The sequence below is a fragment of the Chryseobacterium sp. G0201 genome, from assembly GCF_003815655.1.
In the GTDB taxonomy this organism is placed as follows: domain Bacteria; phylum Bacteroidota; class Bacteroidia; order Flavobacteriales; family Weeksellaceae; genus Chryseobacterium.
On sequence record NZ_CP033917.1, the window covers coordinates 1,153,429 to 1,268,771 of the forward strand.

Consider the following 115,343-nt stretch of genomic DNA (forward strand, 5'->3'; position numbering starts at 1 on the left):
TGAAATTCAAAGCTTTATCGGAGATTTTTTAACTCAAAACAATCTTACCTTTGAAGAAATTGACGCTGTTATTTTAGGCTTCAGCGGAGATGCAAAGTCTGATGTTTATTATACAAAAGCAATAGATTTATTTCCAAATTCGGCTTTGTTATATTCCAAACATTTAAGTGGAGAATTTAATACCGCAAGTGGTTTTTCAACATTTATGGCTTGTCATATTTTGAAAGATCAACAGATTCCGGAAGTGATGATTATTAATTTTGTAAAGAAAGAGGAGATTAAAAATATTCTACTTTATAATCATTTGGGAGGAAGTGATCATAGTTTGGTTTTGTTGGAGAGAGCTTAGTTTCATTCAATAAAGAAAACGGTTAGTTTGTCATTCAGAGTGAAACGAAGTGGAGCGTGGAATCTATTACGCATTTGGGATTGCTTCGTCATTTCATTCCTCGCAATGACACCAAGAATATTTTAAACCCAAAACTCAAAATAATAAAAAGATGAAACATTATCCATTTATCCTATTTTATCTTTTCTGTAATGTATTTATTTATGCATTTCACGGGACTTTTTGGGTGTATTTGTTTTGCTTTTTACTATTTTCGGCGGTGGTTGTTTGGGGATCTTTTGATATTCAATTGGGATATTTTGTCAATAGTTTGACTCATAAAAGAACCAAAATCAAGGAAGTTGCATTGACTTTTGATGACGGTCCGACTGAATTTACCCCGAAGTTTTTAGATCTATTAAAAGAAAACAACATAAAAGCAACCTTTTTCTGCATCGGAAAACAGATTGAAAAATATCCTGAAACTTTCCAAAGAATTATTGCGGAAGGTCACACAATTGGAAATCATACTTTTTCTCATTCAAACAATACCGGATTCTTATCTACTCCAAAAATGGTTGAAGAGATTGAAAAATGCGACGAAATCATTTATAAAACTGGAAATATAAAGACCAATTTATACCGTCCTCCTTTTGGCGTTACCAATCCGAATATTGCTAAAGCGATTAATAGAACTCACAAAAAAAGCATCGGCTGGAATGTCCGTTCTTTAGACACAATCACAGACAACGAAAAGACAATTTACAAACGAGTTACCAAGAATCTAGAGAAAGGAAGCATTATTCTCTTTCACGACACCTCAGAAAAGACATTTCATGTGTTGAAAGATTTATTGCTATTTTTGAAGGATAAAAAATATTCAACTTTTACAGTTGATACTATTATTAAAAATCAAAAAAATGATTAAAAATATTGCTTTTGGAGCATTTTTATTAGTTTCAAGCTTCTTTTTTGCTCAAAATACAGCAATGACAGCGGCTGAAGCGAAAGCTTTTGTAACCAAAGTTTCATCTGAAACAAAGGAAATAAAAACATTACAAAGTGATTTTACCCAAACCAAAAAGATGGATTTTTTGGATAAAAACATTGTAACGTATGGAAGAATGTCTTTAAAAACACCCAACATCTTAAGCTGGAAATATACAAAGCCTTATCAATACAGTATTATCTTTAAGGACAATAAAATTTTCATCAACGACCAAGGCAAAAAATCTTCAGTTGACGCTAAAAGTAAAACGTTTGAAAAGATCAATAAATTGATCGTGGGAAGTTCAAACGGAAAGATGTTTAACGATCCTGAATTTTCAGTAGCTTACTTGAAAAACGCGAATTACAATGTCGCCAAATTTACTCCGAAATCTGCTCAATTATTGAAATACATTAAGCAAATCGAATTAAGTTTTCCTAAAGGTCAATCAACAGTTTCACAGGTGAATATGACGGAAGCCTCGGGAGATACTACGAATATTGTTTTCAAAAATACAAAGATCAATGCACCGATTTCTGCTTCAGAATTTTCTTTATAGTCTGATTTTTCTGCTGTTTGTTTCGTGTAAAACGTATCAACTAACAGACGTAAAATCCGTAACAAATTCTGAGAAAACAGTTGAAAATTTATACTTTTCTTCGAATGATGATTATGTTTATAAATGTCAAATGGATATTTATAAAAATCATGTAAGCGGAATTTTAATTATTAAAAAACTAAATGATGCGACACACCGTGTCGTATTGACTTCTGATTTTGGAAATAAATTAATCGATTTTGAGATTTCAGGGGATAATTTTAAGTTGAATTATGTTCTAGCAGATTTAGATAAAAAGATTGTCATTAATTTTCTAAAGAATGATTTTCAGCAATTGCTAAAACAGCAATATCCTGTTACTGAAAGTTTTGAGAATGAAAAATCGAAAATTTATCTCTCAAAATTGGATAAGAAGCAATATTATTTGTTCTTCAATAAAGAAAATGGTTTGTTAAATAAGATCATTTACAAGAAAAATAATAAGGAAAAAATCGATTTCACTTTTGATGCAAAAAAACATATCTTCGCGGATAGTTTGAGTCTTCAACATAAAGATTTCAAGATCAATATAAAACTATTTCAAATAACCGAAACTGAATAACTTTAACATGAAAAAAACGGCACTTTTACTATTTGCTTTATTTACAACTTTATCTTTTGCTCAAGTGACTTTTAACCCAGGAATCAGAGCAGGAGCCAATTTTTCTCATTTCACCAACAATGAAAATCAAACATTCTACTGGCCTGATTATCAAGATGCAAATATGAATATGGATTTTAAAACTAAAACCGATTTTTATATTGGATTTTTAGGAAATATCCGTTTTGCAAAATTTTATGCTTTACAGCCGGAAATTAATTATTCCAGACAGGGAGCAAAGTTTGAGACCAATGTTAATAACTTGAACGGACAAACACTTTCTGTTTCTTATTTGGGACTTCAATTGGTCAATAAATTTTATTTCAATAAATTCAACGTTCTTGTTGGGCCAACTTTAGAATTTGTTGTAGACAAGAAAAACTTTGAGCCGGACAACGAAATAGATTTAGGAATTACAGCCGGTTTAGGATACGATATTACAAAAAACTTTGGGGTTGAAGCGAGAGTAAAAAAAGGTTTTGTTCCTGTTTACAGCTTCTACGACAATCATACAAACGTTACTTTCCAAGCGGGCGTTTATTATACATTTAACATGAAAAAATAATTTTATGCAGACTATTCTTACAGACTTTTACACCTTACAATCATCCGAAAAAGGAGAAAACGGACGTTTCATTGCAAATATCAGTTTAAATAAAGATCATGATATTTTTAATGGCCATTTTCCGGGAAATCCTGTCACTCCAGGAGTTTGCATGATGCAGATCGTAAAAGAACTGACTGAAGAATTTACAGGCGCACAATTATTTTTAAAATCTGCTTCAAATGTGAAATTCATGGCGATCATCAACCCGTTTGAAACGCCGGATTTAACTTTACAATTGGATATCACTGAAAACGAAGATGAAGTTAAAGTAAAGAATACCACTTCTTTTGGCGAGACTATTGCATTAAAAATGTCGGTAAACTATAAAAAATTGACATCATGAAATTGATTTTCTCATTCATAACCGCTTTTATTTTATTCTTTCAAACAGATTTGGAAGCATTAAGAAACAGCTATTCAAAGGCTAGTTCATCCAACGAAAACACACAGGCATTTATCAATACTGCCGAAAAACAGTCAGGTTCTGATGTTGTGACGAATGGTTATAAAGCTGCAGCGAAAATCATGGAAGCGAAAATCGCTAAACAAAACAGGAAATCTCTCGTAAAAACCGGAGCAGTAAGCCTTGAAAGTATAATTAAAGCCAATCCTAATAATATTGAATTAAGACTGATAAGATTAAGCGTTCAGGAAAACATTCCAAAAATTGTAGGATACAGAGGAGGTTTAAAAGATGATAAAGCATTCATTTTGAGCAACTACAATAAGCAAAATGCAGCTATGAAAAGTTATATTAAAAAGTTTGCTGTACAATCTAAAACTATGTCTGATACTGAAAAAGCATCATTAAAATAAAACAATGACCCTTCCTGAAGTACAAAATGCAATTTCCGAGAAGAAAATCTGCGTTTTAATACCTACTTACAACAACGAAAAGACTCTGAGAAGAGTGATTGATGGTGTTTTAGATTATACCGAAAGTATCATTGTGATCAATGATGGTTCTACGGACTCTACGCTTCAAATTCTAGGTCATTTTCCTCAAATTACAATAATTTTACTTCCTGAGAATAAAGGAAAAGGAAATGGTCTTAAGATAGGTTTCAGAAAGGCAAAAGAATTAGGTTTCGATTATGCAATAACAATTGATTCTGATGGACAACATTATCCTGATGACCTTCCGGTTTTTGTGGAAGCTTTACAAAGTGAAGAGCATGATGTTTTACTGATCGGGAACCGAAATATGTCGCAAGACGGAATTCCAAAGAAAAGCAGTTTTGGGAATCGTTTTTCTAATTTCTGGTTTTGGTTTGAAACAGGAATCAAGCTTGAAGATACCCAATCCGGTTATCGTTTATATCCTTTACACAAAATTCCCAAGAAATATTTTACGCCAAAATTCGAGTTTGAGATTGAAATTATTGTAAGAACAGCCTGGAGACATGTTCCTGTAAAAAATGTTCCTATAAAAGTGTTGTATGATCCTGCGGAAAGGGTTTCGCATTTCAGACCCTTCAAAGATTTTACGAGAATCAGTATTCTGAATACGATCTTAGTAACGATCACTTTACTTTATATTATTCCGAGAAATTTCATTAATAATTTCAAAAAAAAAAGCTTTAAAAGATTCTTAAAAGAAGACGTTCTCGAAAGTGACGGAAGCAACCGCACCAAGGCTTTTTCTATTGCGCTTGGGGTTTTTATAGGATTTTCTCCATTGTGGGGATTTCATACTTTATTAACTATTTCTCTGGCGGTTCTTTTTAAACTGAACAAAGTGTTGGCTTTTGTAGCTTCCAATGTGAGTTTACCACCGTTTATTCCTTTTATTATTGCTGCTTCACTATTTTTAGGGTCTCCTTTTGTTCACGGCGACAGTAATATTTTAAGCGGCGAACTTAATTTTGAACTTATTAAGAATAATCTTCTTCAATACGTGATCGGAAGCACAATTTTAGCGACTACAATGTCTATGATTTTAGGAATAGGTACTTTTCTATTTTTGAATAAAGTAAATCCTGATAATAATTAATTCAATTCTTTTTCAAATAAAAACTGCAAAGCCTTTCGACCTTGCAGTGAGTTATGAAGAATAAATTATATTTTATTTTTTCGTTAGTTTCTGAGAATATGTTTTTCCATTTTTATCTGTCAAAACAAGCATATAAATCCCTGAATTTAATTGTTTGATAGATATTGAGTTTCTTTCAACCTTTGTTTGTAAAACCATTCTGCCGGTCATTTCATACACTTTCGCTTCGGTTGGAGTAAAATCGTTTTTAGATTTAAAATTGATAATATCGTCACTAGGATTTGGATAAACAGTGAATATTTCCTGAGTAGCCTGAATGTCTCTTGTATTTAAGAATGATCCTTCTACCACGTTTAAAGTCGTGTTTGGTGTTACATTATAAACCGTATCAACAATACCTGAAGGCCATTTTATGACAACTTTTGTAATTGCTGTAGCCTGACCGATTCCGAAATGAGCATTCAGTGTACTCATATTTCCGAATCCTGTTCCGCTCTGTACATCTCGGATTTGTTTTCCCCAAGCTCCATAAATTTCAACTCTTGCTCCAATTCCGTTTCTGTTACTTTGAGTTCCTTTTAATGTTACTTTTAGCCATTTATTATTATTTCCTGCGTTCATCAGGACGGTATTTCCATTCTGAATATCCAGAAAACCATCATGATTCAAATCTCCAATCGGGCGTTTTGTTGCATTTAAACTGTAAGTACTGGCGTTCGGGGTAAAAGTAAAATCACCATTTCCAAACATGATTGTATTCCCTGCGCCTAAAACATCCAGAAACCCATCATTATCAAAATCATAAGTAACATATTCTCTGCTCAAAGTATTTACAATGTCATAGCCGGAACCCGTAGATTTATCTGTAAATGTGCCGTCACCATTATTCTTCATCACTTTGCTAAGACCATTACTTGTAGAATTAATTCCTATAACAGCGTCCATCCAACCATCATTATTAAAATCTCCCCAAGCAGCAGACCATGTCTGTGTCGGATTAGCCATATTCGCAGCAAGAGCAACGTTGGTGAAAGTTCCGTTTCCGTTATTTCTGTGAAGCTCGTCTATATTTCCTCCGGGGCCAGAACCTCCTCCACTGCATTTTGCGATGTATAAATCCAGATCACCATCGTTATCATAATCAATCCAGATAGAGCCATAATTTCCTCCTGAAGGGAAATCTCCCATTCCTCCCTGATTATGGTTCATATTTGCTCCATCATTCATATAATATCTGTTCGGAGCATTATCATCACAAATGAAAGCATCCAGTTTTCCATCATTATTGATATCTATAAAATTCGTTCTCTGAACTAAAAAAGATTGTGGTTTTCTATCAGAAGTGAAAGCTGTTCCGTCTGCACTAGCTTTTACAAAAGCTATTCCGCTTCCCGAGCCATACACAAGATCATTAAAGCCGTTATTGTCGTAATCTCCGGCTGCAATGCTCCATGAAGGTAATATTGTTGTATTGGGAATTGTATAGGTAACATCGTTGAATCCACCTCCCTGCTTTTGATACGAGATAACGATTTGAGTATTATTTACAACAGAAACAATATCATCTAAATAATCCCCATTCATGTCTACCACACAGTTATTGTAACTCCCGGCTACCGTAACCGGCTGAGAAGTAAATGAAAGTCGATTAATAACAGGTGCCGATTCAGTTACTTTAAAATTAAATCCTAAACTAGACCATTTGTTGTCGAACACCACATAATAGGTATTTCCCGCAACTGCTCCAAAGGTAACCTGTGAAGAAGTACCAGAAGAGTCATCATTTGCTGCAATACATGCTAATGCTCCACAACTTCCTGAATATACCATTACTCTTGTATCTACATTCTGCCCCGTAACTACCGAAGAAACAGTAACATTCTTATTGGCAGTAGCTGTGTATTTGTACCATACCGCTGCTGATCCGAGAGTTCCCAAATTACAAACTGTGGATGGTGGCGTTCCTGTAATGGCAGGTGCTGTATATGTTCCTACCGTAAGATTTACTGCAGAAGCACAAGTAAGTTGTGCTATTCCCCATGTTATATTAGATAATAAAACAAAAAAGGATAATTTTTTTCTCATATTTTTCAATTTGGTTATTCGTTTTTAAGGACAGTTTTGGTTAAGAGAATTGATCCATTGCTTTAAGAGTTCTACTCCTTCATCGTGTACAATCGTTCTTCCCAACAAAGGCATTCTGTTGCTTTCATCTACAGAATTAAGTCTAAAGCTCATCACCGATTTATTATGATTTCCGGGTGTTATAATCTTCTCTAATGAAGGACCTTGAGGCTCATCTGCCATTACGCAAACTCCCATATTGGTAAGGTTTGTCGTTTGGCTAAAGCTCAATCGTATAGCACGATAATCGCAACGCGCGTTCTGTTGATGGCAATGCGCACAGTTGATATCTAAATAAGACCTCAATCGTATATCTACAGGCTTGCTGGTATCTTTGTAATTAACTGTAGAAACAATATTTGAAGGGTAACTTAAAAGATAACCTTCATCCACGAGTTTCTGCAATTGATTTTTAACTCCCCCTTCGTAGCTGTATGTTGTATTAAGGTTTTGAGGTTTTACACCGATAGGAACCGGTTTATTGTCTAATTTATGACAGGCATAGCATTCTGATTCTGAAGGAATTCTGTAATCAATATTCATGACTTCATTATTCTCTTTTTTAAAAGTTAGGTTTTTAGAACTTCCACTTGTAAAATCAGTTCCGGTAACAAGATTAGCTTCTGTCTGTTCGTCATTCCACATATATTCCGCAAAAATCCAACCAGTTGACTTTCGTATCATTAATCTTGTCTCCAGTATTTTGGTTGTATTATTAGGCTGTACTGTATTGTAATAAAAGCTTTTTATTAAAACAGTTCCAACAGGGAAATTCAGGGATTTATCATCTGCATCAAAAGTAGCTTTTACGCCTTGTGGCATCCAGATAAATCTCTTTTTTAATGCATAATCAGTGAAAAGTGAACTTGCAGGTTCATAAGGAATTACCTTGCTTGATGGTGTCATATTTCTTAATTCACCTGTGAAAAAAGCATAGGTTGATAATTTAGCGTAAGGAACCGCATTGATTTCAAAATTAACAAAAGAACTCTCTACTTCTACTCCTTCCATTTTCTCATCTTTACAAGAAAACAGCATCAATAAAAATATAAGAGATAAAAAATAGTTTTTTCTCATCCGTTTCATGGTTTTAAGGAAACGAATATAAATAATAAACCAACTACACACCAAATATTTTTACATCAAAAACACAAAATCAATTAAAATAATAAAACAAAATAAACAATTAAAGATTGATTATTCAATAAAAAGACCACAAACACTTATAAAACACAAATAATATTTATTAAATAACAAATGAAAATTAAACAAAACAAATTAGGCTATTTTCTATTATTATTAATAAGCATTCTATAAAAATTGTAGAAATTAATGTTATTTATAAATAACATCCGAGAACAAGAAAAGTGTTGTAAAAACAGTAATAAATATCGCAATAATCACTAAAACGAGTTGTACAGTAAAATCTGTTTTTTCATGATCTTCTTCTTTCGCTTCAAAAGTGAAATTGATCTTGCCCGGATTTTTGATGATCCTCCAAATGAACAATAAAATGATAAGATTTAATATAATTGGAGAAAAAAGGAATAATTTACTTCCGGATCCACCTGTATTTTTTCCATATCCATGAATAGGAATAATTTCCGGAATTGAACTGTATTTGCTCACCAAATACACAGAATAACAAACGATTATAATGAAAGGAATGGAAAATAAATACCGTATACTTTTAGGAATCATTTTAATTTTTTTAGTGTTTTCTTCAAATATTCCTCAACATTTTCTTTATCCGGAACGGTTGTAATTTCTTTTGTCAACGCTTTTTCAAATTGAATTTTTGCTTTAGAATATTCTTTTTTATTGAAATAATACTTTCCTGCCTGATAATATACAAACCAAAAATCAGGGTTTAAAGATTGATAATTATTAATAAATTCATCAGAAAGAATTTTCTTTTTATCATCAATTGCATCTTCGATATGAGAACTCAATTTTTTATATTCTTCGTAATTCTTGTACTCCTGAGAATCTACAAAAGGATCTTTCGCAATATTTAAATCTGACTTTGCAAATTCACCGTTTTTTAATCTTTTTTCAGAAAAAATTTCATTTAAATCATAACATACAAATTCTCCTAATTGATAAGGGGTTGAAGACACCCAAACCAGTTTTTTTTCAGGAGAAAAAATAACGGCATGATGCGCCAATAACTGATTGATTGCCTTTTCATTTCCATAACCGATTTTCTCACCTTTCAATCCAGATTTATCTCTTAAAATAGAAGCCATTTTTTCTGGAGTCAACTTTTTATTTTCCTCTAAAAGCTCTTGTAATTTTTCGTAACGATATTCAGAATGACTTTCTATAATATGTTTTTGATTTCTTTTATCGTTTTTATAAGCTTCTGATTGAAAATGATTTGTACAAAAAACTCGGCTTGTATTTTCTACCTTGTAAACTCCGAAATTATCCGGAGAAACTTCGATAATCACAGCATTTTTATCGTTTGCGCTTCCAACCAAAATAGATTCTGAAACGAAAACTTTTCTCTTTTTGGTGATTGCAATAGCTTCATCAATATTCTTTGCGTATTGTAAAATTTCTCTCGTCATAAAAGAAATAGGAGTTTTTGCCGTCAAAGGAATTTTAGATTTTCCGGCATTGATCGTTACTGTAATTCCCTCTTTATTCATCCCCGAAACAACGCCAATCATTCCCGGCCAACTTACAGATAGATAAGGAATTCCTTGTTCAGGTTCAACGAACTCTATTAATTTATTTTTAGCAAAATCGTCTCCAACATAAAAATCGAAGTTTCTACCAATCAACAAATCTCCATCTTCTGTATTTTCATTCCAAACTGCGAGAGAAGTACAACCCACGACCATCAAATCCTGCATTGCATGACCAATATCGTGTGCGCCGTGCAAGTACAAACTCCTCAGATATTTCGGCGCAATAAAATTATATTTATCTGATGCATATTGAGACAACCCAAATAATTCGGCCTGATAATCTTCCCGTACATTGAGATACATTTTTCGGTTGTACCATTTTAAAAAACCTCTCAATATCTTTTGCTTAAATTTCGAAGGAACAAAACCTTCCACTTTAGAAAAGAAAATCTCTTCCTGCTTTTGCATTAAATTTTGAGTCAATGCACCGTTGTTATACCCTAATTGTAAAGGATTTCCCTTAATATATAATTCCCAAAGCTGCTGCTTATTTTTGGTTAAATAATTTTGATTAAAATTAAAAGTTGAGTCATTAATTTTATTGACTTTCGGAATTTCTAATGAATATTGTTTTACGCTGGGAACATGTTTTATTGATTTTCTGACACCGCAAGAGGTGAGATTAATTATTAGAAATAAATAAAATAAAGTTTTTATTTTTCGATATTTGTCATTCTGACGAAAGGAAGAATCTCTTTTTAAAAGTTTAGATTCTTCATTACGCGTTGCTCCATTCAGAATGACAGACTGTATACTTTTATTCACTTTTATTCTTATTAATCATTTGTGTCAAACGCTCATCAATAAGCTCTTTTCCTAAAATTTCAGCGCAAGTATTGAATGCGCCAATCGTACAGCCCAAGATTCCGTGCATATTGACAGATTGCCCTGTAAGAAAGAGATTATTGATTTTAGTTCTCGGAGAAACCATTGTTTTCAAAGGGTTTTCAGAGCTTTTTATATATCCGTACATATTTCCTTCAAAACTTCCGATATAGTCACGGTAAGATAGCGGAGAAGATGTGTACACTTTCTTGATAGATTCTCTGATATCTGGAATTTTCTTTTCCAATGCATCAATCATTTTTTCGGCTTTTTCAAGCTTGAATTTTTCATATTGCTGCCCTCTTTCCTCTTCATCAGCAACCGTATTGAAAGTATTTTGCCAATCTTTAACTTCATCAAAATCCATGTACGAAATTGCCGTTAGACTTTCAGCAAACTCAGGATCATGCTTTGATTGCGTTGCAGAAAGCATATACGTTTCCGGCCAGTCTTCTTTTTTGTATTGATAAGCACTCCAAACCAGATCCTCCGAAGAATAATGATATCTGTTATAGTTGAAATTCGGAATTGAATGCGGTTTTAAGACCAAATAAACACTAAAACATGAAGAAACAGGTTCCCAGCTTAAAACTCTATTTAAAAAGGATTTTTTCAGCCTTTCTTCACCAATCAGTTTAATGGTTGAACGGATTTCAATGTTTGAAATGATTTGTTTCGCAAAATATTCTTTTCCTTCTTTGGTTTTTACGCCACTTAAAAGTCCGTTTTCATTGAAGGTCATTGCAGAGACTTCGGAATGTTTGTGAACTTCCGCGCCGTATTCTCTTAATTTTTTAATTAATAATTTTGAGATCTGGCTTCCTCCTTTCACGCATTTGTAAGCACTTTGAATGTAAGAATTCACCGTCAAAGCATGAACGTAAAACGGAACGTTCTCCGAATCTCCTGCGTAGAGAAAATTTGAACCCAATAAAACTGACTGTAATTTTTTATCTGAAGTAATCGATTCGATGAATCTTTTTGTATTTAAATGGAGAATTTCTTCATTATAATTATTGCTTCCGACAACATTATATCTCGGAAACTGGTTGCAAACTCTCTGAATTTCTTCACAATAATTTTCAAGATTTTCTTTTTCGTCCGGAAAATATCGAGATAGTTGTTCAACAAAATTTTTGTATCCCTGAGCGTGAGGATATTCAATTTCATCGTCTCCGAAAGTTACTTTATCGTATCCGTCTTCATCCATTTTCTGAAGATCAAGATCATCCATAATTCCTAAATAAGAAAAGAATTGATGAAGATTTTGCCCTTTTGACAGTCCGCCAAGATAATGAACTCCGGTATCGAAAATCAGTTTGTCTCGGGAAAATGTCTGCAAATTTCCGCCGTATTGGTTATTTTTCTCCAAGACACAGACTTTCAGACCTTCTTTCGCCAAAATGAGAGCCGAAGCAAGACCTCCCAATCCGCTGCCGATAACAAGTATGTCGTATTCTTTTTTCAAAGGAGAAAATGCGTTTTTTTAAAGATAAGAAATTCGGAGATTAAAAGTATGCAAGTTCTCTTTGTCGTGCTGAAAGATCTCAACATCGCCTAGATTCCTACGGAATGACAAACTATGTGGATAGTAATTAGGTACAAAGTAAAACTTAATAATTTTAACTTCTCAATCGATCTTATTCTTTGAGTTTTTAAATATTAGTTTTCTAGGGTAAAAGTAGGTAATTAATCTATATCATCCCAAAAATCAAAGTAATTGAACCATTGAAGGGGATATTTTTTGATCATGGACTCTAAATTTTGAGTATAAGAGTTTAAAAGTCCCTGTGCATCTCGTTTTTTTACCTGTTGAGCGACTCTTGCATATAAGTGATAATGAAGATTTTTTTCCTTCATCACATACACATACACAACCGGAACGCCTAATCGGGAAGCAATTAAGAAAGGTCCAGCCGGAAATTTCGCGGTTTTCCCCAATAAATCGCCTTCTAAAAACTTTGAGCCTTCGAAATAACGGTCGCCAGTAAAACAGATCAATTCATTTTTCGACAAAGCTTCATTGATGTCGAAAATATGCGACATATCGTCTTTCACATAAATGAATTTGATATTGCTTTTTTTAACAGTTACACTTTCAAGATATTCTTTGATGACTGTAACTTCCTGATCTGTTGTCACTAAATTAATCTGACAATCAAAATCGATATCTGCAAAAAAGTGTTCTGCGATTTCAAAATTACCGATGTGAGCGCTGATTAAAACTCCGCCTTTTTTTTCTGCTAAAAGGTTTTTAAGATTTTCAACGCCGTCAAATTCGTAAGTGTATTTTTCTCTTAAGCCCGCCGAAATAGCAGTTTTATCAATCAAAACTGTTCCGAAAGTGAAATAACTTTTAAATAATGAAATTTTAGTTTTCCAAAATCCGTAATTCAGTCTTTTTTGAAAGTAATAGGTAAAGTATTTGTTGCTTTTTTTTTCGAATATAAAGTAGTATAAAGCAACAAAATAAAGTACAAAATATGAACTTCTGATCCCGATATTTCTAATACACCAGACGAAAATTCTGTAACCCAGAATTGTGCCTTTAGATTTACCTTTCCACTTGTTCATAGTATCAATTTAGCAATGTATCAATTCAACAGTGTAACAATTTTATTAAGCTTAAATAAGCATTTATGAACGGCTAAATTGGTATATTGTTTTATTTTTAAAGTAAAGTTTAATCAATAATTAAGCGTTTTTCTCGGTGATTTTGTTTTGAATAGTCGAATAAAAATCGTCAAAAGTGACCATTTTCTTGAAGTCTGCTTCCCCTAATTTCACTCCGAAATTAGATTCAATCACAACAACCATATCAATATAATCTAAGCTGTCTAAGCCTAAAGTTGTTTTTAAGTTTGCTTCATTGCTGATTTCATCGCCGTCTACCTCGAATTCATTAACCAAAAAGTCGTTGACGATCGCAACAATTTTTTCCCTTTCCATGTTTTTATTCAAATTTTTTAACAATTAGTGCCGAATTTGTTCCCCCAAATCCAAAAGAATTCGACAAAAATACGTCAATTTTTTGACTTTTTGTTTCGGCGATCAAATTTATCTTTTTTGCCTCATCATCAGGGTTTTTCAAGTTGATATTTGGTGCTACAAAATCATTTTGCATCATCAAAATCGAGTAAATAACTTCACTTGCACCCGCCATCCAACATTCATGACCTGTCATAGATTTTGTAGAACTTACAGGAACTTCACCTCCAAAAATTTCGTAGATCGCCTTTGCTTCATTCGCGTCTCCGATTGGTGTAGAAGTTGCGTGAGCGTTAATATAATCAATATCTTTCACCTGTAAACCAGACTGTTGCAAGGCTCTATTCATTGCTAGAGCCGGACCATCAACATTTGGAGTTGAGATATGTCCGCCATTTGAAGAAAAACCGTAACCAACGATTTCAGCCAGAATATTTGCCCCTCTTTTTTGTGCAGATTCTAAACTTTCAACAATCAAAGATGCCGCTCCACCACTTGGAATTAATCCGTCTCTATCTTTATCAAAAGGTCTTGATGCTTTTGTCGGCTCATTTTCTCTTACCGAAAAAACACCCAAACCGTCAAAACTCGCCATTGAATATTTGTTGGTTTCCTGAGCACCTCCACAAACAATCATGTCCTGCATTCCGCTCTTAATCATCATGTAGGCTAATCCCAACGAATGAGATCCACTTGCACAAGCTGCGCTAATGGTCAAATTAATTCCTCTTAATTTAAATATTGTGGAAAGGTTCATGGTAACCGTAGAATTCATCGATTTGAATATCGCGCCAGAACCCATTAAAGTCGTATCTTTTTTCTCTCTTGCAATGTCGATTGATTCCACAACTGCCTGAGAAACACTATCATTTCCGTATAAAATTCCGACTTCGTTATTATCTAAGAAGTCTTGATCTATGCCTGCCTGCTGTAACGCATTAAGTGTTGCGACATAAGCGTACTCACTTTCTTCGCCCATGCTGATGCGCTGACGTCTGTTTAAAAGACTTTTCAGATCCGGTTTTGGAACTACGCCTGTAAGGCCTGATCTGAAACCAAATTCTTTCCTTTCGTCCACTAAAACAATACCGGATTTTCCTTGATACAGGGAATCTTTCACTTCTTCCAGAGAAGTTCCGATGCAAGAATAAATTCCCATTCCGGTAATTACAACCCTATTTTCCATTTAAAATTCTAGGTTTTAGGTTTTAGATTTTAGGTTTTAGGTTGCAGCTATTTGCTATTCCCTAAGATCTGCTACCTGATTTTATGAGTAAATTCCACCGTTAATATTAATCACTTCCCCTGTAATGTACGAAGATTTTCTTGAAGCTAAGAATGCAACAAGATCTGCAACTTCCTCTGCTTCGCCAAATCGGTTGGCAGGAATCATTGCTTTTAATTCATTTTCATTAAAATCCTGCGTCATATCTGTTCTGATAAACCCTGGAGCAACCGCATTTACGGTGATATTTCTTTTCGCAACTTCCTGAGCCAGAGCTTTTGTAGCCCCGACTAAAGCGCCTTTTGCTGCAGAATAATTCGTTTGACCTGCTGTTCCTTTCACTCCGGAAACAGAAACCATATTAATAATTCTGCCGTATTTATTACGCAACAATTTTTGAATAAAGAAATTTGTCACGTTGAAAAAACCATTTAAACTCGTGTTAATCACAGCGTTCCAGTCTTCACTCTGCATCCACATGAATAATCCGTCTCTTGTAATTCCGGCATTATTCACGATCACTTCAACGATTGAATCTGCGTTTTTTTCCTGCCATTCTCCTAAAACTTTTAAAGTTTCTTCCGCATTTCCTACATCGAATTTTAGAATTTCTCCTGTAGAACCCAATTCTTCTACTTTAGCTAAAGTTTCCCTTGCTGCAGCTTCGTTTGAAGTGTAGTTGATCAGTATATGATAGTTTTTCTCTTCTGCCAGTTTTATACAGATGGCTCTTCCGATTCCTCTAGAGCCTCCTGTTACAATTGCACATTTCATTGGTTGTTGTTTTTACCAGATTATGGTTTTATGTTTCCATAGGTTTTACCTACGGCTATTATTATTGAACCCTTCGGGTTCTCCTCAAACTGCTTATTTTTTTAAATATTTCTTCACTTCCTCCAAATATGGATACATCACCATATCATCTGAGAACGCCGGAATGATCTTTCTTATTTCATCGTACAGTTCTTTTGTGGATGATGAAACTTTATCTTTAAAATCAAGATATTCAATTGCCTGAATGATTGTGATCGCTTCAATCGCCAATACTTCAAAAGCATTTTCAATCACCTTTCTGCAAATTACGGCAGCATTGGTTCCCATACTCACAATATCCTGATTATCATTGTTATTTGGAATACTGTGAACGTACATAGAATTCGATAACATCTGACTTTCCGCTGTTGTAGAAGTCGCCGTGAACTGAACGCCCTGCATCCCGAAATTAAAGCCTAATTTACCTAAATTCACAAAAGGAGGCAAAATTTCGTTGATTTTTGAGTTTAAAAGATAGTTTAATTGTCTTTCTGCCAACATTGTTAGTTTTGTCACCACAATTTTAAGCTTATCCATTTCAAGAGAAATATAATCTCCATGGAAATTTCCGCCGTGGTAAACGTGTTGACCCTCAACGTCTATAATTGGATTATCATTTGCTGAATTGATCTCATTTTCAAGAACTTTCTCCGTGTATTCCAACGTATCTAGAACAGGTCCTAAAATCTGCGGAACACATCTTAACGAATAATATTCCTGAACTTTTTCCTTGAAAACCTTTTCCTGCTCTTCAAAATGAGTATATAAGTGATCTTCTCTTTTTCTAATCAATTTACTGTCAGACAAATGCGCACGCATTCTTTCTGCAATTTTTTGCTGACCTGCGTGAAGTTTTGTTCCATTTAAAGCTTCCGATAAATGGTCGTCGTAAGCCTGAACGATTTCATTGATCGCACAAGATAATTTAATCGAGATTTCAGTTAATTGATTGGCTTTGTATGCATTCACAATACCAATTCCTGACATCACAGAAGTACCGTTCATTAAAGCAAGACCTTCACGGATCTCAACTTTTATCGGTTCTAAACCTTCAATTTCAAAAACTTCCTTTGTGGATTTTCTTTCACCTTTATAGAAAACTTCACCTTCACCGATTAAAACCAAAGCCAAGTGTGCTAGCTGGACTAAATCGCCACTTGCGCCTACTCCTCCATGTTCGAAAATCAGCGGTGTAACATCTCTGTTTATTAATTCTTTAAGTAAATTAACTACCGAATGATGAACTCCAGAATTCCCAAGTGACAAAGTATTCAATCTTGCCAACATACAAGCCTTAACTTCTTCTGGAGGCAGGGGATTTCCAATACCTGAAGAATGGCTTCTTATTAAGTTATATTGTAACTGGTGAGTATCTTCATCGCTGATTTTAAATTGAGCCATTGGCCCAAAACCAGTATTAACACCATATATCACTTTGTTTCTAGAAAATTCTTTTAAAAACTGAAAACTCGCATCCACTCTGGCTAAAAGTGTATCATCCAGTTCTATTTTTTCATTATTTACGACGATATTCTGAAAATCTTTCAGTTCTAAAAAGCTATTTATTTTCATTAATTAAAAAGTAATAGTAGATAATTTTATAAAATATTAATTAATTGTCACTAATTTTGCGGCAAAGATATAAGTTATTATTAAAATAAAAAATCAAAGATGAGCAAAGAATTTGTTGATGTTCTCGTAATCGGTGCTGGACCTTCCGGATGCGTATCTTCTTCATACTTAAAGAAGAACAATATCAACGTGAAAGTTGTCGAAAAAACAAAATTTCCAAGATTGGTTGTAGGCGAAAGCTTAATTCCGAGAGTGATGGATCATTTTGATGAAGCGGGACTTTTTCCTGCTTTGGATAAAATGGGTTTCGAGAAAAAATTGGGAGCACGTTTTTTAAGAGGTGATGAAGTTTGCATCTTTGATTTCGGTGATAAATTCGGTGAGGGCTGGGATTGGACCTGGCAGGTTCCGAGGGCTGATTTTGATAATACTTTGGCTCAGGAAGTTATTAATAAAGGCATTGACCTTGAGTTTGAAACCGAAGTGATTGGTATTGAATTTAACGGAACAGATTCTATCACAACTGTAAAAAATAAAAATGGCGAAACAAAGGAAATCCATGCCAAATTTGTCATCGATTCAAGTGGTTACGGAAGAGTTTTACCGAGACTTTTAGATTTAGAAAAACCTTCAAAACTGTCTCCGCATTCAGCAATTTTTGCTCATGTAGAAGATATTAACAGAGAAGAAGGAACGGAAGGAACGTTGATTTCCTTTGATATTATTGAAACTGAAGTCTGGCTTTGGGTGATTCCTTTTTCGAATGGAAATACGAGTGTAGGAATCGTTGGTCCGACTGAATACATTGATCAATTATCTGAAAACGGAGATCCTGCAGAAGCGTTGAGAAAAGCAATTTCTCTTTCTGATTATTATGTAAAACGTTTTGGTGATGTAGATTTTCTTTTTGAACCGAGACATTTGAAAGATTATTCTTGTTCGGTTAAAAAATTATTCGGAGACGGATTTGCATTGACAGGAAATGCTTCGGAATTCCTAGATCCGGTTTTCTCATCAGGAATGGCTTTTGCAACAGAAGGCGGAATGACTGCTGCAAAACTGGCTTTAAGACAGCTAAATGGCGAAAAAATTGACTGGCAAAAAGAATTTGCAGATTATATCTTATACGGTGTTGATGTTTTCACAACCTACGTGAAAGAATGGTACACCGGAAATCTGCAGGAATTATTCTTCCATCAACCGGAAAACCCTGATGTTAAGAGAAAAATCTGTGCAGTTTTGGCAGGATATGTTTGGAATAAAGACAATCCTTTCGTCAAGAAGCACGACACCGTAATAAAAAATCTTGCGAACCTCATCAAAATGGAGAAGCAACAAGAACAATCATAAAAAAAGCGGTCTGACAATTTTCAGACCGCTTTTTGTTTTTATTTTACACCTTTCTTGATATCCTTTCCGATATATTTTCCTATTGCTTCATACGCTGCGGCAATTCTTCCATATTCCATAACAAATTCTTTATTATTTACGTATTTATCAAATTTATTAAGTTCAATTACAGCTAAAACCTTTGATGGATTATCTGTTTCTATAAGCTTTACTGTTCCTGTAATTTCAGCCGTCATTCCAACCATTCCTCCATGCCAGCCTGGATAAACCCATTTTGTATCCAGTAATATAGTATATTTTGCAGAACTTCCTTTTTTAAAAACAATATTTTTATATCCTTTATTTAATCCTTTTGCAAAGTAGTCTACATAATATTCATCTTTATATTTTTGCCATTCACCATTCCATTTCTGCCATCCAGCTTCTCCTCTTTTGGGATTTGCTAGAAGATCTCTTTTTCTGTTTTCAAGATATTGAGTTTCTGTATAATTTTCTTTCATTAATGTTACATTATCAAATTTCAATTCTACATTTACTTCCGTTTGATCTTTTAAAGTAATAAAATTCCCGGCAGTAATTGTAAGTCTCTGATCTTGGGCATTAACAATCATAGTAACACTCATAATGAGCATTAGAAATAATTTTTTCATAGTTTATAATTTTTATTTTAAAGTTTTTATAGAAGTACTATTTTTTAGTATAATGGTCTACTTTTAAAGCAAACATTTTTGAAGTTTTTGCATAACATTCTGCAATTCGGTCATTGTTATTTGGAATTCCGATCACATTGTCTCCGATTGCTTTTATTCCTTCAACAACCATCAAAATATTACTAGGATTTTCGGTTTCTACAAAGGTCATTCGAGTATTTAATTGGGCAGGATCATTCATTATTGCACCAAACCAGCCTTGATAAATCCAGGTTGGCTCCACAATTAAAGTATATTTTGTTTTATCAAATTTCGTAGAAGCTTCAATTTTCGTGTTTTTATTCCAAGATGCCAGAAATTTTTCCTGAAAAGTTATGTCTTTTGAATATTCCCAATCCGTTTTCCATTTTTCAGCTTCCTCTTTACCGCTAGCTTTTTCGATATCTTCCATTCTATCGGCAATATATTGCTGTTCACTAATTTTTTTCTTGCCAAAAGTTACTCCTTCAAACTTGAAAACAACTTTAACGAATTTTTGATCTTTTAAAAAATTATAATCTCCGGAAATTACCTTTACTCTCTGAGCCATTAAACAAGCAGAAAGAGTTATTAGGAATAGAAATAATGTTTTTTTCATGGTTAATTTTTGCTTAGCTTTTATCTTAAATCTATAAATGTAATGGGTTTTCTGCTGTTTGGGTTAAAAACGGTTTTAGACAAAATATCAAAATCTATGATCTCAATTTTCGGACTTACCCTCAATTTTGCACGGAAATGATCCCTCACTTCATTGACGAAGTTTTGAGATTCGCTGTTTGTGCTTATTTTAATGATAATTTCATCCAAACCTATTTCATTCGACTGAATAACGATCTGATAACACAAAATATTATTAAAATCATTCAGAATATCATTCATCGCGGGCGGATACAAGGTCGTTCCTTTATATTTAATCATCTGTTGCTTTCTGCCAACAACCGGACCAAGTCTCATTGTATTTCTTCCGCATTTACAAGGCTCGTAATGTGCTTTTACAATATCTCCGGTTTTAAATCTTAACAACGGAAGAGCTTCAACGCCCAACGTTGTAATGGTTAATTCTCCACTTTCTCCTTCTTGAACTACATTTCCATTATCATCAAGAATTTCCGTGATAATTAATTCCGGATGTTGATGTCCACCGACTTGAAATTCGCATTCTGTGAAAGCTGTACTCATTTCTGTGGAAGCGTAGGTTGAAAATAATTTAATATTCCATTTTTCTTTGATCTTTTGTGAAAGAATATTATCCGTAAAATCCTGATTTTTGATACTTTCCCCAATACAAACGGTACCGTAAACACTGGAGTTTTTATAATCTACACCATGTTTTTCGGCATAATCTATCATTTTTAATAAAAACGATGGAACGGTAATCAAATATTTTGGTTTATATCTAAAAATTGAATCCCATTGCAATTCCGGAATTCCGGGACCCATTCTGACAACGCTTGCACCCATTTTTCTCAACCCTAAAAAATAAGCCAAACCAGCCATGAATCTTTTATCAATCGTTGTAATCATCTGTACAACATCTCCTTTCTGAATTCCTGCACAAACAAATGAAATTGCTTCATTGTAAGCCAATCTTTCAAGGTCATTATCTGACAATCCGAAAGTTACGGGATCGCCTAAAGTTCCAGAAGTTGTGCTATAATCGACAATTTTATCGGGCGTGATGCAGAAAAAGTCGTCATTATTCTGCTGAATATCGTTTTTCGTTGTCGTCGGGATTTTTTGCAAATCTTCCAACGTCTGAATATCAGAAATATTGATGTTGTTTTCTTTGAATAATTTTTGATAAAAAGGTGAATTGGTTTCAAGATAAGTTAAAAGCTCCTGAAGTTTTTGCTCCTGAAACTTTTTTATTTCCTGAATATCTGATTTTTCGATTGATGGATAGAATTCCAATGGTTTTATTTTTAAAGGACAAATTTATTTAATTAAAATTAAAAGATTGCTTGATCTTAAATTTTAACCACAGATTAAAACAAATTTTCACAGATGATTATGTTTTAATTTTGTGTTTATTCCTGAAAACATTTGTGTCATTTGTGTTTAATAAAATTATCTCGAAAAACTAAAAGTTTGCGTATTCTCATTTCCTGCTGTATTGACAGTTGTGACTTTCAATGTGTGAGAACCAGAACCTTTTGGACATCTTTCATCAAAAACATAAACAAAATCATCCTTTACTCTTGAAAAACGAAGCCATTTCCCATCTATTTCTGCCCGGAAAGATTCAATGTCACCGATTTTTGTTGTACCTTTTAATCGTAATGAATTTCCATTTACCAATGACCCCTCTTTCCAGCTTGGAGAAACAGAAGGTGAAGAATTATCAAGTAATAATCTTGCTGTTCCGAGTCTGTTGAATTGCGCTTCTGCCCGATCGCCACTCCAATTTGCTTTGATGATATTTTTATCATTTCCGTAATTGAGTTCTATGACGGTTTTATCTTTTTCTTCGTTGGATAATTTTTTATTAGGTTTGATTTTTAAATTATAATTATCATGAATCGGAATATAAGGGCTATTCAAAACAATGGCATTTGAAACAGCTTCTGCATCAGGTTTTTCATACATATTAAAATTTACAGCATCATAAACTGCATTTTTGCTTAAATTAATTTCTGCATTTTCTGTTTTAATCGTTTTTGCTTCATTGGGAATTACAGTTTTATCATTCGATGAAACTTTATTTGAAGTTTGGCTTAATTGAACTTTTGTTGTTAATCGGCTTGTATTCCCATTCACATCTTTTAAAATTATTTCAATATTGTGAATTTCGTTATCCTGAAGATTGATCATTCCATCGGAGCCGGAACTGTAATTTGGCAATTTCATTCCCTGCAAATTTGACAAATGTTGAATACTCATTTTATCTTTGACAAACTTCGTATAATCTACACAACCATTGATGTATCTTGTATCATCATAATGTACTTTATCAATTTTAAAACTATAAATCAATTTTCCATCCATCAATAATTCAGCATCATAAATTCCCAGATTAAAACCTTGATTGGCTTTATCCACCGCTTTTATCGCAAAACTTATTTGAGGAGAATTAACTTGAGTGACATTCGAAGTATAAACACTTCCAGCTTTTTTCACAGCAATTCCATTAGCTCCTGGCTCGTAAGTACTGAAACGCCTGTCATACCAATATAATCCACTAATGATTGGTGCAATATTATCCGGAATATTAAATCCAAACAACAAAGGATTAAGACATTCTTCCGTTTTTGTATCTCTGATTTCAAAATGTAAATGTGGCCCCGCAGAACCTCCTGTATTTCCGCTTAAAGCAATTAATTGTCCTTTCGTCACAGGAAACTGATTAGGAGAAAAAGTGATATCCTGCTCCCATTTTTCGTCTTTGTATTGTTGTTCTTTTACGAATTCATCGAGTTTATCGAAATATTTATTCAAATGAGCATAAACCGTTGTGTAACCGTTCGGATGAGTAACATACACGGCATTTCCAAAACCGTAACGCTCCACTTTTATTCTGCTTACATAACCTTCTGCTGCAGCAACGACCGGCAAGTTTTCCTGACTGTTGGTGCGGATATCCAATCCCATGTGAAAATGATTAGAACGAACGGCTCCGAAATTGGCAGCAAGGTTGATGGAAATATTCAAAGGATTTCTAAAATAGTTTTGAGGATAATTATTTTGGGCAAATATTGTAAAGTAGCTGACAAAACAAAAAAGAAATGTCAATCGGGAAAAGGCTTTCATATAAATGGTTTTAAGTGGTATTTTAAAATTACAAAATTTTGTTTTTATTTCCCCCAGATTTTACGGATTTTCACAGATGATTATATTTTAAATGCAAAGATTTTATTAATTACACTACTAATTTCAGATGGCAAAGGCAAATAGATTTGCTGCGCGAAGCTAGAAAACAAACCATAATCAAATCAACTTGTTGATTCTTCTTTGCTCATTTAAAACTGTTTATTATTAAATTAAAACTTTGCGTTAAAAATATATGCATGAGTAGAAATTTAAGTTTTGGCTAAAGCCAATAGAATTTGATTTAAATTGAAAACGGGCTAAAGCCCGCCCCTATTGATGAAAAACTGTGAAATTTTTAAAATCCTATTCAAAAAAATCCACTCATTCACCATTGACAATTCACATTTCAAACATCTCAACATTTATATTTCTGAAACAGAACTTTTTAATACAAAATCTCAAAATAAAACATATATTATAAACCGACAAATTTTAGTAAATTTGCCAACTTAATTAATCAACGATATTGAGATATTACAATGAGCCAATTTAAAGAATACAAAAACCTCAACCTTATTGACGTAGCAGAGAATGTAGCGGAATTTTGGAAACAAAATAAAACCTTCAATAAAAGTGTTGAGATTCGTGAGGGGAAACCTGAGTTTGTTTTTTATGAAGGTCCGCCTTCAGCAAATGGTATGCCCGGAATTCACCACGTTATGGCTAGAGCATTAAAGGATATTTTCTGTCGTTATCAAACCCAGAACGGGAAACAGGTTTTCCGTAAGGCGGGTTGGGATACACACGGACTTCCTGTGGAGCTAGGCGTAGAAAAAGAATTAGGAATCACTAAAGAAGATATTGGCTCAAAAATTTCTATTGAAGATTACAACAAAGCTTGTCGTGAAGCAGTAATGCGCTACACCGATGTTTGGAATAACCTTACCGAGAAAATCGGATATTGGGTTGACCTTGAAGATCCGTATATCACGTATAAGTCAAAATATATGGAGACGGTTTGGTGGTTGTTGAAACAATTGTATGATAAAGGATTATTGTACAAAGGGTACACGATCCAGCCTTATTCTCCGAAAGCAGGGACAGGACTTTCTTCGCACGAAGTTAATCAGCCCGGGGCTTACCGTGATGTTTCTGACACGACGGTTGTTGCACAATTCAAGACATTGCCGGAAACATTGCCTTCATTTTTACAAGGTTTTGGAGATGTACATTTCTTGGCTTGGACAACAACTCCTTGGACATTGCCTTCTAACACAGCTTTGACTGTCGGACCAAAAATCGATTATGTTTTAGTAAAAACTTTAAATCAATATACTTTTGAACCGATTAATGTGGTTTTAGCAAAAGCTTTGGTTGGAAAACAGTTTGCAAAAAAATATAGTGAAGGAACAGATGAGGATTTTGCCAATTATACTTCGGAAAGCAAAGTCATTCCTTACAAAATTCTAGCAGAATTCAAAGGTGCTGATTTGGTTGGAATTAAATATGAACAATTATTAGATTACGCTAAACCTTACCAAAATCCGGAAAATGCTTTCAGAGTAATTTCAGGAGATTTTGTTACAACAGAAGATGGAACAGGTATCGTTCATACGGCGCCGACTTTTGGTGCTGATGACGCAAAAGTAGCTAAAGAAGCTACTCCTGAAGTTCCGCCAATGTTGGTTTTAAACGAAAACGGAAATCCGGTTCCTCTGGTAGATTTACAAGGTAGATTTTTATCTTTAGTAAATGATGAAATCTATGGTTTTGCTAACGAATATGTAAAAGCAGAATATCTGAATGACGATGAAAAAAATACAGAATTCAACATTCAGAAAGAACAATTAAAATCGATCATCGCAGATTTAAAAAATTATCTTTCTGTTGACGAAAGAATTGCTTTAAAATTAAGAAAAGAAAATAAAGCTTTTAAAGTAGAAAAATACGTTCACAGTTACCCACACAGCTGGAGAACTGATGAGCCACTTTTATATTATCCATTAGATTCTTGGTTTGTAAAAATGACCGCTGTAAAAGACAGATTGGTTGATTTAAACAAAGGAATCAACTGGAAACCGAAATCAACCGGAGAAGGACGTTTCGGAAATTGGCTGGAAAATGTAAACGACTGGAATTTATCTCGTTCAAGATATTGGGGAATCCCATTACCAATCTGGAGAACTGAAGATTTGAAAGAAGAAATCATCATCGGTTCTATAGAAGAATTATACAACGCGATCGAAAAATCTATCGAAGCTGGCTTCATGACAGAAAATCCTTTCAAAGGTTTTGAGATCGGAAATATGTCTGAAGAAAATTATTCTTTGGTTGATCTGCACAAAAATATTGTTGATAAAGTTGTTTTAGTTTCAGCTTCAGGAAAAGCAATGAATCGTGAGAGTGACTTAATCGACGTTTGGTTCGATTCAGGTTCGATGCCGTATGCGCAGTTACATTATCCTTTTGAGAATAAAGAATTAATTGACAATCATAAAGCATTCCCAGCAGATTTCATCGCGGAAGGCGTTGATCAGACTCGTGGATGGTTCTACACGCTTCATGCGATCGGAACAGCAGTTTTTGATTCAGTTGCTTATAAAAATGTAATGAGTAACGGACTTGTTTTGGATAAAAACGGGGTGAAAATGTCAAAATCCAAAGGAAATGGAATTGATCCGTTTGAAACATTAGCGGTTTACGGACCTGATGCTACGCGTTGGTATATGGTTTCGAATGCGAATCCTTGGGAAAACCTGAAATTCGACATCGAAGGAATTGATGAAACGAGAAGAAAATTCTTCGGAACACTGTACAACACATACTCGTTCTTTGCGTTGTATGCGAATGTTGACGGATTCAATTATTCTGAAAAAGACATTGAAAACAGACCGGAAATCGACAGATGGATTTTGTCTGAATTAAATTTATTAATTAAAGAAGTAAAAGCATTCTACGAAGATTACGAACCAACAAGAGTTGCAAGAGTGATCAACACTTTTGTGAATGACAACTTGAGTAACTGGTACGTAAGATTATGCAGAAGACGTTTCTGGAAAGGAGATTACTCTGACGACAAAATTTCTGCTTACCAGACTTTATATACTTGTCTGGAAACTATTGCCAAATTATCTGCGCCAATCGCTCCGTTCTTTATGGATCAGTTGTATCAGGATTTAAATAAAGTAACAGGAAAAGATAATGCAGAATCAATTCACCTAACAGATTTCCCTGTTGCTGATGAAAGTTTGATTGATCAGGATTTGGTTGAAAAAACACATTTAGCACAAAACATTACAAGTATGGTTTTCTCTTTAAGAAAGAAGGAAAACATAAAAGTTCGTCAGCCTTTACAAAAAGTTTTGATTCCTGTTTTAGATAAAAAAACGGAAGAACAAATCTTAGCTGTTGGAGAGTTAATAAAACAAGAAGTAAATGTTAAAGAATTACAGTTAATAAATGCCGAAGAAGCATCACATTTAATTGTAAAACAAATAAAACCGAACTTTAAAACATTAGGTTCAAGGCTTGGAAAAGACATGAAAGTGGTCGGAGGAGAGATTTCAAATCTTACTGCAGAACAAATTTCAGGTTTAGAAAAAGAAGGAAAAATTGACGTTCAAGGTTACGAAATTACCCTTGCTGATGTTGAAATTTCAACAAAAGATATTCCGGGATGGACAGTAACTTCTGACGGAAAAACAACTGTGGCATTAGATTTGACACTAACAGATGAGTTAAAATCTGAAGGCGTTGCGAGAGAGTTTATCAACAGAATTCAAAACATCAGAAAAGATAAAAATTTCGATTTGACAGACAGAATAAACATCTTTGTAGAAGAAAATTCGCCTTTCTTAAATGATATTAAGAAAAATGAAGAATATATTTCATCAGAGGTCTTGTCAAATAAAATAGAAATTGTATCTTCACTTTCAAATTTTAACGAAATCGAAATAGATGAGGTTAATTTTAAGATAAATGTTGAAAAAAATTAACATATAGTTATTGTTTTTCAAATTCCATTTCATAATTTTATTAAAAAAGAGAAAAGAACATGTCAGACGAAAGAGTAAGATATAATGATTCTGATTTACAAGAGTTTAAAGCGATCATTAAAGAAAAAATAGAAAAAGCTGAGAGGGATTTACAGCTGATCAGAGAAAGTTTCATCAACGACCAGAATAATGGGACGGATGATACTTCTCCAACATTCAAAGCTTTTGAAGAAGGAGCGGAGACATTAAGCAAGGAACAAAACTCAATTTTGGCGGGAAGACAGGAAAAATTCGTACGCGATCTTAAAAATGCTTTAATCAGAATTGAGAATAAAACGTACGGTGTTTGCCGAGTAACAGGAAAGCTGATTCCTAAAGAAAGATTATTGGCTGTTCCTCATGCTACTTTAAGCATCGAAGCGAAAAATATGCAAAAATAACCGTAAGGTTTGTAAAATAAATTTGGGTTTATATCGTATTTCATGAAATACTTTATAAACCTAATTTTTAATTTATATCCATGAACGAATTGTTAATTTTAGGGGTCATTATTATTGTAATATTAATGTTTTTCAACAGAGATTGGATCAAAAACAGGTTCTTTCCCGAAAAACACAGAAACTATACGATTGATGATCAATTTAATTCCGATAAACGCGACAGGGAAAAAGAAATTGACCACCTTTTAAGCAAAATGGGCAAAAACGGAGTCAATGATTTGTCTGCTAAAGACAGAAAAAGATTAGACGAATTGTCTAAGAAGTAAATATTTAAATTAAGAAAAATGGAGTCTATAATAGTACACACTAAAAATGCAATGGAATTGAATGCTCTGAAAAGTGTTTTGAAAGATATGAACATTGAGTTCGAAAAATTCCATACCAAGATGCATCACAACACTAAGACGATTAAGAAAGTAATTGGTAAGAAAAACGAAAAAATCGGGAAACCTTATAAACCAAAAGGATTGTAATGAAGAAGATTGCACTTATCACTTTTCTTATTTTATTAATAGATCAGGCTTCGAAAATTTATGTAAAAACGCATTTCAATCTAGATGACAGCGTTTCCGTTTTACCAGGTTTTAAACTTACATTCGTAGAAAACCCGGGAATGGCTTACGGACTTCATTTTGGTGGAGTTATTGGTAAATATTTCCTTGTTATCCTAAGAATATTTTTAATTGGAGGAATGGTTTATATGTTTAAAAAGTGGCTACAACAGGGAGCATCCAATTATCTTATCATCCCAATGGCTATCATTTTTGCCGGAGCAATAGGAAATCTTATAGACGGAATGTTTTACGGATTACTTTTTGACAGCGGAACAGTATATGACCCAAGTATAGACCGATGGATTGGCTATGGCGGAATTTCGAAGCTTGTACCTATCGGACAAGGTTACTCTACATTTATGAGAGGCTGTGTTGTTGATATGCTTCACTTTCCATTGGTAGACTGGAACGTTCCAGAGAGTGTCCCGCTAATCGGAGGAAGACACCTTGAATTTTTCAAATATATTTTCAATGTTGCAGATTCAGCCATTACGGTAGGAGCAGTTTTATTACTGGTTTTCAGAAAAAAAGCTTTCCCGAACGGTCTGGAATTTTAAAACATTTTACACACGATGAAAAAATTAATAAAAACTACATTTAAAATATTCCTGCTTCTTATTGTTGCAGGATTTATTTTTATCGCTTGGGCAAATTATAGCATTAAAAAAGAAAGTGATGCATCTGTATCTTATAATATTGCTCACGTTCCCGAGACAAAAACAGCTTTACTATTAGGAACCAGTAAAAATTTAAACAGCGGTGTTCCCAACGCCTATTTCTACAATAGAATACAGGCAGCAATAGATCTTTACAAAAGCGGAAAGATAAAATACATTATCGTAAGCGGAGACAACAGCACGAAAGATTATAACGAACCTGAAGATATGTTGTTGACTTTAATGAAATACGGAATTCCACAAGACCGGATTTTCTTGGATCACGCGGGTTTCAGAACATTAGATTCTGTTGTTAGGGCTAAAGAAATTTTTGGACAAACGAAATTGGTTATTATTTCACAAAAGTTCCATAACGAAAGAGCTGTTTTTTTAGCCAAGAAAAACGGAATTGAAGCATATGGATACAATGCTAAAGATGTTAATAAATATGCAGGTTTTAAAACTAATATGCGTGAATATCTTGCTAAAGCAAAAGCTTATTGGGATCTTATTTTTGGAGTTGAACCAAAATTCGGAGGGGAAAAGATTTTGATTCCTTAATATTTTTCTTTCACTGATTTTTCTGATTGTGCAGATTTTTGACGCAAAGTTTTTAATTTGATAATAATTAATTTTCTGGGTGAGCAAAGATGAATTAACAAGTTGATTTGATGAAGCTCTGTTTTCAAGCTTCGCGTAGCAAATTTATTTGCTTTTGCCATCTGAAATTAGTAGTATAATTAATAAAATCTTTGCGTTTAAATAATTTTTAAATAAAGATAAAACACAATCACCTGTGAAAATCCGTGCAATCAGTGGAAAATAATTAAATTTGCAATTCATTAATTTTTATAAATAATTTAAACAAATGTCAAGAATTCTTACCGGCATACAAGCCACCGGAACACCACACCTTGGAAACTTGTTGGGTGCTATTATTCCTGCTATTGAGCTATCAAAACAAGAAGGAAACGAATCATTTTTATTCATTGCGAATCTGCATTCATTAACGCAGATAAAAGACGCGAAAGAATTGAAACAAAATACCTACGAAATAGCTGCGGCTTGGCTTGCTTGTGGACTAGATACCGAAAAAACATTCTTTTACAGACAAAGTGACATCCCTGAAACCTGTGAACTATCTTGGCATTTATCATGTTTTTTTCCTTATCAGAGATTGACTTTAGCGCATTCATTTAAAGATAAAGCAGACAGATTACAGGATGTAAACGCGGGGTTGTTTACCTACCCTATTTTAATGGCTGCCGATATTTTATTGTATGATGCAGAGATCGTACCTGTAGGAAAAGATCAGCTTCAGCACTTGGAAATTGCCCGTGATGTAGCTTCAAGATTCAATAATCAGATGGGAGAAGTTTTTGTTTTGCCTCAATCTGAACTTCAGGAAGATACAAAATATGTTCCCGGAGTTGACGGACACAAAATGTCTAAATCAAGAGGAAATATCATCAATATTTTCTTACCTGAAAAGGAATTGAAGAAGCAGGTAATGAGCATTGAATCTGATTCAAAATCATTAGAAGAACCAAAAGATCCGGAAACAGATAAAACATTTGCGATTTATCAACTGGTTGCAACGCCTGAACAAACTGAAGAATTAAGAGCTAAATATTTAGCCGGAAATTTCGGTTACGGACACGCTAAAAAAGAACTTTTGGACTTGATTTTAGTGAGATTTGAGAAAGAAAGAGAGCTATTCTCTTATTACATGACTCATCTTGATGAGTTGGAAACAAAACTTCAGGAAGGCGCTCAAAAAACGAGAGTAATCGCCACTGAAACAATAAAAAGAGTAAGAGAAAGTTTAGGAATTTAATTCTAACTTTTTAAATATAAGAAAGCCTTTCACATTGAAAGGCTTTTATTTTTTGTAATTTTAATTGTGTATTAATTTTTCGAAAGAATAAAATAATGCATTCCATCATCAAATTCATACATAATATTCCACCGCGGATATTGTTTAATGATAGTCTTAATGATAGACAGTCCCAACCCTGTAGATCCCTGATCTGAACCTTGTTTATAAAAACGATTAAAGATCTGAGATTTATCTAAAGGAATTTCTGAGCCGGTATTTTGAAATATTAATCTTTCTTTTTCTGTAATAATATTGATAATTCCGTTTTGGTTGTTATATTTGACTGCATTTTTCAGCAAATTTGATAGAAGAATATTGGCCAGATCAGGATCAAAAGTTGCTTCAAAGACTTCTTTTTCTACAACATTTAGATCGATCTTTTTATATTCAATAAAATCTTCATAGCTTTTTACCAAATCGCTGATCAATACATTAAAATTGACATTGGATATTTTATTAAACTGATTATTTTCAATCTTGGAAAGCATTAACAAAGATTTATTCAATCCCGCCATTCTTCTGAGATCATTTTTTACGTCATTCAAAAAGTTGAGATTTTTCTTATCGAGCTCGCCATTCTGAATGGAGAGATCAATTTTATTAATCACAATTGCCAATGGAGTCTGTAATTCATGAGAGGCATTTTCTATAAATTGCTTTTGCTGATGAAAAACGAGTTCGTTACGCTCGATCATTTCATTAATTTCAATATTTAATTCCTCAAATTCTTTTATAGAATAATTTTGAGGTTCATTAAAAGAAGAAACACCAAATTGGTATTTTTTAAGCTTATCTAAAATTAAATAAAACGGCCGCATGGCTTTATGAAGTAAAAATCCGTTAACGGCAACAATACTTATTACCAAAAGAAGATACAGAACAATCAATGCCGTTGTAAGGTCGTATACCAATTCATCTTCTTCTACGGTAGACGTTCTGATGATAAGCTGCTGATGTTTTCCAAGCTGGTCGATAAAATCAGTTGTAAGAACTCGGTATGGCTGTTCTTCGTCATCATATTCCATATAATACATTTTATTATACAGACTGTTTTTATCTTTATATTCTGACGCAGAAATAGGGTTTATCATAAATTCATTAAAGCCAAATTCATTATTCTTTAATAAATTTTCGTCAAGATATACAGCCTTAATAATTTGTATTTTCCTGTTTTTTAAGCCATCATCTACGTTGTCATATACTTCATCTAAAATATAGGCGTAAAACAATGCCGCCCAAACAGCAATGATCAATAATAAGATCGTGATGAGGTACTTTATTGTATAATATTTTAGAGAAACTTTCATTAAATAAATTTATAACCAATCCCATAAACAGCCTGAAAATCAGCTTCAGATTTGAGTTCTTTCAATTTTTTACGAAGATTTTTTATTTGAGAATAAATAAAATCCAGACTGTCCGCCTGATCAATATAATCTCCCCAAATTGCTTCTGCAAGCATTGTTTTTTGCAATGTTTTTTCAGGATTTATAACAAAATAATAGAGAAGATCGTATTCTTTACGGTTAAGGATCAATTCATTATTATCGATCTTCACGATTCTGCTTTCCGGATCAATATGAATGTTTTTATAGCTGATCGTATTTTCTCCATCCTGATTTTTTCGTCTGATAACAGATTTAATTCTAGCCATCAATTCCGCAAGATGGAAAGGTTTTGCGAGATAGTCGTCTGCTCCGATTTCCAATCCGTTCACTTTATCATCTACAGAATCTTTTGCAGATAAAATGATCACAGGATCTTTTTTGTGCATGTTTTTAATTTCTTTCAGAAGATCCATCCCGTTTCCGTCCGGGAGCATAATGTCCAGAAGAATACAGTCATATTCATAAGAAATAATCTTTTCTAACCCTGATTGATAATCCTCAGCATATTCTACGATAAAATGTTCTGCTTCAAGAAAACTTTGCACTACATTTCTTAATTCCGGTTCATCTTCTATAATTAAAATTTTCATATCTGCATTTATGATTAAGCACTATCAAATATATAAAATTAAAACCTCCTGATGACAGGAGGCTGGTTTATCATTTAAGAATTTGTCTTTATATGTCGTCCATCAGCATCAAAGATAATGCTCAACCCGTTCATTAAATTTATTTTATATGCATGGTATTTTTCCTCAATAGAGTCTACCCAACTACCTGGGTGATTTCTTGTAATATAGCTTAGAATATTTTTTCTAATCGCCTTACCTGTCATTATGTTCCAATTTACCATATCTTTAATTTTACTTGTTAGTGTATAATTTTCGTTATTAATCATCAATTCGTTTAAAATTTCCGTTTTTATCGAATTCAAGATCTATTCCGTTAGAAAGCTCAGCTTTATAAGACCAGCTTTTTCTTTCTATTTTAATGATATGAGTATTGGGAAAACTCTTGGCTATGTAGTTTCTTATATTGGCAGGAATGAATCCATAAGGTACTTTTTGATGCTCACCATCCACTTCTTTCCAGTTTCCTTTGCTGTCAAATTCAACTTTCATTCCGTTGGCTAAACGCACTTTATATTCGTCTACACCATAAATTTCACGGTCTTCTATAACGGAACCTGCGGTAACTCCTTTAAAATTAACTGCAAGAAAATTCTTAGCCGTTTTTGGTAACTGATTGGGGCTTATTGCTCTGTCTTGTCCGTAAACAAATCCTGTTATTAAAATAAGGACTACAGCTAATATAACTGTGATTTTACTTCTTGTTTCCATAATTTCTTATTGTTTATTAATTATTATGGAACAAAGATCTATATCAAATTGGGAAAGAATTAGGAATGAATCACAAAAGCAATTTTTTATAAATATTCTTTGATCTGTAAAAGATGCGTAATTGATTTTAATCCTTCTTCCTGCTTATTCTCTTTATAAACATCAAAGAAAATAACGTCAATTCCAAAGTTTTGGGATCCTACTACATCAGCAATCCAATCGTCACCAATTAAAATACTTTCTTCCTTTTTAGCATTTGCTAAGCCTAAAGAATACTCAAAAATTTCAGGATTGGGTTTTCTTACACCAACAGAGTCTGCGCTTGTGATCGTATGGAAATAATGAGCAATCCCGGATAAAATACATTTTCTTTCCGTTACTTCTTTGAAGCCGTTGGAGATAATGTGAAGCGTGTAATGTTTAGATTTTAAATATTCCAAAATATATTCTGCACCTTCTACCAACTCGTTATGATTAAGTATTTTATCTAAAAAATGCTCTTCAAAATACATGGACAGTTCTTTATTCTCAACACCAAAATGTTTGAAAGTATCATAAAAACGGTGCTCTCGTAAATATTCTTTTCCAATGAGTCCGTCTCGTATATCTTCCCAAAGTTTTTCGTTGATATCATGATAAACAGCATGAAATTCTTCAAAATCAATAGTATATTTTAAAGAAATTTCCTGTGCTTCAAAAAGGGTTTTGATGGTAAGATAGGCGTTCTTATGGTGATCCCAAAGCGTATTGTCAAGATCAAAAAAAATGTGCTGAATTTTCATACAGCACAAAATTAATACTTTTAATTTTTAGAGATCGGATAATTCTTACTCTTAGTTTTAACTACATCAATATTTTTAGAATAATTGAGTAAAAATTCAATAGTTTCTTTCTTAGGTTTCAAAGTTGTCACTTTTAAGGAATCATTTTTTCTCATAGGCGATAAATGTTTTTCCTTAAAACGAGAATTTTTAAGAATTATTATCTCGTAAGTATGATATTATTCTCATCCATGATTTTTCTCAGGTTTATTAAAGCATAACGCACTCTTCCCAACGTGGTATTGATACTCATATCGGTGTGATCTGCGATCTCTTTAAAGCTTAATCCGTCAAAAAATCTTAATTTAATTACCTCCTGTTGATTTTGAGGCAAGAATTGCAGCATTCTCAATAAATCTTCCTGAATTTGATTGGTTACCAATTGATCTTCAATATTTTCAGATGGCTCTCTGATAAGATCGAAAATAGAATATTCGTCGGTCTCAAAAGTAGTTTCTGAAACTTTGATATTCTTAGATTTTAGTCTGAAATGGTCTATAATAAGATTGTAGGCAATTCTTTTTGCCCAAAGGATGAATTTTCCTTCTTCGTTGTAACGGCCTTCTTTCAGCATTAAGATGATCTTCATGAAAGTATCCTGAAAGACATCATTTGCCAAGTCCTCATCATTAATTTTATAAAAAATGAATGTAAAAAGCTCTCTCTGGTGACGGTGAATAAGCGTAGATAATGCCGACTCGTCTCCTTCCTGGTAAAGGGAAATTAATAAACTATCCGATTTTGATTTCATAACTCTTCTCAATAATAAAAAAATTTGTAGACAAACTTTCTTCCAGATAATTAATCTGGTTTTAGCCGTAAATACAAAACAGTTTTCTAGAGTAAAGTAGAATCAATAGGCGGTACAATTTTTCTTGATGTAAATATAATAATTTTTTAATAACTGTTAAGCTATTATTAAATTTTTACAAGAAAAATCTAAAAAAAATCACTTAAACATATCATGAATGAATACAGTAGGGATATTTAGTGTAAAATTAACATTCAGACCTTTCATTTCTTTACCGTTTAAATTGCCAATTGGGAAGGCATATCCACCCGTAAGATCCAAAATTCCGAAAAGAGTGACCCCGATTTTGGGTGCAACATATTTATTTGTACCCTCCGCTCCTATTAAAAGATAGTAAGAATGATAGAAATCAACATCTTTTTGAAAATTTAATAAAACGTCTGCCTGCAATTTAGGCATTATGGCAAATTCAGAATGAGTAGATCCCATCAATGCAGAAGCTCCCAACCTATAAATAACATCATCATTTTTCAGGAAAAGCAATTTCCCTCCCAGTTCTCCAAAGCTTTGGTTTTGGTAGGTATATCCTACTGTAAGCATCTTATGCACCGTATATTGAGCTTTTGTAAAAATGCTTAGAAAGAATACAGACAGAGTGGTAATTGCGAATCGAAAATTCATCATCTTTAAATTATTTAAGTGTAAAATTAAAAAAAACTGCCTTACCTGAAAGATAAAGCAGTCATTTATTATGTTGAGAAAAAATTAAATCCCGAAAGAAGCTTTAATTTCGTCTACTTTGTCTAGTTTTTCCCAAGTAAAGAATTCCAGCCCTGTAAGCGTTAATTCGTTCTTGTGACCTTTATTGAAAGTTTTATCAGCTACATAATGCTCTCTTCCCATGTGTCCGTAAGAAGCTGTATCCTGATAAATTGGGTTTCTTAATTTTAAGTTCTGCTCGATTGCATAAGGTCTAAGATCGAAAATTGTAGACACTTTTTTAGCAATTTCACCGTCGTTAAGACCCACTTTTGAAGTTCCGTAAGTATTGATGTATAAACCACAAGGTTCAGCAACACCGATAGCGTAAGAAACCTGTACCAAAACTTCGTCAGCAACACCTGCAGCTACTAGGTTTTTAGCAATGTGTCTTGTAGCATAAGCAGCACTTCTATCCACTTTTGAAGGATCTTTTCCAGAGAATGCACCACCACCGTGAGCACCTTTTCCACCGTAGGTATCAACGATGATTTTTCTTCCCGTAAGACCTGTATCTCCGTGAGGACCTCCGATTACGAATTTCCCTGTTGGGTTGATGTGATATTTGATCTGATCATTAAATAACGCTTTAATTTCCTCAGTTTGTAAAGCTACAACTCTAGGAATTAAAATATTTTTTATGTCTTCACGAATTTTGTTCAACATTTCTTCTTCAGCAGCAAAATCATCGTGCTGAGTAGAAACTACGATAGAATCGATTCTTACCGGCTTGTGATCGTCAGAATATTCGATGGTAACCTGGCTTTTTGCATCAGGACGAAGATATTTGATCTCAGAATCTTCTCTTCTGATCGCAGAAAGTTCTTTAAGAATAGTGTGTGCTAAATCCAAAGCCAAAGGCATATAGTTTGCCGTTTCGTTGGTTGCATAACCAAACATCATCCCTTGGTCACCTGCACCCTGAGCGTTAGCTTTAGCTTCGAAAGATTCGTCATTTACAGCTCTGTCAACACCTTGGTTGATATCCGGAGACTGCTCGTGAATTGCAGAAATAACTCCACAAGAATCACCATTGAACATGTATTCTCCTTTTGTATATCCGATTCCGTTGATAACTTCTCTTGCAATAGTCTGTACATCTAGATAAGCATCAGACTTCACCTCACCTGCCAAAACTACCTGTCCTGTTGTAACAAGAGTTTCACAAGCTACTTTCGAGCTTTTATCGTATGCTAAAAAATGATCGATTAATGCATCAGAGATCTGATCGGCAATTTTATCTGGATGCCCTTCTGAAACTGATTCAGATGTAAATAAGTAAGACATATTTCTTCTATTTGTTTTTTAGATTAAAAATATACGAAGAAAAATATGAATAAATTGCCAAAAAAGCTGAAAATAGAAATACTGTTTTAGCTTTTTTTTATAGAGGTTGCAATCAGGTCAAATTTTTCCTCGTTCGTAAACAGTGGCAAATTTAAGTACTATTTTTTTAATACTCAAAACTTTTGTTTACTAATTATAATTTTCTTTAAATTAATGATTTATCAATCTTTAAGAAAAATAAACTATTGTGGTTTTATACTTACGAATTCTTTTGGGCTTTCGTTGTAGTTTAGTTTTTCTTTTAAAGATAATCTGATAGAATTCGATAATTCATCAATAATTTTTTGCTTGAAAGTAGGCTTATAATAAATGATGCTTATCTCTCTGAAAGGGAAAGGTTTTTTAAATCTGAACACATTTCCTTTTTGTTCTTCAGAAAGCTGGCTTAATGCCAATTCAGGTAAAATACTGATTCCACCCACTTTATCAACCATATGCACCAAAGTCTGAATATTAGAAGCTAAGAAATCTAAATTCTTAGGTTTCAATGTATTCTCTTTTAAATGACAGATATTTTCAAATTGGTTTCTCAGACAGTTTCCTTCTTCAAGCAACCAAACTTTTTCAACATTCAAATCTTCAGGAACAACATAAGAATTTTTCTTATTAGCTTCAGTATTTGAACTGTAAATCATTAATTCTTCGTTAAACAAGAAGTCTTGATAAAATTCATCAGCCGTATCATAAGGTGTTGAAATAATCCCGGCGTCTAATTCACCAGCCTTTAAAGCTTTAATGATATTATCAGTGGTCATTTCTTTTACATTCATCTGAATTTTCGGGTTCTGTTCCAAGAATGCAAAAATCTCAGTAGGTAAGATGAATGAAGAAACAGTAGGAATAATTCCTAAGTTAATTGTACCCCCTAAAATATTATTTAAAAGGTTTGCTTTATTCTTTAATTCATTGACAGATTCTATAATCACCTTCGCCTGATCAATGATTTGTAACCCCACATCCGTTGTACGAATGGGGTGAGTAGTTCTGTCGAAAACCTTTACATCCAGCTCATCCTCAAATTTTTGTATCATTGCACTCAATGTAGGCTGTGTAATGAAGCAGGCTTGAGCTGCTTTACCAAAGTGTTTATACTTATCTACGGCGATAAGATATTCCAATTGCTGAATGTTCATCTGATTAATATTATCTATTACAAAGATATGATGTTTTTGTTATTGGCAATCAAAATTTCAAGTAATTTTGATAATTAGTACCTTTACATATTAGTATATAAATAGCAAATCAATCATTCAAATCATAACTATATGGATTCTAAAAAATTAACGTTAAGCAATGGTGCTCCGTATTTCGAGCATCAGGATTCCCAAACGGTTGGCTCAAGAGGTCCTGTCTTGTTACAGGATTTTATACTTCAGGAAAATCTTGCTCATTTTGTAAGAGAAAGAATTCCTGAAAGAATTGTTCATGCCAAAGGAACCGGAGCTTATGGAAAATTAACCATTACGCACGATATTAGTAAATATACAAAAGCAAAATTATTCTCACAGGTTGGGAATTCATGTAAAATGTTTGCCCGCTTCTCTACAGTTGGAGGAGAAAAAGGAAGCGCAGATACAGCAAGAGATCCGAGAGGGTTTGCTCTGAAATTTTACACGGAAGACGGAAATTGGGATTTAGTAGGAAACAACACTCCTGTATTCTTTATTAAGGATGCTAAAAAATTCCCTGATTTTATCCATACCCAGAAAAGAGTTCCAAAAACCAATTTAAAAAGTGCCACTATGATGTGGGATTTCTGGAGTTTGAATCCGGAATCGCTTCACCAGGTTTTAATTTTAATGTCCGACAGAGGAACTCCGTACGGATTCAGGCATATGCACGGTTTTGGCTCACATACGTTTTCGATGATTAATGCTAATAATGAAAGAGTTTGGGTGAAGTTTCATTTTAAAACAAAACAAGGAGTTAAAAATTTCACCAATGAAGACGCTGTAAAAATGGCCGGAGAAAATCCTGATTTTGCTCAGGAAGACCTTTGCAATGCTATTGATAATGGAGATTTCCCGAAATGGACGATGTACATTCAGGCAATGACGGAAGAGCAGGCAAAAGATTTCAGATGGAATCCTTTTGACATCACTAAAGTTTGGTTCCAAGGAGATTTCCCGTTAATTGAAGTTGGTGAGATGGAATTAAATGAAATTCCGGTTAATTATTTCGCTCACGTAGAACAATCTACTTTCTCTCCAAGCAATTTGATTGACGGAATCAGCTTTTCTCCAGATAAAATGCTTCAGGGAAGATTATTCTCTTATCCCGATGCTCACAGATACAGAGTTGGAGTAAACGCTCATCAGTTAGAAGTAAACCGTTGCCCATTTGCCGTTAATAATTATCAGAGAGACGGTTTTATGGCAGATTCAAGTCAATATCAGGATAAACCAAATTATCATCCTAACAGTTTTGATGATATTAAGGCAGATTCAGCCTATAAAAATTTCGAATATGAGCTAGACAGTAATCACGTTGCCAGCTACAACAGAAATGAAAATGATGATGATCATTACACTCAACCAGGGTTACTATATACAAAAGCAATGAATGTAGAAGACAGAGAGCATTTGGTTCATAATATTGTCGGAAGTATGAAGGGAATTGATGGTCCGAAGAGAGATGAAATTATAAACAGACAGTTGTGTCATTTTTTTAGAGCAAACATAGAACTTGGCATGAAAGTGGCTTCGCAACTGCAAGTTAATATTGATGTAAATATGATGAATCATTCCAAATAAGCATATTTGAATGATATTTTCAATTAAAAGGAAAAAAAAGTAAGATTTTTTCCTTTTTTTTGTAAAAAATTTATAATTTGCACAGAATAATATTTTAAAGTGAAAAATGAGTTACGAGAATATATTATTAAATAAAGAAGATAAATTATCTATAATCACAATAAACAGACCTGAAAGTTTAAATGCTTTGAATGCAAAGACAATTCAGGAGATAAGTTCAGCGTTAGAAGAATTAGATTCTGATACCACTTGCAGAGTAATCATTCTTACAGGAAGCGGAGAAAAATCTTTCGTTGCCGGAGCTGATATTAAAGAATTTAGTGATTTTGGACAAGAAAAAGCGGAAGAATTAGCCAGAAACGGACAAAACTTCCTTTTTAATAAAATAGAAAACCTATCCAAACCTGTCATTGCCGCAGTAAACGGCTTTGCGTTAGGAGGAGGTTTAGAGCTTGCCATGGCGTGCCACATCAGATATGCATCGGAAAATGCAAAATTGGGACTTCCGGAAGTTACTTTAGGATTAATTCCTGGGTACGGAGGAACTCAAAGACTACCGAAGCTTGTAGGAAAAGGCCTTGCCAACGAAATGATCTTCTCTGCCAAAATGATCCCCGCTCAAAGAGCTAAAGAGATCGGCTTGGTAAATGAAGTATACCCTATCGTAGATTTATTAACTAAAACCAAAGAACTAGCAAACGTTATTGCCCACAACTCACCGATGGCAATATCAAAGGCAATAAATGCCGTGAATTTATCTGATACGGATAAAGGTTTTGAAACTGAGATCAAGTATTTCGGAGAACTTTTTGAACTTGAAGATAAAAAAGAAGGAGTTTCTGCTTTTATTGAAAAAAGAAAGCCTAACTTCTAAGAAAATTAATCCAATTATTTCGAAAAAAAACAATGACGCTGCATGAATAAGTTTGATAAAGCTTATCTAAAAATGGCCCAAGAGTGGGCAAACCTTTCCTACTGCAAACGAAAACAAGTAGGAGCTCTTATCGTAAAAGATAGGATGATTATTTCAGATGGTTACAACGGCACTCCTTCGGGATTTGAAAACTGCTGTGAAGATGAAGGCGGAAAAACACACTGGTACGTGCTGCATGCAGAAGCTAACGCAATATTAAAGTTAGCCTCTTCCACGCAATCTGCAAAGGGCGCAACGTTATATTTAACGCTCTCTCCCTGTAAAGAATGTAGTAAACTCATTCTGCAGGCGGGAATCTCCAGACTAGTGTATATAAATGAATATTCGGACGATGATGGGATATCGTTCTTAAGGAACCATAACATTGAAATAGAACAAATATCGGATTGTGAACTAAAAAAATAAGCACAAACAATGACTTGGGATGAAAAAATTAAGGATTTTGAAATATTTCTTCGATTCGAAAGAAATTTTTCAGAAAACACTCTCGACGCATACGTTCGAGACATTAAGAAATTAAGAGAATACGCAATAGAGGATCTGGAAAACGTCGGTCCGGGTTCTATAGGGTATGAAAACCTGCAAGAGTACATCTTCAACCTTTCCAAACAAAAATTCAGCGAAAGATCACAGGCAAGATGGATTTCTTCTATAAAAGCTTTCTTCAAATTTTTACTTGAAGATGAGTTTCGTGAAGATAATCCCGCATCTCTGCTTGAGGGTCCCAAGTTGGGATTGTATCTTCCGGACACATTAAGTCTTCCTGATATCAATAAGATTATCAGCGCTATAGAGGTGTCTTCAGATCTTGGAAAGAGAAATCAATGTATCATTGAGGTACTTTACGGATGTGGACTCCGCGTTTCGGAACTTATTGATCTAAAAATCTCCAACATCAATTTCGTAGAAAATTACATCAAAGTGAACGGAAAGGGTAACAAAACCCGCTTCGTACCATTGGCGGATTTTACTGCAGATTTGTTGAAAAGCTACATTGAAGATACTCGTTCAAAATGCAAGATCAATAAAAAGTACGAAGATTCACTATTTCTGAACAGCAGAGGCACATCTATGTCCAGAGTAATAGTATTCTTAATCATAAAAGAGCTTACAGATAAAGCCGGTGTAAGCAAAAAAATATCTCCACACACGTTCAGACATTCTTTTGCAACGCATCTATTACAAAATGGTGCAGATCTACGTTATATACAGGAAATGCTTGGTCATTCCAGTATTACAACAACGGAAATCTACACCCATTTGAAAACTGAAGAACTTCGGGATGTAATCTTGAATTATCACCCGAGAAATATTAATATTACTCAATGAAACTATTGAAATATTGCCCAAGCTGTGGCAAAGAATCTCTACATTGGGATGGCGAAAAAAAATGGAGCTGCCCAAATTGTAATTTCAACCTTTACAACAACGTTGCCGGCGCAGTAGCCGTAGTAATAAGATGTGGAGATGAAATTTATCTTACCAGAAGAAATCAGGAGCCTAAAAAAGGAAAACTTGATCTGGCGGGAGGTTTTGTAGATCCGAGAGAAAGTGCAGAAGAAACCTGTAAAAGAGAGCTTTTTGAGGAACTTCAGCTTGATATCAATATTTCAAACTTAAAATATTTAACGAGTCTTCCAAACGTTTATCAATACAAAGAAATTGATTATAATACGATCGATTTGTTTTATGAATACAATGTTTCGGAGAAATTTGAAGTGAATATTGAGTTATCTGAGATCTCAGAAACGCAATGGATTCCTTTAAGTAAAATCAATCTCGATGATATCGCTTTTGATTCTCAGAAAATATTTTTTGAAAGGTATTTAAAGAATATTTAATTCTTATAAAATATATCTCTCGCAGATTTTATAGATTAGTGGTAAAATAATCATCCGCTAAGTTTGTAAAATCTGCGAGAGTTTTTTTTGAATTAAATTAATACGATTTGTTCTTGAGCATTTCCTCAAAGTAAGAACCAATAAGCTTTCTTTCCGCATCAGAAAGGTTGGCTTCTTTATGATAAACAATATATCCGGGCATTGGCATCATCCTGTTCTGAACAGTTTCTGCAGCTCTGCTCAGCATGTTTTCTTTCAATTCTTTGTTATAAGTTCCCCAAATAGAAAAATTAAGACGTTCTCTTCCTTCATTAATATGGCTTTTCACAGACCATGAAATCGGAGCGATATAAGCATATTTAGGATAAACCGTTTCGTTGGAATGACAGTCATAACAAGCTCCTTTTATCAAATCTATGATCTTTTGCGGAGTCTTTTTAGCATCAACAAAATTCACAGCATGATTTACCGGTTTATTAACCCTATCGATCGGAATAAACTGAATGATAGCAAAGGTCACCAAACTCCAAAACACAATTTTTTTAAACGTCTTCATAATTTTCTTACTTCACAGGAGTCAAAACAGCACCTCCTGATTTTAACTCACGGTTATTTGCATCTTGTTTTACAGGTGCGTTTGGAAAAGGTGTTGATGATTTCGGAGTCGTTGTTTTAGGACTTTCAAGTGTTCTTGTATCTTTCAAATCCCAGGTTTCATTGGTTTCCCACAGCGGTCTGATGACAGCGAGTTTGTAAAACACATAAGAATCTTCAGCAAAAACTTCATTTAAGAAATCAGATTCATCCCAATATTTATTTTCATTATTATCAACCAATATCCGGACGATGTATTCAGCAGGTTTTAAGATGTCAAATTTCACCTCACTTCCTTTTGTATAATTTTGATAAACAATTTTCTCTGATGCATCTAATAACTGAACCCAATAACTTGTAGCTGGTGCATTTTCAAGTTTTAATGTCAAATTACCATAATTTTCAACTTTGTCGGCTTCAAAATCAAAACGTTTTGATTCCGAATTTTTAGCATAAAATGAAGAAACCGTTGTCTTTGGAACCGTCAGTTGATATTTTTTTCCTGCGATAAAATCTGATTTAATTAAAATCTGATACGGATTGGTTTCAGAAATCTTAGCCGTAAAGTCTTGAGTGGTTAAACTGTCGCTTTTCAACACCCATTTTTCAGGATTTATCTTATCGATAATATAATTTGAAGTGATCTTGAAATCTGTTTTTGGAGGTAGCAAACCACCATCGGTATTAGAAATTTGCATTTCATTTTTAGCATTCTGCTTGTAAAAAACAGAAACTGTATCCTTTTTGTTATCAACATCATAACTGAACTTCAGGTTTTCTGTTGTTCCTTGTCCCACTTTTTGAGCTGCAGCATCAAACCAGATATTGATAGAATCTGATTTTGGTCGATGAGTGACTTTTATATCCTGAAGTTTATCATTGATTGAAAGAACTTTAACATCTGTTGGATTTCCCTCGAATGTCATTAAAATTCCGCCCGGCATTTCTTTCATTTCACCGTATTTTAGAGCCTTTTTAGAAGGAGATACTTTTAAATTTAATCCAGAAATAGATTTTTCAACATCTACTGCATCTTTCTGGAAACCAACTTTCTCTTTTCCGGGATCATACATTGAGTTTCCGTTCTCATCTTCAAAAGCGATAATCTTATATTTGCCAGGCGACAGATAATTCAGTTCATAATAACCATCAGTATCAACTTTTGTGATATAGTAAGGCTTTTGTTTATAATTAATGGTGTCTTTTACCTGATATAATCCTACAACAAGTTTATTTTCAGCGCTTTCAGATTGTTTTTTTATAGCTAAGGCATCTTTTACTTCACCACTGATATACAAATCATCCAGTTTTTCTCCCGTGGAAAATGCAAAATTGAAATAGCGAAGAATATTGGCTTCATTATTATCAACAATAGAGTTTCCGAAGTTGAAATTATAGGTTGTATTGGCCTGTAAAGTATCCGTCCATTGGATCAGAACATATTTATTAGCAATATTTGAAGGCAAAATACGCTTGATATTTTTAATTGGCGGCGAAATAATCAGATTTTTATTGATGTCTTTCAGCGTGATATATTCATCAAAATCAAGACGCAGTTCGCGAATATCTCTTGAAACATTGATCCTTGTCGTATCAATATTTGAACTTAAAAATTTTGGAGCCAGAGAATCTTTAGGCCCACCAACTGGAGAGCCCACTCTTGCGCACGATTGCAAAAGAAAACCTATAATAAATAAGAGAAGAAGTCTTTTCATGAATATGTTTAAGCAAAAGTAAACATTATTCTGTAACATCCTGCCCGCCATTTAAAGAATCTTTATTGTCATTCATCACACTGTGAAGCTTATCTTTCTGCACCGGAAAATCTTCAAATAAGCCGGATAAAGCAAGCGCTGTATACACTTTGTTTGAATATTTATTCCCAATCGCCACAATAGTTACTTTTGATTTTAATAAATGAGCAAAAACAGAATTTGTTCCGTGCCACCAACCGTTATGGTAAGTCAATTTCTCTCCGTTATCAAAAATCTTCATTCTGAATCCTAATCCATAATTATTCATTCCTGCTTTTTCATTACTGTAAGGAGCAAAAACCATTGCCATTAATTCAGGTTTTAAGAAGTCTTTTGAGAACATTGCTTTTGAGAAATTATAAAGATCTCTGGGCGTTGTGTAGACATTTTTATCCCCATAAATAAGATCTAATCTGTCTAAAGGATATAATTTGTTTCCTCCATAATAGAAAGACTGTGACGCTGTAGGAATGTCTTTTTCCTGGAAAATGTAACTGTTTTTCATTTTTAAAGGCTCAAAAACCATTTCTTTCATTGCCTGTGGAAAAGGAGTTTTTGTAACTTTCTCGATTAACAAAGCCAGTAACGCAAAATTGGTGTTGCAGTACATGAAACCGGTGTCGGTATCTCTTGCCAATTCAGGTTTGTATTTAATGATCATATTTAATACATCCTGATTGGTAATATAAGGTTTTGCAAGTTCAGGTGATGTCGGTGGAATTTTAGCAATAAAATATTCATACTTTGGGAGACCGCTTCTTTGATCCAACAACGTCTGAACCGTCACATTCGGATAAGGAAATCCCGGAAAAAATTGGGTCAAATGATCTGTAAATTTTATTTTTCCGGCTTCAATTAATTTCATCATCGCCATCGCCGTCAATGTTTTTGAAACTGAAGCTACATGCAAAGGTGTATTTTTATCGATCGGCATTTGGTTGCCTTCTCTTCCGAAACCTCTGTAATTTTCATACAAAATATCGTCACCTTTTGCTACTAATATTCCGCCACTAAGGTCGCTACCTTCCCAAATCTTTTTGTAATACTGATCGATATAGCGAACAAGAGAAGCTTTGTCGGAAAGCTGTCCGTCTCCTTTTGTAAAAACATTATCAAGATCTACACTTCCGTAATTAGGAAGATTAGTTGTATTTTCAGATACAGATTCTTTAGATTCGGATTTTTTTTTACAGGAAAAAATAAGTAAAAAAACAGCTAAAATAAGTACAAAGTTACGCTTCTTCATGAGTTTCGAAAATGAGCGGCAATTTAATAAAACTCAAAATAAATATTGAATTCTTGCTGTAAATTATGAATTATTTAACATAAACTAGAGCAAAATCGTGAAATTGTAAAATGACAACTTTCTATTGAGATGCTTCGACTTCGCTCAGCATGACATTTCTAATAGTAACCGTTTACTTTTAACAGAATAGTTGTAGCGATGTCATGCTGAGCGAAGTCGAAGAATCTCAACAAGATTTATTTAAGCAAACTGAGCAATAATTTTATCAACAATAACCTGCGCCAGTTTTTCTTTGCTTTGATGCGTCCAACCAGCAATATGAGGTGTAACGATTACCTTTTCAGAGTTTAAAAGGTATTTCAAATCTTCATTATCGACTTCTAAATTTTCGAAAGAAGACTTTTCATATTCCAAAACATCGAGACAGGCTCCTTTTACCTTTCCGGACTTCAAAGCTTCAACTAAGCTTTTAGTTTCTATGTTTTTTCCCCTCGCTGTATTTACGAAATAGAAATCATTTTTCATATCAGAAATAAACGGTCCGTCAATTAAATAATAAGACAACTCCGTCAAAGGAATATGCAGACTTAAAACCTCAGCTTTTTCTTTTAATTCTTCTAAAGAAACCTGTGTGGCATATTCATCAGAAAGGTTAGGCAAAATATCATGAAAAATCACTTTACAGCCAAAACCTGAAAGTCTTTTCGCTGTTGCTTTTCCCATGTTTCCGTAGCCTATTAAACCAACAGTTTTACCTAATAATTCATCACCACGATTTTCTTCACGCAACCAAATTCCGTTCTTCACTTCTTGGGATGCAATGAAAAGTCGGTTCATTAAGATCAATAACATTCCGACAACATGCTCGGCAACTGAATCTCTGTTCCCTTCGGGAGAATTGATTAATTGAATACCCAATTTGTCAGCAACAGGAATATCAATATTTTCCATTCCCGCTCCTACTCTAGCGATGAATTTCAGGTTTTTACCTTTCTCCAAAAAGTTTTTATCTAAAGGAATTCGGCTTCTGATAATAACTCCGTCGTAGTTTTCAATCTTAGCACAAACCTCATCGTAAGACGAAGTAAAATCTTCTTCCAAAATAAAGTTTTTTGCTAAAAGCTGCTCGGTGATAAGAGGATGGTTTTTATCTAAAAGTAGGATCTTCATTTTTAAATAATATTAAAAGATTTAGAGATTCAGATATAAATGAATCTTTATATTTAAGTAAAGGAAAAATGCTTTTAATCCCGTAAATATTTTGTGTGATATTTAGCAAAGATTAAAAGCAATTATATTTTGTTTAAACTTAATTTATTATTTGTCAGTTTCCGGTTCCACTGGTTCCTGGAATAATTTTTTCAATTCTACAGATTCCAATGGCTTCATTCTTCCTGAAAGAATCAATGATAATTCTTTTCTACGGAATGCAGCGGCAAATCTTTCTTTTTCTTCTTCACTTTCCGGAATCATTTCCGGAATCGGAATTGGGCGATTGAATTCATCCACCGCAACGAAAGTATAGATTCCTGCATTCGTATGCGTTTTTTTCTGACTGATAGGATCATCCAACCAAACATCAACATAAACCTCCATAGAAGTTGAAAATGCTCTTGAAACTTTAGATTCTAAGATCACAATTCCACCTTCAGGAATCGGATGGTTGAAAGAAACATGATTTACAGAAGCTGTAACCACTCTTCTTTCGCAATGTCTCGCTGCAGAAATAGATGCACAACGATCCATTTTTGCCAATAATTCGCCACCAAAAAGATTTCTTAAAGAGTTGGTTTCGTTAGGAAGAACGATGTTTGTCATAATGGTCAGAGATTCTGACGCTTTTTTTATTTTTGCCATGTAGCCTTAGTCTTGTTTGGGGTTGTTGGAGTCTGAATACCTTTTTCAACAGGTTTAACAATTGAATCCTTTTTCAAAGTCTTCAAAGAATCTGCAAGCTTCATCTGTGTAGAATCTACTTTTACGGTATCTTTTACGTAGACAGAAACTGTTGCATTGATTTTAATAGAATCCTTTTCCTGTTTGAAAGACTCTTTTCCAAAAAGGAGTTCCTGATTCGTGAAAGCAAGATAAACGATCCCTAAAACTGGAATAACGATTAAAAAGATCCAAAGTAGTGATTTACTGAATTTGTAATCTTTTCCGGATTTTTCAGAAACAACTGATTTATCCTTTGTTTTAATATCGGAAAATTTGATCTCTTCCAAGCCGTAAAAATCGGGATGCCCGGATTCTATTCTCTTGCCTTTAAAATGAGTCTGACCTTCTTCAATAAAGATCGTTCCGAGATTCTGAATTTCTAAGGTTTGCTCCGCCTGAAGTTTTTTCTTCCAAAAATCGGTCTGGATCTTTAAATCAGTTTTAGAAGCATCAAAAGACATTTGCTTTTGATCTGCAATAAAATTGATTAATTCATCAGATTGGATTTCAAAGTCAGGACTAAAAGCGATCTGACTCGCAGGAGGAAGAATGCTTCCGTTTTCGGAGTTGATAATTGCTTTAGAATTCTCTAAAGAAAATACACCAAAGCTTGGAACTGTAACAGTACCAAATTGTTTCAGATATTCTAAAATGTAAGCTGAAATATTCATTTGATGGCAAATTTATAACTTTTCCATGACTTTTTAGATGATTTATTCACATAAAAAAGACTGCCGAAACAGTCTCTAAAATCTAATATTACTTGATAAAATATCATTATTGAATTATTGAAAACAATTATGCTCTATTTTTATGTATTTACTATTGAATTTTCCAGCTTATTCCGAACATAAAATTAGTCCCTGCTTGCGAAAAATAGTAAGGTTCACCGTCGTAAACGGCTCCATTATTCACATATTTTTTATTGAAAATATTATTTACCAATAATTTCAGCGCCACATCGTTGTTTGCTATTTTGAATTGATATTGAGCATTAAAATCTGTCAAAAGATAATCTTTCAACTGTAAATTTTTATCTTCTGTGTTGTCTAAATATTGTTTTCCAACATATTGATTCATCAATGCAAACTGGAAGTTTTTATTTGGATTAAATTTCAACCCTAAATTAGCAATAACATCCGGTGAAAAAGAGATTTGCGTATTTCCAAGATCTCTTATCAATGCTTCATTTTCTATTTTAAAATCCTGATTTCTGTTCTGACTTAAACTTACATTTCCTGAGATTTCCCATTGTTTGGAAAGTTTCGCCAACGCTCCGATTTCAATTCCTCTTCTGTAACTTTCTCCTGAATTTGTTCTGATAAAAGCGCCGACATTATTCAATTCGCCATTTAGAACCAATTGATTAACGTAATACATATAATATACGTTGGCCGTCACGGATAAAATCCCAAATTGTTTTTCTAATCCGGCTTCAAAATCATGAAGTTTTTCAGCTTTTACATTATTATCGGCAGTTAAATCATCTCTATTCGGCTCACGTTGAGCGTGGGCGTAAGATAAAAAGACTTTCCCGTTGCCGATTCTATAATTCACTCCGGCTTTTGGATTGAAGAACAGCCAGTTTTTGGTTAAATTTCCACCTTCACCATCGCCATCTTTAAGAATTTTAATATCATAATCGATATTTCTAAGCTGTAAATCTCCGAAGAATTCAAAATTATTCACTTTAAACAAAGCCTTTGCAAAACCTGAAACTTCGCTTTTCACAGAACGGTTTCTGTAATATTCGCTTTCATTGATCTGAGGCAAAAATACACCTGTTACATTTCCGAAATGTCTTCCGTAATATTGATTGGCAACCGCTCCAAAATTTAGATCTAAATTCTCATACTTTCCGTACAATGTTGAAACAACTCCGTAAAAATCATTATTTAACCATTTTTTTCTGATAAAATCTGAATATTCTTCACCATTAAAATCAGGTAAATTGTATCTCGCAAAAGGATCTCCCTGTTTGTAATTTTCGTAATATCCTTTACCTTTTGTGTAGTGTAAGGTTGTTTCTAAATTCCAGTGATCATTAATTCCCTGTTCCCAAAGTAACTGATAATGGTTTTGTCTGTAATTATCTGTTTCATTATCGTAAAATCCTACAATTTTCTCCCAATTCGCATCATAAATTGCTCCTGATGCATTGAATTTTGGATCTGTTTCCCAGGTTTTCCTGTCTATTCCATTCCACGCTTGGTACGTTTTTTCTTTACCTCCAAAAGCCATCAAACGAATTCTCGTTTTTCCTTCTTCGAAAAGTGCCGTAAAGTTGTAGGAATGAAGATCGGACGAAGCTCTGTCGATATATCCGTCAGAGTGAATATTCGTGTATCTTCCCATCACAGAAAGTCGGTTTTTCCAGAATTTTCCTGAACCAACCTCAGCAGAGTATTTATATGTATTGAATGATCCGTAACTGTCATCTGTTTTAAAATAAAACTTCTCTTCAGGATCTTTAGAAATCACATTAATACTCGCTCCAAAAGCAGAAACTCCGTTATTGGAAGTCCCGACACCTCTCTGGATCACTATTTGTGAAGCAGAACTCGTCAAATCAGGAACGTTGACGAAAAATGTTCCCTGACTTTCAGAATCATTGAACGGGACGCCATTCATCATAACATTAATTCCTCTTCCGGCAACACCACGAATTCTAAAACCCGTGTATCCTACTCCATTTCCGGCATCGGAAGTCGAAATAATTGATGTTTGATTTTTAAGAAGCATTGGAAGATCCTGTCCAAGATTTTTACTGTCTAAATCTTTCTGAACATTGATGATTTCCTTAGCAACAGGAAGTCTTTTGGTAAAGTTGATTGCTTCAATTTCCTTTATTTTTAAGGAATCTGTATTTTGTGCTTGTATAAAAGCAAAAGAGCCAACGGTAAGCCCTAAAAAAAATAATCCTTTCATTCTATAAATTTTTAAAATTTAATGAATAAAAGGGGCGGATTATGATGAATAATGAGTAATTGGTGATCAGTAATACTTTGATAATTACTCATTATCTATTACTTATTGCTCATTTTTAATTTCCCTAAACAGCATTATCCGTTCCAGGTTCATTGGGTATAATCTCAGCTTGTTACAGCACCCCTTTATTTCAGCCGCAAAATTACAAAAAATATACGAGATATAAATTTTACCTTCTGGAACAGATTTTTAATATTTAAAATAAGCTTATTACTTACTGCTTCAAGCCTCCAGCATTAGTACGCTTTATTATGAGCATCAATATAATAGTAATTGATACTGTCTTTCGTAACATCAAACATTTTTCCCAGCTTCCAGCTAAAGTTTCTCTTGATATTCGAATATTCGAAAGGAATAATTACTTTATTATTAACATCAATCACACCAAATTTATCATTTTGTGAAGCTATGATCATTGGATCAGCAACATCATCGCCTTCCAGAATGTATAAATATTGATATTGAGGATAAATTTGATAGTCGCGGTAATCAGCAGCATTTACAAATCTTGATTTTTCAATGATTCCGTAAAAACCGTTTAAAATATAAGCTTGATACAATTGCTGCTTATAATCTCCGTATTTACATTGCCCAAGATCAGTATCTTTGAACTGATAGACTCTTTTTCCTGTATTATCAACTCTGTATGATATTAAATCTTTTTCAACTGTCGCATATTCTTTAGTTCCGAATTTTCTGATTTTTTCGTTTGGAGAATTTAAAAGATTGCAATCCTCAGCAAAAAATACAGCAATATGATATTCCGGCTGGATGATAAATTTTCCTTTCTGATTAACATACCCAAATTTCCCATCTTTCTTTTGTGGAATTAAAACAGGAATATCTTTATTAATTATAACAAGATCCGGATTAGACTTAGGTTTTGGAGATGCCTTTTTAACCACAACCTTTGAACCAATTTTCACAGGATTTTTCTTCACAGATTTTGTCTGAGAAAAAATGAAAATCGAAATAAATACACCAAGAAAATTAACTACTTTTTTCATATTCACCATTTGCTTGCAAAAATACAACCAAAAATAGATATTATAAAACTCATATTTATAAAGAATCTAAATAATATCATCTTCATAAAATAGTAAAAATTCGTAATTTTGGGAACATTTTTAATTGTTTGATAATTTTTAAAACGTTTTTAAGATATAACTTTTGATGTTATTATGATCAAAAAATTTCAGAAACGTTACCCAAAGAGGGTTTTTGCGGCAAGACAGATTACAGGTAAGCCACTTACACTTTCAAAAAAGTCCTTTATACTCACATTTGGCAGTGAATATTATCTCACATTTTTAAAACAAAGATGTAGGTTATGTTGATTTTACTCTAATCGGTATTATCTATCAACAATGCAATAGTTTAAGATAAAATTAATTGTATTTTAGATAGACTAATAAAGAAGAAATAGCAGTAATAGCAACTGTTTATAATCTACTTTAACATTGAAAAGACTTCTATATGAATATTTATAAGGATTACATCAAAGAGATTGAAGAAAGAAAGAACCAGGGGCTTCATCCAAAGCCAATTGATGGTGCAGATTTACTAAGCGAAATTATTACTCAAATTAAAGATTCAGATAACGAATATCGATCGGATTCTCTTAAATTTTTCATTTACAACACTCTACCCGGAACGACTAGTGCGGCAGGTGTAAAAGCTCAATTTTTAAAAGAAATCATTCTGGGTGAATCAGTTGTAGAAGAAATATCTCCTGCTTTTGCCTTCGAATTATTATCTCACATGAAGGGAGGTCCTTCAATTGAAGTATTGCTAGATTTAGCTTTAGGTAATGATATTTCTATTGCCAAAGAAGCAGCAAACGTTCTTAAGACACAGGTTTACCTTTATGATGCGGATACTAACCGTCTAAAGGAAGCATTCAATAGCGGTAACGAAATCGCAAAAGAATTAATTGACAGCTACGCAAAAGCTGAGTTCTTCACGAAACTTCCGGAAGTTGCTGAAGAAATTAAAGTAGTGACATTCATCGCTGGTGAAGGTGATATCTCAACAGATTTACTTTCTCCGGGAAATCAGGCGCACTCAAGATCAGACCGTGAATTGCATGGTAAATGTATGATCACTCCTCAGGCGCAGGAAGAAATTAAAGCTTTACAGGCTCAACATCCTGATGCAAGCGTAATGCTTATCGCTGAAAAAGGTACGATGGGTGTAGGCTCATCAAGAATGTCAGGTGTAAACAACGTGGCTTTATGGACTGGTAAACAAGCAAGCCCATATATTCCATTTGTAAATATTGCTCCGATTGTTGGGGGAACAAATGGTATTTCTCCGATCTTTCTTACTACAGTTGACGTAACAGGAGGTATCGGAATTGACCTTCAGAACTGGGTAAAAAAATTAGACGAAAACGGAAATCCTGTTCGTAACGAGAATGGTGACATCGTTTTAGAAGAAGCTTATTCTGTAGCTACAGGAACAGTTTTAACGATCAATACTAAAGAAAAGAAATTATATAACGGAGATAAAGAATTGAAAGATATTTCAAAATCATTTACTCCTCAAAAATTAGAATTCATCAAAGCGAGTGGTTCTTATGCCATCGTATTTGGTAAAAAATTACAAACATTTGCTGCAAAACTTCTAGGAATTGAAACGCCTCTTGTTTTTGCTCCTTCTAAAGAAATTTCTATCGAAGGACAAGGTCTTACTGCAGTTGAAAAAATCTTTAACAGAAATGCTGTTGGTGTTACTGAAGGTAAATTATTACACGCAGGTTCTGATGTTCGTGTAGAAGTAAACATTGTTGGTTCTCAGGATACGACAGGTTTGATGACCGCTCAGGAATTGGAATCTATGGCTGCAACTGTAATTTCTCCAATCGTTGACGGAGCTTATCAGTCAGGATGTCATACTGCTTCAGTTTGGGATAAAAAAGCTCAGACGAACATTCCTAAATTAATGAAATTCATGAATGATTTCGGAGTAATCACAGCACGTGACCCGAAAGGTGAATATCATGCAATGACAGACGTTATTCACAAAGTTCTTAACGATATTACGATTGACGAATGGGCTATCATCATAGGTGGTGACTCTCACACAAGAATGTCTAAAGGGGTAGCTTTCGGAGCTGACTCTGGAACGGTAGCATTAGCTTTAGCAACAGGTGAGGCTTCAATGCCAATCCCTGAATCTGTGAAAGTGACTTTCAAAGGAAACATGAAGGAGCACATGGATTTCCGTGATGTGGTTCACGCAACTCAGGCTCAGATGTTGAAGCAATTTGATGGTGAAAACGTATTCCAAGGTAGAATTATTGAGGTTCACATCGGAACACTTCCTGCTGATCAGGCATTTACATTTACAGACTGGACGGCAGAAATGAAAGCAAAAGCTTCTATCTGTATCTCTGAAGACGATACTTTGATCGAATCATTGGAAATTGCTAAGAGCAGAATCCAAATCATGATCAACAAAGGAATGGATAATCACAACCAGGTTCTTCAAGGATTAATTAATAAAGCTAATAAGAGAATCGAGGAAATAAGATCAGGTGAAAAACCAGCTCTTACTCCGGATTCGAATGCTAAATATTACGCTGAAGTTGTTGTAGATCTTGATCAAATCGTTGAGCCAATGATTGCTGACCCGGATGTAAACAATGATGATGTTTCGAAGAGATATACTCATGATACCATCAGAGACCTTACGTATTACGGAGGTGAGAAAAAAGTAGACCTTGGATTTGTTGGATCTTGTATGGTTCACAAAGGAGATTTAAAAATCGTTTCTCAAATGCTTAGAAATATTGAAAAGCAAAATGGTAAAGTAGAATTCCTTGCTCCATTAGTGGTGGCTGCTCCTACTTACAATATCATTGATGAATTAAAAGCTGAAGGAGATTGGGAATTCCTAGAAAAATATTCAGGTTTCGAATTTAACGACAACACTCCAAAAGGTGAAGCTCGTACACAATACGAAAACATGATGTACCTTGAGCGTCCGGGATGTAACCTTTGTATGGGTAATCAGGAAAAAGCTGAAAAGGGAGACACTGTTTTAGCAACTTCTACCCGTCTTTTCCAAGGAAGAGTTGTGGAAGATTCTGAACGTAAAAAAGGAGAGTCTTTATTGGCTTCAACTCCGGTTGTTGTACTTTCTGCGATCATGGGTAGAATTCCTAATATCGACGAGTACAAAACAGCTGTTGAAGGGATTGACCTTACAACTTTTGTCCCTTCAATTAAAGAACTGACAAGTACAAGCGCTCACTAATACAATTAAGATATAGTCGAAAGACCGTTTTAACTTATATAAGAAAGATTTTAGTCCATTGGATTAAAATCTTTCTTTTTTTATTTAGAACCTTTCCATTTAAGAGTCTTTAATATTATTTTAACCTATGTCAATGACTCAAAAATTATTTTTTCCTTAACTTGATAGGTATTAAAAATATTAATTATACATCTTATTTATGCCATTTTATAGATGGTAGGAATAGTATTTGATGGTTAGTATTTGAGAAAATTTTCCATTCTTAATTTAAAATTAAAGACCGGAAAAAATTTATAGAAAAAGAAAAATTAAAACAGATATGACTTTCGACATTGACATGATCAAAAAAGTGTACGAGCGTTACCCGGAAAGAATTGCTGCGGCAAGACAAATCGTGGGAAAACCTCTTACCCTTTCAGAAAAAATCCTTTATACCCACTTATGGGAAGGTAATGCTACATCAGCACATGAAAGAGGAAACTCTTACGTAGATTTCGCACCGGACAGAGTAGCGATGCAGGATGCAACTGCGCAGATGGCGCTTTTACAATTTATGCAGGCAGGAAAAGCAAAAGTAGCTGTTCCTTCAACTGCTCACGCCGATCACTTGATTCAGGCGAGAGTAGGTGCACAGGCAGATTTACAGGAAGGTCTTAATAAGAATTCAGAAGTTTTCAATTTCTTGGGTTCGGTTTGTGATAAATATGGAATCGGTTTCTGGAAGCCGGGAGCTGGGATTATTCACCAGGTTGTATTAGAAAACTATGCATTCCCGGGAGGTATGATGATCGGAACTGACTCTCACACGGTAAACGCAGGAGGTTTAGGAATGGTTGCTATCGGGGTTGGTGGTGCTGATGCAGTAGACGTAATGGCTGGAATGGCTTGGGAACTTAAAATGCCTAAATTAATCGGTGTTAAGTTAACAGGTAAAATGTCTGGCTGGACTTCCGCAAAAGATGTTATCCTAAAAGTTGCTGGAATCCTTACTGTAAAAGGTGGAACAGGATGTATCGTTGAATATTTCGGAGAGGGTGCTCAATCTTTATCTGCAACAGGAAAAGGTACAATCTGTAACATGGGTGCTGAAATTGGAGCTACCACTTCAACTTTCGGATATGATGATTCTATGAGAAGATATCTTGCTTCTACAGGAAGACAGGACGTTGTAGATGCAGCTGACAAAGTTGCTGAACACTTAACGGGTGATGCTGAAGTGTATGCAAATCCAGAACAATATTTCGATCAAGTAATCGAGATCAACCTTTCTGAATTGGCTCCCCACTTAAACGGACCTTTTACTCCGGATTTGGCGACTCCGGTTTCTGAATTTAAAGCTAAAGCTGAAGCAAACGGATGGCCTATCGAAGTAGAATGGGCATTGATCGGTTCTTGTACGAACTCTTCTTATGAAGACCTTTCAAGAGCTGCTTCTATCGTTGAAGACGCTGTTGCTAAAGGTGTTAAACCTAAAGCTATTTTAGGAATCAACCCAGGTTCTGAGCAAGTGAAATTCACGGCAGAAAGAGACGGTTTCTTAGATTCTTTCAGAAAATTTGAAAACGCAAGAATCTTTACGAACGCTTGCGGACCTTGTATCGGACAATGGGACAGAGAAGGTTCTGAAAAAGGAGAGAAAAACTCAATTATTCACTCTTTCAACAGAAACTTTGCGAAAAGAGCAGATGGTAACCCAAATACTCATGCATTTGTAGCTTCTCCTGAAATGGTAGCTGCTATTGCAATCTCTGGAAGATTAGACTTTAATCCAATCACAGATACATTAACCAACGAATCTGGAGAACAGATAAGATTAAACGAACCTCAAGGGTTTGAATTACCTGCAAAAGGTTTTGCGGTAGATGACAACGGATACCAGGCTCCATCTGAGGACGGATCTTCTGTTGTTGTAAAGGTAAGCCCTACATCAGACAGACTTCAGTTATTAGAAGAATTCCCGGCTTGGGATGGAAAAAACATTGAAGGTGCTAAAGTTTTAATTAAAGCTTTCGGAAAATGTACAACCGACCACATTTCTATGGCGGGACCATGGTTGAAATACAGAGGTCACCTTGATAACATTTCAAACAACATGTTGATCGGAGCTGTAAACGCTTATAACATGGAAACAAACCGCGTTAAAAATGAATTAACGGGTGAATACAGTGAAGTTCCTGCTGTACAAAGAGCTTACAAAGCCGCGGGAATCCCTACAATCGTTGTTGGAGATCAAAACTATGGTGAAGGTTCTTCAAGAGAGCATGCTGCCATGGAACCAAGACACCTTGGCGTAAAAGCTGTATTGGTAAAATCATTCGCGAGAATCCATGAAACAAACCTTAAAAAACAGGGAATGTTAGGATTAACTTTCGCTAATGAGGCTGATTATGATAAAATCAAGGAAGATGACACGGTTAACTTCTTAGATTTAGATCAATTCGCACCAGGAAAACAACTTTCTTTAGAGTTTGTACATGCAGACGGAACGAAAGACGTTATTATGGCAAATCATACATATAACGATCAGCAGATTGATTGGTTTAAGGCTGGTTCTGCACTAAACTTAATCAAAAGACAGGAAAATTAATTGTTAGATTAATTAATACATCGACAAAGCAACTTCAATTGAAGTTGCTTTTTTATTTGAGTTTGCTTAAAAAATTTGTTCTGTAACTGTCTCCTATCGGGATTTCATGTTCAGAAGACAATATTATTTTTTTCGCGGCGATGCTTTTAATTTGATCTAAATTAATGATAAACGATTTATGAATACGGGCAAAAGAAAACTCGGAAAGTTGCTGTTCAAGAGATTTCAAAGTATCTAAAACAATATATTCCTGATTTGCCGTTTTAATATTCACATAATCTTTAATGCTTTCTATATAAAGAATGTCCTCAAAATTGATTCTGTGCTGCTGTCCGGAAGATTTTACAAAGAAATGGGAATCTGCTTTATCTTCATTAAAAGAAAAACGTTCCTGAGCTTTCAAAGCACTTTTATAAAAACGTTCAAAAGAAACCGGCTTTAAAAGATAATCGACAATATTGTGTTCGTACCCTTCCAGCGCATATTCGGAATAGGCGGTTGTTAAGATATATTTTAATTTATCTCCAACAATTTTCATAAAATTAATTCCCGTCAGTTCAGGCATTTGAATATCGAGAAAAACCAGATCAACTTCATTATTTTGAATAAAATCTAAAGCTTCGATAGGATTTTCAGTAGAAAAAACCAATTCAAAAAAAGGAATTTTCTGTACATAACTTCCTAATAACGAAATAGCTAATGGCTCATCGTCTACAACAATACATTTAATTTTATTCATTTCGTAAATCAATTTTTAAATCTACAACAAATTCGGTTTCAGACTCATTGATATTCAATTCGTGTTTTTTTGGATATAAAATTTCCAGTCTTTTTTTCACATTATCAATCCCGATTCCTGATGTTGAATCTTTCATTCTATCTTTTTTAAAATTTAAAAGATAAAAATGTAAGATCTGGTTGTCATCAGAAAGTTTCATATCAAATCCTTTTTCACGAAAATCTCCATGTTTAAAAGCATTTTCTACGAACGGAACTAAAATCATCGGTGAAATATTCAATTTAGGATGATTGATATTTTTTTCAACAGTTAATAATTCAGGCTTTTTTAATCGTAATTTTTCAAGAGCCGTTAAGCTGTCAATGTATCCAATTTCTTTATCTAAAGTAATTACATCTTTTTCCAGATCTTTGGTACTGTACCTCAACAACTGGCTTAATTCTTCAATTGCGGGTAACGCCTTATCAGATTTTTGATAAACTAGAGAATAAATATTATTTAAAGAATTAAAAATAAAATGTGGATTGATTTGTGTTTTTAAAGCCTGTAGTTCTGCTGTTTTTCTGGCCTCAATTAGTTCTGCTTTCTCTTTTTCTACATCAACAAAGTATTTAAAAAACCAAAAAGTAGTACTGATAAAAATCGTAGTACTGCTGTAGAAAATATTATCGAAAAAGTAAAATCCGAAATTGGTTCCTTCCTTGTAATTTCTGAATCCAACTGTTGCAGGCAACAAGATCTCTTCCACAGAATATCGAACAAGGACAAAACACGAAGCACTTAGCAAAAATGCAATTACAGATTTATACCATTTACTTGCATCAAAAAAGTTTGGAGCTACAAAAAAATAGTTTACATAAAAGCAAATAAAACTCGTGAGAAAGAAAGTAATATTAAGAATAATTCTCTCCGTATGAAATACAAAATAGGGAATAAGAACCGATCCTATAATATAAATACCCCAAAAGAAAATATGCAGAAAAATAAGTTTGTTCGCTTTCATAAAGCAAAAATAGGATATCTGTTAAATTAAGGGCGCTAATTTCCGATGAACGACTGCTTTTCTCCGACGAAAATTTTTTAATCCCGATAAATAAAGACTTCGTCTAAACACTATTTCATAGATTTCCCCCTAGATCTACCTTTGAATCATCAAAAATAAAATAACTAACAATAATAATTATGAAAACATTGATCTATAGCCTACTTGTATGCTTCTCCACTTTTGTTTCAGCACAGAAAAAACCATCAGAGTATTTTAATAATCCTAAAACTAAAGTTTTGATCGTAGGATCATTCCATTTTGATTATCCTAATCTTGATGCTCATAAAACAGAAAAAAGTGATCAAGTAGATGTACTTTCGCCTAAAACAGCTAAAGAAGTAACCGAACTTGTGGAATACATTAAAAAGTTTAAACCTACAAAAATAGCTATCGAAGCATGGCCAAAATGGAACGCTAACCAAAAATTAAAAGAATACAGCGAAGGGAAATACAGAGATAAAAGAGATGAGCGTTATCAGCTTGCCATTCGTATCGCCAACGAACTCAAGATCAATGAGCTTTTCAGTATAGACGCATCATCTATTTCTGATGATCTCGAAAAAAGATATGGAAAGCAAGATTCTGCCTATTTCAATGCAATTAGCAAAGACTATGATTTTCAGAGTAATGATGCGATATCAAATCAATATACCGTTTTTTTCAAGAGTACAGAACCTAAAAACTTCAAATCTATTCTTGAAAGTTTTAAATATATGAATAGCAAAGAATTTCATCAATATGAATATGGCGCTTATCTTACCGGAGATTTCAAATTGAGAGACCACGATGGAGCAGACATGCTTTCTTTATATTGGTATAACAGAAATCTGAGAATGTTCAGAAATATCCAAAATATCCCTCACAATGCTGAAGACAGAATACTTGTTATCGCCGGAAATGGCCACGCATCAGTATTAAGACAGTTATTCACCTCCTCTCCAGAATATGAATATGTAGAGTTTTCTAATCTTAAATAAATAGAAAAAAACTTTTTTGTAACAAAATTTCCTTTTGTGCGTCTAATCGGCTAGAAGTAAAAAAACAAAATGAAAAAAACAATTATTACCCTATCCTTTCTAGGAGCTATATTCACTTATGCCCAAGAAAAACCAAATAATGAAGTAAAAGAGAAACAAATTGAAGGTGTAACGATCACCAAAACTAAAAAAGCCGTTGAACAAAAAGCAGACCGTACGATTTTCGACTTTTCGGAACAGCCACAACTAAACAACGGAAGCGTTCTAGAAGGCATCAAAAAACTTCCCGGACTCGTTTCTACAGACATCGCAGGAATGATGTATCAGGGGAAAGTGCTTGATGTTTATCTTAACGGCAGACCTTTAAATATTACAACCAACGAGCTGAATTCTTTCCTTGAAGGAATGCCCGCCAATTCTGTAGACAGAATTGAAGTAATTACGCAACCCGGCGCAGAATTTCCAGCAACTTCAGGAGGGGCGATAATGAATATTATTACCAATAAAAATGCAAATAAATATTTAACAGCAACCTATTCTGGGAATTATTCTTTCACGAATTATGATAAATTCAGAAACAGAACGAGTAATTCATTAACCCTAAATGCAAGAAATAAATATTTCGGCTGGCAATTCACAGCTGGGCAGAATTACCGAGAAAGTATGCTAAATACTAATCAAAATGATTTATTGTTAAGTAATACAGACAGAATCGGAAGAGGATATTTTGCAAAATCAGGACTAACTTTTGATATTGGTGAAGACAAATTATTATTAAATTATGATATTTACCATAACAATAATACCAACGGAACTTTAAGTAAAGGTGAAGCCGTAGTACAATTTCCTAATGCAAGTCTTCCGGCAGGTTTTTATAATAGAGATATTATCTTTGATGCCTCAGACATTGCATATACTAATAATCTACGTCAAGAAGCTGTTGTTACTTATCAAAAACGATTTGATGATAAATTAAAAAAGCTTGACTTTCAATTCAGCTATACAAAATCTGATAACAAATTCTCTCAAGATAATATTTTCAGAAACGGATTTTATACAGATACAACACCTAACACTGCTTTCTCATTCAGCGACGGAACCATTCTTGACAACAGTTCTGATATGAGAATTGCCAACTTTAAGATAGATTATTCCCAGCCTTTAAAAATTCTTGACGAAGGAAAAGTAAGTTTCGGAGGTTTATATGAAAAACAAAATTTTGACACTGACAGTAAAGGGCTTAGAAATCTAGAATACCAAAGACAAACGGCATCTACTTATTTAGAATTTCAGGCAAAATTGAAGAAATTTGATTTTATTTTAGGATCCCGTGCCGAAAATTATGATATTTCGGGAGTAACGAGAGTTTTAGACAACACAAATACTGTGGTTCAAAAAGATTTAAGAACTTTCAATAAATTTAAATTGTTTCCGAATGCGAGTGTACAGTATAACTTGATGAAGCAGGTTTATGTGGCTGCAAACTACAATAAGAAGATTAGCTTACCGAGTATTTCAGCTTTAAACCCCAATAACAATACATTTGGAGGCCCTAATACACAAATAACAGGAAACCCGGATCTTCAACCTACCATTTTTGATAATTATGAGTTGAAAATTTCGGCTTTTGATTACGCTTTTATAGGATATAGCGTGAGCTCTGCTAAAAATCAAGTGGCTCAAATAATTAGAAAAGACGGTAAAAATCTTTACAACGAACAGGTGAATATTTCAAACATGAGAATTCACAATTTCAATGTTGGGCTTCCGATTCCGTTTATGGTTTTCAGCAAACCTTTCAGTGAGATCATGAAGTTTGATTTTAATCCCGATAAAATTAATTTCATGTATTTATATGCTGGTTACCAGAAACATGAAATCGATAATTTAAACAATAAAGGCTTCTGGATTTTCAATATCATGACGCAAATAATTTTGCCTAAAGAGATAAAACTAACCGCCAATTACAGTTATATGACTCCAAAAGCGGGATATTTTTACTTTACAGCAGAAAAACCATTCAACAATTCATTAGATATTACGTTGACTAAAAAATTTATGGATAACAGGCTTACACTTTCCGTTTTTGCAAATGATATTTTCAACGGTCAGGCTATGCAGGTACGTTCTAATGTGCCGGGAGGTGGTGAAGGTGTATTCATGAGAAATAAATATGACACCAGAAACTTTGGCCTATCTATTAATTACAAAATCCCTACAAAAAACAAACTGGCAAAAGTAGATTCAAACATCTTAAACAACACTAAAAAAGAAGACAACGGCGGTGTATTGCAACAAGAAAAATAGTTCAAATATAAAAGAACATTAATAGGAACGGGCTTTAGCCCGTTTTTTTATGCAAAAAATTCAAATGGCTTTAGGCAAAACTTACACAGTCATTTCATTTGTGTTATTCGTGAAAAATGTTTGTGCAAATTTATTTTTAAATCTAAAACTCAATCGTTTGAAATCTCCACTCCAAAGTATCAATTAACGTTATTTGATTTAATTGTAAAGGTAAATCCGTCATTGTTTTTAAAGCTAAATTCGCCATCATGCTTCCTACAATTCCCGATAAAGCCCCCAAAACTCCAAGACTATCACAATCAGGAAGATTTTCATCAAAAGGAGGTTCCGGAAATAGATCTCTTAAATTTTTACTTTTATTATAATTAAATATGGCAACCTGTCCCGAAAACCCTAAAATACTTCCGTAAACTAGAGGTTTTCCAAGTTTTACACAGACATCATTAATTAAATATCGTGTTTTAAAATTATCAGAACCGTCAATAATGAGATCAAACCGAGAAAGAATTTCTTCAGCATTTGATTCGTCAATCTTATTTTCAATTCCAATAAAATTGACATGATGATTAAGCTTTTTTACAAATTCTTCCGCACTTTTAACCTTAGATTTTCCAACGGAATTTTCATTATGAATAATTTGTCGGTTTAAATTATGCAGTTCAACCTCATCAAAATCTGCTACACCTAAAGTCCCAACTCCAGCCGCCGCTAAATACTGAATAACAGGACTTCCCAATCCGCCAGCTCCAATTACAAGGACTTTTGAATTCATGATTTTTCGTTGACCTTCCAAACCGATTTCTTCAATAAAAATCTGGCGGCTGTATCGGGCAAAAATATCTTCGCTTTTCATTATGCTATTTTAATTTGAGCCATTAAGATTTTATTAAATTCCACTGTACACAGCATCCCAATCCTTCATCACAGGATCATAACCGAATTTTTTAATCACATTTTTAATTTCATCCATACTTCTTTCATCGCTGGTCTCAAATTGTTCTAAAGACTCTTTGTCAACCGCATAACCACCAGGATTGGTCTTTGAAGCCGCACTCATCGCCGTTGCTCCCAGTGAAATGATATGATCTCTGAATTTTTCGTTTTCTCTGGTCGAAATGGATATTTCCAAATCTTCATTCCAAATTCTGTAAGCACAAATTAATTGTAATAAATCTCTGTCGGACATTATAAAATTCGGTTCGATAATTCCTTCGGCAGGTCGAAGCCTCGGAAATGAAACCGAAAATTTACTTTTCCAATATTGCTTTTGAAGATAATCGATATGAAGGGCATTAAAAAAGCTGTCAACTCGCCAATCTTCCAGACCGAGCAAAACGCCCAATCCCATTTTATGAATTCCTGCTTTCCCAATTCTGTCGGGTGTTTCCAGACGAAAATTGAAATTTGATTTCTTTCCTTTTGGATGATATTCTTTGTAAACTTCCTGATGATAGGTTTCCTGATACACTAGAACAGCATTGACTCCTGTATAATGAAGCTGCTGGTATTCTTCCTCCGACAAAGGCTGAACTTCAATTGAAATATTTGCAAAATGGGGCTTCAACAAACGAACTGCATTCAAAAAATAATCAATTCCAACCGTTTTATTCGCTTCACCGCTTACCAGCAACACATGATTCACACCCATTGATTTTAAAACCGTAGCTTCAATCATCAATTCTGTATCAGAAAGTGTCTTCCTTTTAATCGAATTATCCAAACTAAAACCGCAGTATGTACAGATATTCTGACATTCATTACTCAAATACAACGGCGCGTACAACTGAATCGTTTTCCCGAATCGTTTTTGAGTAAGTTTCTGTGTAATTGTTGCCATTAACTCTAATTTCTGAGCAGCAACGGGGGAAAGAAAATTCAGGAAATCTTCTATTGTTTTATTCTTTTTTTGAAGACTATTTTCAACATCGGATAACGTCACTTTTTCAAGTTTTGCCTTTATTTCATCCCATTGATATTTTTCAAAAAAATCTTTAAAACTCTTCATAAAATTAAGTTTAATCAAACAAAAAAGACGTCAGCGGACTTGATGCTTCTGCGTGGTTTCCAATTGCTCCCAAACCGGATTCAAAAGCTCTTCTTCCTGCAATTACACCTTCTTTAAAAGCCAATGCCATATTCACCGGATTTCTAGCAACCGCAATCGCCGTATTCACCAAAACCGCATCAGCCCCCATTTCCATCGCTTTTGCCGCATCGGAAGGCGCACCAATTCCTGCATCAACAACAACAGGAACGTTGCTCTGACTGATAATTATTTCTAAAAAATCTAATGTTCTCAGTCCTTTATTCGTTCCAATCGGCGCTCCCAGAGGCATTACAACTGCTGTTCCTACATCTTCCAAACGCTTGCACAACACCGGATCAGCGTGAATGTAAGGCATTACGATGAACCCTAATTTTGCCAATTCTTCTGTCGCATACAACGTTTCAATCGGATCGGGTAATAAATATTTTGGGTCAGGATGAATTTCCAATTTTATCCAATTTGTTTCCAAGGCTTCTCTTGCCAATTGTGCCGCCAAAACGGCTTCTTTGGCTGTTCTCGCTCCTGAAGTATTGGGTAAAAGATGAGATTTTGTAGGTTTTAAAGCATTCAATAAATCATCTTCTGAAGATTGAGAATCTATTCTTTTTAACGCCATTGTTACCATTTCGCTACCTGAAGCGATGATGGAATCTGTCATTTCCGAAAGTTTTCCGAATTTTCCTGTTCCTAAAAACAATCTCGATTCGAAAGTTCTATGTGCTATTATTAATGGTTGATTTTTCATATGATAATTTCTATTTTTTTTTAAGCCATATGGAATCTGTGATTTCATTGTAAAACGGTTTTAAATTCGTTGATAATGGAAGGCTGATTGGTAATTTGCCCCGAAATTGCCACTCCGTAAATTCCGATTTTTTGTAATAATTCAATGTCACTCAGAACGACTCCACCGATAGCAAATATTTTTGGAATTTCTAATGATCTTTCTTTTAAATTTTGGATAATTTTTCCGTACCCTTCAAAACCTAAAACCGGACTCAATTGTTCTTTGGTTGAAGTAAATCTCAACGGTCCCAAACCAATATAATCACACGGTTCATTCATCCTTTGAAGAACATCTGAAATGGTATTTGCCGTTCCTCCAATGATTTTATTTTCTCCTAAAATATGTCTCGCAATTTCTATGGAAGTATCTTTTAATCCCAAATGAACACCGTCTGCATCGATCTCTTTTGCAATCTGAACATGGTCGTTAATGATACAAACCTTCTGATTATCCGAGCATAATTTTTTTGAAATTTCACAAAGTTTGATGAATTCATTTTCAGGAGCATTTTTCCAACGAACCTGTATCCATTTTACACCATTATCAAGGGCTTTTCGGATGTTCAGCTCCTGATCTTCTATGGTAAATCCTTGAGATATGTATTGTAATTTTTCCATTATTTAATTTGAATGAAATCCTAGCAAAGCAGGATTACTTGTTAAAAAATTTTCAATGTATAATTTTCCGTTTCGACAGGCTTCTTCTACATTTTTTCCTAAAGCTAAATGGCTCGCAATCGCAGAAGAAAGCACACAACCGGAGCCATGTTTTGGATAATAAACAGAAGTTTTATCAGTTGGATGAATTGAAGTTTCTTTTCCATTCTCCAATAAAATATCTGTTCCTAATTGATCTTCCCGATGCCCTCCTTTAATTAAAACAGAACATGAATTTTTCGTATTTTCAAAAAGATTAAATTCCTGCAAAATATTGTATTCGTTATAGTTTGGTGTAATTAAATCAATTTGTTTTAAAATATTTTCCACCTCAGAAATTGTGCTCAAATCAAAAAAAGAAAACTCAGAAGTGCTTTTCAAAACCGGGTCCCAAACAATTTTTGCTTCAGGATTAATAGATTTGATTTTTTCTACAATTTGAGTTAAAAATTTAGCATCTTTTACCACTCCAATTTTAATTGCTACGACATAATAACTTTTCATTAAAACATCAATTGCAGATAAAATTTCTTCCAAAGGCTGACAATTCAGACTTAAACATTGAGATTCTGTCTGTAAAGTCATTGCCGTACAAACTCCCAATCCCTGAACTTTCAATTGTTCAAATGTCTTTATGTCCGCCAACAAACCGGCTCCACCACTTGGATCGTAGCCTGCAATACTCATTACGAAAGGATATTCTGTCTGCATTTTTTGAAAACATTTAATGGTTCATCACTTTCCCATATTGTGCCTAACAAAGCCACTCCGTCTACTCCATGTTCGAAAGCTTCATTGATATTTTTTTCATTAATTCCTCCCAAAGCAATCAGCTTAACATTTGGATTATCTTGTTTTTTAATATCATTTAAAATCGTTGAATTTTCTCCATATCCTTTTTTAGAAATACTCGGAAAAACCGGACTTATAAAAGCATATTCCCAATCTTCACTTAATTGATTAAAAGTTTCAATATTATGAACAGACGTTGAAATTGTTTTATCTAAGAAAGATTTATACAACCCATTTTGCCTGTCAATTTCTCTGAAATGAAATCTTGAAATATTAAAATCTTTCGCCAAATCATAATGACCGTGCAACACCAATTGGTGATGAAACTCTGAATTTATATTTTGAATAAAATCCGCCATTTCTACTGAATTGATGAAAGGCTTTCTAATATGAAGTAAATCCAATCCTTGCTGAAATAATTCATTAATCAATTCAGTTTCGTTCTTCATCATTTCTTCTGGAGTGATTACGATGATCATATATAGATTTCTTTCCCTTTTTCGATGAATTCCTGTGATTTGTCGAACATTCCTTTTTCTGCAGACTCACGGATTTCCTGTGTAATTTTCATCGAACAGAATTTTGGTCCGCACATCGAACAGAAATGCGCAATCTTTGCGCCGTCCGCCGGAAGTGTTTCATCGTGATAAGACCTTGCCGTATCCGGATCTAATGAAAGATTGAACTGATCTTCCCATCTGAATTCAAATCTGGCTTTACTCAAAGCGTTGTCCCTGTATTGTGAGCCCGGATGACCTTTCGCTAAATCTGCAGCATGAGCAGCCAGTTTATAGGTAATAACTCCAACTTTTACATCTTCTTTATTGGGAAGTCCTAAATGTTCTTTCGGTGTCACATAACACAACATCGCACAACCGAACCAGCCAATCATTGCCGCTCCGATTCCCGAAGTAATATGGTCGTAACCTGGTGCAATATCTGTCGTCAAAGGACCTAATGTGTAAAACGGTGCTTCATCACATACTTCTAATTGCTTCTCCATATTTTCTTTGATCATATGCATCGGAACGTGACCTGGACCTTCAATCATCACCTGAACATTGTGTTTCCATGCGATTTTCGTTAATTCACCTAAAGTCTCCAATTCTGCAAATTGTGCTTCATCATTCGCATCGGCAATTGAACCTGGACGAAGACCGTCTCCCAAAGAAAAGGCAACGTCATATTTTTTCATGATTTCGCAAATTTCCTCAAAATGCGTGTACAAAAAGTTTTCTTTATGATGAAATAAGCACCATTTTGCCATGATAGAACCTCCTCGGGAAACAATTCCCGTCACACGTTTTGCTGTTAAGTGGATATATCTCAACAAAACTCCGGCGTGAATCGTGAAGTAAGAAACTCCCTGTTCTGCCTGTTCGATCAATGTATCTTTAAAAATTTCCCAAGTCAGATCTTCTGCAACACCTTTTACTTTTTCCAACGCCTGATAAATCGGAACGGTACCAATTGGAACCGGGCTGTTTCTGATAATCCATTCCCTAGTTTCGTGGATGTTTTTTCCTGTTGAAAGATCCATAATAGTGTCAGCTCCCCAACGGCAAGCCCAGACTGCTTTTTCAACTTCTTCTTCGATACTTGATGAAACAGCACTGTTTCCGATATTGGCATTAATTTTAACCAAGAAATTTCTCCCGATAATCATCGGTTCGCTTTCGGGGTGATTGATGTTGTTGGGAATGATTGCTCTTCCGGCTGCAATTTCGTCTCTTACAAATTCGGGTGTGATTTTACTTTTAGGAGTTCTTGCCCCAAAATTGTTCCCCGGATGTTGAAAAGCCATGTCTTTTGAAACAGAATCCAGTTGTTCGATCTTTTGGTTTTCTCTGATGGCAATGTATTCCATTTCGGGAGTAATGATTCCCTGTCTTGCGTAGTACAATTGGGTAACTTCTTGTCCTTCCTTAGCAACTTTCGGTTTGTGATTGTAAGAAAAACGCAGTTCATCCAGTTTTGAATCAGCGAGACGTTTTTTTCCATAATTTGAAGTAATTCCATCTAGAATTTCTACATCATTTCTATCCAAAATCCATTGTTCTCTGATTCTTGGAAGTCCTTTCTCGATATCAATTTCTGAATTCTCGTCTGTGTAAGGTCCTGATGTATCGTAAATTGTGACAGGCAGATTTTCTTCTAAAGTTCCGTTGGTGAGTTTTGTCGGACTTAAGTGTATTTCGCGCATTGCTACATTGATCGGATGAATTTTCCCTTCAACATAGATTTTTTTTGAGTTCGGAAACGGCGAACGTGTGATTTTATGAGCCATAAAATGATTGGTTTTTTATGAGAGTTAACCGCCTTGCGTAGCAGTAATGATTAAAATAGAATCGTTGTCTTTAAGAAATGTTTCCAGCCAGGCCGACTGCGGAATGATACGATTGTTGAGCGCTACGGCAATACCTTTCCTTTTTCCGGGGAGTTCCATAGCCAAAAGTGCTTCCAGATTTTCGGGAAGTTCAGCAAAAGTTTTTCGTGTGTGGTTGATTGTGAGTTCCATTCCAAAGTTTTAATTAAACATTTCACTTTAGGAATGGCCACCATTGTGCATAGAAAGCACAACAAAAAGTCATCTCACTTTTCCCTACGCTGGTATGATCCAGATCAGGTTCAAAGGGTAAAGTCTCAGTCTGTTTGTCAACAGACACCCCTAAAGTATGGGACGAAGGTAGTTATTTTTTTGAAATGTGCAAAATTGAATTTTATTTGAAATGAAAAAGACCATCTCGATTTGAGACAGTCTTCAATTTTATTTTAAATATTTCTTTAGTAAAAAAGCTTCAGACTTCCATCAGAATTGTATTGATTGGTCCAATTTGATTGACTCAGAAAAAACTCTGAACTATAAGGTTTATACTCTTTTGAGATTCTTCTTTGAGGATTATTTTTTGATAATGATAAGTAGAAATAATCTTCAAAAACGCCTAAATTTTTAAATGGATTTTCTGCAGAATCAAAATTATCAAACGTCATTTCATTCGTTACATAAGCATCAATATTGTTATGCTTTTCCGTTTTGGTTACTTTTTCTAAATTACCTGAAGTATTATAACTAAATTTTTCGACATATGTCCAAATATAATCTTCGGGTTCGTTTGGATCATATGGCATATTAGGATATTCAGTTAGAATTTGTGTCAATTTTCCTGAAGAATCATAAGTATATGTCAAATGCTGATCTAAATATTGATTATTAATATACGGAATAATTAACTTAACAACTCTCCCTTGATTATCAAACTCAAACTTTCTTTCTTCCAACAAAACAGTAAAACCAGGATTTCCACTATAATTTTTCATAGTTGCCATGTTTCCAGTGTAAGATATAGTTGTATAAGCTGATTTCGAATAAGCATAAGGAAAACCCGTACTTCCGGAAAGTCCCAACTTCCCTCCTACTTTTTTAGTTACTCTTCCCTGAGCATCATACTCAAAAGTATAATTATATTCATTTCCAGCAGAGGGTTGTGATAAAATAGGAAAATTCCAAGACACTTTACTTGTGTTTACATTTACTTGCTGAGTAGTCTCAGTTGTTACTTCATCATCATTACTTGAACAAGAGGTAAAAGCCAACAATGTGGCGAAGAAAAATAATTTAAGTTTCATAGTAGTTTTTAGTTTTCACAAGCTCTCCAAATCGCATCATTTTGCGGAACGGGAGCAATAATTTCAATATTTTCTTTGGTGACCGGGTGTATAAATTCCAGTTTTCTAGCGTGAAGATTAATTCCGCCATCGGGATTGGAGCGAGGTGCGCCGTATTTTAGATCTCCTTTAATAGGAACTCCACTTTTAGATAACTGAGCACGAATTTGATGATGTCTTCCTGTTTCCAAATCAATTTCAAGCAAAAGATAATTATCCAACTTTTTAATAACATGATACGTAAGAATTGCTTCTTTTGCTCCGTCCGTTACTTTTGTGAAGACAATGGCTTTATTGTTTTTTTCGTTTTTCTGTAAATAATGAACCAAACGCTGACTTTGCGGAATCATTTCTTTAGCAACAACCGCCCAGTACGTTTTTTTCACCTCCCTGTTTTTAACCATTTGCGTTAAACGGGAAAGTGCTTTGGAAGTTTTAGCATAAATAACTAATCCTGAAGTCGGACGGTCTATACGATGAACCAAACCGAGAAAAACATTTCCCGGTTTAGCATCTCTTATTTTTATAAAATTTTTGATGGAATCCAATAACGATTCGTCACCAGTTTTATCACCTTGTACAAGCTGACCTACTTTTTTGTTTATCACCAAAAGATGGTTGTCTTCATAAACAATCTGCTCCTCCATTTTTTAAGCCTGTCTTTGTCTGTTTGAAAAAGAAAGAATAATCCCTCCCAGAAGTCCTAATGTTTTCATTCCCGACAATCTTGAATCCAAAGGTAAAAATGCACCTACAATACAAAGAGCCGCAGCGATATACATTGGATAAGTGAAGTTTTTATTGGAAAGAAAAGGAGCCTGAAGAACGAAACTTATTCCTATAATTACATAAAACACTCTTTTGGAAAGTATATTACTTACCTCCGGAGAAAATAAATTAAACCATCCCGCTGCAAGGCAAATCACAGCAATTACGGAAATAATTCCTTGTATTGTTTGTTGGTTTCTCATTAAAAAATATTAATAGCTTTCTTTTTCGTTCGGAAATTCAACGTTTTTTACGTCTTTTACATATTGAGCAACTGCGCCTGTAATTTCAGTATAAAGATCAAGATATCTTCTTAAAAATTTCGGGCTAAAACCTTGATTCATCCCAACCATATCGTGATAAACCAAAACCTGACCGTCACAATCTGGTCCCGCTCCGATTCCGATTGTTGGAATGGTAATGCTTTCGCTTACTTTTTTAGCCAAATCAGCCGGAATTTTCTCTAAAACAATTGCAAAACATCCTAATTCTTCCAAAAGTTGTGCATCAGCGATTAGCTTCTCAGCTTCTGCTTCATCTTTTGCTCTCACTTTATATGTTCCGAATTTATAAATTGACTGAGGTGTCAACCCTAAATGTCCCATCACAGGAATCCCTGCGTTGATAATTTTTTTGATAGATTTTGATATTTCTTTTCCCCCTTCGATTTTTACAGCGTGAGCACCGCCTTCTTTCATCATTCTCACCGCAGATTCTAACGCTTTTTCAGGGTTACTCTGATAGGTTCCGAAAGGTAAGTCTGCCACTACCAACGCTCTGTCTGTTCCACGAACAACACTTTGGGCATGGTAAATCATCTGATCTAAAGTAATAGGCAAAGTAGTTTCAAACCCAGCCATTACATTCGCTGCAGAATCTCCTATCAAAACAGCATCAATTCCGCCTGCATCTACCATTTTAGCTGTGGTAAAATCGTAAGCAGTAAGCATTGTAATTTTCTCCTTGTCGAATTTCATTTTACGCAAGGTTTCAGTCGTAACTTTTTTAATTTCAGAGTGAACAGACATAATTTATCTATTTTTTAAAAGTTAAAAAGTCGGCTTCCGCCGACTTAAGTTTTTTTTGTATGATTTATAAAACTACGTGTCCTAGTTTCATTAATTTATCGTGATTCAGAATTTTGATATTTCTACCGTCTACTTCGATGAGACTGTCTCCTTTAAATTCAGAGATGAGACGGATCGCGCTTTCAGTAGCGGTTCCGATGATGTTTGCAATTTCTTCTCTTGTTAAAGAAATTTTGATAAATCCCTCAGGATCAACGCCTAACTTCTGTTCCAATAGAATCAGAATTTCAGCCAACCTTTCTCTTACCGTTTTTTGCGCTAAGAAAGTGATGGTATTAGAAGATTCTCCTAATTCGTAAGAAATTTTTTGAAGCATCACGAAAGACAATTGAGGATCTACCTCCAGAAGATACATAAAAACTTCGGCAGGAAGAAAAATACACTCAATATCTGTCATTGCTTCTGCTTTGGCTTGAAAATTTTCTCCACAAAGCAAAGATCGGTAGCCGATGATATCACCTTCTTTAATAAATCTCAAAATCTGGTCTTTCCCGAAAGCTCCCGATTTGGATAGCTTAGCGGCACCTTTTTCTAAAAAGTACACTCCTTTTGGAGTTTCTCCGTCTTCGAAAATGGTATCGTGCTTTTGAAAACTCAACCTTTTTTTGGCGTTGATATACTTCTCAAAATCTGCACTAGTAAGTCTTTCCTTGAATGATTTATCATTAAAAACTCTGGCGAACCTCTCTTCAATTGCAATCTGTTGTTCCTGCGACATTTTATATGACATTTATCACAAAAATAGCACATTTTAAAACGATAAACAAAAAAAAATGTTATAATTTTGTAAGTCAATAATTTATGGAGGTGAGCGAGAACTGTTTTCATTGCGGACAAGGTATAGAAAAGGAAAGAATTCTTTTTGATGAAAGGATCTTCTGTTGCAACGGTTGTAAATCTGTCTACGAAATTCTGAATACCAATAACTTAAGTAATTTTTACGAATTAAATAAAACAGCCGGAATACGTCCAAGTGATGAAAATTCTTCGCAATTTGATTATTTAGACACTCCGGAGATCTTTGATAAAGTGACGGATTTCTCGGAAGGAAACACAAGTTTGATCACATTCAAAGTCCCTGTAATACATTGTTCTTCTTGTATTTGGCTTTTAGAAAGTCTTCATACATTAAATGAAAATATTAAATATTCTCAGGTTAACTTCACAAGGAAGACCTTACAGGTTTCATTCAACCATAACGATCTAAAATTAAGCGAACTAGCTAAATTTTTAACCAATCTAGGATACAAACCGGTTATCAGTCTTGAAACAGCTGATAAAAATGAAGATCATCTTGACAAATCTTTATTGGTGAAATTTGCCATTGCCGCCTTTGCTTTTGGTAACGGAATGTTCCTTGCCTTCCCTGAATATATTGGAGGGGAAGATTATTGGATGGAACATTATAAAGGTTTATTCAGAACATTGATATTCCTTCTGGCAACACCTGTTGTATTTTATTCAGCATCTGATTATTATAAATCTGCCTGGTATGGTTTAAAAAACAAGATTGTCAATATTGATGTTCCGATTGTTTTAGGAATTTTTGTTCTATACGGAAGAAGTATTTATGAAGTAGTAACAGATTATGGCCCAGGATATTTCGACACGCTTTGTGGACTTTTATTCTTCATGCTTCTCGGGAAAATTTTCCAAAAAAGAACATATAGCGCTCTTTCATATGATAGGGATTACAAATCTTTCTACCCGATTGCCGTAACGAAAGTTGATTTTGAAGGAAAGCAGGATAATATTTTATTGTCTGAAATAAAAGTTGGTGACAGAATTTTAGTTAGAAATCAGGAAATTATCCCTGTTGACGGAATTCTGATCAACGGAGAAGGAAATATTGACAACAGTTTTATTACCGGAGAAAGTGAGAGCATCAGCAAACAGCCAGGAGACAAAATTTTCGCGGGAGGAAAACAGGTTGGATCTTCTTTAGAACTGGAAGTTATTAAAAATGTTGATCAAAGTTATTTAACCCAACTTTGGAATAAAGAAGCTTTTAAGAAGCACGAAACCGGACTCGATACGTTAACAAATAACGTTAGTAAATATTTCACATTCATCATTTTAGGCATTGCTTTAGTTGCAGGAACTTATTGGTATTTTATTGATTTAAATACTATGTTCCAGGTTGTTTCAGCGATTTTAATTATTGCTTGTCCGTGTGCACTTGCGCTGTCTGCTCCATTTACTTTCGGTCACATTATGAGGATTTTAGGTAGAAATAAATTCTATGTAAAAGATACTTTAACGATTGAAAAAATTGCAAAGATCAATACCATTGTTTTTGACAAAACAGGAACAATTACCCACAGAAAAAAATCAAATATCAAATATGAAGGCCCTGAAATTCAGGAATTTGATTTATTAAATATCAAAACTTTATTAAAAAACTCAAACCACCCACTTTCCAAATCTTTATATGAATTCATTGAGTCTAAGGATGAATATTTCCCTGTTGAAAGTTTTCAGGAGATCTCAGGAAAAGGTTACGAAGCGAATGTAAGAGGGAATATTTATAAAATTGGTTCTGCACGTTATAATAATCAGGAATCCAAGAATCTTGAAACTGCAGTCTATATCAGTAAAAATGATGCGTTTTTAGGAAAATTCATCTTTAAAAATGAATATCGTGCCAAACTTAAAGACTTATTTAAAAAATTAACGAACTATAAAATTTATATTCTGAGTGGAGACAACTCTTCAGAAGAAAATCAATTAAAAGAATTAATTCCAAATTGTCAGGCTATGGCTTTTAATCAAAGCCCGGAAGACAAACTTAATTATATCAAAAATCTTCAAGACAAAAACTTAAAAGTTGCTATGCTTGGAGACGGCTTAAATGACGCCGGAGCCCTTAAACAAAGCAATGTAGGAATCGCAATTGCCGATGATACCAATAGCTTTACTCCGTCATCAGATGTCATCATGAATGGTGATAAAGTGGTAACTCTTGACAACTATTTAAATGTTTGTAAAGGCTCGATCACTATTGTAAAAATGACATTCATAATTAGTTTTTTATACAATATCGTGGGATTAAGCTATGCCGTTACAGGCCACATGCATCCGCTTTTTGCTGCACTGATAATGCCCGCAAGCTCCATCACTGTAGTTACATTCACAACTGTTTCAACATGGATACTTGGAAGAAAGTATTTCAAAAAACACGCTTAAAAGCCCTTATTTAGACTGATTTTAAATTAGCAAGTGCAGCTATTTCGTGATTAATATCATTATTTTTCACTAAATTTGAGCCCTGAAAATAGGTTAATTTTGTTGTCAAATGGATATTCTATATTTAATGATCCTCTGCAGTGTTTCTTTGGCTGCAATTTTCTTGGTCGTATTTATAGTCAATGCCAGGAAAGGACAGTTTGAAGATGATGAATCTCCGGCTGTGCGAATCCTCTTTGACTCAGGCGAAATCAAGGAAAAAGAAGATGATGGCAAAAAACCCAGCAAGAAAGAAATAGGAGAAAATAATAAAATTGAAGAAAAAAGTGAATAGTTGATATGGAGACACAAAAGTTTAGTTATGACAACAGTATTGTTCGGGCATTCCTTTACGCGACCATAGTTTTTGGGCTTATTGGGTTCTTGTTTGGGCTTACGGCAGCGTTAATGCTTTTCTACCCGGAACTTCCTGAATTTTTATTCGGAACAGATGATACTACGATTCAGAGTTTGAAGAGTGGTAACATCCAAGGCTTAATAAACACACATGGGGCATTTGGTTTTGGTAGAATCAGGATGTTGCACACCAACACCGTGATCTTTGCATTTGTATGTAATATCGTTTATACCGGTATTTATTACTCATTACAGAGATTATTAAAAACAAGAATGTACAGCGACACATTGTCATGGTTACATTTCTGGACTTGGCAATTTATGATTGTTGCTACGTTCGTTACTTTCTTTATGGGGATCAATACCTCTAAAGAGTACGCAGAACATGAATGGCCAATTGACATATTAATTGCATTCTCATGGATCATTTTCGGAGCAAACATGTTCTTAACAATTGCAAAGAGAAGAGTAAGACACCTTTATGTAGCTATCTGGTTCTATATAGGTACTTGGATCGCTGTGGCAATGCTTCACATTTTTAACAACTTAGAAGTTCCATTATCTTTCACAGGTTGGAAATCTTATTCAGCATATGCTGGGGTAAAAGATGCTATCGTACAATGGTGGTATGGTCACAATGCAGTAGCATTCGTATTGACAACTCCGGTTTTAGGTTTGATGTATTACTTCTTACCAAAAGCTGCTGACAGACCGGTTTTCTCATACAAACTGTCTATTATTCACTTCTGGTCATTAATTTTCGTATATATCTGGGCTGGTCCTCACCACCTTCAGTATACAGCACTTCCGGCTTGGGCTCAGGCAGTGGGAACAGGTTTCTCAATTATGCTTATTGCACCATCTTGGGGAGGAATGCTGAACGGGCTTCTTACATTAAGAGGAGCTTGGGATAAGGTAAGAGAAAATCCTATCTTGAAGTTCTTTGTAGTTGCAGTTACTTGTTATGGTATGGCAACGTTTGAAGGACCGCTTTTAGCAACAAAAAACATCAACAAAATTGGTCACTTTACAGACTGGGTTATCGGTCACGTACACTTAGGAGCTCTTGGATGGAATGGTTTCATGGCATTCGGGGTTATCTATTATTTGGTACCAATATTGTGGAGAACAAAAATATACTCAGTAAAATTAGCTAACTGGCACTTCTGGTTAGGTACATTAGGAATTATTTTCTATGCTGTACCAATGTATATCTCAGGATTTACTCAAGGGTTAATGTGGAAACAATTTAATCCGGACGGAACTTTAATGTATAAAAACTGGTTGGATACAGTAACAGCGATCATCCCTTACTTCAAAATGAGATTCGTAGGAGGATTATTCTATATCTCTGGAGCAATTTTAATGATCGTTAACGTTGTAGCTACTGTAAGAAAAGGATCATTCCAAAAAGAAGTCCCTGCAGAAGCACCTGCTTTGGCAAACATCGGAAAAAACAGAAAAGAAGGAGAAGGTACTCACCTTTGGTTAGAAAGAACACCTGTATTATTAGGAATCTTATCTTTCTTAACAATATCTATCGGTAGTTCTGTAGAGATCATCCCTACACTATCTCTTAAGAAAAGTGTACCGACGATTTCAGCAGTAAAACCATATTCACCACTTGAATTGGAAGGTAGAGATCTTTATATCCGTGAAGGGTGTAATGCTTGTCACTCTCAGATGGTAAGACCATTCAGAGATGAGATCACGAGATTCAATGGTAAAAACGGACAGTATTCAAAAGCTGGAGAGTTTGTATATGATAGACCATTCTTATGGGGATCAAAAAGAACAGGACCAGATTTACATAGAGAAGGAGGTAAAAACCCAAGTTCTTGGCACTACAAGCACATGTATAACCCAAGATCTACATCTGCCGGTTCTATCATGCCTCGTTACCCTTGGTTAATTGCTACCAACTTAGACAGATCTAAAATGGTTGATAAAATGTTACTAATGAAAAACACTTTCGATGTACCATATACAAAACCTCAGATAGATTCTGCTAATGCATGGGCAGACAACCAGGCTTCTAAAATTGTAAAAGATATCTTCTCTGAAGCAGCTGACTTAAAAGATGCTTATGCTAAGAGACCTAAAGGAGAATTAGAGAAAAAAGAGATTGTAGCTCTTATCTCTTACCTACAAAGATTAGGAACTGATATCAAAACAACGGAAATAAAAACAGCAAGTAATAACTAAACATTAAAAGGTTCAAACATGATTCCTCAGAACTTTAAAGACATATTATCCAATACCGAAAATGCAGGCTTGTATCAAACATTGGCACTGATATTCTTTATGATGTTCTTCGTAGCCTTAGTAATATATGTTTTTAGCAGACCTAAAAAATATTACAAAGAAGAAGAAGAGGCACCACTTGGGGATGATGAAGACGATTTTAATTTAAAAAATTAAACTATTTATTATGAAACAAAGGACACCGGTCGTTGTAAACATTCTAATAATAATTGGACTTTTAATAGTTTTTTATTATTTGTTTGTACAGAGCTACTCGTTTTTAGCTTCACCATATTTCTGGGGTACTGTTGTGATAGGTGCTATTTTGGCTTATATCCACAGTTCTATTGGAGATTTAATTGAAAATAATAAATTCAAAAAACTATCTGCAGAAGAAAAAGCAGCTTATTTAGCAGAAAAGAAAGTTCCTTTCTTAAAGAGAATGTATGAAAGTGCATTCAAGAAACAATCTGCTACAGAAGAAAAAGATATCCTTATTGACCATGGTTTCGACGGGATCATGGAGTTGGATAACCAATTACCAAAATGGTGGGTAGGTTTATTCTATTTTGGGACTGCTTTTTGTATTGTATATATTGCAGCTTACTCTTTCACTGATTTTGCTCACCCAATAAGTGAATATGAAAAAGAATATAAAGAGCAGATCGCAAGTATCGCTGAATACGAGAAAAGTCAGCCTCCTGTAACTATTGAAACAGCAAAATATTCTGCTGATAATATTGCAGATGGTAAAGAGCTTTTCAAAACCAACTGTGCGTCATGTCACAAGGAAGATGGTAGTGGTGGTATCGGTCCAAACTTGACGGATAACTACTGGATCAACCAGCCAGAGAAAACTTTATTTAAAAACGTTTTCCATATGGACTGGAATGGTTCTCCTACTAATCCTGCGATGAGAGCATTCGGTAAAAACGGTGAAGTTTCCGGAGCCGAGATTGAGAAGATTGCAGCGTATGTATATCACATCAATCAAGAGCAACCGCCAGTAACACCAGCTCAGGGTGGAGCAGCTCCTCAGGGAACAGAAGCTCATTGGGAAAAAGAATAATTTAAAATTAAATTTTAAAACATATGAAAAAACATAATTTGTTATTAGATTAAAAAATAGTAACGAATTATGTTTTTCTTTTTTTAAACATATTACAAAATGTCAGAAATAGAAGAAACAGAAGTACGCGGCGGACAGGGACAGGTTCTGGACCCTGAGACTTACAGAGATTCTATAGGGACAATGGAGCGATCCGGAAAAAGAAAATGGGTCTTTCCGAGGAAGCCTAAAGGTAAATTTACCAACTATAGAGATCTTGTAAGCTATACCCTATTGGTTATTTATTTTGCAGTGCCATTCATTAAGATCAATGGTAATCCATTCTTTTTATTTAACGTTATTGATAGAGAGTTTTACATCATCGGACAGCCTTTCTATCCACAAGACTTTTTCATTCTTACTTTAGGTGCCATCGCATCTTTAATATTTATCATCATTTTTACGATTGCGTTCGGAAGAATTTTCTGCGGGTGGATATGCCCTCAGACAATTTTTATGGAATCGATTTTCCGTAAAATTGAATATCTTATTGAAGGTGACCGAAACAGGCAAATGAAGCTTGACAGACAAGAGTGGAACACCGAAAAGATTTGGAAAAGAAGCTTAAAATGGACGGTTTACATGATTATTTCCCTAATCATCACTCACTTTATGCTTATGTATATTGTTGGGTATCAGGAAATATTTAAAATTATCTCTGAAGGACCGTTTGCACATCCTACCAATTTCATTGTAATGGTTCTTTTTACTTCAGCATTTTACTTTGTATTTGCGTGGTTCAGAGAACAGGTTTGTACGTTGGTTTGTCCATACGGAAGATTGCAGGGAGTTTTAATTGATAAAGATACGATCAACGTTTTCTACGATTTTAACCGTGGAGAAAACAGATCTAAATGGAGAAAAGGTGAAGACAGAAAAGCTGCCGGAAAAGGAGACTGTATCGACTGTCATCAATGCGTTGTCGTTTGCCCTACAGGAATCGACATCAGAGACGGGCAACAGTTGGAATGTATCAACTGTACAGCTTGTATCGATGCCTGTGATGAAGTAATGGATAAAGTTGGTCTTCCAAGAGGATTGATCAGATATGCTTCTGAAAACGAAATTGAGCAAGGAACAGAATTTAAATTTACTGGAAGAATGAAAGGCTTTGCGGTCGTTCTCGCTTTATTGGTTGGTTTCTTAGGGTTTTTACTTTACAACCGTGGAGAGATGGAAGCCAAATTCATCAAGCCTGCAGGTAGCACATTCTTTGTAAGAGACGGAAAAATTACCAATACTTATAATTATACTTTCTTAAATAAAACTAACGATAAGAAAATTGTAACGATAAAAGTAATCGAACCAAAACATGGCGAAATCATCTACAGTGCATCAAGCAAAATTACTGTAGACAGAGATAAAATGTCAAAAGGAACGATCAATATCAGTTTCCCGGAAAATGATATGAAACTTTCAAAACAAAACATCACGATCGGAGTGTATGATATGAAAGGAAAATTGATCGATTCTTATCAAACCTATTTTGAAGGACCATTTAAGTTACAGTTTTAAATTTTAACAATGAAATAGCCCTCATTTGGAATAAACACAAAATGAGAACATAATTTCAGATGACCTTTAAAAAATAATAAAATTTACATAATGAAAAACTTTAGTTGGGGACACGGTGTTGTAATTGCATTATTTGCATTCATAGTTTTTATTTTATCGATGTTATTTCTTTTCCCGAACGGGCAGAAAAACTCTGAAATGGTAACCGATAATTATTATGAAGAAGAATTAAAATACCAGGATGTAATTGATGCGAAGAAAAAAGCTGACGACTTACAGGAAAAACCTACATATAAACAAGATACAAACGGAATTAAAATAGTTTTCCCGAAAGATTATGATAATTCTAACACAACGGTAAAATTTGTTTTAAACAGAACCGATGACCAGAATTTAGACATCAAAAAATCTGAACAGCTGGATGCAAATCAATCTATTCTAATTCCGGGAAAAGTATTAAAACCAGGAAATTATACTTTGAGATTGATGTGGACGAAAGACAAAACAGACTACAGAATGGATTATGATGTGATATGGAAATAGCACTTATTTTATCGGCTATCGGCTTAGGTTTCGCTTCCGGATTTCACTGTATCGGAATGTGCGGACCTATTGCCCTATCGATGGGATTAACAAAAAAGCAGGCTACCAATTATTATCTTCAAAATTTGACATACCAATTTGGAAGAATTTCCACCTATGCTCTTCTGGGAGCGGTTTTAGGAATTATTGGACAAGGTTTTGAGATGGCCGGTTTTCAACAATATTTAACAATAGCCGTCGGTATTTTATTGATCGTAATGGCGATATTTTCTTTTGGAGGAAAAGATTTTGCTTCGAAAATTCCTTTCTTTTCTAAATTTTTATTTAAAGTTAAATCCAATTTAGGAAGATTGCTACAAAAAGCAGATTATCGCTCAAGATTTACAACAGGGATCCTTAATGGCTTTTTACCTTGCGGAATGGTTTATATGGCTCTTACAGCAAGCTTGGCAAGCGGAGGAATATGGCAAGGAGCGTCATATATGGCTTTATTTGGCTTGGGAACACTTCCATTCATGTTTGCGGTAGTTCTTGTCGGAAACTTGATGAATCAGGCTTTTAGAGTGAAGGTTTTAAAAGTAATTCCTGTAGTGATGATTGTTTTAGGAGGATTATTTATCGTAAGAGGTCTGGAATTAGGAATACCTTACATTTCACCAAGAGCCGAAGCAATGACCATTTCCAAAGATAATCAGGGCGATTGCCATTTACCCGGAGATCACAGCACCCATCAGCACAACACAGTAAACTGTCATTAATTATAACTAAAACCATGAGACAAACTCTATTTTTACTTTTAATCAGTCTTTTTGTACTGCAGTCTTGCACGATCAATTCTGAAATCGTTTATCATAAAGATGCGGCATCAACTATGCTGACTGATATTGATATGAAGGAATTCATCAAAGAAATGAAAGCCATGACTCCCGATTCTCTACAAAACAAAAAAGAGTTTGGAGATATGGATAAACTTCCCACGACATGGACGAGCATTTATGAACTAGAAAAAAAGGAAGGAAAAAATACAAAAGATCCCGACTCTTTACGAATCATGAAGAAAATTTTCATGAAATCTACCCGAGAAAATAATGATCCTGTAGGTTTTTCATTAAAATTAGACCATTTCACACAAACTGATTACAAAGCTTTAAATAATTTCACCAAACAGGAAACACTTCCTTTAGAACAAAATATTTATAACATTTGGGACGGTAAAACCTTGACGATCGATACGAATAATTTTAATCTAAAAAGCCTTAAGGAAGCACTATCAAAACAATCTCCGGACGGACAATCTAAAGAAGGAGACGACGGAAAAATTGAAGGAATGATGATGATGTTTTTCAAAAAAATTGAAACTACTTTAAAATTTGAAGGCAAAATAAAATCAATTACAGGAAAACACGATTGGCTGAAAAAAGTTGACGATCATTCTGTAAAAATAGAATATGACCTAAAATCGATGTTTGATAAAGGCGAAAAACTCCAAAACGAAGACAAAAAAATAATCATCGTTACCGAATAAAACAAAACCACCGAAAATTTCGGTGGTTTTTTATTTTAGATTAAAACTATGTCAGTTTAATTAATTACATCAAATCTTGCATATTCGGCAACCTTTTTAGGAAGCTTAATACCTTCTTCAGTTTGATTATTCTCAAGCAAAGCAGCCATAATTCTTGGTAAAGCCATTGCAGAACCATTTAAAGTGTGAACTAATTGAGATTTACCATCCGTTTTGTAACGACATTTCAAACGATTCGCCTGAAAAGTTTCAAAATTAGAAACTGAACTTACTTCAAGCCACATTTCCTGAGCAGCACTCCAAACTTCAAAATCGTAAGTCATTGCAGACGCAAAACCTGTATCTCCACCACAAAGTCTCAACACTCTGTAAGGAAGTTCAAGATCCGTTAAGATCTCTTTGATATGCTCAACCATTTCTTCCAAAACAGCATAAGAATTTTCAGGTTTTTCAAGTCTTACAATTTCTACTTTTTCGAATTGGTGAAGACGGTTCAGACCTCTTACGTGAGCCCCATAACTTCCCGCTTCTCTTCTGTAACATTGAGAAAATGCTGTATTTTTAATCGGAAGATCTTTTTCTTCCAACAAAACATCACGATACAAATTCGTAACCGGAACTTCCGCTGTCGGGATTAAATATAAATCATCCGCTTGAATATAGTACATCTGCCCTTCTTTATCTGGCAACTGGCCTGTTCCGTATCCTGAAGCTTCATTTACAACGTGAGGCGGATTAACTTCCAAATATCCCTTCTCAACATTTTTATCTAAGAAATATTGAACCAAAGCTCTCTGCAACCTCGCCCCTTTTCCTAAATAAACAGGGAAACCGGCACCGGCAATTTTAACGCCTAATTCAAAATCGATCAAATTATATTTTTTAGCCAGTTCCCAGTGAGGAATTGCTCCTTCACCAAGACCTTCTACATCGTGAGATTGATAAATAATTTCGTTATCATCTGCAGACGCTCCGCTTTTTACCAATTCATTCGGAATGTTCGGAAGTTGGTATAAAATATCTAATAAAGCCTTTTCTTTGATTTCTAACTGAGATTTCAATTCTGAGCTCGACTCTTTGTATTGTGCTGTTTTAGATTTTGCAGATTCTGCTTCTTCTTTTTTACCTTCTTTCATCAATAATCCAATCTCTTTGGAGATCTTGTTGATTTCTGAAAGTTGAGAATCTAATTCAAATTGGATTTTCTTTCTTTCGTCGTCAGTAGCAATAGCATCATCTACCAACTCAAGATTTTTGAATTGTCTTTTTTTCAGACCTTCTAAAACGCGTTCTTTATTGTCGCGCAAAAAATTGACTTGTAACATTGTATTTAGATGTTAGTTATTAGAATGTTAGACATAGATTATCTAACAGTTGTGCAAATTTAAAAATTATTTTATGATCGTAACTACGTTTGGAACATTTGGTTGTTTCGTAAATCTTAAGGTATCATTATAATATACTTTCGAAACTTCAAAAACAGTAGGAGTCGAACGGTATTGAATCTCTAATTTTTCCTGAATCGTATCTATCGGTATATTATTTACTGATTTTCTTAGCGAAACAGTGATAACCGAATGATACGTTTTATTATTTGGATCTAAAGTGTCCAGCCCTATTCTTTTTGCTCCTGCAATATATTCAATATAAAAAAGCGAATCAGAAGTCATTTTGAGTGAACTGGTTACCGGTGCAGTATCCGAATCCCCAAAATTATCGTTCATTGAATAGGTGTAGACAGAACTATCTTTCTTATTATGAAATAAGTCCCTTCCAGAACTATTTTTCATGTAAATATTTAATATTTGATCTATTTTTTGAATATCATCTTCACCACCTCTACAACTTAGAAGTGCAAAAAATACGACCAATATTCCGAAAATAACATTTTTCATTTCAACAAAGATAATAAAGATTTGTAATTAAGAAAGTTTCCGCAGGTATAATAAGAAAAATACCATGTAAGAAAATCCTGAAATAAGTAACGTAGAAGTCATCGCAATTCCCATCCCAACAACTCCGTACGTCGGAATTAAAAGAGAGGATATTCCGTATAAAATAAGAAGTGAAGCCACGCTAATCCACGTATTGATCTCGATTTTTCCTACTGCGGGCAGTAAATTGCCGTAAAGGTTTCGGGTAAGCATCCCAACATTAAAACCTATGAGTAAAATCATTAATAAAGTTCCATTTTCAACATACGCTTTCCCGAAAAAAAACTGTAGAATATATTCATCAAAAAAGAAAAAGAAAATAAATATTCCTGCACAGATCGGTAAAAATATTTTATGAAAATTGACAACATACGAGCTGAGAAATTTCTTATTCCTATAATTTTTTGAAAGTATCGGAAAATCACTCTGTAAAAAACTCACCGCCAGAAATGTAATATTGGAAGGAATTAAAATCGCCACTCTGTAATTGGCAACGGCAGTTTCATTCATTAAAAACCCGAGCAGCAGAATATCTAAAGAAAACAATGTCTCAGAAATAAGCGATGTTGCAGCCGTAAATGCTCCGTAACGCCACATTTCTTTATAATTTTTCGGGATAAATTTTCGGGATAAATAAATATCTTTTTTAAGCCAAAACAAGGCTAAATAAGGCGTAATCGTAATCGCAATAAGATATCCGTAGAATTTAAAAAAATAAGTGCAGATAAATATTAATAGTAATCCTCCAATATTGACAACATTATTGATTCTTGCAAACGTTTGGTTCTTCCCTGTAATTCTATAAAAAGCCTGAATATGATTGACAAAATAATATCCTCCGAGTCTTATTGCGCAAAAAACAAAAATGAGAAAAATGTCTTCATATTTATTAAAATAGAATATTGAAGCTCCTAAAAACAAGATAATTAATATAATTTCAAATAAAATTCCTTTGAAAAAAAAATAGGATGATATTTTGAGCTTTTCATTTTCGTCAGATGAAATAGAACCGAATCTCATTAAACTCTGACCGCTTCCAAAACCTGTAAATGGCAAAAAAATCGTCAAAACCGAGAGAACGATACTCAATACTCCGAATTCGTTTTCAGGAAGCAGCCTGATAATCAATAAAGAACCGATGAAACCGCAGATCTTGGCAATCAGGAAAGATAAGAAAACGTAATGTCCACTATTATTAAAAAAACTTCTTAAAAAATCTTTCAGACTTTTCACGACAGCTTGTTTTTAGCAATAACTTCATTATAAATCTCAGTAAATTGTTTCGCAATAGACTCTCTTGAATAGCCGTTTACAGAGAATTGTCTGATCTCAGATTCATTTTTAAAAGAATATTCCTGCTTACAGATTTTTTCTAAAACGCTGTAAAGTTGATCTGTATTGTTTTTTTCGATTCCGATTCCCAAACCGTCAATAATAAACTCGGCAGCTCCTCCAACCTTTGTTGAGATCACAGGTTTTCCGCAGGCGTACGACTCTAAAATTACACAACCTTGAGTTTCATTTTCACTGAATAAGATGAAATAATCTGAATTTTGCATTTTTTCTGCAACTTCAGCGTAACTAATTGCATCAAAAACTTTTATATAATTTTCAGCATTCAAATCTTTAACCAAATTGATCAAAGATTCAGTTTCACCATCGCCCCCTATTTCCAAACTCACCTTAAATCCGTTTTGATGTAACAAATGAATAGTATTAATGATATCTTTTGGTCTTTTACGTGGAATTAAGCTTGATACATGAAGAAATTTGCTTTCAGATTTTTCGGCTTTAGATTTAACAGTAAAAAGTTCGGTATCAACAACATTTGAAATTACTTTCATTGGAGTTTCAATTCCTAATTGTTTTAAACTGTCTTTTAAGTTATAACTTACGGGCAAAATATAACCCGCATTTTTAGAGATATACTTTGCAATTCGTTTAATATTATTGGAAGTTTTGTCAAGATTTTGCTCCTGTAAAGCCGTCCAATGCTCTGTAACAACAAATGGAATTTTATATTTTTTCTTCAAATACACAGCAAACAGCATATTGTTATGAAGAACGCTGGCATGAACCAAATCTGGCTTTTGCATCTTGGAAAATCCCATTTTGTAGGCTTTCATTCGCCTGAAGAAATTCAGAACCGGATTGGCGGAATTTTTATAATAAATAATCAATGTTCTGATGCTATTTATTATTTTATCATCAAAAATAAATTCTTCTTTTTGGTTGATATCTCCGATTGTATGCAGTATTTCCACATCATGTAACAATGCAGCAGCTTCTGCGTGACGCTGCACAAAATTACCGTTAGTAGGCTCCAGTTTGTTCGGGAACCATGAGGAAATAAAAAGTATTTTCAATAGAAATTATTTTATAGAAGCAGCCCAGCTTTTATCGATCGGCAAAAGAAAATGACCTAGGAAATCAAGATATGTGTTTTTTGAAAAATCAAAAACCTCAATGTCTCTAGACAATTCCCCGTTTCTCAATTTTGTTTTAAAATCGATCAATTTTAAGGTTTTAATCTCTCCATTTTCTACAAAACTAGCCTTCATTCTGTCGAATAGACCTAATTGATACTTTTCATCAATCTCTCTCATGATCTTGCCCAGCGCATCGATACTACATCCGGAAGCCATTTCTTTCTCCTCATCCACACAAACCACGATAAACTGATTTTTCTCGATCTTAAAAGATGATGAAAGCGGTTTTCCATGTGCAGCCCAAGTTGTCAGAAAATCATACAATTTTTCAGTAACTGTCTTTGCTTCCTTCGTTGTGAAAGGTCTTGATGCCGGATATATAATAACTCTATAGTCGTTAGCTTCTACGATACTTGATTCTTCAATCTTCATTTTAGATGATTTTTAAAGTATAAAATTACGATTTTTTCTTCAAATACTAAGAGTTGTACCTTATTGCAATCTATCTGAATTATTGAATAAACTCAAAAACAGCGTTATAAGAATTTTCGTTTTGACTGAGTACTTTTGTTTTGGTATAGCCTTTTTCTGTGAGTAATTGGATTAATTCTTTTTCGCTGCGGTTTGAAGCTTTGAGGGCGATATTGTTTATTTCTATTATGATTTTTGGTCTGATGTCAGTTAATATCTTTTCCATCCCTTTTAAAGCTAAATATTCGGCTCCTTCGATGTCTATTTTTATTAAATCAATATTCGAAATTTCCTTTTCTTTTACATAATCATCCAGACTAATACTTTCAACTTTTTCCTTTGATGTGTATTCCTGAAGATAAGAAGATGCCATCCCAACATTATCATAGGTTTCGTTGTAAAGAATCTCAATAAAACCCTTCTGATCAGAAATTGCCAAATGCACTAGTATAATATTTTTAAAATCATTTATTCTAATATGATTCTTAAATTGATCATAATTCGGTTGAAAAGCTTCAAATGAATAAATTTTGCCTTTATCTTTAATAATTTTGGATGCATTAAGTGAAAACAATCCAATATTTCCTCCAATGTCAATAAAAGTATCGCCTTCTTTTAACGTTTTATATAAAAAATCGATTTCATCTTTTTCATACTCTCCCAAGAAGTAAATTTGTTGTTGAATCCAATCATCAAGATTAATATTGAGCTTGATAGAATTTCTATAAACGATTGTCTTTTTTACATTTCGAAAAAGATGATAAGGCTTAAAAATATATTTATGGAACGCAAAATATTTCTGCCTGAAAAAATTAAAGCTTAAAATAAATCTAAAAAATGAAGCCAGAATACTTCTCATATTGATTTTCTATGTTCTTGCAAGATACAATTTTGAATTAAAAACAAAAAACTCAAGAATCTTTGATTCGTATTTTCTTAAGTCTTCAACTGTATTTTAATTGTAATATGTAGAGAACCGCTACGATATCGTAACGGTTCTTTCTATGTGATAGCTCAAAGTCACAGACTTTGCGCAGCGGGGGGAGTTGAAAATGTCCATCCATTTTATGCGTCATGTGGTTCAATCCGGCAACAAATCCTATAGTTAATATTCATAAATACCATTTGCCCAAACTCTATCATACTTAGGAACTTTTCTTCTGCTTTCCTCTTTAACAATAATATCTTTCAACTTAGGACTCAGCTTAATAAAAAGTGTTTCATCTTCTAAATATTCTTCAAGATAAGCATGAATTATCCAGATATAATCAGATTCGTTTTTTATATAGTACTTAATTTCTATTAGGTCTATATCTCTTTCAGGATATTCTAGTTTTTGAGTAATTCTTTTAATTTCCGAAGAATCCTTTACTAAATCATTCTGTTTAAGATATTTAAACATCTCTTCTTTTGATAGTCTGAATATTTCAGATTCTGTTTGCGGTTCATTGCTACACGAAAATAATACGAATAGCAATAATATTGATATTATTCTCATTTGATTTTAATAATATTAGTATATTGGATATTAAAAGGTCTCGGCCCATATATAATGCCCCCCATTAAATATCGCTGAAGGATTTCGAATATGTAATAATCCGGCTGCTGCAGTAAATGTATTTCTTGCAACAACGCCACCAATCAAAGCACCCTGCCAGAAGTTTCCTCCAGTATTAACCAGAAATGGCATTATTCCCAACCATTTTTATTGTGAATATAATATTTATAAAATTCATCATTTATATCAATAAAATACTCTGCTTCGTCATCTCTAGAAAACCAAATAATAACACTATCCTTATTAATTAATCTATAATATTTTAAAACATAGTGTTTATGCAGCACCGTATCATTAGATTTAGACCTAATATAATATATTGATTTAAATTCTGTCGTGTCTATTTTATGTTTAGTAAAATAATCACTACTTGTTTTTTCTAAATTATTTTTGATCAGTGTATCTTTATTACAAGAATAAAGAAATAACAGGAATATATAGTATGTGAATATCTTTTTCATTATTTACCTATTTTAAACATTCCCTTATATCTTATGGTAAAAGGACTTCCTCCAACATATGTTGCTGTAGGAATCATTAACATTCCTTTTGGGGAACTATATATATTCATCCCATTAAGAACCTGACCTCCGAAAGTAGCTATATTTCTTTTGAAGCCATCGACAGAGAGCCATTCATTATTTTTCATTTCAAAGTCATATCTTCCACATCTACATCCCGTTTCCCCATCCATTGCCATTTGATAATACCCTGGTTTCCCAGTCACAGGTTCAATAGTTACAGTACCATGAACTAAAGCATCATCAGTATTTGCTTGATTTCTTCCATCTAATCGTACTCTATATGTGCCATTACCTACTGGTTGCTTTAAATCGGAATTTGACCAATCTATCGTACTTGCATCTACATCTACAGTTCCACCTTTTCTAGATTGCCACCTTGCTTTTGCGTCTTTAAATTTATACTTCTTTCTTGGTGGATCACCATTACCGTCTCCATCCCCCGATCCGTCATCCATGTGCATCAAGTGGTTTAAACCTGCAACAACCCCTCCAATTAAAGCACCTTGCCAGAAGTTTCCTCCTGTAAGCGCTGATCCAAAACCACCTGCCAAAGACCCAAAAGCAATGGTTCCCAGCGCAGTATTGGCAGCTTCTTTAGCAGCCACCCCAAAAGAAGAACTTCATAGACGAAGTAATGCTTAACCATTTTAATGATATTGAAAAACTCGATCCTGAAAATAAAAAACCGGCTCTCTGTCGTAGAGGGTTTTATACAAGCTCTGAAATTTAAAAATATTGCTGCACTGTAAAAAATATCCCCCCGAAGATTTTCGGGGGATGATTTTATAATACTGAGATTATATTAAGGATTTCAGACTCTGATAGAGTTTCTAAGCCTGATTTATTATTCAAATATTCTTCAATAATTTTTTTTGAATTACTTATTCCAGAAAATCCATCTTTTTTAAGTTCCCAATCTGTTGAAACAAAATTCCAAAAATCAAAATCTATATCTAAAAGCTCTCTGTCTTTATCTAAAAAAAAATTATATAAAGATTCTTCAATATTCACATTAGATTGTTTCTTATAAAAGAGAGTGATAATCGCAATATATTTTTTTTTCAGTTCTCCGCCTAAAAGAATATTATTGCAAATAAGACTAAGCTTACTTAAGAACTCTTTATTCTCTATATTTTCCGAATAAATTACATCATAATAATCTATTTCTTCCTTATGAGTCGATAATTTTTGTTGTACGAATTTGATTATTTCTTCTCTTCTTACCAAAGAGCAAACATACAAATCGTATAAAAGTTTACTTTCCATTTCTTTTTATTTAAACACTCCCGGACCTTGGTGAAAAATTGTCCTTTTCCACGGATTAATACCTGTACTAAAGGTTTGATTTCCTATTGTATGGTTAAAATAAACTGTATTATAATTTTTTATTCCGAAAGTTCCTTTTCGGAAAATTTCTTTTTGAACAAAAGCAGTTCCTCTATGTGCTGCATCAAATTGACCATGTCCAAATCCTCGAATACTTGGTGTTGTCAGTCGTGGGTGTAATTTAAATATATTATTATAGGTTCTTGATAATAAATATTTCGCTCCTACCCCTAGTCCTTTTAACAAAGAAACACCACTAAATTCAAGTGCTGCTGCACCCAAACCCTCACTTACTGAAAGACCCGTTCCTTCCGTATGGAGTCTTAAGCCGTAGATAGAATAATCAGCACTCATATTATCCCCAGCTTCAAGAACAGTTACAGATTTACTTCCGATTAATTTTCCTTTTACATCATATAAATAATCGGTTGTATCACCTCCCTTTTTTCCTCCTGTTGCTGTAATAGTACCATCTGCATTTCTCCTAAATTCATCGTCATTATCAGTTGTCTGCATGTCATCCATGTGCATCACGTGGTTTAAACCTGCAACAACCCCTCCAATCAAAGCACCTTGCCAGAAGTTTCCTCCTGTAAGCGCTGATCCAAAACCACCTGCCAAAGACCCAAAAGCAATGGTTCCCAGCGCAGTATTGGCAGCTTCTTTAGCAGCCACCCCAAAAGCCGAAGCACCTAAACTCCCCAATGCTCCTGAAACAAATGCCTGACCAAAACTACCGCCCTGCACTAAAGATAAAGTGCCTTGTGCTACGGCATGTAGACCTGCCTGGACAAAAGCCGTTCCCATCGTTCCCAGCTGATCTGCAAAATGGGTAGCAGCTACAGCAGCAGTACCCGCTCCGGAAGTAAAAATACTTCCTATCCCAAAAGTAACCGCCCCCGAGACCGCCCCAAAAAAGGTAGATTTGAGCAGACCTAAAAAGGTAATGCTTTGCCCGGTCATCAAATTTACCATTACATAGCTTGCCACTCCTATGATAGCTCCAACAACCATAGCGGATACCAAAGGTATCAATCCAAATATTTCCCCACTCGGGTCATTATACATCAACGGATTGTTCATCACGTACCCATATTTATTATAAATCTGAGTATTATAAGGATCCTGTATGTTTTCATCGGCATTTAAGAATCTTCTTAACAGCGGATCATACAATCTTCCGTTCATGTGTATGATGCCTACTTCTGCAAAATGTTCATGACTTGTGTAGCCTCTTTCTACTAATAACGAAGTAGTATCAATTATATTTTTATCTGTAATAATGGGTCCGTTACTTATCTGTAGGTGAGTGAAGTTACCCCATGCATCAAAATGTCTCTGCTCAAGCTTATTTCCAGCTTCATCACTTATTGCTAAAATACTTCCTATATAGTCTTTATGTAAAAATTTATACGATCCTGTAGATTCATCATAATTTTTAAGATAAATAATGTTGCTTTCATAAGGATTTCCTCCAATGTATAAAACGTGTTTCTCTTTTCCCGTAACATTATCTTTTACAACTTCAAAACTTCCGTCTTCACTGTAAAATTTGGTAAATTTACCGTCTCCATCGATACTAAAATTACCTCCATACGTCACTCTCTGTCTCATGCTCGTTAAGCCATATTGGAAAGCAACATCGCCCTTCATTCCGTCTATGAATACCGGATCGTTGTTTTCATTGTAAGCAATACTTTGAATGAGATCATTGTTATAATTCTGGGTTCCTGCTGCGTTCAGGGTCATTCCTGTTGGCTGGTAGATTTTAGTGGAGTTTTCATACTTCATTGTTCCCACCTGATCATTTTCCATGATTCTACCTTTAACGTCATAAACGTTTCTGTTGGTGGATGGTTTGATTCCCGTTACAGGATTCGTCCAGTTGACCAAACGGTTGTTATCGTCATAATCAAATGATTCTACAATATTAAAATCACCTCCTGTTGTTCTGCTCTTGAGTTCATTTTTAACAGCATCAAATGAGTAGGAGAGTTGAAGAATGCTTGGTTTTACTGCGGAAGAATGGTTGACATTTGTTAAGAAACCGTTGGCATCGTAGGTATTGTTGATATTCGCAGCTCCTAATTTAGCTCTCAACACCTGACCTTTAGCATTAGTCTCCTGAAGTTCCCACAATACCTTACCTGAGTTTTTATCTTTTACCTGGTACAATTCTCCGTTCCAGGCACTGTAGACATTTTCTACCTGAACTTTAGTAAGGGTGCCGGAAGAATATAATTGTTTTTCGTAAGAAATTACCCTCGCCTTATCGTCATAAGTGATACCTTTCTGCATGAAGTATTTTCCGTTGCTACTTTCTGAAGAAGACAACATTCTTCCCTGCGGATCGTATACCACATTGGAACTGTATGCTTTCCCTTTAGATGTTCCGGATTTTGATGTTACTCTACCTTTATCATCGTAAGCATAAGAAATCGTTTTATTGGTTGCCTGTCCGCCATCTGTTGTTGAAATTTCCTTTTGGGAAATTAACTGTCCTAAGTTATTATAGGCAAATTCTTTAGTTCCTTTCGGACTGATAATTTTCTTAGGTTGTCCAAATCCATCATATTCGTATTTGTATAACCCGTTGGAAGGATCATTGAATTCTGATTTCCTCCCCCAAGAATCGTATTTTGTAGTGACAATATTTTCTGCATACTGTGCTTTGATCTGTTCTCCGGCTGCATTGTAGGCGAATTGAATCGTTCCCCCTTTATCTGTGCTAGAAACTACGTTTCCTAAGGCATCGGTGGTTTTGGAATTGGTTCTCCCATATCCGTTGAGCTCTTTTACTGTCGTTATATTGCCTGAAACATTAGTTTCCATTTGTTTCCCACTAAATGAAGTAGCGGTTACTTTAGCGGGAAATACTGAATCGTCATAAGCAATAACATTCCACTGATTGGCTGATTGCCCTTCAAAATAAGGCTCAGATTCTTTGAGTTTTCTGCCTATTGCATCATATTGGGTTTCCTGAGATACAAATTGCCCTTGTCCGAAAGCTTTTGTTGAAGATTTATAATTTTGTCCTAATGTATTGGTATACTTTTTAGATACATCACCGTCTGAATCATATTGGGTAAGAATGACATTGGATTGACTATCTTTTTCGTACGTGTAGGTGGTAGTACCCCCAAGGTTAGTTTTAGATTTCAGGAGCTTACCCCAGTTATCATAAGTGTTAGTGAGTGTATTTCCTAAAGGATCGGTTTGTTTCTCAATCAGCCCCCAATCATTATAGATAATGTTTGTGATAAGACCTAAATTATCACTTTTTTTAACAACAAATCGTCCTTTTGAATCATATTTACTTGTTGTGGTCTGGGTTTGAGAATCAATGCTGTTGCTGATTATTTTTCCCGTAATATTTCCAAATCCATCATAATTATAGGTTTCCTGTAAATAACCTGTATTATCACGATTCCATGTTTTTAGTGTTTTTAAAAGATTGTCTTCATAAACATATTCCTCTTTGGCGGATTTCGTGTCACCATAAGCCTGTACCATATCTGTTTTAGACTTAGGACGACCTACAAAATAACCTGCCCCTGTTCCTGATAGATTATGAAAATATTCAAAGGTAGAAGTCGTTATGGCATATCCGTTATTCACATTGGATATGCTTTGTGCCGGGAGATAATAGTCTCCGTATGTAAGTGTATTATTGGTAATACTATTGGTTAAAAAGTCTTTTGTTTTGGTAGAAACAGGAAGAATCGCCGTGACAATTTTCGGTTTGTCCAAATCAGCTACAGTAGACACTATCTGACCGTTTAAGAGTTTATTGGTTTGATAGTTGGTCGATTTAAAGCTCAATAGCTGTGTATTATTCTCTGAAATATCCGTTGGGAATATTTTGTTTTCATCATTGGTTCTGATAGACCATTCTTTGATTGGAACTGCCTCATTCAGTGGATCCATTTCTGCTCCAGCCCATATTTTTGTATTTTCAAAACCGTTGGCATACCAAGAGGAACGGGCGGTTTGGCGGAAACCGATCATACCCTTACCCTGAAAGTGGGTAAGAAGACCTCTATATTTGAAATCCTGAATAAGCATGTTATTAGAACGCCATTGGGTAAGCCGCTCAACCACTGATGATAATGGAACTCGGTCTAATTCATAATATGGAAATTGTTCTTTTTTAACTGCCCGATAAGTATTAAAATAAGGATTAAGCTCTCGATACGTAATATCGGTTGATATTTCCCCTTGTCTTATATTGACGATTCTCGAAATTAATGGAAGATAAGGATAATTATAGTGCAGCACATAGTTCTTATCACATTCTGAACCGACACAGTCAACAGGCTTTCCTGTTAAAATTATTTGCTGATTATCTCTGTTTAAGGTTAAAATACTGAAAGGGATTACTTTTTCATTATATACCTTCAACCAATATTTCGTTCTATAGAAGTTTATATTACTATTCGTTTGAATTGAATTTGTATTTTCTATATTATATGGTTCAGGAGAACTTGTACCAAAAGGAAAAGGACCATTGATAATAGGATTATAAACAATACTTTTATCTGTTGACCCGACAAGCTTATTGACGGAATAAGCAGCCACACTCACATTCGTCCATTCCTGGTTGCGGTGTGCATTCCATGCGTGATCATAAACAAGAACGTTAGCCACTATGATTTCAGATTTCCCATCACCATCAAGGTCACTTACATTGTATTGGAAATATCGGCTCATACCATAGCCACATCCACCCTCAAAAGAAGTATTATGTACGCCAGATGTTAAACTTTCTTGATTACGAGAATAGAAAATAAAATTATTTAGGTAAAATTGATTGAGTTTCTTTCCATCCGAAACATATAAATTCCAATTATAGGATTTATCGGCTTGCGGAACCAAAACATCCATTTTACTGTCTCCATTGAAATCTCCATATAACGCACCATCTACTATGCCATTTAATATTTGTCCTGAAAAGTTCCCAATACTTACCTTCACATAATTTCCGGTAGGTTGTTTACGAAAATTATAAGCATTTGTAATCGTTCCGTCTGGTTTTATTTGGATAATGTCCTGTATCCCATCTCCATTCAAATCAGCAAACCGGTTATTTTTATTATTATCCCCTGAATTATTAATATTTACTCCTTCATCATATTTATAAGTACTGTTATTAATGTCTGTATTTTCATCAATATCCATTAAAAATGATGAATAGTACGTGAAAAAATCTATTGTTCCTCCACCAGGTTGTATAATGTTAATATCTGGGTCTTCTATCTCTATACCAGAAACAATATGATCTCCATACTCTACATTCGAGGAATTAATTTGAGGCTGTAAGTGAGGTAATTGAGAATCAACAGGCTCTGTCGTATCAGAATTGCTAAGATTAGAGATCGTATTAAGATATGCAGGACTTGTGCATCGGTTTCTTCTGCTAAATCCTATCATTAGCTCTGAAATTCCGTCTCCGTTATAGTCATAACTATCTAAATAACTTACATTGAGTGGCACTGATGCAACACATTCAGAACCACCGCTCAATTCCCCCCCCGGATTATATATACTATAAGGAATTACTTTTGAGTATTCGAAATTTAGTTTGCTATTTGAAATGTCTACCGAATATACCTGAAATTCATAATTGGGTTTCTTAGGATCTGCTGTCGTTATTTTATGTGGGATGACTATTCCAATACTGTTCTTAACAAAATTGTTCTTTTTAAAGGTAACAGTTGTTACTTTTGCAAACTCTGAAGAAGTGAATTTCGATGAATCGTATTGTAATGTAATAGGGTCAACATCTAAGTATACAGAATTTTTATATTTTATCACTCCATCGGAGACATATTCAATATAATCTGCGATTCCATCCATATTGAAATCAGCATATTTTTTGGTGTTGAAATTGGTAATGTTATACGGATAAGACGTTTCTTCATTTCCTGTTGGATTCGGTTCAAATGCGAATGTTATAGGATTCGCAGATTGATCATTAGCATTGTATTCGAATATTTTACTCACCAACTGGTAGCTTGTTCCATGATCACCATACTCTACAGCATATCTTTTAAATTGATTTTCGTTCGACTTTACTTTAATTTCTTTCAGTAATTTCTTCTGAATAAATTCAATCCCGTTTAAATAGTTAATCTCTTTTAAAGTTCTTTCATTAAAATAATTAAATTCAATTGTATTAAAATTAGATTTACTTAATACTTCATTTCCACCCCATTGGATAGAAGAAATTACAGCAACATTATCTGATTGTGTATAGTTATACGTTATATAATTTCCATGTGCATCTTTCCACTTTACAATATTGTATTCCACAGGAGTTCTAGCGGCACTATTTCCTGAAGCTGTACCGCCATACCAAGCCTGAGAACCATCTTCAAAAGTCACCTCCCAATATTCAGGTCCTTGCCATAATTGTCCTGCAATTGTTCCTATGGATTTTATTTTGACATTGGAATATTTTTCGGTAACATATTCTGCTCCATCTTTACCATATTCCCCCGATTTTAGGATTAATCTTTGACCATTAAAGCTGTAATAATCTGAGTAATCTAGCTGGATTCCCTTTACTCCTCCATCTTTATAAATATTTTTCCCAATCCTTGAGATTGCAGTGATTCCGGATAAATTCCAACCATATCCTGCGATTCCGTTTCCTGACCCGCTGGTATACACAAGATTCATTTGAGGAGCAACAGTTTTTACTCCCGGAGGCAAAGCAATGGGTAACGTAAATTGTAACTGTCCCGCTCCGTTGACTTCAATATTTCCTTTTGTATCATGAAACTTCTTGTCAGTTGTTTCGGTAGTTCCGGTTGGATTACCGGCTCCGGCTCCGGAATCAATAGGCCCTCCGCCCGGATTTTCTGTCGAAGGTCCTACTTTGGCAATAAATGGATTGGAAACATCGGACTTAGCATGAAATCCTTGAGTTAGTACCACACTCTGTGGATCCTGAACGGTCCTTGATGTACTTTCTGACTGATATAATATCGTTTGTGAATATCCTAATACTGAGATACAAGATATAATGAATGAATAGAAAATTTTCATATTCTCTGTGCTTAAATTAATGGATAATAGATCGGAGTTATCCTATCTTTTTGTAATGTTTTTACTGAAAATTCTTCCGTCTTTTAAGATAAATCGTACAACATATACACCCCACTCATAGCCGGACATATTGATCTTCAATTGTCTGTTAAGACTTGGAATATTTTGTTGCTGGAATTTCCAGTGAACTGTACTATGTTGGTAAAGAGAAACAGATTCGATCAAAGCATCTACTTCTTCAGTCCAGTCTATTGTAAGAAAATCATTGACAGGAACAGGATATAATCTAATTTGCTTCAAAAAAGATTTTTCGTCAATTAGTGTCTGAGGTTGAGACTGAACTACTGGTGTTACTTTAGATTCTGCTTTTGCAGGTTCCTCAGTATTTTTACCGTTAACATTGGTTCCTCTAAATCGTTGGTTTCCCGCTTCATCATATTTAAAATAAACTTCAGTTTGAGAAAAACCTAAAAAACCTATAAACAATGAGAATATAGAAAATAGTTTTGTTTTCATTTGTTCTTTGGTTTTTAGTGTTTAGTGTTTAGAAGTTGTTGAACCTGCTCTTTCAGCTTCTTAAGGTCTTCGGATTGCTTTTCTAACTTTTCAATTTTTTCAAATTGAGATTTTATCTGCTTATTCTGTTCAATTGAATAAAGAGTAAGTTCTTCAATTTTCTCAAGAAGCTTGGCATCCATTTCACCCAAATTAATACCATTCTTCACAACTTCATCAGCTGATGGGATGTTTGGTAAATGGCCTTTTTCCTGAATATGCTTTTCTACTTCTTCTAAAGAATTAAGATTATACTCTTTTTTGAATACATAATCTGCCCAAACATTGGCTTTAACTTCAACTTCCTTTGCAGTTATTTTGCCTTCGAATTTTGCGGTTGCATTGTTGAAAAATTTAACCCATGTACCATGTAAGCCATCATTGATCCCAATATAAGTGGAGCCGTCATTAGCATTATCAGGAATAGAAAGTATTATATTATGACTAGCCCCTAGATTTCTTAAAACAGTATCTCCTGGTATAGCGCCAGAAGCTGCACAACCATTACAAGCCGATTTTGAAATTTCGAAGCGTCCAAATGGGTTGGCAAGCTCAATAGTTGGAATAAAGTCTCTATAAACCCTTAGCGTAGAAGTATTAGTTATTACAGGGTCAATATTCCCTCCAATCCTTACATTGCCATCAGGTAATACACGTAATCCCTCTGCATTATTAGCTTTGAGAATTAAAGCCTGACTATCTGTTGTTCCTACGAAATTATTTGAGGGACTAGTTCCTGAATTTCCCGTTGTATTCCAAGTTTGTGAAAATGTAAGAGTAGATAGCAGAATAGCTGCAATCAGTAATGATTTTTTCATAATTGTGTTTTTTAAATATTTTTGCAAAGCTAATATTATTTTCCTTAATTAAATATTTTTTTAAAAATACTTTAGTTCAATATGTTACATACTGTTTTATCTAAATAAAACACTTGTAAAATAAATCATACTTATTTAAAAAATTAAGAAAAAAATTTCATATTTAATTTTATATTATTATTAAATTACTCCTTTTTAAATTAAAAAACAAAAAACTCAAGATTTCTCTTGAGTTTTAATGATATATAAAATAATTATTTGCTTATAAATCTTCCGCTTCTGCCAAAAGCTCTACAATATCCTTAACAACAACTTCTTCATTCTTGTTAAAGTGCTTTACACCATCCGTCATCATTGTATTACAGAACGGGCAACCTGTCGCAATTACTTTAGGCTCTAAGGCTAAAGCTTCCTCTGTTCTTTCGATATTGATGTCTTTATTGCCTTTTTCAGGCTCTTTAAACATCTGCGCACCTCCAGCTCCACAGCAAAGGCCGTTGGTCTTGCAGCGTTTCATTTCTACAAGTTCGGCATCTAATTTTTCAAGTAGCATTCTTGGAGCTTCGTACTCGTTATTTGCTCTTCCTAAATAACACGGATCATGGAAAGTGATTTTTTTACCTCTGAAAGCTCCCCCTTCAATTTTTAATCTACCCTCTTCCATTAGTTTTCTAAGAAATTGAGTATGATGAATCACTTCAAAATTCCCGCCTAAGCTTGGGTATTCATTTTTAAGTGTATTGAAACAGTGTGGACAAGCTGTTACGATTTTTTTAACATCATAAGCATTCAGAACTTCAATATTCGTTAAAGCCATCATTTGGAAAACGAATTCGTTTCCGGCACGTTTTGCAGGATCTCCGGTACAACTTTCTTCCTGTCCGAGAACAGCAAATTCAACACCTATTTTATTTAGTATTTTACAAAAAGCTTTCGTAATTTTTTTAGCACGATCGTCAAAACTTCCCGCACAACCAACCCAAAATAAAACTTCAGGTGATTTTCCTTCGGCAGCATATTCTGCCATTGTTTTTATATGTAAATCCATTTATTGTAAAATGTATTTTTATATTAATGTAAAGTGTATTTAAAATTTTCAAGTTCAAGTAATTGTTGATCTGAAATTTTTTATACTGAAAAATTAATCATTCGCCCAATTCAAACGATCTGCCTGATTATATTGCCAAGGCGCAGCATTGTTTTCCACGTTTGTCATCATTAGATTTAATTCCTGTGGAGCAGCGGACTGTTCCATCACTAAGAATCTTCTCATTTCAAAAATAATAGAAAGCGGATCTAATAATATTGGACAAGCTTCTGTACACGCGTTACAAGTAGTACATGCCCAAAGTTCTTCTTTGGTTACATAATCATTCAACAACTTTTTGCCATCATCAACGAATGACCCGTTTTTGTCGATATTTCTTCCAACTTCTTCCAATCTGTCTCTCGTTTTCATCAAGATCAATCTTGGAGATAGTTTTTTACCTGTAATATTGGCAGGGCAAACAGAAGTACATCTTCCACATTCTGTACAAGAATATGCATTTAGTAATTGAACCTGATTTAAATCAAAAACATCTTCAGCACCAAATTTAGAAGGAACATCAGCTTCAGCACCTTCTGCCGGAGCAGCGTAAGGGTCTGCATTGGGATCCATCATTAATTTAATTTCCTTTGTAACAGATTCTAAATTGTTGAATTTTCCTTTCTTATCTAAGTTGGCAAACCAAGTACTTGGGAATGCTAAAATTATATGTAAATGCTTTGAATAATAAAGATAATTCATGAAGAAAAGGATTCCCACAAAGTGAAACCACCAGGCAGCCCTTTCTATACCAAATAAAAATCCGTTATCAAAACTGAATACTTCAAGAAACGGAACAAAAGTCATTTCGCTGATCGGGAAAGATCCTACTTTTATAAAATGATCATATCCTCTTGACTGAAGAATAAAATCTGAAGCGTTCATGGTGAAGAAAGCTATCATCAGGGCAAATTCAATGATAAGAATCCAGTTGGCATCATTCTTTGGCCATCCGAAAAGTTCTTTCATTGTTAATCTCTTAACACCATAAAAATTTCTTCGGATGAAGAATAATACAACTCCAATTACAACAAGAAGTGCTAAAACTTCTAATGTAGCCGTAAAGAAATTATAAAATGTATGTCCGAAAATTGTTGCTAAAAATCTGTGAGTTCCAAAGATCCCATCAACAATGATTTCTATTAATTCAATATTAATGATAACAAAACCTACATACACGAAAAGGTGTAGAATTCCAGCAACAGGACGTGCTGACATTTTGCTTTGTCCCATCGCAACTCGTGCCATGGTCTCCCAGCGTTCGGGTTTATTATCACTTCGGTTGATCTCTCTTCCTAATCTGATATTTCTATATATCTTTTGCAGACTTTTTGCAAAAAGCCCAAACCCTGCAACTAATAAAATCAGAAAAATAATATTATCGATATATTGCATAAGGTATATTAGTCTTTATTGTTCTTACCAAAAACGGAGAAGTTGATATATCTCTTCGGGTTGGCTTTCATATCTTCTATCAATGAGTTCAGGTTGGTAGATGCTGAATTAAGGTTGTTATAAAGCTGTTCATCTTTCATCAGCTTACCTAAACTTCCCTGTCCGTTATCAATACCTCCTATAACTTGGTTAAGCTTACCTACTGTAGCATCAAGATTTGCGATGGTAGCATTTAATTTTTTAGTATCAATACTTTCCGCAAGGTTTCCGTACTTGTCTAAAGTCACTTTACCGGTCTGCATTGTTACGCTTGCGTCATCCAATACTTTTTGAAGTTTCGGATCGTTATTACCAACCAAAGTATTCACACTTCCTGCCGTAGTTTGTAACGCTCCAACAGTTTTGTTAAGATTCGCAAGCAATAATCTGATCTCCTCTCTGTTTTGTGCGTTGACAACCTGATTGGCACTCGACATTAAAGAGTCTACTCTGTATAAAACAGTTTGTAATTGATCTTTAACAGGCCCTACCTGAGAAGAAAGACTTCCCAAAGTTCCCAATTTGAAAGCTCCTCGTAAAGTATCTCCGTCTTTTGCAGATGCTCCACCATACGCCAAATTAACTCTCATTTCTTTCCCCGACATTAATCCAGGTTCAAAAATTTCAAGAGTTGATTGTTTTGAGAACTCAAAATTATTATCGACAGTAATTTTTACGATAAAATGAATCTTTCCGTCTTTTGTAGTCTGAGGAACGATTTTATCAACCTGTCCTACCTTCAATCCATTGATCGAAACAGGGGAAGATTGCGCTAATCCCTCAACGTTATCATATTTTGCGTAAAATATATTATCGGTAGTAAAAAGGCTTCGGCCTTTCATAAATTGGAATAATATCACAAAGCCAACAATGGCTAAAATTGCTATTACACCAGCTTTTAATTCTTTACTGAACTTCACTTGCTAAATTTTTTCTATGAGCAAATATAATACATTTTAAATTAATGTTTTCTTTTATTGCTCTGCGTTAAATACAAAAAATGCGGCAAAAACTTTGCCGCATTTTATATGAATGAAATTAAATTTCTTATTGTTGTTGAGCTCCTACTTTATTCCAGATCTCAATTCTGTAGTCATCGATATCAGAATTGTCTTGTAAGCTCTTTAACCAAGCCTGACCGAACATTCCTGAGTTTCTCTGAGTAACAGACTCTGTGAACTGCTTAAGATCTCCAGGTTGTTTGTTTGTCGTTTCGTTCTTTTTAATTAAAACATAAACTCCTGTTCCACCTTCAACTGGGTTAGAAACTTTTCCTTTTGCAACTCCAAATGCAGCACCAGCTACTTTAGGCTCCATTGAACCTGCAACTGATGGGTTTAATAAATTAACCTGTGCAGATTGTTTTGTTGTTGCAAATAATTTAGCGATTTGATCTAAACTTGTTGCTTTAGCAGCAGTAATCTTATCAGAGATTTGTTTTGCAGCCAATTTATTTTTAACAATTGTTTCAATTTGATCTCTTACAGATTCAGGATCTGCAAGACCTTTTTCTTGTTTTCCGTTTAAGTAAACTACAATTTTATCTCCAGTTCCTTCTACAGTAAAGAATTCTGTATCACCTTTCTCTCTTTTCTTATCGAAAGCCCAACCTAAAATTTCAGCATCTTTATCTGTACCTAAGCCTTGAATTTGTCCGTCAAATCTCTTAGCCTGTTTAGGATTTGAGAATTGGAAGTTTGATTTTTTAGCAATATTCACGAAATCGTTGAAAGATTTCCCTTGAACTTGTTGGATGAATCTTCTTGCTTTCTTATCTGTATCAGCTTCAGTAGCATCAGAAGGCTTGATAGCTTTTACTAAGTTAGCCACTTTATAACCCATTGATCCAGCTTTCTTATCTTCAATATTGATGATATGATATCCGAATTGAGTTTCTACAACACCTGTTGCACCTTTAGGATTGTTCGCTAAATACGTTAAGAATTCAGGAACGAAAGGAGTTTCAGGAGTTGTCCATCCTAAGCTACCACCTTGTGCAGCAGAGTTTGGATCATTTGATAACTTAAGGAATTCTGTGAATTTAGCCGGAGTTGCTTTTACAATAGCTCCGATAGAATCTGCCAATTTCTTAGCTTGCTCCTTAGATCTTGTAACACCTTCTCCCGCAGGACTTCCTTTGAATGCAATCAAAATATGTCTAGACAATGTAGAATCAGAAGTCTTTTTACCAACTAATTTAGATACTACATAGAAGTTTTGTTCTTTATAAGGCCCAAAAGTCTGTCCAACCGCAGCAGTTGCAATTTGACCTTGTACAGCCTGTGGCAATTGTGTTGGCTTTAAATACTGATTGTTAAAAGGCATATCAGAATTAGCCATTACAAACATAGAATCGTTCGTTGTATTTTGGAAATTTTCTTTTCCTCCACTTGCATCAGTACCTCCTGAGAACAATTTTGTAATCTCTTTCTGAGCTGCAGCGTCATCAGCTGCACTTGGCTGAGAAGGGAAATAAACAACACCTATATTTCTGCTTGCTTCTGTCTTAAACATCACAGGGTGCTGCTTAATATAGTTAGCTAAGTCTTCAGTCTTAACGTTAATTTTAGTCTTTTGAAGGTAAGCAGTATAATCAACTTTCACAAAATCGATATCAGCTAACTGATCTCTTTGTCTCATTAATTCTTCCGCTTCTTTCTTACCTGTTGTGATACCTGTAGAAATATTTGCAAATACCTGTCTCGCCATTAGTCTGTATTCAACAGATTTTCTGGTTTTCAACCATTGGTTGTAACCTTCCGGGCTTGTAGCCTTCATTTCTTCGATCTGTTTTTTAAGCTCCTGAGTCTTAAAGTTTCCTTTTTCGTCAAAGAACTGTTTTTGTTGAGCAAACATTTGATCATACTGGATCTGGTTCCAGAAGTAATCTTCCGTCATTTCAAACCCCATTTTCTCGAATTGCTGCTTAATCAGTTTGGATTGCACCAATAACTGCCAAGCCTGTTCTTCAAGACCATTTTTCGGTTGATTTTGCTGCTCAGCCTGCTGTTGTAGAACGAAAAGCTGATCATTATACTCCTCACGGGTAATTTTTTCACCATTTACTTTTCCTAAAACATCAGGATTTTTACCAAAAACCTTATCAATACTCTCGGGATTCACCAGGAACGCCAAAAGCGCCAGTGCAATTACTCCCATCAAAAGCCAAGGCTTACTCCTAATCTGTCCTAAAATTGCCATTTTATAAATTATAGTTTTTTATCAGTTTGCGAAAATACACATTTTTAAGAAATTACGGAAATCCTAGTTCTTTATTTTAGTTTTTAAAATTTTATTTATTCAAAAAAGGAAATTTTGACCGTATTTTTTAGCAAAAAACAAATGGCATAGGTATTGTGCATTTTAGAACAATATAATATGCTGCCTATTTTCAAAGCATATTATGAAAATCTACTTTAACGATTTAAAACGGAAATGACAATTTGTCATTCGATTAACTATGACAGAATTTGAAGATATAAGTTTAGAGGAAATGATAAGTGACGGATTTGATATTGTAGCTGAGGAAATCAATCTTTCTGATCTTGCGGAGACTGAAAAAAACTCGGAACAAAAAATATTCCCAATCCTTCCTGTAAGAAATATGGTTATGTTTCCTAATGTGGTAATTCCTATTACTGCAGGAAGAAAAGCATCTATACAACTTCTCGAAGAAGCTCAGATAAACGGTGATTTTATCGGAATTGTAAGCCAGAAAAACTCAGATATTGAGCAACCTACGGAAAAAGATCTATATCATACCGGAACTTTAGCGAAAATTATTAAAATAATAAAACTTCCTGAAGGTAATATTACGGCTATTACCAAAGGTTTCCACAGATTTAAGATAAAGAAAATCATTGAAAATCAACCTTATTTCAAGGCTGAAATTTCAAAATTAAAGGATGGAAAAGCTAAAAATAAGGAAGAATACGAAGCTTTATTGGAAAATGTTAAAGATTTAGCATTAAAAATCATCGAGCTTGATCCAAACATTCCTAATGCAGCCAATTTCGCCATTAAAAACATCAATAATAATGATGATCTTTTAAATTTCATCTGTACCAATGCCAATTTCCCATCAAGTGCAAAGCAAAGTCTTCTTGAAGAAAAAAACTTAATGGAAAGAGCCAACAAGTGCTATGAAATGATGCATGAAGATTTCAGAAAATTAGAATTAAGAAATCAGATTCATCAAAAAACATCAAAAGATCTTGACAAACAACAGAAGGAATACTTTCTAAATCAACAGATTAGAACAATCCAAGAAGAGTTGGGCGGCGGACCGGAAAGTGATGTTGAAGATTTGATCACAAAAGCAAGCACTAAGAAATGGAATGCTGAAGTTGAAGAACATTTCCAAAAGGAAATCAACAGGCTACAACGCCAAAACCCGAATTCACCGGATTATAATGTTCAGAGAAATTATTTAGATTTCTTTACAGATCTTCCGTGGGATACATTCACAAAAGATACTTTTGATATTGAAAAAGCAGAAAAAGTTTTAGATAAAGCGCATTTCGGATTAGAAGATATTAAGAAAAGAATTTTGGAACACATGGCTGTTTTAAAATTGAAAAACAACATGAAATCTCCTATTCTATTATTGGTAGGGCCTCCAGGGGTTGGTAAAACTTCGTTAGGAAAGTCTGTTGCTGATGCTTTAGGAAGAAAATACGTTCGCGTTTCTTTGGGTGGACTTCATGACGAAAGCGAGATCCGTGGACACAGAAAAACATACATCGGTGCGATGGCGGGAAGAATCCTTCAATCCATCAAAAAATCAGGAACATCAAACCCTGTGATTGTGTTGGATGAAATCGATAAAGTTGGGAAAGGTATTCATGGAGATCCAAGCTCGGCACTTCTTGAAGTACTTGATCCTGAACAAAATAAAGCATTTTACGACAATTTCCTAGAAATGGGTTATGATTTATCCAAAGTAATGTTCATTGCAACAGCAAACTCATTATCAACGATCCAGACTCCGTTATTAGACAGAATGGAGATCATCCAGATTGCAGGTTATACGTTGGAGGAAAAAATAGAGATTGCCAAGAGACATTTAATTAAAAAACAACAGGAAGAAAACGGTTTGACTGCAAAATCTTTCAAACTTGGGAATCCTGAGTTAAAACATATTGTTGAAGCACACACTTCTGAAAGCGGTGTAAGATCTTTAGAGAAAAGACTTGCTTCCATCGCTCGATGGGTAGCTTTACAAACCGCTTTGGTGAAAGAATATGATCCTAAAATCTCTATAGAAAAGGTAGATGAAATTTTAGGAGTACCAAGACCTAAAAGTTTATCTGAATTAACAGATGTTCCCGGAGTTGTAACAGGTCTTGCATGGACAAGTGTTGGTGGAGATATATTATTCATTGAAAGCATTTTGAGCAATGGAAAAGGAGCTTTAACCATGACGGGCAACTTGGGAACGGTCATGAAAGAATCTGCAACAATTGCTTTGGAATATATTAAGGCTAAGCACGACGAATTGGGAATTTCTCAGGAAGATATAGAGAAGAAAAACATCCATGTTCACGTTCCTGAAGGAGCTACACCAAAAGATGGACCTTCTGCAGGTATCGCCATGCTGACTTCAATGGTTTCTTCTTTTAAAAATAAAAAAGTAAAACCACATCTTGCCATGACAGGCGAAATTACTCTTAGAGGAAAAGTACTTCCTGTAGGCGGAATTAAAGAAAAACTTCTTGCCGCAACCAGAGCAGGAATTAAAGATGTGATCCTTTGTGAAGCTAACAGAAAAGATGTTGAGGAAATTAAGAAAGATTATCTTAAAAACCTGAATGTACATTACGTAAACAGAATGGAAGATGTGGTAGAAATTGCCCTTGAAAAGTAAAATTTCACGTCTCAACTTCTCAATAAATAAAAACACGTCTCAAAATCTTTGGGACGTGTTTTATTTTAGTCAATTTTACATAGAATTTTAGTTAATTAAATGAAAAAAGTCCTTCAAGTCGGAGGGTTTTAGTATTTTTATGCTACAGATTTTGAATTATGAATTTTCTTAAACTCCCCTTCCTTGTCAAGCTTACTTTGGTTATTATTTCAATCATCGGACTAGGCTACCTCTTGGCATTAGGACAAAGTATTTTAGCTCCCTTCTTTTTAGCATTCTTGATGGCCATGTTATTTTTGCCGATCGCGAATTTAATGGAAACAAAATTGAGATTTCCAAGAACTGTATCAACCATGGCTTCTGTAATGATCATGCTAACGATTCTAACAGGGCTTATTTATTTCTTTGGATCACAATTATCAAGTTTCAGCAAAGATCTTCCACATTTGAGAATGCAGTTTAATACTGTTTTTAACAGTCTTCAAAACTGGGTTTCAGATACTTTTCATGTTAAAATTGATGAGCAGTTAGATTATATCAATCAAGGTTTAAGCAAGCTTTTATCTTCCTCTGGAGTGATTTTGGGCTTTACTTTTAGCATATTTTCAACCGGCCTCGGCTTCATTGTGTTTTTCATCCTTTTCTTCATTTTTATATTAAATTATAGAAGAATTTTAAACAATTTTATCGTTACAGTTTTTAACGAAAAACATAAAGCAAGCGTACAGGAAGTGGTGAATGAAGTACGAGTTATGACAAAGAAATACATTATCGGGCTTTGTCTACAGGTTTTTATTGTATCCATCCTTACTTCAATCCTTCTTACTATTTTAGGGGTAAAGTATGCTATTCTTTTGGGAGTTTTAACAGGATTATTAAATGTTATTCCTTATTTGGGAGTATGCATTTCACTTTTAATCTCATGTTTTATTGCTTTTGCAACCACTACTCCATCTACTTGCATTTATGTATTGATAGGTTATGTTGCTGTACATATTGTTGACGGAAATATTATTTTGCCATTTGTAGTAGGCTCAAAAGTGAAGATCAATGCATTATTTTCTTTTCTGGGAATTCTTTTGGGAGAGCATCTTTGGGGAATTGCAGGGATGTTTCTTTGTATTCCGGCCATTGCTATTATTAAAATTATATTTGAAAGGGTTGAAGGTTTAAAACCTTGGGGAAAATTATTAGGTGAAGAAGAAAAACCTCACAAAAAGAAGAAAAGCTATAAAATATCAAAGAATATTACGTTAAAAGAGATGGATTAATTTATGAGAAACAGGCAGTTAATCTTGAATAATTAAATATTTGTCTAAAATTAACCTTATTTTTTATCAAGTAACTCCATTTTTATTTACTTTTGATAAAAATTTGTTAATTATGAAAATCGTTAAATTTATTCTATGTCTGCTTTTCGGACTTATGTTTATTAACGCCGGTCTCGATAAGTTTTTACACTACATGCCAATGCCAGCTCTTACAGCTGATCAAACAAAACTTTTCGCGGCTTTCGGAGAAATCGGGTGGCTGATGCCTTTAGTTGGAGCAGTAGAAGTTATTGGAGGTCTATTATTTATCTTTCCAAAAACAAGAGCTCTTGGTGCAATCGTAATTTTACCTATCATGGTCGGAATAGTTTTACACAACGTTTGCAGAGCACCTTCTTCAGTGGGAATCGGAATTTCTGCAGTTTTATTTTTAATCAATCTTTGGATCATTATTGATAATAAAGAAAAATATAAAGCTTTAGTGAAATAAGGTAGTGAATGGTGAATTGTCAATATGCTCCGCAAATGAATTTTAAAATTGACGAGAAAAGCGAATTCACAATTCACCATTCACTTTTGATATTATACAAATGCACTGAATCCCGTAATCGATCTTCCGACAATCAGTGAATTGATTTCTTTTGTTCCTTCATAAGAATAAATTGCTTCTGCGTCGGCGACAAATCTTGCGACATCATATTCAAGCAAAATTCCGTTTCCTCCCAGAACTTCTCTTGCTCTGGAAACGATATCTCTTGTTCTCAGTGTACAGAAAACTTTCGCTAAAGATGCGTGTTCATCCTTTAAAATACCTTCATCCTGCATTTCAGACAATCTGAAAACCATTGTTTGCATTGCGGTAAGGTTTGATAACATCTCCACAAGATGACCTTGAATCATTTGAAAAGAAGCAATCGGTTTTCCAAATTGTTCTCTTGTTCTTGTATACGCCAAAGCACTTTCGTAAGCTCCTCTTGCACATCCTGTAGCCATCCACGCCACTCCGGCTCTCGTCATTCTTAATACTTTTCCTGTGTCTTTAAATGAATTGGCATTTTGTAATCTGTTTTCTTCGGTAACTAAACAATTCGTCAGCGTAATTAATCCGTTTTGAACGATTCTTAATGCCATTTTTCCTTTAATTTTCTCAACAGCATAACCAGGATTATCTTTTTCAACGATAAAACCTTTTACCTCACCATCATCCAGATCTCTTGCCCAAATTATAATTAAATCTGCAAAAGTTGCATTTCCGATCCATTTCTTCTGACCATTTAAAATCCAGCCTTCAGGAGTTTTTTTGCAGGTTACCGTTAGACCACCAGCCGCTCCGGAACCAACTTCAGGTTCTGTTAAACCAAATGCTCCGATTTTTTCAAATTTCTGCATTTGAGGAAGCCATTTTTGTTTTTGTTCTTCAGAACCACAAATATAAATAGAACCCATCGCCAAACCGGATTGAACTCCGAAAAATGTAGCAATGGAAGCATCAATTCTTGCCATTTCCATCGCAATAACACCTTCCATCAGAAATGGCATTCCGGGACAGCCGTAGCCTTCGTAGGTTACACCGCAAATATTCAGTTTTTGAAATTTTGGAATTAATTCATGCGGAAATTCATCTCTCAGCCAATAATGATTTACCAAAGGCTTAACTTCTTTTTCCATGAAAACTCTTACTTTAAGCTGAATTTCTCGCTGCTCGGGCGTCAACGTATGATAAATATCGTAAAAGTCCCCATCAATCGGCGGAAGTTCCTTCTTTTTTTTATTCGGATCGAGCATTTTCATCAATCCTCCCAATTGTTTATCATCTAAATTAGAAAAGTTCTGCATCAATTTCGGGAGATCAACCTTTTGAGAAATGGCACTTAACTGATCAAAATCGATTGATCTGAATAATTCTATCGCGTTTCTGATTTTGGAAAAAGTATTAGACATAGTTATCGTATGGTTTTGATTTGTAAAAAATATGCAAAAATCAATCCGAAAAATAACTCATTCAGCTATATTTATTTTACAAAACATTGATTTTTAACTCATTAAATCAACTTTTCGCTTTACAATTTTTTTACTCGCGATTTTCAAACATTACAAACGATTCAGTCTCAACTTTGGGAAAAGCATAAACATTAAAAAATCTACATATGAAAACTACTTACATCAAATTATCATTAGCATCAGTTCTTTTATTAGGAATTTATTCATGCAAAAAAGGAGAAGCTACAGCAAGTAAATATGAGCTTGAAGGTACTGCAGATTCCGCAGCAGTTGTGGTTTCAGACAGTGTTTCGTCTGCTGCAACCATGAAAGTGAAAGACAAACAATTCATCAAAACCGCAGAGGTTAATATGGAAGTGAAAGATGTTTACGAGGCAACGATTTCCATTGAAAAATCTATTCAGGAGCTTGGCGGATTTGTTACAAAAAGTAATTTGCAGAGCAATGTAGTTTCAGAAGACACTTACAATACTTCAAGCAATGACGCAATGTTGGTTAAAAAATTTCAGACTGAAAATACGATGCAGGTCCGTGTTCCGACTGATAAGTTGGGTGAGCTTTTGACTTTAATTAATGATAAAAAATTGTTTTTAAACTCAAGAATCATCAATGCAGAAGATGTAACTGCCGGAATTAAATATGCAGAACTGGAAGGAAAAAGAATAAAAAAAAGCAGTGAAAATATTTCTCAATTAAAAGCCAATAAAGACAAAGTGAAATTAGACGACGATAATATGTCTGAAAATAATCAACAGCAATTGGCAAATATGGACGTTGCAGATAATTTGAAATACAGCACCGTTGACATCTATATTAAAGAACCTAAACTTAGAATTGCAGAAATTGCTGTTACCAACACCAAAAACATTGACAATAAATATAAATTCAATTTCATTTACGATGCAAAAAATGCTTTTGTGGAAGGTTTTTATTTAATTCAGAGAATTGCGGTGGGATTAATCACCATTTGGCCCATTCTATTGATCGCAGCAGGTATTATTTATTTGTTGAGAAAAAGAAAATATTTTAAAAAGCCTGATCAGATTTAATTGAAACTATCCTAACCGTCATGGTTATCTACATAATTTTAGATTTTACAAACCTCCATTTCAGGAGGTTTTTTATTTTTTTCAAAAAAAAACTGTAACGATTATAATACTGCCCTTACCTACTGTTTAAAGAGTAAATAATTAAAAACTTAATCATATGAAAAATTTAGTAAAACTTGGGTTCGCAGTATTATTATCAGCAACCTTCACAACAGCAAAAGCACAGAATACGAACACCGAAAACAGCACACTTTGGGAAGTTTCAGGGAACAGGCTTACAAAACCTTCTTATATTGCAGGAACGTTTCATACAATGTGCAGTTCGGATTTTGAGATAAAATCGAAAGTTATGAAAGCTCTTGAAAAATCTGATAATTTCGTCATGGAGATAAATTATACAGATCCTGCTGAAATGGCAGCCATGCAGAAAATGTATCAGACGGATAAAAAATTATCAGATCAGCTTACTCCTACGGAAGCAAAGGAACTTGACAAGATTCTTGCCGATTACGGAACAGATTTAAAGAAGATGGATAATTCAAGTTCGCAAGGTTTGTATTCACTTATTGCATTGAAATCTACACCCTGTCCTCAAACAGAAATGAAATTTTACGAAATAGAACTTCTTAAAAATGCTATTAAAAGTAAAAAGAAAGTCTACGGACTCGAAAAAGTAGAAGATCAGTTCACATCCATCAATAAAGCTTATGATTTGAAAGCTGTTATTGAGCAACTAAAAATGGGAAAGGAATATGAAATCCTTCTCAAGGAAATGTTAGTGGCATTTAAAAATGAAGATGTAAAATCCCTTTACACCCTCTTTAAGAATGACAAAATAATGAATGCCACACAGGAAAAAGCCATGCTTACGGATAGAAATAATAACTGGGCAGAAAAAATGCCGGAAATGATGAAAAAAGAAAGTTCGTTCTTTGCAGTAGGAGGCGCTCATCTTATGGGTAAAAACGGAGTTATCCAACTTTTAAAATCAAAAGGATATACCTTAAAACCAGTATCAAGCCTTTAGCACATAACCAAACCATGAAATCATCGTGAGCAATCCAACCGAAACTGCTTTTTTAAATCTCGTCAATAAGCACAAAGGCATTTTGTATAAGGCCTCGCGAATCTATGCGGATTCTTTGGAAGACAGGGAAGATCTGCAACAGGAAATCCTTATTCAGCTTTGGAAATCTTATCAGAACTTCAAAGGTAATAGTGAATTTTCAACCTGGATGTACCGCGTAGCCATTAACACCGCCATTACTTATTTAAAAAAAGAAAAAAAGCGGACAAATAACCAAACGGATGCACCCCATCATTTTGAAGTCCAGCATGAAGATTACAATCCTGCAAAAGATACGCAATTAGAAGTCTTTTATACTGCGGTCCAAGAACTTAAAGCTCTAGAAAAAGCCATCATATTTTACTTTATGGAAGGTATGTCTCATAAAGAAATCGCGGATAATTTAGGACTTAGTGAAGGCAATGCCCGTGTAAAATTGAACAGAACTAAAGAAAAAATACAGCAAATCATAAAAATATCAGGCTATGAATTTTGATCAATTAAAAGAACAATGGAATAACGAAGACGCTGATAGCGTTAACATTCCCAATAATATAGAAAAGTTAAAGAACAGCAAACATCCTATTGAAAAGATCCAAAAAAATATGAAAATGGAACTTCCTTTCCAGATTATTGCCATCATTCTTATCGGATTCTTTCCACAACAACTGGATTTTCCCGCATCGCAACATATTATTTATTATACCTCTTACAGCATGCTTGTGGTAATATCTTGTTATTACTTTTTCGGATTCTATAAATTTTATAAGCAAACCGAACTGTATACCGGAAATACCCAAAACAGCCTCTGGAAAATATATCATGAACTGAAACTGAACATGGAAAGATACCAATCTTTCGGATTTCTTCTTCTTCCTCACTTTATGATCACATTAGGACTTGTGTTCTATAATTCATTAGCGAAAAAAGGAGAGTCTTTAGGAAATATTTCAAGCCACGATCAACAGGTTTTGATCCTCAGCGTTCTCATAGGAACTATCGCGATTGTAACTAGCATTGTTTTATGGACTCAATATTTCTACGGAAAAAATGCCAAGCAACTCGAAAATATACTGCACGAAATAGACGAATAATTTTACAATTCATCTTTCAAAAAATAATAACCATGAAACCTCAGACTTGATCTGGGGTTTGTTTTTTAAAAAATTGTTATTTATAACGCTCAAATTTATCTGAGGTTTTATTTTTCCTTAAATTTGCAAATTAGAAATTTAACGACACCAATTTTTTAGAAATTTTTATTCAAAAAATTAATTTCTAGAATTAATAATCTAAATCCCTAAGAAATATATGTTATCAAAAATAAATCCTACACAAACAAACAGCTGGAAAGCTCTTCACGAACACTTTGCAGGAAATGATTTCGAATTAAGAAGCCTTTTCCAGTACAATCCGAGCCGTTTTGAAGAGTTTTCATTAAAAAGAGATAACTTTCTTTTTGATTATTCTAAAAACTTAATTGATT

The 115,343-nt window shown here is 34.3% G+C and carries 107 protein-coding genes and 1 riboswitch (2 of these 108 only partly in view); of the genes, 42 read left to right on the forward strand and 65 right to left on the reverse strand.

Translation table 11 applies throughout. From position 1 onward, the window contains the following. From EG348_RS05075 to EG348_RS05110, 8 genes are all read left to right on the forward strand, one after another. Positions 1–349 carry the end of a beta-ketoacyl synthase N-terminal-like domain-containing protein gene (locus EG348_RS05075; RefSeq protein ID WP_123981228.1) on the forward strand. 713 nt of this gene lie to the left of the window's left edge, so 349 of the gene's 1,062 nt are visible here — the last part of the coding sequence; its start codon lies beyond the left edge, outside the window; the stop codon is at positions 347–349. Positions 350–500: 151 nt separating this feature from the next. After that, positions 501–1,256, forward strand: a complete 756-nt coding sequence (locus EG348_RS05080) for a polysaccharide deacetylase family protein (RefSeq protein WP_123981231.1) — start codon at positions 501–503, stop codon at positions 1,254–1,256. Then, on the forward strand, positions 1,249–1,875 hold the full coding sequence (locus EG348_RS05085; protein ID WP_123981233.1) for a LolA family protein: 627 nt from the start codon (positions 1,249–1,251) through the stop codon (positions 1,873–1,875). The genes EG348_RS05080 and EG348_RS05085 overlap by 8 nt, the downstream gene beginning before the upstream one ends. Continuing rightward, the gene (locus EG348_RS05090; RefSeq protein ID WP_123981235.1) at positions 1,841–2,476 is read left to right on the forward strand and encodes a hypothetical protein; all 636 of its coding nucleotides are present in this window, start codon (positions 1,841–1,843) and stop codon (positions 2,474–2,476) included. The genes EG348_RS05085 and EG348_RS05090 overlap by 35 nt, the downstream gene beginning before the upstream one ends. Positions 2,477–2,483: 7 nt before the next feature. Then, positions 2,484–3,080 carry a porin family protein gene (locus tag EG348_RS05095; protein ID WP_123981237.1) on the forward strand — a complete coding sequence of 199 codons (597 nt, stop codon included), beginning with the start codon at positions 2,484–2,486 and terminating at the stop codon, positions 3,078–3,080. 4 nt (positions 3,081–3,084) lie between these two features. Continuing rightward, on the forward strand, positions 3,085–3,465 hold the full coding sequence (locus EG348_RS05100) for a 3-hydroxyacyl-ACP dehydratase (protein ID WP_123981239.1): 381 nt from the start codon (positions 3,085–3,087) through the stop codon (positions 3,463–3,465). Further along, positions 3,462–3,938, forward strand: a complete 477-nt coding sequence (locus EG348_RS05105; protein ID WP_123981242.1) for a hypothetical protein — start codon at positions 3,462–3,464, stop codon at positions 3,936–3,938. Before EG348_RS05100 ends, EG348_RS05105 begins: the two co-directional genes overlap by 4 nt. Positions 3,939–3,942: 4 nt before the next feature. Continuing rightward, on the forward strand, positions 3,943–5,115 hold the full coding sequence (locus EG348_RS05110; protein WP_123981244.1) for a DUF2062 domain-containing protein: 1,173 nt from the start codon (positions 3,943–3,945) through the stop codon (positions 5,113–5,115). 72 nt (positions 5,116–5,187) lie between these two features. Here EG348_RS05110 and EG348_RS05115 read toward each other — a convergent pair whose 3' ends face one another. The 10 genes from EG348_RS05115 to hutH form a co-directional block, all read right to left on the reverse strand. Further along, the gene (locus EG348_RS05115; RefSeq protein WP_123981246.1) at positions 5,188–7,200 is read right to left on the reverse strand and encodes an FG-GAP-like repeat-containing protein; all 2,013 of its coding nucleotides are present in this window, start codon (positions 7,198–7,200) and stop codon (positions 5,188–5,190) included. Between the two features lie 24 nt (positions 7,201–7,224). Further along, positions 7,225–8,316, reverse strand: coding sequence for a hypothetical protein (locus EG348_RS05120; protein WP_123981248.1), 1,092 nt, complete (start codon positions 8,314–8,316; stop codon positions 7,225–7,227). A 258-nt stretch (positions 8,317–8,574) separates the two neighbouring features. Next, positions 8,575–8,940, reverse strand: a complete 366-nt coding sequence (locus EG348_RS05125; RefSeq protein WP_123981250.1) for a hypothetical protein — start codon at positions 8,938–8,940, stop codon at positions 8,575–8,577. Then, positions 8,937–10,592 carry a C45 family autoproteolytic acyltransferase/hydolase gene (locus EG348_RS05130; RefSeq protein ID WP_123985023.1) on the reverse strand — a complete coding sequence of 552 codons (1,656 nt, stop codon included), beginning with the start codon at positions 10,590–10,592 and terminating at the stop codon, positions 8,937–8,939. Before EG348_RS05130 ends, EG348_RS05125 begins: the two co-directional genes overlap by 4 nt. A 100-nt stretch (positions 10,593–10,692) precedes the next feature. Further along, positions 10,693–12,228: a phytoene desaturase family protein gene (locus EG348_RS05135; protein WP_123981252.1), complete on the reverse strand. Its 1,536-nt coding sequence runs from the start codon at positions 12,226–12,228 to the stop codon at positions 10,693–10,695. Between the two features lie 221 nt (positions 12,229–12,449). After that, complete coding sequence (locus tag EG348_RS05140) at positions 12,450–13,334, reverse strand: lipid A biosynthesis acyltransferase (protein ID WP_123981254.1); 885 nt, start codon at positions 13,332–13,334, stop codon at positions 12,450–12,452. Positions 13,335–13,454: 120 nt separating this feature from the next. After that, complete coding sequence (locus EG348_RS05145; protein WP_066759632.1) at positions 13,455–13,709, reverse strand: acyl carrier protein; 255 nt, start codon at positions 13,707–13,709, stop codon at positions 13,455–13,457. Between the two features lie 4 nt (positions 13,710–13,713). Continuing rightward, positions 13,714–14,934: a beta-ketoacyl-[acyl-carrier-protein] synthase family protein gene (locus EG348_RS05150; RefSeq protein ID WP_123981256.1), complete on the reverse strand. Its 1,221-nt coding sequence runs from the start codon at positions 14,932–14,934 to the stop codon at positions 13,714–13,716. An 81-nt stretch (positions 14,935–15,015) separates the two neighbouring features. Further along, on the reverse strand, positions 15,016–15,747 hold the full coding sequence (gene fabG / locus EG348_RS05155) for a 3-oxoacyl-ACP reductase FabG (protein WP_123981257.1): 732 nt from the start codon (positions 15,745–15,747) through the stop codon (positions 15,016–15,018). Positions 15,748–15,840: 93 nt separating this feature from the next. Continuing rightward, positions 15,841–17,358 (reverse strand): histidine ammonia-lyase, encoded by a 1,518-nt coding sequence (gene hutH, locus EG348_RS05160; protein WP_123981259.1) that lies wholly within the window; start codon positions 17,356–17,358, stop codon positions 15,841–15,843. A gap of 99 nt (positions 17,359–17,457) precedes the next feature. Here hutH and EG348_RS05165 point away from each other — a divergent pair, with 99 nt between their 5' ends. After that, a complete protein-coding gene (locus EG348_RS05165; RefSeq protein ID WP_123981261.1) occupies positions 17,458–18,708 on the forward strand; it encodes an NAD(P)/FAD-dependent oxidoreductase in 1,251 nt (416 codons plus the stop codon). Between the two features lie 38 nt (positions 18,709–18,746). Here the strand turns inward: EG348_RS05165 and EG348_RS05170 are convergent, their stop codons facing one another. The 4 genes from EG348_RS05170 to EG348_RS05185 form a co-directional block, all read right to left on the reverse strand. Beyond that, positions 18,747–19,358 carry a hypothetical protein gene (locus EG348_RS05170; RefSeq protein WP_123981263.1) on the reverse strand — a complete coding sequence of 204 codons (612 nt, stop codon included), beginning with the start codon at positions 19,356–19,358 and terminating at the stop codon, positions 18,747–18,749. 37 nt (positions 19,359–19,395) lie between these two features. Then, positions 19,396–19,995, reverse strand: a complete 600-nt coding sequence (locus EG348_RS05175) for a hypothetical protein (protein ID WP_123981265.1) — start codon at positions 19,993–19,995, stop codon at positions 19,396–19,398. A gap of 20 nt (positions 19,996–20,015) precedes the next feature. Then, positions 20,016–21,308, reverse strand: a complete 1,293-nt coding sequence (locus EG348_RS05180) for a phenylacetate--CoA ligase family protein (protein ID WP_123981267.1) — start codon at positions 21,306–21,308, stop codon at positions 20,016–20,018. A 156-nt stretch (positions 21,309–21,464) separates the two neighbouring features. Then, on the reverse strand, positions 21,465–23,144 hold the full coding sequence (locus tag EG348_RS05185) for a M23 family metallopeptidase (RefSeq protein WP_123981269.1): 1,680 nt from the start codon (positions 23,142–23,144) through the stop codon (positions 21,465–21,467). A gap of 539 nt (positions 23,145–23,683) precedes the next feature. Between EG348_RS05185 and ileS the strand changes: the two genes are divergently transcribed. The 7 genes from ileS (at position 23,684) to trpS (ending at position 30,686) form a co-directional block, all read left to right on the forward strand. After that, positions 23,684–27,139 (forward strand): isoleucine--tRNA ligase, encoded by a 3,456-nt coding sequence (gene ileS, locus EG348_RS05190; RefSeq protein WP_123981271.1) that lies wholly within the window; start codon positions 23,684–23,686, stop codon positions 27,137–27,139. Between the two features lie 59 nt (positions 27,140–27,198). After that, entirely contained in the window at positions 27,199–27,579 is a 381-nt protein-coding gene (locus tag EG348_RS05195) for a TraR/DksA family transcriptional regulator (protein WP_066754506.1), read from the forward strand. A gap of 80 nt (positions 27,580–27,659) precedes the next feature. Continuing rightward, the gene (locus tag EG348_RS05200) at positions 27,660–27,905 is read left to right on the forward strand and encodes a DUF6576 domain-containing protein (protein WP_123981273.1); all 246 of its coding nucleotides are present in this window, start codon (positions 27,660–27,662) and stop codon (positions 27,903–27,905) included. Positions 27,906–27,923: 18 nt separating this feature from the next. Beyond that, positions 27,924–28,112, forward strand: coding sequence for a hypothetical protein (locus EG348_RS05205; protein ID WP_054512790.1), 189 nt, complete (start codon positions 27,924–27,926; stop codon positions 28,110–28,112). Then, positions 28,112–28,750, forward strand: coding sequence for a lipoprotein signal peptidase (locus EG348_RS05210; protein ID WP_123981275.1), 639 nt, complete (start codon positions 28,112–28,114; stop codon positions 28,748–28,750). The genes EG348_RS05205 and EG348_RS05210 overlap by 1 nt, the downstream gene beginning before the upstream one ends. Positions 28,751–28,765: 15 nt before the next feature. Continuing rightward, the gene (locus EG348_RS05215) at positions 28,766–29,410 is read left to right on the forward strand and encodes a vancomycin high temperature exclusion protein (protein ID WP_123981277.1); all 645 of its coding nucleotides are present in this window, start codon (positions 28,766–28,768) and stop codon (positions 29,408–29,410) included. A 307-nt stretch (positions 29,411–29,717) separates the two neighbouring features. Then, positions 29,718–30,686, forward strand: a complete 969-nt coding sequence (trpS, locus tag EG348_RS05220; RefSeq protein ID WP_123981278.1) for a tryptophan--tRNA ligase — start codon at positions 29,718–29,720, stop codon at positions 30,684–30,686. 71 nt (positions 30,687–30,757) lie between these two features. Here the strand turns inward: trpS and EG348_RS05225 are convergent, their stop codons facing one another. The 9 genes from EG348_RS05225 to EG348_RS05265 form a co-directional block, all read right to left on the reverse strand. Then, positions 30,758–32,035, reverse strand: a complete 1,278-nt coding sequence (locus tag EG348_RS05225; protein WP_123981280.1) for a sensor histidine kinase — start codon at positions 32,033–32,035, stop codon at positions 30,758–30,760. Further along, positions 32,035–32,706, reverse strand: coding sequence for a response regulator transcription factor (locus EG348_RS05230; RefSeq protein ID WP_123981282.1), 672 nt, complete (start codon positions 32,704–32,706; stop codon positions 32,035–32,037). Before EG348_RS05230 ends, EG348_RS05225 begins: the two co-directional genes overlap by 1 nt. Before the next feature lie 74 nt (positions 32,707–32,780). Next, a complete protein-coding gene (locus EG348_RS05235) occupies positions 32,781–33,014 on the reverse strand; it encodes a PepSY-like domain-containing protein (RefSeq protein ID WP_123981284.1) in 234 nt (77 codons plus the stop codon). After that, positions 33,007–33,456, reverse strand: coding sequence for a PepSY-like domain-containing protein (locus tag EG348_RS05240; RefSeq protein ID WP_123981286.1), 450 nt, complete (start codon positions 33,454–33,456; stop codon positions 33,007–33,009). The genes EG348_RS05235 and EG348_RS05240 overlap by 8 nt, the downstream gene beginning before the upstream one ends. Before the next feature lie 86 nt (positions 33,457–33,542). Continuing rightward, on the reverse strand, positions 33,543–34,238 hold the full coding sequence (locus EG348_RS05245; protein ID WP_123981288.1) for a YjjG family noncanonical pyrimidine nucleotidase: 696 nt from the start codon (positions 34,236–34,238) through the stop codon (positions 33,543–33,545). 199 nt (positions 34,239–34,437) lie between these two features. Further along, a complete protein-coding gene (locus tag EG348_RS05250; protein ID WP_066754491.1) occupies positions 34,438–35,028 on the reverse strand; it encodes an RNA polymerase sigma factor in 591 nt (196 codons plus the stop codon). A gap of 198 nt (positions 35,029–35,226) precedes the next feature. Beyond that, positions 35,227–35,712, reverse strand: a complete 486-nt coding sequence (locus EG348_RS05255; protein WP_123981291.1) for a hypothetical protein — start codon at positions 35,710–35,712, stop codon at positions 35,227–35,229. Positions 35,713–35,793: 81 nt separating this feature from the next. After that, a complete protein-coding gene (gene metK / locus EG348_RS05260; RefSeq protein WP_123981293.1) occupies positions 35,794–37,074 on the reverse strand; it encodes a methionine adenosyltransferase in 1,281 nt (426 codons plus the stop codon). Positions 37,075–37,316: 242 nt separating this feature from the next. Next, entirely contained in the window at positions 37,317–38,267 is a 951-nt protein-coding gene (locus EG348_RS05265; RefSeq protein WP_123981295.1) for a LysR substrate-binding domain-containing protein, read from the reverse strand. 132 nt (positions 38,268–38,399) lie between these two features. Here EG348_RS05265 and EG348_RS05270 point away from each other — a divergent pair, with 132 nt between their 5' ends. From EG348_RS05270 to EG348_RS05290, 5 genes are all read left to right on the forward strand, one after another. Continuing rightward, positions 38,400–39,887 carry a catalase gene (locus tag EG348_RS05270; protein WP_123981297.1) on the forward strand — a complete coding sequence of 496 codons (1,488 nt, stop codon included), beginning with the start codon at positions 38,400–38,402 and terminating at the stop codon, positions 39,885–39,887. A 106-nt stretch (positions 39,888–39,993) separates the two neighbouring features. Continuing rightward, the gene (locus tag EG348_RS05275; RefSeq protein WP_123981299.1) at positions 39,994–40,761 is read left to right on the forward strand and encodes an enoyl-CoA hydratase/isomerase family protein; all 768 of its coding nucleotides are present in this window, start codon (positions 39,994–39,996) and stop codon (positions 40,759–40,761) included. Positions 40,762–40,803: 42 nt separating this feature from the next. Further along, entirely contained in the window at positions 40,804–41,226 is a 423-nt protein-coding gene (locus EG348_RS05280; protein WP_123981301.1) for a deoxycytidylate deaminase, read from the forward strand. A gap of 9 nt (positions 41,227–41,235) precedes the next feature. Next, on the forward strand, positions 41,236–42,150 hold the full coding sequence (gene xerD / locus EG348_RS05285; protein WP_123981303.1) for a site-specific tyrosine recombinase XerD: 915 nt from the start codon (positions 41,236–41,238) through the stop codon (positions 42,148–42,150). Continuing rightward, positions 42,147–42,662, forward strand: coding sequence for an NUDIX hydrolase (locus EG348_RS05290; protein ID WP_123981305.1), 516 nt, complete (start codon positions 42,147–42,149; stop codon positions 42,660–42,662). Before xerD ends, EG348_RS05290 begins: the two co-directional genes overlap by 4 nt. A gap of 97 nt (positions 42,663–42,759) precedes the next feature. Here EG348_RS05290 and EG348_RS05295 read toward each other — a convergent pair whose 3' ends face one another. From EG348_RS05295 to EG348_RS05330, 8 genes are all read right to left on the reverse strand, one after another. Further along, positions 42,760–43,218 carry a heme-binding domain-containing protein gene (locus tag EG348_RS05295; protein WP_123981307.1) on the reverse strand — a complete coding sequence of 153 codons (459 nt, stop codon included), beginning with the start codon at positions 43,216–43,218 and terminating at the stop codon, positions 42,760–42,762. Positions 43,219–43,225: 7 nt separating this feature from the next. Further along, positions 43,226–44,971, reverse strand: a complete 1,746-nt coding sequence (locus EG348_RS05300; protein ID WP_123981309.1) for an Ig-like domain-containing protein — start codon at positions 44,969–44,971, stop codon at positions 43,226–43,228. A gap of 25 nt (positions 44,972–44,996) precedes the next feature. Then, on the reverse strand, positions 44,997–46,256 hold the full coding sequence (locus tag EG348_RS05305) for a serine hydrolase domain-containing protein (RefSeq protein WP_123981311.1): 1,260 nt from the start codon (positions 46,254–46,256) through the stop codon (positions 44,997–44,999). 240 nt (positions 46,257–46,496) lie between these two features. Then, a complete protein-coding gene (locus EG348_RS05310; protein ID WP_123981313.1) occupies positions 46,497–47,426 on the reverse strand; it encodes a 2-hydroxyacid dehydrogenase in 930 nt (309 codons plus the stop codon). A gap of 147 nt (positions 47,427–47,573) precedes the next feature. Next, positions 47,574–48,113 (reverse strand): acyl-CoA thioesterase, encoded by a 540-nt coding sequence (locus EG348_RS05315; protein ID WP_123981315.1) that lies wholly within the window; start codon positions 48,111–48,113, stop codon positions 47,574–47,576. After that, entirely contained in the window at positions 48,101–48,865 is a 765-nt protein-coding gene (locus tag EG348_RS05320; RefSeq protein ID WP_123981317.1) for a hypothetical protein, read from the reverse strand. Before EG348_RS05320 ends, EG348_RS05315 begins: the two co-directional genes overlap by 13 nt. Before the next feature lie 151 nt (positions 48,866–49,016). Next, positions 49,017–51,122, reverse strand: a complete 2,106-nt coding sequence (locus EG348_RS05325; RefSeq protein ID WP_123981319.1) for a TonB-dependent receptor — start codon at positions 51,120–51,122, stop codon at positions 49,017–49,019. A 296-nt stretch (positions 51,123–51,418) separates the two neighbouring features. After that, positions 51,419–52,189 (reverse strand): WG repeat-containing protein, encoded by a 771-nt coding sequence (locus EG348_RS05330; RefSeq protein ID WP_228414835.1) that lies wholly within the window; start codon positions 52,187–52,189, stop codon positions 51,419–51,421. A 469-nt stretch (positions 52,190–52,658) separates the two neighbouring features. On the opposite strand from EG348_RS05330, the gene EG348_RS05335 reads away from it, so the two are divergent. Together EG348_RS05335 and EG348_RS05340 are read left to right on the forward strand one after the other, a co-directional pair. Continuing rightward, positions 52,659–55,442, forward strand: a complete 2,784-nt coding sequence (locus tag EG348_RS05335; RefSeq protein ID WP_123981323.1) for a bifunctional aconitate hydratase 2/2-methylisocitrate dehydratase — start codon at positions 52,659–52,661, stop codon at positions 55,440–55,442. A 319-nt stretch (positions 55,443–55,761) separates the two neighbouring features. Beyond that, entirely contained in the window at positions 55,762–58,029 is a 2,268-nt protein-coding gene (locus tag EG348_RS05340; RefSeq protein ID WP_123981325.1) for an aconitate hydratase, read from the forward strand. Between the two features lie 52 nt (positions 58,030–58,081). Here the strand turns inward: EG348_RS05340 and EG348_RS05345 are convergent, their stop codons facing one another. Both EG348_RS05345 and EG348_RS05350 read right to left on the reverse strand, forming a co-directional pair. Next, entirely contained in the window at positions 58,082–58,768 is a 687-nt protein-coding gene (locus EG348_RS05345; protein WP_123981327.1) for a LytR/AlgR family response regulator transcription factor, read from the reverse strand. Beyond that, on the reverse strand, positions 58,761–59,771 hold the full coding sequence (locus EG348_RS05350; RefSeq protein ID WP_123981329.1) for a sensor histidine kinase: 1,011 nt from the start codon (positions 59,769–59,771) through the stop codon (positions 58,761–58,763). The genes EG348_RS05345 and EG348_RS05350 overlap by 8 nt, the downstream gene beginning before the upstream one ends. Positions 59,772–59,950: 179 nt before the next feature. On the opposite strand from EG348_RS05350, the gene EG348_RS05355 reads away from it, so the two are divergent. Continuing rightward, positions 59,951–60,790, forward strand: coding sequence for a DUF5694 domain-containing protein (locus EG348_RS05355; RefSeq protein WP_123981331.1), 840 nt, complete (start codon positions 59,951–59,953; stop codon positions 60,788–60,790). 69 nt (positions 60,791–60,859) lie between these two features. Beyond that, the gene (locus tag EG348_RS05360; protein ID WP_123981333.1) at positions 60,860–63,097 is read left to right on the forward strand and encodes an outer membrane beta-barrel family protein; all 2,238 of its coding nucleotides are present in this window, start codon (positions 60,860–60,862) and stop codon (positions 63,095–63,097) included. A gap of 142 nt (positions 63,098–63,239) precedes the next feature. On the opposite strand, the gene EG348_RS05365 is transcribed toward EG348_RS05360, so the two are convergent. From EG348_RS05365 to EG348_RS05425, 13 genes are all read right to left on the reverse strand, one after another. Next, entirely contained in the window at positions 63,240–63,950 is a 711-nt protein-coding gene (locus EG348_RS05365) for a HesA/MoeB/ThiF family protein (protein ID WP_123981335.1), read from the reverse strand. 33 nt (positions 63,951–63,983) lie between these two features. Further along, on the reverse strand, positions 63,984–65,102 hold the full coding sequence (gene thiH / locus EG348_RS05370; RefSeq protein ID WP_123981337.1) for a 2-iminoacetate synthase ThiH: 1,119 nt from the start codon (positions 65,100–65,102) through the stop codon (positions 63,984–63,986). 10 nt (positions 65,103–65,112) lie between these two features. After that, positions 65,113–65,889, reverse strand: a complete 777-nt coding sequence (locus EG348_RS05375) for a thiazole synthase (protein ID WP_123985024.1) — start codon at positions 65,887–65,889, stop codon at positions 65,113–65,115. Positions 65,890–65,933: 44 nt separating this feature from the next. Beyond that, a complete protein-coding gene (locus tag EG348_RS05380; protein ID WP_123981339.1) occupies positions 65,934–66,548 on the reverse strand; it encodes a thiamine phosphate synthase in 615 nt (204 codons plus the stop codon). 3 nt (positions 66,549–66,551) lie between these two features. Further along, complete coding sequence (locus EG348_RS05385) at positions 66,552–67,298, reverse strand: hydroxymethylpyrimidine/phosphomethylpyrimidine kinase (RefSeq protein ID WP_123981341.1); 747 nt, start codon at positions 67,296–67,298, stop codon at positions 66,552–66,554. After that, positions 67,274–67,858 (reverse strand): thiamine phosphate synthase, encoded by a 585-nt coding sequence (locus EG348_RS05390; RefSeq protein WP_123981343.1) that lies wholly within the window; start codon positions 67,856–67,858, stop codon positions 67,274–67,276. Before EG348_RS05390 ends, EG348_RS05385 begins: the two co-directional genes overlap by 25 nt. Continuing rightward, entirely contained in the window at positions 67,855–69,666 is a 1,812-nt protein-coding gene (gene thiC, locus EG348_RS05395; protein WP_123981345.1) for a phosphomethylpyrimidine synthase ThiC, read from the reverse strand. The genes EG348_RS05390 and thiC overlap by 4 nt, the downstream gene beginning before the upstream one ends. A gap of 24 nt (positions 69,667–69,690) precedes the next feature. After that, positions 69,691–69,897 carry a sulfur carrier protein ThiS gene (gene thiS / locus EG348_RS05400; RefSeq protein ID WP_123981347.1) on the reverse strand — a complete coding sequence of 69 codons (207 nt, stop codon included), beginning with the start codon at positions 69,895–69,897 and terminating at the stop codon, positions 69,691–69,693. Positions 69,898–69,961: 64 nt separating this feature from the next. Further along, positions 69,962–70,059: riboswitch (TPP riboswitch) on the reverse strand. Between the two features lie 104 nt (positions 70,060–70,163). Further along, positions 70,164–71,006, reverse strand: a complete 843-nt coding sequence (locus tag EG348_RS05405) for a hypothetical protein (RefSeq protein ID WP_123981349.1) — start codon at positions 71,004–71,006, stop codon at positions 70,164–70,166. Between the two features lie 8 nt (positions 71,007–71,014). Beyond that, positions 71,015–71,692: an RluA family pseudouridine synthase gene (locus tag EG348_RS05410; RefSeq protein WP_123981351.1), complete on the reverse strand. Its 678-nt coding sequence runs from the start codon at positions 71,690–71,692 to the stop codon at positions 71,015–71,017. A 3-nt stretch (positions 71,693–71,695) separates the two neighbouring features. After that, the gene (locus EG348_RS05415) at positions 71,696–72,016 is read right to left on the reverse strand and encodes a hypothetical protein (protein WP_123981353.1); all 321 of its coding nucleotides are present in this window, start codon (positions 72,014–72,016) and stop codon (positions 71,696–71,698) included. Between the two features lie 9 nt (positions 72,017–72,025). Next, positions 72,026–72,841, reverse strand: a complete 816-nt coding sequence (gene panB, locus EG348_RS05420; protein WP_123981355.1) for a 3-methyl-2-oxobutanoate hydroxymethyltransferase — start codon at positions 72,839–72,841, stop codon at positions 72,026–72,028. Positions 72,842–72,905: 64 nt separating this feature from the next. Then, positions 72,906–73,619: a Crp/Fnr family transcriptional regulator gene (locus tag EG348_RS05425; RefSeq protein WP_123981357.1), complete on the reverse strand. Its 714-nt coding sequence runs from the start codon at positions 73,617–73,619 to the stop codon at positions 72,906–72,908. 89 nt (positions 73,620–73,708) lie between these two features. Here EG348_RS05425 and EG348_RS05430 point away from each other — a divergent pair, with 89 nt between their 5' ends. The 9 genes from EG348_RS05430 (at position 73,709) to EG348_RS05470 (ending at position 83,418) form a co-directional block, all read left to right on the forward strand. Next, a complete protein-coding gene (locus tag EG348_RS05430) occupies positions 73,709–76,087 on the forward strand; it encodes a heavy metal translocating P-type ATPase (RefSeq protein WP_123985025.1) in 2,379 nt (792 codons plus the stop codon). A 109-nt stretch (positions 76,088–76,196) separates the two neighbouring features. After that, on the forward strand, positions 76,197–76,421 hold the full coding sequence (gene ccoS / locus EG348_RS05435; RefSeq protein ID WP_123981359.1) for a cbb3-type cytochrome oxidase assembly protein CcoS: 225 nt from the start codon (positions 76,197–76,199) through the stop codon (positions 76,419–76,421). A gap of 5 nt (positions 76,422–76,426) precedes the next feature. Next, positions 76,427–78,688, forward strand: coding sequence for a cytochrome-c oxidase, cbb3-type subunit I (gene ccoN, locus EG348_RS05440; protein WP_066754427.1), 2,262 nt, complete (start codon positions 76,427–76,429; stop codon positions 78,686–78,688). Between the two features lie 18 nt (positions 78,689–78,706). Beyond that, complete coding sequence (locus EG348_RS05445) at positions 78,707–78,904, forward strand: cbb3-type cytochrome c oxidase subunit 3 (RefSeq protein WP_123981361.1); 198 nt, start codon at positions 78,707–78,709, stop codon at positions 78,902–78,904. Positions 78,905–78,914: 10 nt separating this feature from the next. After that, positions 78,915–79,796 (forward strand): cbb3-type cytochrome c oxidase N-terminal domain-containing protein, encoded by an 882-nt coding sequence (locus tag EG348_RS05450; RefSeq protein WP_123981363.1) that lies wholly within the window; start codon positions 78,915–78,917, stop codon positions 79,794–79,796. 99 nt (positions 79,797–79,895) lie between these two features. Then, entirely contained in the window at positions 79,896–81,350 is a 1,455-nt protein-coding gene (gene ccoG, locus EG348_RS05455) for a cytochrome c oxidase accessory protein CcoG (RefSeq protein ID WP_123981365.1), read from the forward strand. 90 nt (positions 81,351–81,440) lie between these two features. Beyond that, positions 81,441–81,893: a FixH family protein gene (locus EG348_RS05460; protein ID WP_123981367.1), complete on the forward strand. Its 453-nt coding sequence runs from the start codon at positions 81,441–81,443 to the stop codon at positions 81,891–81,893. Then, positions 81,884–82,651 carry a sulfite exporter TauE/SafE family protein gene (locus EG348_RS05465; RefSeq protein ID WP_123981369.1) on the forward strand — a complete coding sequence of 256 codons (768 nt, stop codon included), beginning with the start codon at positions 81,884–81,886 and terminating at the stop codon, positions 82,649–82,651. The genes EG348_RS05460 and EG348_RS05465 overlap by 10 nt, the downstream gene beginning before the upstream one ends. 14 nt (positions 82,652–82,665) lie before the next feature. Then, positions 82,666–83,418, forward strand: a complete 753-nt coding sequence (locus EG348_RS05470) for a hypothetical protein (RefSeq protein ID WP_123981371.1) — start codon at positions 82,666–82,668, stop codon at positions 83,416–83,418. A 56-nt stretch (positions 83,419–83,474) separates the two neighbouring features. Here EG348_RS05470 and serS read toward each other — a convergent pair whose 3' ends face one another. The 18 genes from serS to EG348_RS05555 all read right to left on the reverse strand — a co-directional run bounded on the left by serS (position 83,475) and on the right by EG348_RS05555 (position 105,805). Further along, the gene (gene serS, locus EG348_RS05475) at positions 83,475–84,743 is read right to left on the reverse strand and encodes a serine--tRNA ligase (RefSeq protein WP_123981373.1); all 1,269 of its coding nucleotides are present in this window, start codon (positions 84,741–84,743) and stop codon (positions 83,475–83,477) included. 66 nt (positions 84,744–84,809) lie between these two features. Then, entirely contained in the window at positions 84,810–85,313 is a 504-nt protein-coding gene (locus EG348_RS05480; protein WP_123981375.1) for a hypothetical protein, read from the reverse strand. A 27-nt stretch (positions 85,314–85,340) separates the two neighbouring features. Beyond that, entirely contained in the window at positions 85,341–86,585 is a 1,245-nt protein-coding gene (locus EG348_RS05485; RefSeq protein WP_123981377.1) for an oligosaccharide flippase family protein, read from the reverse strand. After that, positions 86,582–87,718: a glycosyltransferase family 4 protein gene (locus tag EG348_RS05490; RefSeq protein WP_123981379.1), complete on the reverse strand. Its 1,137-nt coding sequence runs from the start codon at positions 87,716–87,718 to the stop codon at positions 86,582–86,584. Before EG348_RS05490 ends, EG348_RS05485 begins: the two co-directional genes overlap by 4 nt. A 6-nt stretch (positions 87,719–87,724) precedes the next feature. Next, complete coding sequence (locus EG348_RS05495; RefSeq protein ID WP_123981381.1) at positions 87,725–88,213, reverse strand: hypothetical protein; 489 nt, start codon at positions 88,211–88,213, stop codon at positions 87,725–87,727. Positions 88,214–88,292: 79 nt separating this feature from the next. After that, positions 88,293–89,111, reverse strand: a complete 819-nt coding sequence (locus EG348_RS05500) for an FkbM family methyltransferase (protein ID WP_123981383.1) — start codon at positions 89,109–89,111, stop codon at positions 88,293–88,295. 246 nt (positions 89,112–89,357) lie between these two features. Then, positions 89,358–89,750 carry a hypothetical protein gene (locus EG348_RS05505; RefSeq protein ID WP_164463255.1) on the reverse strand — a complete coding sequence of 131 codons (393 nt, stop codon included), beginning with the start codon at positions 89,748–89,750 and terminating at the stop codon, positions 89,358–89,360. Between the two features lie 30 nt (positions 89,751–89,780). Continuing rightward, a complete protein-coding gene (locus tag EG348_RS21635; RefSeq protein WP_164463256.1) occupies positions 89,781–89,942 on the reverse strand; it encodes a hypothetical protein in 162 nt (53 codons plus the stop codon). Continuing rightward, complete coding sequence (locus EG348_RS05510) at positions 89,942–90,271, reverse strand: hypothetical protein (protein WP_123981387.1); 330 nt, start codon at positions 90,269–90,271, stop codon at positions 89,942–89,944. Before EG348_RS05510 ends, EG348_RS21635 begins: the two co-directional genes overlap by 1 nt. Beyond that, positions 90,271–90,939: a hypothetical protein gene (locus EG348_RS05515; protein WP_123981389.1), complete on the reverse strand. Its 669-nt coding sequence runs from the start codon at positions 90,937–90,939 to the stop codon at positions 90,271–90,273. The genes EG348_RS05510 and EG348_RS05515 overlap by 1 nt, the downstream gene beginning before the upstream one ends. A 178-nt stretch (positions 90,940–91,117) precedes the next feature. Next, positions 91,118–91,600 carry a hypothetical protein gene (locus tag EG348_RS05520; RefSeq protein ID WP_123981391.1) on the reverse strand — a complete coding sequence of 161 codons (483 nt, stop codon included), beginning with the start codon at positions 91,598–91,600 and terminating at the stop codon, positions 91,118–91,120. Positions 91,601–91,606: 6 nt separating this feature from the next. Continuing rightward, positions 91,607–98,710 carry a SpvB/TcaC N-terminal domain-containing protein gene (locus tag EG348_RS05525; RefSeq protein ID WP_228414836.1) on the reverse strand — a complete coding sequence of 2,368 codons (7,104 nt, stop codon included), beginning with the start codon at positions 98,708–98,710 and terminating at the stop codon, positions 91,607–91,609. Between the two features lie 42 nt (positions 98,711–98,752). Beyond that, positions 98,753–99,226, reverse strand: coding sequence for a hypothetical protein (locus EG348_RS05530; protein WP_123981393.1), 474 nt, complete (start codon positions 99,224–99,226; stop codon positions 98,753–98,755). Between the two features lie 14 nt (positions 99,227–99,240). After that, entirely contained in the window at positions 99,241–100,083 is an 843-nt protein-coding gene (locus tag EG348_RS05535) for a cell wall anchor protein (RefSeq protein WP_123981395.1), read from the reverse strand. Positions 100,084–100,345: 262 nt separating this feature from the next. Continuing rightward, a complete protein-coding gene (locus tag EG348_RS05540) occupies positions 100,346–101,131 on the reverse strand; it encodes a (Fe-S)-binding protein (protein ID WP_123981397.1) in 786 nt (261 codons plus the stop codon). Positions 101,132–101,224: 93 nt separating this feature from the next. Next, entirely contained in the window at positions 101,225–102,565 is a 1,341-nt protein-coding gene (locus tag EG348_RS05545) for a (Fe-S)-binding protein (protein ID WP_123981399.1), read from the reverse strand. An 8-nt stretch (positions 102,566–102,573) separates the two neighbouring features. Beyond that, the gene (locus tag EG348_RS05550; protein WP_123981401.1) at positions 102,574–103,524 is read right to left on the reverse strand and encodes an MlaD family protein; all 951 of its coding nucleotides are present in this window, start codon (positions 103,522–103,524) and stop codon (positions 102,574–102,576) included. 127 nt (positions 103,525–103,651) lie between these two features. Continuing rightward, positions 103,652–105,805 (reverse strand): SurA N-terminal domain-containing protein, encoded by a 2,154-nt coding sequence (locus tag EG348_RS05555; RefSeq protein ID WP_123981403.1) that lies wholly within the window; start codon positions 105,803–105,805, stop codon positions 103,652–103,654. 259 nt (positions 105,806–106,064) lie between these two features. Between EG348_RS05555 and lon the strand changes: the two genes are divergently transcribed. From lon to EG348_RS05570, 3 genes are all read left to right on the forward strand, one after another. Beyond that, a complete protein-coding gene (lon, locus tag EG348_RS05560) occupies positions 106,065–108,470 on the forward strand; it encodes an endopeptidase La (RefSeq protein ID WP_123981405.1) in 2,406 nt (801 codons plus the stop codon). Between the two features lie 158 nt (positions 108,471–108,628). Next, positions 108,629–109,741, forward strand: coding sequence for an AI-2E family transporter (locus EG348_RS05565; protein ID WP_123981407.1), 1,113 nt, complete (start codon positions 108,629–108,631; stop codon positions 109,739–109,741). A gap of 112 nt (positions 109,742–109,853) precedes the next feature. After that, positions 109,854–110,231: a MauE/DoxX family redox-associated membrane protein gene (locus EG348_RS05570; RefSeq protein WP_123981409.1), complete on the forward strand. Its 378-nt coding sequence runs from the start codon at positions 109,854–109,856 to the stop codon at positions 110,229–110,231. Between the two features lie 92 nt (positions 110,232–110,323). Here the strand turns inward: EG348_RS05570 and EG348_RS05575 are convergent, their stop codons facing one another. After that, positions 110,324–111,682 carry an acyl-CoA dehydrogenase family protein gene (locus tag EG348_RS05575; protein WP_123981411.1) on the reverse strand — a complete coding sequence of 453 codons (1,359 nt, stop codon included), beginning with the start codon at positions 111,680–111,682 and terminating at the stop codon, positions 110,324–110,326. Positions 111,683–111,888: 206 nt separating this feature from the next. On the opposite strand from EG348_RS05575, the gene EG348_RS05580 reads away from it, so the two are divergent. From EG348_RS05580 to pgi, 5 genes are all read left to right on the forward strand, one after another. After that, positions 111,889–112,791, forward strand: a complete 903-nt coding sequence (locus EG348_RS05580) for a DUF4349 domain-containing protein (RefSeq protein ID WP_123981413.1) — start codon at positions 111,889–111,891, stop codon at positions 112,789–112,791. 157 nt (positions 112,792–112,948) lie between these two features. Further along, positions 112,949–113,818, forward strand: coding sequence for a TraB/GumN family protein (locus EG348_RS05585; RefSeq protein ID WP_123981415.1), 870 nt, complete (start codon positions 112,949–112,951; stop codon positions 113,816–113,818). Positions 113,819–113,843: 25 nt separating this feature from the next. Continuing rightward, positions 113,844–114,353, forward strand: coding sequence for an RNA polymerase sigma factor (locus tag EG348_RS05590; protein WP_123981417.1), 510 nt, complete (start codon positions 113,844–113,846; stop codon positions 114,351–114,353). Then, positions 114,343–114,951: a hypothetical protein gene (locus EG348_RS05595; RefSeq protein ID WP_123981419.1), complete on the forward strand. Its 609-nt coding sequence runs from the start codon at positions 114,343–114,345 to the stop codon at positions 114,949–114,951. Before EG348_RS05590 ends, EG348_RS05595 begins: the two co-directional genes overlap by 11 nt. Before the next feature lie 217 nt (positions 114,952–115,168). Next, positions 115,169–115,343 carry the start of a glucose-6-phosphate isomerase gene (pgi, locus tag EG348_RS05600; RefSeq protein ID WP_123981421.1) on the forward strand. It continues 1,466 nt past the right edge of the window, so the window shows 175 of its 1,641 coding nt (coding positions 1–175); the start codon lies at positions 115,169–115,171; its stop codon lies beyond the right edge, outside the window.

Coding starts and splice junctions, on each gene's coding strand:
- EG348_RS05310 (WP_123981313.1), bottom strand. CDS start 47,426: ATGAAGATCCTACTTTTAGATAAAAACCATCCTCTTATCACCGAGCAG.
- EG348_RS05555 (WP_123981403.1), bottom strand. CDS start 105,805: ATGGCAATTTTAGGACAGATTAGGAGTAAGCCTTGGCTTTTGATGGGA.
- EG348_RS05250 (WP_066754491.1), bottom strand. CDS start 35,028: ATGAAATCAAAATCGGATAGTTTATTAATTTCCCTTTACCAGGAAGGA.
- ccoS (WP_123981359.1), top strand. CDS start 76,197: ATGGATATTCTATATTTAATGATCCTCTGCAGTGTTTCTTTGGCTGCA.
- EG348_RS05350 (WP_123981329.1), bottom strand. CDS start 59,771: ATGAAAGCGAACAAACTTATTTTTCTGCATATTTTCTTTTGGGGTATT.
- EG348_RS05205 (WP_054512790.1), top strand. CDS start 27,924: ATGGAGTCTATAATAGTACACACTAAAAATGCAATGGAATTGAATGCT.
- EG348_RS05410 (WP_123981351.1), bottom strand. CDS start 71,692: ATGGAGGAGCAGATTGTTTATGAAGACAACCATCTTTTGGTGATAAAC.
- EG348_RS05525 (WP_228414836.1), bottom strand. CDS start 98,710: ATGAAAATTTTCTATTCATTCATTATATCTTGTATCTCAGTATTAGGA.
- ccoG (WP_123981365.1), top strand. CDS start 79,896: ATGTCAGAAATAGAAGAAACAGAAGTACGCGGCGGACAGGGACAGGTT.
- ccoN (WP_066754427.1), top strand. CDS start 76,427: ATGGAGACACAAAAGTTTAGTTATGACAACAGTATTGTTCGGGCATTC.
- EG348_RS05545 (WP_123981399.1), bottom strand. CDS start 102,565: ATGCAATATATCGATAATATTATTTTTCTGATTTTATTAGTTGCAGGG.
- EG348_RS05120 (WP_123981248.1), bottom strand. CDS start 8,316: ATGAGAAAAAACTATTTTTTATCTCTTATATTTTTATTGATGCTGTTT.
- EG348_RS05355 (WP_123981331.1), top strand. CDS start 59,951: ATGAAAACATTGATCTATAGCCTACTTGTATGCTTCTCCACTTTTGTT.
- EG348_RS05500 (WP_123981383.1), bottom strand. CDS start 89,111: ATGAGAAGTATTCTGGCTTCATTTTTTAGATTTATTTTAAGCTTTAAT.
- ileS (WP_123981271.1), top strand. CDS start 23,684: ATGAGCCAATTTAAAGAATACAAAAACCTCAACCTTATTGACGTAGCA.
- EG348_RS05465 (WP_123981369.1), top strand. CDS start 81,884: ATGGAAATAGCACTTATTTTATCGGCTATCGGCTTAGGTTTCGCTTCC.
- thiS (WP_123981347.1), bottom strand. CDS start 69,897: ATGGAACTCACAATCAACCACACACGAAAAACTTTTGCTGAACTTCCC.
- fabG (WP_123981257.1), bottom strand. CDS start 15,747: ATGAAATGTGCAATTGTAACAGGAGGCTCTAGAGGAATCGGAAGAGCC.
- metK (WP_123981293.1), bottom strand. CDS start 37,074: ATGTCTTACTTATTTACATCTGAATCAGTTTCAGAAGGGCATCCAGAT.
- EG348_RS05170 (WP_123981263.1), bottom strand. CDS start 19,358: ATGAAAAAATTATTTCTAATGCTCATTATGAGTGTTACTATGATTGTT.
- EG348_RS05415 (WP_123981353.1), bottom strand. CDS start 72,016: ATGAGAAACCAACAAACAATACAAGGAATTATTTCCGTAATTGCTGTG.
- EG348_RS05575 (WP_123981411.1), bottom strand. CDS start 111,682: ATGTCTAATACTTTTTCCAAAATCAGAAACGCGATAGAATTATTCAGA.
- trpS (WP_123981278.1), top strand. CDS start 29,718: ATGTCAAGAATTCTTACCGGCATACAAGCCACCGGAACACCACACCTT.
- EG348_RS05385 (WP_123981341.1), bottom strand. CDS start 67,298: ATGCAGACAGAATATCCTTTCGTAATGAGTATTGCAGGCTACGATCCA.
- EG348_RS05460 (WP_123981367.1), top strand. CDS start 81,441: ATGAAAAACTTTAGTTGGGGACACGGTGTTGTAATTGCATTATTTGCA.
- EG348_RS05255 (WP_123981291.1), bottom strand. CDS start 35,712: ATGATGAATTTTCGATTCGCAATTACCACTCTGTCTGTATTCTTTCTA.
- EG348_RS05365 (WP_123981335.1), bottom strand. CDS start 63,950: ATGAAAAGCGAAGATATTTTTGCCCGATACAGCCGCCAGATTTTTATT.
- EG348_RS05085 (WP_123981233.1), top strand. CDS start 1,249: ATGATTAAAAATATTGCTTTTGGAGCATTTTTATTAGTTTCAAGCTTC.
- EG348_RS05480 (WP_123981375.1), bottom strand. CDS start 85,313: ATGAAAAATGTTATTTTCGGAATATTGGTCGTATTTTTTGCACTTCTA.
- EG348_RS05145 (WP_066759632.1), bottom strand. CDS start 13,709: ATGGAAAGGGAAAAAATTGTTGCGATCGTCAACGACTTTTTGGTTAAT.
- EG348_RS05425 (WP_123981357.1), bottom strand. CDS start 73,619: ATGTCGCAGGAACAACAGATTGCAATTGAAGAGAGGTTCGCCAGAGTT.
- EG348_RS05595 (WP_123981419.1), top strand. CDS start 114,343: ATGAATTTTGATCAATTAAAAGAACAATGGAATAACGAAGACGCTGAT.
- EG348_RS21635 (WP_164463256.1), bottom strand. CDS start 89,942: ATGCCATTTCTGGTTAATACTGGAGGAAACTTCTGGCAGGGTGCTTTG.
- EG348_RS05290 (WP_123981305.1), top strand. CDS start 42,147: ATGAAACTATTGAAATATTGCCCAAGCTGTGGCAAAGAATCTCTACAT.
- EG348_RS05225 (WP_123981280.1), bottom strand. CDS start 32,035: ATGAAAGTTTCTCTAAAATATTATACAATAAAGTACCTCATCACGATC.
- EG348_RS05210 (WP_123981275.1), top strand. CDS start 28,112: ATGAAGAAGATTGCACTTATCACTTTTCTTATTTTATTAATAGATCAG.
- EG348_RS05200 (WP_123981273.1), top strand. CDS start 27,660: ATGAACGAATTGTTAATTTTAGGGGTCATTATTATTGTAATATTAATG.
- EG348_RS05265 (WP_123981295.1), bottom strand. CDS start 38,267: ATGAACATTCAGCAATTGGAATATCTTATCGCCGTAGATAAGTATAAA.
- serS (WP_123981373.1), bottom strand. CDS start 84,743: ATGTTACAAGTCAATTTTTTGCGCGACAATAAAGAACGCGTTTTAGAA.
- EG348_RS05090 (WP_123981235.1), top strand. CDS start 1,841: ATGCACCGATTTCTGCTTCAGAATTTTCTTTATAGTCTGATTTTTCTG.
- EG348_RS05340 (WP_123981325.1), top strand. CDS start 55,762: ATGACTTTCGACATTGACATGATCAAAAAAGTGTACGAGCGTTACCCG.
- EG348_RS05230 (WP_123981282.1), bottom strand. CDS start 32,706: ATGAAAATTTTAATTATAGAAGATGAACCGGAATTAAGAAATGTAGTG.
- hutH (WP_123981259.1), bottom strand. CDS start 17,358: ATGAAAATAAATAGCTTTTTAGAACTGAAAGATTTTCAGAATATCGTC.
- EG348_RS05275 (WP_123981299.1), top strand. CDS start 39,994: ATGAGTTACGAGAATATATTATTAAATAAAGAAGATAAATTATCTATA.
- thiH (WP_123981337.1), bottom strand. CDS start 65,102: ATGAAGAGTTTTAAAGATTTTTTTGAAAAATATCAATGGGATGAAATA.
- EG348_RS05300 (WP_123981309.1), bottom strand. CDS start 44,971: ATGAAAAGACTTCTTCTCTTATTTATTATAGGTTTTCTTTTGCAATCG.
- EG348_RS05270 (WP_123981297.1), top strand. CDS start 38,400: ATGGATTCTAAAAAATTAACGTTAAGCAATGGTGCTCCGTATTTCGAG.
- EG348_RS05140 (WP_123981254.1), bottom strand. CDS start 13,334: ATGAACAAGTGGAAAGGTAAATCTAAAGGCACAATTCTGGGTTACAGA.
- EG348_RS05585 (WP_123981415.1), top strand. CDS start 112,949: ATGAAAAATTTAGTAAAACTTGGGTTCGCAGTATTATTATCAGCAACC.
- EG348_RS05495 (WP_123981381.1), bottom strand. CDS start 88,213: ATGAAGATTGAAGAATCAAGTATCGTAGAAGCTAACGACTATAGAGTT.
- EG348_RS05405 (WP_123981349.1), bottom strand. CDS start 71,006: ATGAAACTTAAATTATTTTTCTTCGCCACATTGTTGGCTTTTACCTCT.
- EG348_RS05570 (WP_123981409.1), top strand. CDS start 109,854: ATGAAAATCGTTAAATTTATTCTATGTCTGCTTTTCGGACTTATGTTT.
- EG348_RS05110 (WP_123981244.1), top strand. CDS start 3,943: ATGACCCTTCCTGAAGTACAAAATGCAATTTCCGAGAAGAAAATCTGC.
- EG348_RS05520 (WP_123981391.1), bottom strand. CDS start 91,600: ATGGAAAGTAAACTTTTATACGATTTGTATGTTTGCTCTTTGGTAAGA.
- EG348_RS05280 (WP_123981301.1), top strand. CDS start 40,804: ATGAATAAGTTTGATAAAGCTTATCTAAAAATGGCCCAAGAGTGGGCA.
- EG348_RS05565 (WP_123981407.1), top strand. CDS start 108,629: ATGAATTTTCTTAAACTCCCCTTCCTTGTCAAGCTTACTTTGGTTATT.
- EG348_RS05245 (WP_123981288.1), bottom strand. CDS start 34,238: ATGAAAATTCAGCACATTTTTTTTGATCTTGACAATACGCTTTGGGAT.
- EG348_RS05305 (WP_123981311.1), bottom strand. CDS start 46,256: ATGAAGAAGCGTAACTTTGTACTTATTTTAGCTGTTTTTTTACTTATT.
- EG348_RS05320 (WP_123981317.1), bottom strand. CDS start 48,865: ATGAATATTTCAGCTTACATTTTAGAATATCTGAAACAATTTGGTACT.
- EG348_RS05375 (WP_123985024.1), bottom strand. CDS start 65,889: ATGAAAAATCAACCATTAATAATAGCACATAGAACTTTCGAATCGAGA.
- EG348_RS05115 (WP_123981246.1), bottom strand. CDS start 7,200: ATGAGAAAAAAATTATCCTTTTTTGTTTTATTATCTAATATAACATGG.
- EG348_RS05235 (WP_123981284.1), bottom strand. CDS start 33,014: ATGATTAATAACGAAAATTATACACTAACAAGTAAAATTAAAGATATG.
- EG348_RS05470 (WP_123981371.1), top strand. CDS start 82,666: ATGAGACAAACTCTATTTTTACTTTTAATCAGTCTTTTTGTACTGCAG.
- EG348_RS05345 (WP_123981327.1), bottom strand. CDS start 58,768: ATGAATAAAATTAAATGTATTGTTGTAGACGATGAGCCATTAGCTATT.
- EG348_RS05125 (WP_123981250.1), bottom strand. CDS start 8,940: ATGATTCCTAAAAGTATACGGTATTTATTTTCCATTCCTTTCATTATA.
- EG348_RS05530 (WP_123981393.1), bottom strand. CDS start 99,226: ATGAAAACAAAACTATTTTCTATATTCTCATTGTTTATAGGTTTTTTA.
- EG348_RS05450 (WP_123981363.1), top strand. CDS start 78,915: ATGAAACAAAGGACACCGGTCGTTGTAAACATTCTAATAATAATTGGA.
- panB (WP_123981355.1), bottom strand. CDS start 72,841: ATGTCTGTTCACTCTGAAATTAAAAAAGTTACGACTGAAACCTTGCGT.
- EG348_RS05580 (WP_123981413.1), top strand. CDS start 111,889: ATGAAAACTACTTACATCAAATTATCATTAGCATCAGTTCTTTTATTA.
- EG348_RS05095 (WP_123981237.1), top strand. CDS start 2,484: ATGAAAAAAACGGCACTTTTACTATTTGCTTTATTTACAACTTTATCT.
- EG348_RS05510 (WP_123981387.1), bottom strand. CDS start 90,271: ATGAAAAAGATATTCACATACTATATATTCCTGTTATTTCTTTATTCT.
- EG348_RS05185 (WP_123981269.1), bottom strand. CDS start 23,144: ATGAAAGCCTTTTCCCGATTGACATTTCTTTTTTGTTTTGTCAGCTAC.
- EG348_RS05325 (WP_123981319.1), bottom strand. CDS start 51,122: ATGAAAGGATTATTTTTTTTAGGGCTTACCGTTGGCTCTTTTGCTTTT.
- EG348_RS05175 (WP_123981265.1), bottom strand. CDS start 19,995: ATGAAAAAAACATTATTTCTATTCCTAATAACTCTTTCTGCTTGTTTA.
- EG348_RS05540 (WP_123981397.1), bottom strand. CDS start 101,131: ATGGATTTACATATAAAAACAATGGCAGAATATGCTGCCGAAGGAAAA.
- EG348_RS05390 (WP_123981343.1), bottom strand. CDS start 67,858: ATGATCATCGTAATCACTCCAGAAGAAATGATGAAGAACGAAACTGAA.
- EG348_RS05195 (WP_066754506.1), top strand. CDS start 27,199: ATGTCAGACGAAAGAGTAAGATATAATGATTCTGATTTACAAGAGTTT.
- EG348_RS05505 (WP_164463255.1), bottom strand. CDS start 89,750: ATGAGAATAATATCAATATTATTGCTATTCGTATTATTTTCGTGTAGC.
- EG348_RS05335 (WP_123981323.1), top strand. CDS start 52,659: ATGAATATTTATAAGGATTACATCAAAGAGATTGAAGAAAGAAAGAAC.
- EG348_RS05215 (WP_123981277.1), top strand. CDS start 28,766: ATGAAAAAATTAATAAAAACTACATTTAAAATATTCCTGCTTCTTATT.
- EG348_RS05295 (WP_123981307.1), bottom strand. CDS start 43,218: ATGAAGACGTTTAAAAAAATTGTGTTTTGGAGTTTGGTGACCTTTGCT.
- xerD (WP_123981303.1), top strand. CDS start 41,236: ATGACTTGGGATGAAAAAATTAAGGATTTTGAAATATTTCTTCGATTC.
- lon (WP_123981405.1), top strand. CDS start 106,065: ATGACAGAATTTGAAGATATAAGTTTAGAGGAAATGATAAGTGACGGA.
- EG348_RS05445 (WP_123981361.1), top strand. CDS start 78,707: ATGATTCCTCAGAACTTTAAAGACATATTATCCAATACCGAAAATGCA.
- EG348_RS05315 (WP_123981315.1), bottom strand. CDS start 48,113: ATGGCAAAAATAAAAAAAGCGTCAGAATCTCTGACCATTATGACAAAC.
- EG348_RS05165 (WP_123981261.1), top strand. CDS start 17,458: ATGAGCAAAGAATTTGTTGATGTTCTCGTAATCGGTGCTGGACCTTCC.
- EG348_RS05150 (WP_123981256.1), bottom strand. CDS start 14,934: ATGGAAAATAGGGTTGTAATTACCGGAATGGGAATTTATTCTTGCATC.
- EG348_RS05100 (WP_123981239.1), top strand. CDS start 3,085: ATGCAGACTATTCTTACAGACTTTTACACCTTACAATCATCCGAAAAA.
- EG348_RS05380 (WP_123981339.1), bottom strand. CDS start 66,548: ATGGAAAAATTACAATACATATCTCAAGGATTTACCATAGAAGATCAG.
- thiC (WP_123981345.1), bottom strand. CDS start 69,666: ATGGCTCATAAAATCACACGTTCGCCGTTTCCGAACTCAAAAAAAATC.
- EG348_RS05240 (WP_123981286.1), bottom strand. CDS start 33,456: ATGGAAACAAGAAGTAAAATCACAGTTATATTAGCTGTAGTCCTTATT.
- EG348_RS05360 (WP_123981333.1), top strand. CDS start 60,860: ATGAAAAAAACAATTATTACCCTATCCTTTCTAGGAGCTATATTCACT.
- EG348_RS05080 (WP_123981231.1), top strand. CDS start 501: ATGAAACATTATCCATTTATCCTATTTTATCTTTTCTGTAATGTATTT.
- EG348_RS05105 (WP_123981242.1), top strand. CDS start 3,462: ATGAAATTGATTTTCTCATTCATAACCGCTTTTATTTTATTCTTTCAA.
- EG348_RS05330 (WP_228414835.1), bottom strand. CDS start 52,189: ATGAAAAAAGTAGTTAATTTTCTTGGTGTATTTATTTCGATTTTCATT.
- EG348_RS05535 (WP_123981395.1), bottom strand. CDS start 100,083: ATGAAAAAATCATTACTGATTGCAGCTATTCTGCTATCTACTCTTACA.